The 115,343-nt window shown below is 46.3% G+C and carries 109 protein-coding genes, 2 rRNA genes, 1 pseudogene and 4 other annotated features (1 of these 116 running past the window's edge); of the genes and pseudogenes, 20 read left to right on the top strand and 92 right to left on the bottom strand.

What is annotated here, in order from left to right:
* The 10 genes from BLU03_RS04010 to zapA all read right to left on the bottom strand — a co-directional run.
* Positions 1-864, bottom strand: the 5' portion of a protein-coding gene (locus BLU03_RS04010) for an electron transfer flavoprotein subunit alpha/FixB family protein (RefSeq protein ID WP_008588620.1). Its footprint begins 117 nt before the window's first position; the window shows 864 of its 981 coding nt (coding positions 1-864); the start codon lies at positions 862-864; its stop codon lies off the left edge, out of view.
* 29 nt (positions 865-893) lie between these two features.
* Positions 894-1,667 (bottom strand): electron transfer flavoprotein subunit beta/FixA family protein, encoded by a 774-nt coding sequence (locus tag BLU03_RS04005; protein WP_008588619.1) that lies wholly within the window; start codon positions 1,665-1,667, stop codon positions 894-896.
* Between the two features lie 18 nt (positions 1,668-1,685).
* Entirely contained in the window at positions 1,686-2,453 is a 768-nt protein-coding gene (locus BLU03_RS04000; protein WP_008588618.1) for an enoyl-CoA hydratase, read from the bottom strand.
* A gap of 17 nt (positions 2,454-2,470) precedes the next feature.
* Positions 2,471-3,058, bottom strand: coding sequence for a TetR/AcrR family transcriptional regulator (locus BLU03_RS03995; protein WP_076569752.1), 588 nt, complete (start codon positions 3,056-3,058; stop codon positions 2,471-2,473).
* Between the two features lie 74 nt (positions 3,059-3,132).
* Positions 3,133-4,827: a long-chain-fatty-acid--CoA ligase gene (locus BLU03_RS03990; protein ID WP_093105748.1), complete on the bottom strand. Its 1,695-nt coding sequence runs from the start codon at positions 4,825-4,827 to the stop codon at positions 3,133-3,135.
* A gap of 247 nt (positions 4,828-5,074) precedes the next feature.
* A complete protein-coding gene (locus tag BLU03_RS03985) occupies positions 5,075-5,482 on the bottom strand; it encodes a DUF350 domain-containing protein (RefSeq protein ID WP_076569748.1) in 408 nt (135 codons plus the stop codon).
* 23 nt (positions 5,483-5,505) lie between these two features.
* Positions 5,506-7,851, bottom strand: coding sequence for an endonuclease MutS2 (locus BLU03_RS03980; RefSeq protein ID WP_008588614.1), 2,346 nt, complete (start codon positions 7,849-7,851; stop codon positions 5,506-5,508).
* A 14-nt stretch (positions 7,852-7,865) separates the two neighbouring features.
* On the bottom strand, positions 7,866-9,581 hold the full coding sequence (gene polX, locus BLU03_RS03975) for a DNA polymerase/3'-5' exonuclease PolX (protein ID WP_093106352.1): 1,716 nt from the start codon (positions 9,579-9,581) through the stop codon (positions 7,866-7,868).
* An 81-nt stretch (positions 9,582-9,662) separates the two neighbouring features.
* Entirely contained in the window at positions 9,663-10,217 is a 555-nt protein-coding gene (locus tag BLU03_RS03970) for a CvpA family protein (protein ID WP_008588612.1), read from the bottom strand.
* Position 10,218: 1 nt separating this feature from the next.
* Entirely contained in the window at positions 10,219-10,497 is a 279-nt protein-coding gene (gene zapA / locus BLU03_RS03965) for a cell division protein ZapA (RefSeq protein ID WP_076569746.1), read from the bottom strand.
* Positions 10,498-10,640: 143 nt separating this feature from the next.
* Between zapA and rnhC the strand changes: the two genes are divergently transcribed.
* Entirely contained in the window at positions 10,641-11,576 is a 936-nt protein-coding gene (gene rnhC / locus BLU03_RS03960; RefSeq protein WP_076569744.1) for a ribonuclease HIII, read from the top strand.
* A gap of 30 nt (positions 11,577-11,606) precedes the next feature.
* Here the strand turns inward: rnhC and pheT are convergent, their stop codons facing one another.
* The 5 genes from pheT to BLU03_RS03935 form a co-directional block, all read right to left on the bottom strand.
* Positions 11,607-14,033: a phenylalanine--tRNA ligase subunit beta gene (gene pheT / locus BLU03_RS03955; RefSeq protein WP_093105746.1), complete on the bottom strand. Its 2,427-nt coding sequence runs from the start codon at positions 14,031-14,033 to the stop codon at positions 11,607-11,609.
* 12 nt (positions 14,034-14,045) lie between these two features.
* Complete coding sequence (gene pheS, locus BLU03_RS03950; protein WP_093105743.1) at positions 14,046-15,080, bottom strand: phenylalanine--tRNA ligase subunit alpha; 1,035 nt, start codon at positions 15,078-15,080, stop codon at positions 14,046-14,048.
* A gap of 41 nt (positions 15,081-15,121) precedes the next feature.
* Positions 15,122-15,332, bottom strand: a binding site (T-box leader).
* A gap of 47 nt (positions 15,333-15,379) precedes the next feature.
* Complete coding sequence (locus tag BLU03_RS03945) at positions 15,380-16,117, bottom strand: TrmH family RNA methyltransferase (RefSeq protein WP_093105741.1); 738 nt, start codon at positions 16,115-16,117, stop codon at positions 15,380-15,382.
* A 122-nt stretch (positions 16,118-16,239) separates the two neighbouring features.
* Entirely contained in the window at positions 16,240-17,325 is a 1,086-nt protein-coding gene (locus BLU03_RS03940; protein WP_093105738.1) for a M42 family metallopeptidase, read from the bottom strand.
* Between the two features lie 67 nt (positions 17,326-17,392).
* Positions 17,393-17,875, bottom strand: a complete 483-nt coding sequence (locus tag BLU03_RS03935) for a dUTP diphosphatase (RefSeq protein ID WP_093105736.1) — start codon at positions 17,873-17,875, stop codon at positions 17,393-17,395.
* 118 nt (positions 17,876-17,993) lie between these two features.
* Between BLU03_RS03935 and BLU03_RS03930 the strand changes: the two genes are divergently transcribed.
* Positions 17,994-18,392, top strand: a complete 399-nt coding sequence (locus BLU03_RS03930) for a sigma-w pathway protein ysdB (RefSeq protein ID WP_093105733.1) — start codon at positions 17,994-17,996, stop codon at positions 18,390-18,392.
* A gap of 148 nt (positions 18,393-18,540) precedes the next feature.
* Here BLU03_RS03930 and rplT read toward each other — a convergent pair whose 3' ends face one another.
* The 28 genes from rplT to BLU03_RS03790 form a co-directional block, all read right to left on the bottom strand.
* Positions 18,541-18,897 (bottom strand): 50S ribosomal protein L20, encoded by a 357-nt coding sequence (gene rplT / locus BLU03_RS03925; protein WP_076569734.1) that lies wholly within the window; start codon positions 18,895-18,897, stop codon positions 18,541-18,543.
* A gap of 29 nt (positions 18,898-18,926) precedes the next feature.
* Positions 18,927-19,124, bottom strand: a complete 198-nt coding sequence (gene rpmI / locus BLU03_RS03920; protein WP_008588599.1) for a 50S ribosomal protein L35 — start codon at positions 19,122-19,124, stop codon at positions 18,927-18,929.
* Between the two features lie 29 nt (positions 19,125-19,153).
* Entirely contained in the window at positions 19,154-19,699 is a 546-nt protein-coding gene (infC, locus tag BLU03_RS03915) for a translation initiation factor IF-3 (RefSeq protein ID WP_176765415.1), read from the bottom strand.
* Between the two features lie 43 nt (positions 19,700-19,742).
* Positions 19,743-19,869, bottom strand: a sequence feature (ribosomal protein L20 leader region).
* A gap of 99 nt (positions 19,870-19,968) precedes the next feature.
* Entirely contained in the window at positions 19,969-21,918 is a 1,950-nt protein-coding gene (gene thrS, locus BLU03_RS03910) for a threonine--tRNA ligase (protein ID WP_093105730.1), read from the bottom strand.
* Positions 21,919-21,984: 66 nt separating this feature from the next.
* Positions 21,985-22,204: a binding site (T-box leader), on the bottom strand.
* Between the two features lie 51 nt (positions 22,205-22,255).
* Positions 22,256-23,194, bottom strand: a complete 939-nt coding sequence (gene dnaI / locus BLU03_RS03905; protein WP_093105727.1) for a primosomal protein DnaI — start codon at positions 23,192-23,194, stop codon at positions 22,256-22,258.
* A 5-nt stretch (positions 23,195-23,199) separates the two neighbouring features.
* Positions 23,200-24,546 (bottom strand): replication initiation and membrane attachment family protein, encoded by a 1,347-nt coding sequence (locus BLU03_RS03900; protein ID WP_076569730.1) that lies wholly within the window; start codon positions 24,544-24,546, stop codon positions 23,200-23,202.
* A gap of 112 nt (positions 24,547-24,658) precedes the next feature.
* On the bottom strand, positions 24,659-25,123 hold the full coding sequence (gene nrdR / locus BLU03_RS03895; RefSeq protein WP_040609205.1) for a transcriptional regulator NrdR: 465 nt from the start codon (positions 25,121-25,123) through the stop codon (positions 24,659-24,661).
* A 35-nt stretch (positions 25,124-25,158) separates the two neighbouring features.
* Positions 25,159-25,533, bottom strand: a complete 375-nt coding sequence (locus BLU03_RS03890) for a cytosolic protein (RefSeq protein ID WP_084193838.1) — start codon at positions 25,531-25,533, stop codon at positions 25,159-25,161.
* An 80-nt stretch (positions 25,534-25,613) separates the two neighbouring features.
* Positions 25,614-25,970, bottom strand: coding sequence for an adenosylmethionine decarboxylase (speD, locus tag BLU03_RS03885; protein ID WP_076569728.1), 357 nt, complete (start codon positions 25,968-25,970; stop codon positions 25,614-25,616).
* A 150-nt stretch (positions 25,971-26,120) separates the two neighbouring features.
* The gene (locus tag BLU03_RS03880) at positions 26,121-27,155 is read right to left on the bottom strand and encodes a glyceraldehyde-3-phosphate dehydrogenase (RefSeq protein ID WP_008588581.1); all 1,035 of its coding nucleotides are present in this window, start codon (positions 27,153-27,155) and stop codon (positions 26,121-26,123) included.
* Positions 27,156-27,240: 85 nt separating this feature from the next.
* A complete protein-coding gene (gene coaE / locus BLU03_RS03875) occupies positions 27,241-27,855 on the bottom strand; it encodes a dephospho-CoA kinase (protein WP_093105724.1) in 615 nt (204 codons plus the stop codon).
* Between the two features lie 102 nt (positions 27,856-27,957).
* On the bottom strand, positions 27,958-28,782 hold the full coding sequence (gene mutM, locus BLU03_RS03870; protein WP_093105722.1) for a DNA-formamidopyrimidine glycosylase: 825 nt from the start codon (positions 28,780-28,782) through the stop codon (positions 27,958-27,960).
* Between the two features lie 23 nt (positions 28,783-28,805).
* Positions 28,806-31,436 (bottom strand): DNA polymerase I, encoded by a 2,631-nt coding sequence (gene polA / locus BLU03_RS03865; RefSeq protein WP_093105719.1) that lies wholly within the window; start codon positions 31,434-31,436, stop codon positions 28,806-28,808.
* Between the two features lie 105 nt (positions 31,437-31,541).
* Entirely contained in the window at positions 31,542-32,999 is a 1,458-nt protein-coding gene (pnpS, locus tag BLU03_RS03860; RefSeq protein ID WP_008588574.1) for a two-component system histidine kinase PnpS, read from the bottom strand.
* Positions 32,992-33,696, bottom strand: coding sequence for a response regulator transcription factor (locus tag BLU03_RS03855; protein ID WP_093105717.1), 705 nt, complete (start codon positions 33,694-33,696; stop codon positions 32,992-32,994). Before BLU03_RS03855 ends, pnpS begins: the two co-directional genes overlap by 8 nt.
* Before the next feature lie 87 nt (positions 33,697-33,783).
* Entirely contained in the window at positions 33,784-34,260 is a 477-nt protein-coding gene (locus BLU03_RS03850; RefSeq protein ID WP_076569719.1) for a MaoC family dehydratase, read from the bottom strand.
* 55 nt (positions 34,261-34,315) lie between these two features.
* Positions 34,316-35,254, bottom strand: coding sequence for a malate dehydrogenase (gene mdh / locus BLU03_RS03845; RefSeq protein ID WP_093105714.1), 939 nt, complete (start codon positions 35,252-35,254; stop codon positions 34,316-34,318).
* Positions 35,255-35,272: 18 nt separating this feature from the next.
* Positions 35,273-36,547 (bottom strand): NADP-dependent isocitrate dehydrogenase, encoded by a 1,275-nt coding sequence (gene icd / locus BLU03_RS03840; RefSeq protein WP_093105712.1) that lies wholly within the window; start codon positions 36,545-36,547, stop codon positions 35,273-35,275.
* Positions 36,548-36,617: 70 nt separating this feature from the next.
* A complete protein-coding gene (gene citZ / locus BLU03_RS03835) occupies positions 36,618-37,736 on the bottom strand; it encodes a citrate synthase (protein WP_093105709.1) in 1,119 nt (372 codons plus the stop codon).
* Positions 37,737-37,920: 184 nt separating this feature from the next.
* Positions 37,921-38,313 carry an FxsA family protein gene (locus tag BLU03_RS03830; protein ID WP_076569712.1) on the bottom strand — a complete coding sequence of 131 codons (393 nt, stop codon included), beginning with the start codon at positions 38,311-38,313 and terminating at the stop codon, positions 37,921-37,923.
* Between the two features lie 110 nt (positions 38,314-38,423).
* Positions 38,424-40,187 carry a pyruvate kinase gene (gene pyk / locus BLU03_RS03825; RefSeq protein ID WP_093105706.1) on the bottom strand — a complete coding sequence of 588 codons (1,764 nt, stop codon included), beginning with the start codon at positions 40,185-40,187 and terminating at the stop codon, positions 38,424-38,426.
* 34 nt (positions 40,188-40,221) lie between these two features.
* Entirely contained in the window at positions 40,222-41,181 is a 960-nt protein-coding gene (gene pfkA / locus BLU03_RS03820; RefSeq protein ID WP_093105704.1) for a 6-phosphofructokinase, read from the bottom strand.
* Positions 41,182-41,376: 195 nt separating this feature from the next.
* Positions 41,377-42,339, bottom strand: a complete 963-nt coding sequence (gene accA / locus BLU03_RS03815) for an acetyl-CoA carboxylase carboxyl transferase subunit alpha (RefSeq protein WP_076569706.1) — start codon at positions 42,337-42,339, stop codon at positions 41,377-41,379.
* A complete protein-coding gene (gene accD, locus BLU03_RS03810; protein WP_076569704.1) occupies positions 42,323-43,195 on the bottom strand; it encodes an acetyl-CoA carboxylase, carboxyltransferase subunit beta in 873 nt (290 codons plus the stop codon). Before accD ends, accA begins: the two co-directional genes overlap by 17 nt.
* 41 nt (positions 43,196-43,236) lie before the next feature.
* Positions 43,237-43,854 carry a FadR/GntR family transcriptional regulator gene (locus BLU03_RS03805; RefSeq protein WP_040609651.1) on the bottom strand — a complete coding sequence of 206 codons (618 nt, stop codon included), beginning with the start codon at positions 43,852-43,854 and terminating at the stop codon, positions 43,237-43,239.
* A 63-nt stretch (positions 43,855-43,917) separates the two neighbouring features.
* Complete coding sequence (locus BLU03_RS03800; RefSeq protein WP_076569700.1) at positions 43,918-45,156, bottom strand: NAD(P)-dependent malic enzyme; 1,239 nt, start codon at positions 45,154-45,156, stop codon at positions 43,918-43,920.
* 150 nt (positions 45,157-45,306) lie between these two features.
* A complete protein-coding gene (dnaE, locus tag BLU03_RS03795) occupies positions 45,307-48,606 on the bottom strand; it encodes a DNA polymerase III subunit alpha (protein ID WP_093105701.1) in 3,300 nt (1,099 codons plus the stop codon).
* A gap of 168 nt (positions 48,607-48,774) precedes the next feature.
* On the bottom strand, positions 48,775-49,722 hold the full coding sequence (locus BLU03_RS03790; RefSeq protein ID WP_076569696.1) for a DHH family phosphoesterase: 948 nt from the start codon (positions 49,720-49,722) through the stop codon (positions 48,775-48,777).
* A 90-nt stretch (positions 49,723-49,812) separates the two neighbouring features.
* Here BLU03_RS03790 and BLU03_RS03785 point away from each other — a divergent pair, with 90 nt between their 5' ends.
* Positions 49,813-50,112 (top strand): YtpI family protein, encoded by a 300-nt coding sequence (locus BLU03_RS03785; RefSeq protein ID WP_084193836.1) that lies wholly within the window; start codon positions 49,813-49,815, stop codon positions 50,110-50,112.
* 29 nt (positions 50,113-50,141) lie between these two features.
* Here BLU03_RS03785 and BLU03_RS03780 read toward each other — a convergent pair whose 3' ends face one another.
* The 7 genes from BLU03_RS03780 to BLU03_RS03750 all read right to left on the bottom strand — a co-directional run bounded on the left by BLU03_RS03780 (position 50,142) and on the right by BLU03_RS03750 (position 56,295).
* Positions 50,142-51,455, bottom strand: coding sequence for a DRTGG domain-containing protein (locus BLU03_RS03780; protein ID WP_076569694.1), 1,314 nt, complete (start codon positions 51,453-51,455; stop codon positions 50,142-50,144).
* A gap of 202 nt (positions 51,456-51,657) precedes the next feature.
* Positions 51,658-52,338, bottom strand: a complete 681-nt coding sequence (locus BLU03_RS03775; protein ID WP_076569692.1) for a metal-dependent hydrolase — start codon at positions 52,336-52,338, stop codon at positions 51,658-51,660.
* A gap of 15 nt (positions 52,339-52,353) precedes the next feature.
* A complete protein-coding gene (locus BLU03_RS03770) occupies positions 52,354-53,904 on the bottom strand; it encodes a polyamine aminopropyltransferase (protein ID WP_093105698.1) in 1,551 nt (516 codons plus the stop codon).
* A gap of 55 nt (positions 53,905-53,959) precedes the next feature.
* The gene (locus BLU03_RS03765) at positions 53,960-54,355 is read right to left on the bottom strand and encodes a DUF350 domain-containing protein (protein WP_076569688.1); all 396 of its coding nucleotides are present in this window, start codon (positions 54,353-54,355) and stop codon (positions 53,960-53,962) included.
* Between the two features lie 13 nt (positions 54,356-54,368).
* The gene (locus BLU03_RS03760) at positions 54,369-55,028 is read right to left on the bottom strand and encodes a DUF4247 domain-containing protein (RefSeq protein ID WP_076569686.1); all 660 of its coding nucleotides are present in this window, start codon (positions 55,026-55,028) and stop codon (positions 54,369-54,371) included.
* 69 nt (positions 55,029-55,097) lie between these two features.
* Positions 55,098-55,769 (bottom strand): PspA/IM30 family protein, encoded by a 672-nt coding sequence (locus BLU03_RS03755; RefSeq protein WP_076569684.1) that lies wholly within the window; start codon positions 55,767-55,769, stop codon positions 55,098-55,100.
* A 13-nt stretch (positions 55,770-55,782) separates the two neighbouring features.
* Positions 55,783-56,295, bottom strand: a complete 513-nt coding sequence (locus BLU03_RS03750) for a DUF4178 domain-containing protein (RefSeq protein ID WP_076569682.1) — start codon at positions 56,293-56,295, stop codon at positions 55,783-55,785.
* A 209-nt stretch (positions 56,296-56,504) separates the two neighbouring features.
* Here BLU03_RS03750 and BLU03_RS03745 point away from each other — a divergent pair, with 209 nt between their 5' ends.
* The gene (locus tag BLU03_RS03745; protein ID WP_008591460.1) at positions 56,505-56,960 is read left to right on the top strand and encodes a universal stress protein; all 456 of its coding nucleotides are present in this window, start codon (positions 56,505-56,507) and stop codon (positions 56,958-56,960) included.
* A 106-nt stretch (positions 56,961-57,066) separates the two neighbouring features.
* Here the strand turns inward: BLU03_RS03745 and BLU03_RS03740 are convergent, their stop codons facing one another.
* Both BLU03_RS03740 and BLU03_RS03735 read right to left on the bottom strand, forming a co-directional pair.
* Positions 57,067-58,260, bottom strand: coding sequence for an acetate kinase (locus BLU03_RS03740; RefSeq protein ID WP_076569680.1), 1,194 nt, complete (start codon positions 58,258-58,260; stop codon positions 57,067-57,069).
* Between the two features lie 121 nt (positions 58,261-58,381).
* Entirely contained in the window at positions 58,382-59,377 is a 996-nt protein-coding gene (locus BLU03_RS03735) for a class I SAM-dependent methyltransferase (protein ID WP_076569678.1), read from the bottom strand.
* A 154-nt stretch (positions 59,378-59,531) separates the two neighbouring features.
* On the opposite strand from BLU03_RS03735, the gene BLU03_RS03730 reads away from it, so the two are divergent.
* On the top strand, positions 59,532-60,335 hold the full coding sequence (locus tag BLU03_RS03730) for an NAD kinase (RefSeq protein ID WP_076569676.1): 804 nt from the start codon (positions 59,532-59,534) through the stop codon (positions 60,333-60,335).
* Positions 60,336-60,421: 86 nt separating this feature from the next.
* On the opposite strand, the gene BLU03_RS03725 is transcribed toward BLU03_RS03730, so the two are convergent.
* The 4 genes from BLU03_RS03725 to BLU03_RS03710 form a co-directional block, all read right to left on the bottom strand.
* A complete protein-coding gene (locus BLU03_RS03725) occupies positions 60,422-62,005 on the bottom strand; it encodes an amidohydrolase (RefSeq protein WP_093105695.1) in 1,584 nt (527 codons plus the stop codon).
* A gap of 102 nt (positions 62,006-62,107) precedes the next feature.
* Positions 62,108-63,316 (bottom strand): tRNA uracil 4-sulfurtransferase ThiI, encoded by a 1,209-nt coding sequence (gene thiI / locus BLU03_RS03720; protein ID WP_008591469.1) that lies wholly within the window; start codon positions 63,314-63,316, stop codon positions 62,108-62,110.
* A 2-nt stretch (positions 63,317-63,318) separates the two neighbouring features.
* Positions 63,319-64,461 (bottom strand): cysteine desulfurase family protein, encoded by a 1,143-nt coding sequence (locus tag BLU03_RS03715; RefSeq protein ID WP_093105693.1) that lies wholly within the window; start codon positions 64,459-64,461, stop codon positions 63,319-63,321.
* Between the two features lie 171 nt (positions 64,462-64,632).
* Positions 64,633-66,321 (bottom strand): septation ring formation regulator EzrA, encoded by a 1,689-nt coding sequence (locus BLU03_RS03710; RefSeq protein ID WP_093105690.1) that lies wholly within the window; start codon positions 66,319-66,321, stop codon positions 64,633-64,635.
* A gap of 160 nt (positions 66,322-66,481) precedes the next feature.
* Here BLU03_RS03710 and hisJ point away from each other — a divergent pair, with 160 nt between their 5' ends.
* On the top strand, positions 66,482-67,279 hold the full coding sequence (gene hisJ / locus BLU03_RS03705) for a histidinol-phosphatase HisJ (RefSeq protein WP_076569670.1): 798 nt from the start codon (positions 66,482-66,484) through the stop codon (positions 67,277-67,279).
* Here hisJ and refZ read toward each other — a convergent pair.
* Positions 67,257-67,841, bottom strand: coding sequence for a forespore capture DNA-binding protein RefZ (gene refZ / locus BLU03_RS03700; RefSeq protein ID WP_008591476.1), 585 nt, complete (start codon positions 67,839-67,841; stop codon positions 67,257-67,259). The genes hisJ and refZ overlap by 23 nt on opposite strands.
* A gap of 93 nt (positions 67,842-67,934) precedes the next feature.
* On the opposite strand from refZ, the gene BLU03_RS03695 reads away from it, so the two are divergent.
* Both BLU03_RS03695 and rpsD read left to right on the top strand, forming a co-directional pair.
* Positions 67,935-68,414 carry a GAF domain-containing protein gene (locus BLU03_RS03695; protein ID WP_008591478.1) on the top strand — a complete coding sequence of 160 codons (480 nt, stop codon included), beginning with the start codon at positions 67,935-67,937 and terminating at the stop codon, positions 68,412-68,414.
* A 272-nt stretch (positions 68,415-68,686) separates the two neighbouring features.
* Positions 68,687-69,289: a 30S ribosomal protein S4 gene (rpsD, locus tag BLU03_RS03690; RefSeq protein ID WP_008591480.1), complete on the top strand. Its 603-nt coding sequence runs from the start codon at positions 68,687-68,689 to the stop codon at positions 69,287-69,289.
* A 398-nt stretch (positions 69,290-69,687) separates the two neighbouring features.
* Here the strand turns inward: rpsD and BLU03_RS03685 are convergent, their stop codons facing one another.
* The 5 genes from BLU03_RS03685 to BLU03_RS03665 form a co-directional block, all read right to left on the bottom strand.
* Entirely contained in the window at positions 69,688-70,713 is a 1,026-nt protein-coding gene (locus BLU03_RS03685; RefSeq protein ID WP_093105687.1) for a glycosyltransferase family 2 protein, read from the bottom strand.
* A 27-nt stretch (positions 70,714-70,740) separates the two neighbouring features.
* Positions 70,741-72,486, bottom strand: a complete 1,746-nt coding sequence (locus BLU03_RS03680) for an asparagine synthase-related protein (protein ID WP_093105685.1) — start codon at positions 72,484-72,486, stop codon at positions 70,741-70,743.
* Entirely contained in the window at positions 72,483-73,247 is a 765-nt protein-coding gene (locus BLU03_RS03675) for a 7-cyano-7-deazaguanine synthase (protein ID WP_176765396.1), read from the bottom strand. Before BLU03_RS03675 ends, BLU03_RS03680 begins: the two co-directional genes overlap by 4 nt.
* 2 nt (positions 73,248-73,249) lie before the next feature.
* Positions 73,250-74,557, bottom strand: coding sequence for a lipopolysaccharide biosynthesis protein (locus BLU03_RS03670; protein ID WP_093105680.1), 1,308 nt, complete (start codon positions 74,555-74,557; stop codon positions 73,250-73,252).
* Between the two features lie 169 nt (positions 74,558-74,726).
* Complete coding sequence (locus tag BLU03_RS03665) at positions 74,727-74,921, bottom strand: hypothetical protein (protein ID WP_093105677.1); 195 nt, start codon at positions 74,919-74,921, stop codon at positions 74,727-74,729.
* A gap of 201 nt (positions 74,922-75,122) precedes the next feature.
* On the opposite strand from BLU03_RS03665, the gene BLU03_RS03660 reads away from it, so the two are divergent.
* Positions 75,123-75,602 (top strand): nucleoside deaminase, encoded by a 480-nt coding sequence (locus BLU03_RS03660; RefSeq protein ID WP_076572559.1) that lies wholly within the window; start codon positions 75,123-75,125, stop codon positions 75,600-75,602.
* Positions 75,603-75,730: 128 nt separating this feature from the next.
* On the opposite strand, the pseudogene BLU03_RS03655 reads toward BLU03_RS03660, so the two are convergent.
* A pseudogene (locus tag BLU03_RS03655) lies at positions 75,731-76,863 on the bottom strand (NRAMP family divalent metal transporter).
* A 138-nt stretch (positions 76,864-77,001) separates the two neighbouring features.
* Positions 77,002-77,790: a carbon-nitrogen family hydrolase gene (locus tag BLU03_RS03650; protein ID WP_093105674.1), complete on the bottom strand. Its 789-nt coding sequence runs from the start codon at positions 77,788-77,790 to the stop codon at positions 77,002-77,004.
* A 354-nt stretch (positions 77,791-78,144) separates the two neighbouring features.
* Between BLU03_RS03650 and BLU03_RS03645 the strand changes: the two genes are divergently transcribed.
* A complete protein-coding gene (locus BLU03_RS03645) occupies positions 78,145-79,662 on the top strand; it encodes an AbgT family transporter (protein WP_093105671.1) in 1,518 nt (505 codons plus the stop codon).
* Positions 79,663-79,803: 141 nt separating this feature from the next.
* Complete coding sequence (locus tag BLU03_RS03640) at positions 79,804-80,964, top strand: DUF4317 family protein (RefSeq protein ID WP_093105669.1); 1,161 nt, start codon at positions 79,804-79,806, stop codon at positions 80,962-80,964.
* Positions 80,965-81,046: 82 nt separating this feature from the next.
* Here BLU03_RS03640 and tyrS read toward each other — a convergent pair whose 3' ends face one another.
* Positions 81,047-82,315 (bottom strand): tyrosine--tRNA ligase, encoded by a 1,269-nt coding sequence (gene tyrS / locus BLU03_RS03635; RefSeq protein WP_093105666.1) that lies wholly within the window; start codon positions 82,313-82,315, stop codon positions 81,047-81,049.
* 60 nt (positions 82,316-82,375) lie between these two features.
* Positions 82,376-82,593, bottom strand: a binding site (T-box leader).
* A 125-nt stretch (positions 82,594-82,718) separates the two neighbouring features.
* Between tyrS and BLU03_RS03630 the strand changes: the two genes are divergently transcribed.
* From BLU03_RS03630 to BLU03_RS03615, 4 genes are all read left to right on the top strand, one after another.
* On the top strand, positions 82,719-85,469 hold the full coding sequence (locus BLU03_RS03630) for a transglycosylase domain-containing protein (protein WP_093105664.1): 2,751 nt from the start codon (positions 82,719-82,721) through the stop codon (positions 85,467-85,469).
* 115 nt (positions 85,470-85,584) lie between these two features.
* Positions 85,585-86,232 carry a GNAT family N-acetyltransferase gene (locus BLU03_RS03625; RefSeq protein WP_093105662.1) on the top strand — a complete coding sequence of 216 codons (648 nt, stop codon included), beginning with the start codon at positions 85,585-85,587 and terminating at the stop codon, positions 86,230-86,232.
* 3 nt (positions 86,233-86,235) lie between these two features.
* The gene (locus BLU03_RS03620) at positions 86,236-86,883 is read left to right on the top strand and encodes an acetoin utilization AcuB family protein (RefSeq protein ID WP_076572569.1); all 648 of its coding nucleotides are present in this window, start codon (positions 86,236-86,238) and stop codon (positions 86,881-86,883) included.
* Positions 86,880-88,046: an acetoin utilization protein AcuC gene (locus BLU03_RS03615; RefSeq protein ID WP_093105659.1), complete on the top strand. Its 1,167-nt coding sequence runs from the start codon at positions 86,880-86,882 to the stop codon at positions 88,044-88,046. The genes BLU03_RS03620 and BLU03_RS03615 overlap by 4 nt, the downstream gene beginning before the upstream one ends.
* Before the next feature lie 36 nt (positions 88,047-88,082).
* Here the strand turns inward: BLU03_RS03615 and motS are convergent, their stop codons facing one another.
* The 14 genes from motS to BLU03_RS03545 all read right to left on the bottom strand — a co-directional run bounded on the left by motS (position 88,083) and on the right by BLU03_RS03545 (position 101,545).
* Complete coding sequence (motS, locus tag BLU03_RS03610) at positions 88,083-88,907, bottom strand: flagellar motor protein MotS (RefSeq protein ID WP_076572572.1); 825 nt, start codon at positions 88,905-88,907, stop codon at positions 88,083-88,085.
* Positions 88,897-89,727: a flagellar motor protein MotP gene (gene motP, locus BLU03_RS03605; RefSeq protein ID WP_008590858.1), complete on the bottom strand. Its 831-nt coding sequence runs from the start codon at positions 89,725-89,727 to the stop codon at positions 88,897-88,899. The genes motS and motP overlap by 11 nt, the downstream gene beginning before the upstream one ends.
* 46 nt (positions 89,728-89,773) lie before the next feature.
* A complete protein-coding gene (gene ccpA / locus BLU03_RS03600; RefSeq protein WP_093105656.1) occupies positions 89,774-90,775 on the bottom strand; it encodes a catabolite control protein A in 1,002 nt (333 codons plus the stop codon).
* Positions 90,776-90,941: 166 nt separating this feature from the next.
* Entirely contained in the window at positions 90,942-92,018 is a 1,077-nt protein-coding gene (locus BLU03_RS03595) for a bifunctional 3-deoxy-7-phosphoheptulonate synthase/chorismate mutase (RefSeq protein WP_008590854.1), read from the bottom strand.
* A gap of 123 nt (positions 92,019-92,141) precedes the next feature.
* Complete coding sequence (ytxJ, locus tag BLU03_RS03590) at positions 92,142-92,462, bottom strand: bacillithiol system redox-active protein YtxJ (protein WP_093105653.1); 321 nt, start codon at positions 92,460-92,462, stop codon at positions 92,142-92,144.
* Positions 92,463-92,557: 95 nt separating this feature from the next.
* Positions 92,558-92,887: a YtxH domain-containing protein gene (locus BLU03_RS03585; protein ID WP_008590851.1), complete on the bottom strand. Its 330-nt coding sequence runs from the start codon at positions 92,885-92,887 to the stop codon at positions 92,558-92,560.
* A gap of 16 nt (positions 92,888-92,903) precedes the next feature.
* Positions 92,904-93,308 carry a DUF948 domain-containing protein gene (locus tag BLU03_RS03580; protein ID WP_076572577.1) on the bottom strand — a complete coding sequence of 135 codons (405 nt, stop codon included), beginning with the start codon at positions 93,306-93,308 and terminating at the stop codon, positions 92,904-92,906.
* Between the two features lie 144 nt (positions 93,309-93,452).
* Positions 93,453-94,760 (bottom strand): UDP-N-acetylmuramate--L-alanine ligase, encoded by a 1,308-nt coding sequence (murC, locus tag BLU03_RS03575; protein ID WP_093105651.1) that lies wholly within the window; start codon positions 94,758-94,760, stop codon positions 93,453-93,455.
* Positions 94,761-94,938: 178 nt separating this feature from the next.
* Complete coding sequence (locus tag BLU03_RS03570; protein WP_008590845.1) at positions 94,939-96,051, bottom strand: nicotinate phosphoribosyltransferase; 1,113 nt, start codon at positions 96,049-96,051, stop codon at positions 94,939-94,941.
* Positions 96,052-96,128: 77 nt separating this feature from the next.
* A complete protein-coding gene (locus tag BLU03_RS03565) occupies positions 96,129-98,576 on the bottom strand; it encodes a DNA translocase FtsK (RefSeq protein WP_093105648.1) in 2,448 nt (815 codons plus the stop codon).
* A 146-nt stretch (positions 98,577-98,722) separates the two neighbouring features.
* On the bottom strand, positions 98,723-99,328 hold the full coding sequence (ytpR, locus tag BLU03_RS03560; RefSeq protein WP_040609524.1) for a YtpR family tRNA-binding protein: 606 nt from the start codon (positions 99,326-99,328) through the stop codon (positions 98,723-98,725).
* Positions 99,325-100,149 carry a DUF1444 domain-containing protein gene (locus BLU03_RS03555; RefSeq protein ID WP_093105646.1) on the bottom strand — a complete coding sequence of 275 codons (825 nt, stop codon included), beginning with the start codon at positions 100,147-100,149 and terminating at the stop codon, positions 99,325-99,327. The genes ytpR and BLU03_RS03555 overlap by 4 nt, the downstream gene beginning before the upstream one ends.
* Positions 100,150-100,168: 19 nt before the next feature.
* Positions 100,169-100,483: a thioredoxin family protein gene (locus BLU03_RS03550; RefSeq protein ID WP_093105643.1), complete on the bottom strand. Its 315-nt coding sequence runs from the start codon at positions 100,481-100,483 to the stop codon at positions 100,169-100,171.
* A 33-nt stretch (positions 100,484-100,516) separates the two neighbouring features.
* The gene (locus tag BLU03_RS03545; RefSeq protein WP_076572585.1) at positions 100,517-101,545 is read right to left on the bottom strand and encodes a PTS transporter subunit IIC; all 1,029 of its coding nucleotides are present in this window, start codon (positions 101,543-101,545) and stop codon (positions 100,517-100,519) included.
* A gap of 130 nt (positions 101,546-101,675) precedes the next feature.
* Between BLU03_RS03545 and BLU03_RS03540 the strand changes: the two genes are divergently transcribed.
* Positions 101,676-102,116 carry a YtoQ family protein gene (locus BLU03_RS03540; RefSeq protein ID WP_076572586.1) on the top strand — a complete coding sequence of 147 codons (441 nt, stop codon included), beginning with the start codon at positions 101,676-101,678 and terminating at the stop codon, positions 102,114-102,116.
* A 129-nt stretch (positions 102,117-102,245) separates the two neighbouring features.
* On the opposite strand, the gene BLU03_RS03535 is transcribed toward BLU03_RS03540, so the two are convergent.
* Together BLU03_RS03535 and BLU03_RS03530 are read right to left on the bottom strand one after the other, a co-directional pair.
* Positions 102,246-102,749: a DUF84 family protein gene (locus BLU03_RS03535; RefSeq protein ID WP_093105641.1), complete on the bottom strand. Its 504-nt coding sequence runs from the start codon at positions 102,747-102,749 to the stop codon at positions 102,246-102,248.
* 98 nt (positions 102,750-102,847) lie between these two features.
* Positions 102,848-103,915 (bottom strand): M42 family metallopeptidase, encoded by a 1,068-nt coding sequence (locus BLU03_RS03530; RefSeq protein WP_076572590.1) that lies wholly within the window; start codon positions 103,913-103,915, stop codon positions 102,848-102,850.
* Between the two features lie 147 nt (positions 103,916-104,062).
* Between BLU03_RS03530 and BLU03_RS03525 the strand changes: the two genes are divergently transcribed.
* Positions 104,063-104,380, top strand: a complete 318-nt coding sequence (locus BLU03_RS03525) for a PepSY domain-containing protein (RefSeq protein WP_008590829.1) — start codon at positions 104,063-104,065, stop codon at positions 104,378-104,380.
* Positions 104,381-104,493: 113 nt separating this feature from the next.
* Here the strand turns inward: BLU03_RS03525 and BLU03_RS03520 are convergent, their stop codons facing one another.
* Entirely contained in the window at positions 104,494-105,339 is an 846-nt protein-coding gene (locus tag BLU03_RS03520) for a YtnP family quorum-quenching lactonase (protein ID WP_076572591.1), read from the bottom strand.
* A gap of 57 nt (positions 105,340-105,396) precedes the next feature.
* The gene (trmB, locus tag BLU03_RS03515; RefSeq protein ID WP_076572593.1) at positions 105,397-106,038 is read right to left on the bottom strand and encodes a tRNA (guanosine(46)-N7)-methyltransferase TrmB; all 642 of its coding nucleotides are present in this window, start codon (positions 106,036-106,038) and stop codon (positions 105,397-105,399) included.
* 265 nt (positions 106,039-106,303) lie between these two features.
* Here trmB and BLU03_RS13585 point away from each other — a divergent pair, with 265 nt between their 5' ends.
* Entirely contained in the window at positions 106,304-106,462 is a 159-nt protein-coding gene (locus tag BLU03_RS13585; protein WP_008590823.1) for a hypothetical protein, read from the top strand.
* 73 nt (positions 106,463-106,535) lie between these two features.
* On the opposite strand, the gene BLU03_RS03510 is transcribed toward BLU03_RS13585, so the two are convergent.
* From BLU03_RS03510 to pepV, 4 genes are all read right to left on the bottom strand, one after another.
* On the bottom strand, positions 106,536-107,327 hold the full coding sequence (locus BLU03_RS03510) for a phosphotransferase family protein (RefSeq protein ID WP_245698710.1): 792 nt from the start codon (positions 107,325-107,327) through the stop codon (positions 106,536-106,538).
* 89 nt (positions 107,328-107,416) lie between these two features.
* Positions 107,417-108,307, bottom strand: coding sequence for an NERD domain-containing protein (locus BLU03_RS03505; protein ID WP_093105636.1), 891 nt, complete (start codon positions 108,305-108,307; stop codon positions 107,417-107,419).
* Complete coding sequence (gene thpR / locus BLU03_RS03500; protein ID WP_076572597.1) at positions 108,295-108,828, bottom strand: RNA 2',3'-cyclic phosphodiesterase; 534 nt, start codon at positions 108,826-108,828, stop codon at positions 108,295-108,297. Before thpR ends, BLU03_RS03505 begins: the two co-directional genes overlap by 13 nt.
* A gap of 36 nt (positions 108,829-108,864) precedes the next feature.
* Positions 108,865-110,208, bottom strand: coding sequence for a dipeptidase PepV (gene pepV / locus BLU03_RS03495; RefSeq protein WP_176765395.1), 1,344 nt, complete (start codon positions 110,206-110,208; stop codon positions 108,865-108,867).
* 263 nt (positions 110,209-110,471) lie between these two features.
* On the opposite strand from pepV, the gene BLU03_RS03490 reads away from it, so the two are divergent.
* Positions 110,472-110,669: a DeoR family transcriptional regulator gene (locus BLU03_RS03490; protein WP_065757339.1), complete on the top strand. Its 198-nt coding sequence runs from the start codon at positions 110,472-110,474 to the stop codon at positions 110,667-110,669.
* A 61-nt stretch (positions 110,670-110,730) separates the two neighbouring features.
* On the opposite strand, the gene BLU03_RS03485 is transcribed toward BLU03_RS03490, so the two are convergent.
* Positions 110,731-111,456 carry a pseudouridine synthase gene (locus tag BLU03_RS03485; protein WP_093105630.1) on the bottom strand — a complete coding sequence of 242 codons (726 nt, stop codon included), beginning with the start codon at positions 111,454-111,456 and terminating at the stop codon, positions 110,731-110,733.
* An 11-nt stretch (positions 111,457-111,467) separates the two neighbouring features.
* Entirely contained in the window at positions 111,468-113,087 is a 1,620-nt protein-coding gene (locus tag BLU03_RS03480; RefSeq protein ID WP_093105628.1) for a putative polysaccharide biosynthesis protein, read from the bottom strand.
* 95 nt (positions 113,088-113,182) lie between these two features.
* Between BLU03_RS03480 and BLU03_RS03475 the strand changes: the two genes are divergently transcribed.
* Entirely contained in the window at positions 113,183-114,448 is a 1,266-nt protein-coding gene (locus BLU03_RS03475) for a BaiN/RdsA family NAD(P)/FAD-dependent oxidoreductase (RefSeq protein WP_093105625.1), read from the top strand.
* 55 nt (positions 114,449-114,503) lie between these two features.
* Here the strand turns inward: BLU03_RS03475 and BLU03_RS03470 are convergent, their stop codons facing one another.
* From BLU03_RS03470 to BLU03_RS03460, 3 genes are all read right to left on the bottom strand, one after another.
* On the bottom strand, positions 114,504-114,755 hold the full coding sequence (locus tag BLU03_RS03470; RefSeq protein ID WP_176765394.1) for a hypothetical protein: 252 nt from the start codon (positions 114,753-114,755) through the stop codon (positions 114,504-114,506).
* A gap of 234 nt (positions 114,756-114,989) precedes the next feature.
* Positions 114,990-115,104 (bottom strand): 5S ribosomal RNA (gene rrf / locus BLU03_RS03465).
* A 52-nt stretch (positions 115,105-115,156) separates the two neighbouring features.
* A 23S ribosomal RNA gene (locus BLU03_RS03460) occupies positions 115,157-115,343 on the bottom strand; the annotation flags it as partial.

The raw sequence follows: 115,343 nt of genomic DNA, 5'->3' as shown, positions 1-115,343 counted from the left end.
GATAGCTACAATCACCTTGGAGTTTGACATACCGGCAAGGTGCTGAATAGCGCCCGAGATACCGCAGGCGATATACAGGTCAGGCGTCACAACTTTACCGGTCTGGCCGATTTGAAGTGAATAGTCGCAATAACCTGCGTCACAGGCTGCACGGGAAGCCCCTACAGCCCCGCCGAGTTCATCGGCAAGCTCCTGAAGCGGTTCAAACCCTTCCGGACCTTTTACAGCGCGGCCTCCGGCTACGATTACTTTCGCCTCGGATAGATCCACCCCTTCGGAAGTTTTACGGATCACTTCTTTGATAATGGTGCGGATATTTTGTACGTCCACGTCCAACGAAGAAACATCTCCGCTTCTGCTGTCATCTTTTTCAAGAGCAGCGATGTTGTTTGGGCGTATCGTCACAAATGTAATACCTTCTGTAACCACTTTCTTTTCGAACGCTTTACCGGAATAGATCGGGCGTGTGAAGACAAAGCCGTCATCACCTTCTTCTACCTCGGTCACATCGGAAATCAGACCGGTTTCAAGCTGGCTGGCCAGTTTAGGAGTTACGTCTTTACCGATGGACGTATGCCCCATAACGATCCCGTCCGGACTCTCCTGGTCGATAACCGCTTTGTACGCCTGAGTGAAGCCTTCAGGTGTATACGTTTTCAATTCAGCGTTTGCAACGGTAACTGCACGATCCGCTCCATATTTGATAAGTTCTTCCGCCATCGAATTGAGATCGCCTTCTCCACAGATTGTGGCTACGACTTCTCCACCTTCGCTGAGAGTTTTGCCAAGTGCTATAGCTTCAAAAGAGACATTTCTCAGTTCGCCTTCTTTCGCTTCTGCGATTACTAATATATTTTTACTCATTTCTTAACCTTCTCCTTTCCTGTGTCCGATTACAGTACCTTGGATTCGTTCTTCAAAAGACTTACAAGTTCTTTTACCTGCTCATCCGGTTCGCCTTCGATGATTTTTCCAGCCTGCTTTTCAGGAGGAAGGAAGATTTCGAGTGTTTTCGTTTTTGCTTCCACATCGTCCTCTTCGAGATCAAGATCGTCAATTTCAATTTCTTCGAGAGGTTTCTTCTTCGCTTTCATAATCCCGGGAAGGGAAGGATATCTCGGCTCGTTCAAGCCCTGTTGACATGTAACGAGAAGCGGGAGTGTTGTTTCCACTTTTTCCACGTCACCTTCAACGTCCCTTTCGATATTGACTGTTTCTCCGTCGATGGATATGTCTGTAATCGTAGTGACGAATGGTATATCCAGCCGTTCAGCCAGTCTCGGACCGACCTGACCGCTCGCTTCGTCGATTGCTACGTTACCGGCCAAAATGATATCCGGTTCGTTTTCCTTGAAATAAGCCTCAAGAATTCTAACCGTCGTATACTGATCCCCCTCTTCGAGATCATCTTCGGTATTAATGAGAACACTCTTGTCAGCGCCCATCGCGAGAGCAGTACGAAGCTGTTTCTCTGCCTCTTCATCACCGACTGTAACTACGGTCACTTCCCCGCCGTGTGCATCTTTCAGGTTGATAGCTTCTTCCACAGCGTACTCGTCATAAGGGTTGATGATATATTCGGCACCCTCGTCTTCGATTTTTCCATTGCTGATAGAAATTTTTTCTTCTGTATCAAAAGTTCTTTTAAGCAAAACATAAATATTCATTACATTTCCCTCCAGTTTCTATTTATCACGGAACTCGGGTTTTCTTTTCTCGATAAAAGCCTGCACACCCTCTGCAGCGTCATCTGTGCGGAAAACCTCTTCAAAGCGTTCAGCTTCGTCTTTCAATCCTGCATTCAGTGTGGATTCATAGACGTTCGGCACAAGTCTGAGTACGTGCTCCACAGACGGTTTGCTTTTAGCCGCTATGGATGCCGCCACTTTCCTGACGTGATCAAGAAGTTCCTCCTCCTCGACCGCTCCGTTGGCAAGCCCTATTTTGACAGCTTCCTCACCGCTTACCGGCTCAGCCGTCAAAATCATCTCATAAGCTTTGGCATCTCCTACGTAACGAGGAAGACGCTGAGTCCCTCCGAAGCCCGGTATGATTCCGAGTCCCAGTTCGGGAAGGCCGAGTTTCGCTTTCTTCGTAACGAATCTCATGTGACAGGAAAGGGCAAGTTCCAGTCCTCCGCCCAATGCAGCTCCATGAATGGCCGCTATGAAAGGGGCGTGAAACTGTTCAATTCTGTCGAAAACAGCCTGACCTTTGAAAGACATATTTTCTTTGCCGCCCTGAAACTCAGTAAATTCCTTTATGTCAGCACCGGCTGAAAAGAATTTTCCTTCGCCTTTTAAAATGACAGCTTTAAGAGACTTCTCTGCATCCAGTTCATTCAGAATTTCGTTGAGATCTGCCAGAATTGTACTGGACAAAGCGTTGGCAGGCGGACTTTCTATAGTGATCTCAGCCACCTGACCTTTGATTTCATAAGTTAACGTATCCATCCTATCCACTCCCCCTGCTATGAACGTCTAAGCAGCCCTTCCACAATCATCTCGTGTACTTCTTTCGCCTGCTTAGTGATATCATAGCGTTCTTCTTTCATAACCCAGTTTGTCACTACCTCATCGATAGTACCGAAAATCAATTGCCGCACCAGTTTTCTATTAATATTATCGCGAAAAACTTCTTCCCTGATACCTTCCTCGACTATTTCATCAATCACGTCTAAGTATTTTTTCAGTACGGAGTTGATTTTCAATCTGAGCATCTTATTGGATTGGCGCAATTCAAGTTGCGTCACCACAGCCAGATGGTGATCCTCAGATAATTGTTCAAAATGAGTCTCCACCAGTACACGCAGTTTCTCGGATGGCGTCTGTCTTGAAGTAGTTGCGCTTTCAATTCTTTCTATAAAGACTCCCATTTTCTCCTGGAAGAGCGAAACGAGGATATCTTCTTTATTCTTGAAATAGAGATAAATCGTTCCGTCCGCAACTCCTGCCCGTTTAGCTATTTTAGAAACTTGAGATGAATGATATCCATTCTCGGCAATAACTTCGACCGCTGCATCAATGATTTGTCTGTATTTTGGCTTCGTCTGTTTCATCTCTGCTCTCCTGCCTTCGAAATAATGAATGAACCATCATTCATCTCTCATTCTACCCACTAAAATTTATTCTGTCAACTGAGCTTCTTCTGCTTTTCTTTTTCTTCTTCCACCAGGCTTCTCCTCAGTATTTTACCGACGGCCGTTTTCGGAAGTTCTTCTCTGAACTCATAAAGTTTAGGAACTTTGTATACTGCGAGATGCTGTTTACAGAATTCATTCAGTTCTTCTTCCGTAAGACTGCTGCCTTCTTTTCGGACGACGTAAGCTTTGACCGTTTCCCCTCTGTAAGGATCCGGCACTCCGGCTACAACGGCTTCCTGAACCTGACTGTGTTCATAAAGGATTTCTTCCACTTCACGCGGGTAAATATTATATCCGCCGGCGATGATCATATCTTTTTTCCTGTCGACAATGTAGAAATAGCCCTCTTCATCCATATAGCCGATATCCCCGGTCCTGAACCATCCGTCCGGACTCAGCACTTCCCGCGTCTCTTCTTCTTTGTTCCAGTAACCTTTCATCACTTGAGGACCTTTAACGGCTATTTCACCTATGCTTCCGACTTCAGCTTCTCCTTCTCCGGCCAGATCCATAATCTTGGAGTCGGTGTTCGGCCATGGCACGCCTATACTTCCGGGTACTCTTCTTCCCCACAGGAAATTGGAGTGGGTAACCGGAGACGTTTCAGTCAGACCATACCCTTCGACGAGCCGTCCTCCCGTCACGTTTTCGAAACGCTCCATCACTTCTACAGGGAGGGGCGCAGACCCACTGATACAGGCATCGATGGATGACAGATCGTATTTATTTATATTCGGATGATTTAAAAGACCGATATATATAGTCGGTGCTCCCGGAAAAAGCGTAGGTCTTTCTTTATCTATCGTTTTAAGCACTTCTTCCACTTCGAATTTAGGAATAAGAAGAATTTTGAATCCCATCATAATGGATAGGTTCATCACCGAGGTCATGCCGTATACATGAAAGAACGGCAGCATCCCGAGGGTGACTTCTTCCCCTTTTTTGCTCTTATACATCCAGTCCACGGACATCTGGGTATTGGCTACAAGGTTGTAATGGGTAAGCATTACTCCTTTCGGATAACCCGTGGTCCCTCCCGTGTACTGCAGCAGTGCCAGATCTTCTTTCGGATCTATATCGATCTCCGTAACGGCCGGTACTTCCGATTTGAATATGTTTTTCCATAAATGTGTTTCACCGTTATGTTCCGGACTGACAATCATTTTGTATTCTTTCTTCTGGACAAAAGGATAGAGCGTGTTTTTAGGAAAAGGTAAATAGTCCCGAACCCCCGTCACTACTATATGTTCAAGATCTGTCTGTTTTTTGACGGAAGCAGCTTTCGGATAGAGGATGTCCAGACATATAATCATTTTTGCGCCGGAATCCTTCAACTGATACTGAAGTTCTCTTTCCGTATAGAGCGGGTTCGTCTGTACGACGATTCCTCCGGCCATTAATACGGCGTAATAACTGATGACAGACTGAGGAGTGTTCGGCAGCATAATGGAAACGCGGTCTCCTTTCACAACTCCAAGCTGCTGCAGATAACCCGCAAGATGACAAGCTTCCTCATAAACCTTTTCGTACGTCATTTCTTTCCCCATAAAATAAAGCGCTTTCTTTTTTGCGTACGATTGGGCACTCTGCTTCAAAAACTCATGCAATGGCTTTTCTTCATACTCTTTCTCAACCTCGATTTCGTTCGGGTAATGCTTATGCCATATCTTTTCGGACTGGGTCATTCCTTCCCCTCCTTAAAATGAGTTACTACCATTATAACGGCTGGAAGGGAAAAAATGAATGATTTTTCAAATATTTCAATAATATGTACCTAGTAATAAATTCCCGTTTTTCCCGCCCCGCCATGTTCGAGACGGGCGAAGACGGAAATAACCGGGAACTCAGATTAAGTAAATGACACCCGCAGCAATAAACAATACCGCTACTACGATCATTACAATGGATAATGTACGCAATGACTGTCTCCCCTTATATAATTGTAGCGCCGATTACGTAAGATAAACCGACTGAGATAATGAGGGAAAGAAGCCCGACGGCCCGGTTCCCCTCTTCAATCTCTTTATCTATGCGAAAAGATGGAGTTAAAAACTCAAAGATGAAATAACCGATGAGGAGAAGCAGAAATCCGAAAACTCCCCAGCCGATGGAGAGAAACAGAGCATCATTATGTTCAATGGAAAAACGGAAAATGTTGGATATACCGAATATTTTTCCACCGGTGGCCATAGCTACTGCCAGATTCCCTTCTTTAATTTCTTTCCAGTTATCATACTTAGTAACCAGCTCGAATAAAGTAAGGAAAACGACTATACATAGCACGACCACACTGAATCTCGCTGCAGTGTCCACGATCGAAATTTCCCAGAACCCTTCCATGTTTCACCTCTCCCCCTGCATAATCATTTAAGTTCAAGTACAGTAACGCCGCTTCCTCCTTCTTTCATACCACCGGAACGCGCCGTACTGATTCTGGAGTGTCGTTTTGCCAGCGACTGGACTCCCTGTCTGAGGGCGCCTGTCCCTTTTCCATGGATAATGGAAACTTGAGGGTAACCAGCGAGAAGGGCATCATCAAGATATTTTTCAAGACGGTTCAAAGCATCTTCATACCGTTCCCCTCTAAGATCAAGCTCAGGTTTCACGTGGGAAGTTTTCCCTCTTACCGGTGCAATCTGTTTCTCCCGTTCCGGCTTTTTCGTTTTGACGAATTCGAGGTCCTTCCTTTTCGCTTTTACTTTCATGGATCCTACCTGTACCTGATACTCGTCGTTTCTTCCTTTCTCGACAATTACACCCTGCTGATTCAGCGTAAGAAGTTTCACTTCATCGCCTGCCTGAAGTTCCTTTGTTTCATTCGACTGCTTGTTCTTCGGCTGTTTCTCTTTCTTCGTAAGCTCCGGCTCAGCTTCATCGAACATCTTCCTGGCTTCAATCCACTCATGTTCTTTCAGTTCGGAGGAGTTCTTCATCTGCTTCAGTTCGTCTACGATGCCCTGTGCTTCCTCCCGTGCTTTATCAACAGACTGTTTCGCTTTTTCTTCGGCTTTCTTATACAGTTTTTCCTTCTGATCCTCGAACCGTTTCCATTCGCTGTTAAGCTCCGAGTAAATTTCTTCCGCTTCCCGCCTTATCTCTTCAGCCCGCTCATAGTCCGCTTCCGCCTCTCTCCTTGCTTCATCGAGAGAAGCTATCATGGATTCGACACTTTCCGAGTCGACTCCCACTCTTTCTTTGGCGGCACTGATTACATCTTCCCGTAAGCCGAGACGTCTCGATATTTCGAAGGCATTACTTCTCCCCGGAACTCCGATTAATAGCCGGTAGGTCGGCTCAAGCGTTTCGATGTTGAATTCTACGGAAGCGTTGACGACGTTTTCCCTGTTGTAGCCGTATGCCTTCAGCTCAGGATAGTGGGTCGTAGCTATGACCCTTGCGTCTTTATCAACCACTTCATCCAGGATAGCCATAGCAAGAGCTGCACCTTCCTGCGGGTCCGTACCGGCTCCAAGCTCATCAAAAAGCACGAGGGTGGAGTCATCCACTTTATCCAGAATATCCACGATATTAGTCATGTGGGAAGAGAAAGTGGAGAGACTCTGCTCAATGGACTGCTCATCTCCGATGTCCGCATAAACGTTGTCGAATACTGCAAGTTCACAGCCGTCCATCGCAGGGATCTGCAGTCCGGCCTGTGCCATTAATGTACATAGACCCACCAGTTTCAGTGTTACCGTTTTACCTCCGGTGTTCGGGCCGGTAATGATGATGGAAGTGAAGTCTGTACCAAGTTCGATGTCGTTCGGCACTACCTCTTCCTCTGAGATAAGCGGATGTCTTGCCTGCTTCATCAATATTCTGCCTTCATTGTTCATCGCGGGCATAGCTGCTCCCATACTTCTGCCCAGTTTTGCTCTCGCAAAAATGAAATCAAGTCCAGCAAGTACCCGGACATTCTCGGCAAGGATAGGACGATCTTCTTCAATGGCCTCGGACAGCTCTCCGAGAATCCTGTCCACTTCCCTTTTCTCCTGCACCCTAGCCTCCTGCAGGTCGTTGTTGATATCGACTACAGGCTGGGGTTCTATAAAGAGTGTCGCTCCCGATGACGACTGATCATGAACAATCCCTTTGATACTTCCCCGATACTCCTGCTTTACAGGCAATACGTACCGTTCATTTCTTATCGTTACGATAGCGTCCGACAGTTTTTCGGACTGCTGCTTCGTGTAAGATTCCATTTTATCCCGGAGCCTGCTTTCTAACGTATTGATTCTGCTGCGGATCGAACGGAGGGTATCAGATGCCCCGTCCATGACCACCCCGTTATCGTCGATACTGTTCCTGATCGTTCTCTCAAGGATCGGTAATGGATGAATGATGTCGACAAGTTCTCTCAGAATAGGCATGTCAGGCTCTTCCATTTCTTCTACAAAGCGTTTCAATTCTTTACCGCCATAGATAGTGGTCGCCACGTCCACACACTCGGTCGCCGAGAGTACACCTCCGATCGAGGTGCGTTTAAGATGCGGTTTAATGTTTCTGATGCCTCCGAACGGAATATGCCCTTTCAGCCGGAGTACCTGCTGGGCTTCATCTGTTTCGTTTTGGAGTTTCACCACTTCCGGCAATTCTGTGGAAGGTTTCAGACGCTGAGCCGCATCCTTTCCAAGAGAAGTCTCCGCATAACCGGTCAGTTTTTCGATTATTTTTCCAAACTCAAGCACGCCCAAAATTCGTTCGTTCATGCAGTAGTGCCCCTTTATTTTGAAGTATCGTTAAGCCATTTCTTAAATTCTTTCAAAGATTTTGTATTTAATACGTTTTCCTTCTTCATGTACCCCCGGCGTGCAGTACCGACGCCCGTCTTCATATCCTCAAGCATAGGGAAATTGTGAGCATCCGTATTGATGGCTATCATTACTCCGTTTTCCTGAGCCTTCTCTATGTTATCAGCCATTAAATCAAGACGGTTCGGATTGGCGTTCAATTCAAGAACGGTACCTGTTTCTCCAGCTTTTTTAATGAGTTTTTCGATATTAACCGCGTACCCTTGCCTTTTTCCGATCAGACGGCCGGTCGGATGAGCAATAATATCGACGTGCGGGTTATCAAGTGCTGCATTCATACGTTTCATTATTTCTTCTTCTGACTGGGAAAAGCTGGAATGAACGGACGCTATCACTACATCCATTTCCTTCAGAAAGTCGTCATCGAAATCCAGAGTTCCATCCGGCAGGATATCCATTTCCACTCCGCAGAAAATGTGAAAATCAGTCATCTTATCATTCACTCTTTCGATTTCCTCTCTCTGCTTCCGGAGTCTTGATTCGTTAAGTCCGTTCGCAACCCTGAGATATTTTGAGTGATCGGTTATCACTATATATTCATATCCTTTTTCTTTGCATCGTTCGGCCATCTCTTCGACAGAGTGGGCTCCGTCACTCCAGGTGGTATGCATATGAAGATCAGATTTAATATCTTCAGGCTGAAGAAGCGGCACAGGCTGTCTGAACAGTTTTGTTTCCTCTTTTCCCTCTCTTACTTCCGGAGGAATGTAGGTAAGACCGAAATGCTCGTAAAAAGCTTTCTCGGTTTTGAAAGTCTTTATTTTTCCGGAATCACTGTTTTCGACCCCATACTCGCTTATCTTCTCTCCCTGGGATTTGGCAATTTGACGCATTAAGACATTATGATCTTTTGAACCTGTAAAATGATGCAGGGTGGAAGCGAATTCCTTATCTTTCACTATGCGGAAATCCACATTCACATCCCAGTCTCCGCGTAACACTACAGAGACTTTCGTTTCTCCGGAAGCGATCACTTCCCGTATATCAGGATTCTTCAGCAGTTCATCCCTCGTCTTCCCGGGGCTTTTCGAGGAAATGATAAAATCGAGGTCACCAATCGTTTCTTTCACACGCCGCATACTACCGGCAAGTGAAAACCGTTCAATAGTCTCCAGCTTATGCAGGTATTCTTCCACCTTTTTTGCAAAAGGCTGCATGTAAGCGATAGGCAGCCTGTCGGGCCGGGTACCGAAATCACGGAGAGACTGAAGCATTTTTTCAGCTGATTTCTGACCGAAGCCCTCGAGTTTTTCCACCTCCCCCTCTTCCAATGCCTTCTGCAGTGTAGCTTTATCCACGATTCCGAGCTGATCATAGAGCTTTGCCAGTTTCTTACCACCAAGTCCCGGCAAATCCAGAAGCGGAATCAGCCCTTCAGGGACTTCTTCCTGTAATTCCTCGAGTTCAGGAGACTTTCCGGTTTCAATATATTCTTCGATTACTGTGGAAGTTCCCTTTCCTATTCCCTTGATTTTAGTGAAGTCATCAATCTCGGTAAGGGAGCGGTTATCACGTTCCAGAGCCTGAGCGGCTTTTGTATAAGCGGATATCCTGAACGGGTTCTCTCCCTTCAGTTCCAGGTACACCGCTATGTCCTCCAGTAATTTTATAACATTTTTTTTGTTTATCTGACTCACTCAAACTCTCCTCCTTTATACATAAAAAGCCGCTATGACAGTTAATAATCACGGCGGCTCTTCTGAGATTCCTTATTTGAAAAACCCTGCAAACTCCTTCATCCAGAGTGACTTTATCTCCCCGGAAATAATAGGTGTGTATTCAACGATCAGCGGGGCCAGCACTGAATTATCCAGGCTGTTCTGCAGGAACATGATAGGAGTTAAAGCGGCTATATACAGGAATATGAAAAGAATTAAATAGTTTTCCACAAATCCGAGCGCACCACCCAGCAGATGGTTGAGAGATTTCAGTATCGGAAGCTCCGCTACAAAATCAAGCATTGAAGCGATAATCTGTATGACTACGTTCACCGCCACAAATATCAGTATAAAAGCTACTGCATTGTAAAACGCCACTTCCATAGGGACGTCCCCTGTAAATATAGCCCAGGCCCCGTTCTCCTGAAATTCCGGGTAAGGAACCCACAGTGTAAGTTTTGAAGCAAGGTCATCGTAGTACAGTACAGCGGTCAGAAAAGCTGCAATGAACCCGACGATATGAAAAAGCTGTAACACGAAACCCCGCTTCATCCCTTTGACGAGACCAAGGAATAAAATTAAAAGTATCAATAAATCAATAATCATATCAGTCTCCGGCCTCTTTCTCCAACTTTTGAATATAGCTCATAAGTTCATCGTAATCTTTTTTCAGTTTAATATAATCACTCATCGTGTTGACAGCTGTAAGCACAGCCAGTTTAGCGGTATCAAGCCGAGGGTTATTCTTTATGATCCCTCTCATTGTTCCATCCACTCTGCCTGCTACTTCACGAACGTGACGGTCGTCCTCATTTCCTACTATAGTATAGGAACGGTTGTAAATTTCAACGGTAGTTTTCACTTTTCCTTTATCCGATTGGGACACGTCCATTCCCTCCTGCTTGTCAATCCTAACTAGTATCTTAACACGAAGATAAACAAATAGGAAAGCAATATAAAGCAACCCACCCGAGATGCGAACAGTCTGATATAATAAGTCCATAACGAGCAGGAAAGGATCAATGATTTATGCCGACTTATGTATTGAAGACTACACCTGAGAGAATAGAAGAAATGAAAAACTACTATAGCCGATATTTAAAGAAAACGCCCCCCTATGCCGTGTTCCAGGCTCACACATCCCTGGCCTCCATCACCGCTTACCAATCGGGGAAAGTGGTCTTTCAGGGAAAGACACCGGAGCAGGAAGCGGGGCAATGGGAAAAGGGGGTACACATGCCTGAGGAAAGGAATCCAAAGAAAGAAACTCACGCATATCACCCTCCGTCCGGTCTGTTCCACAGTCCGCATATCGGCTCCGATGAAGCCGGTACGGGAGATTACTTCGGGCCGATCACCGTCTGCGCTCTCTACGCTGATGAGGAGCAGATACGCACGCTCAAAGAAATCGGCGTCAAGGATTCCAAACATCTGACAGATGACAAAATAACCGTAATAGCCAAACGTATCGTTGAGATGAATATATCTTATCGGCTCATGCGTCTTTCCAACGACAGATACAATGAATGGAGGGAAAAGGGATGGTCCCAGGGCAAAATGAAAGCCCTGCTTCACCATCAGGCCGTAACGAAACTCGGGGAGGACCTTTCTCCCATACATCCTGAAGGAATTCTGATAGACGAGTTTGCCAGGCCGGAAATTTATAAAAAGCATCTGCGATCCGCAGGTAAAACAATTGAGAACAACACGTATTTTATGACAAAAGCGGAAAGTTATTCGATTCCGGTAGCTGCCGCTTCCATACTCGCCCGCTCCTTATTCGTGAAGGAAATGAATAAGCTGAGCCATCATTTCGGCAGAACTATCCCGAAAGGAGCCTCTTCGAAGGTTGACCGGGCAGCAGCAGCGATTTTGAAAACTCACGGAGAAGATACTTTGAAACACGTGGTGAAGTGGCACTTCGCCAATACGGCAAAAGCGAAAAAAATAGCTCAGGAAGGATGAACCTTCTCTGAGCTATTTTTATCCTGTTTTTTACTGTCTCAGACGTGCATTGTGTTTTGCGGCAACGGCTTCCAATATTGCACCGTGTGCTTCTTCCACTTCTTTATCTTTTAATGTTCGTTCCGGATTTTGATAGAGCAGTCGGAAAGCAATCGATTTTTCTCCGGGAGCGAGGTGTTCACCCTGATATACATCAAATACCCGTACCTGTTTAATGAGAGGAGCACCGGTTGTGACGATAGTCTCTTCGATCTCTCCAGCCGAGGTCTTTTCGCCTACTACAAGTGCAATATCCCTGGATACGGAAGGGTATTTAGGTATTTTTACAAACGTTTCCTCTTTTTCATACAGATTCAGCAGCAGATCCATATTCAGATCGAAAACGTACGTTTCTTTCAGGTCATGTTTTTTCTGGTAGCGGGGGTGCACCTGTCCCATGAAACCTATCGTCTTTCCGTTACAGACCACGAGAGCAGTCCGACCCGGATGCATGCCCTGTACGTCTCCTTTCACATAAGTGAAAGAAAGACCAAGACGGCCGGCCAGCTCTTCCACGATACCTTTGACTACGAAAAAGTCTGCCTCTTTCTTCTCCTGCTGCCACGGATTCGTAACCCACTCGCCGGAAACAGCCCCCGCTGCACGAAGAACTTCTTTTGGCTGCTGCACGTGCTCGTCTTCTCTGCTTATAAACACTTTCCCGAGTTCATAGTACGCAAGATTCTGCTGCTGTCTTGCAGTATTATAACTGTGAGTTCTTAAAAGCTCCGGCAGAATACTCAGACGTAAGTGACTGTGGTCCTCACTCATCGGCATGGCCAGACGTACCGCCCCGTGCTGTTCATCTTTCAGCTCAGGACTGATCATTTCTTCAGCCGATTCTTTATCTGTCAGTGAATAAGTGATCGTTTCACTTAACCCGGCCCCTTCAAGAAACGTTTTAACGTTTCTTTTCAGTCGCTGCTCTTCTGTAAGACCACCTGCCTGGCCGGAACCCTCCGGAAGAGTGTAAGGTATATGATCATACCCATAAATGCGCGCCGTCTCTTCCAGCATATCTTCAAATATCGAAATATCAAAACGGCGGGACGGAACCTGCACATCAAAAACGCCTTTCTTTTCTTCATACTCGAACTGCAGGCGTCGCAGAACGTTCTTCACATCCTGTACTTCCATTTTCGTACCGAGCCGATCATTGAGCCTGGACGTCTCCATGCGGATGACCGTTTCTTTGCGATTCAAGTGGTCTTCTTCAGCTGTGCCTTTCAATATTGTCGCCCCGGCGTATTTCTGCAGCAGTTCACACGCTCTTTCCCCGGCCTGAGCAACGCGGTTAACGTCCAGTCCTTTTTCAAAACGTACGCTGGATTCACTGCGTAACTCGTGGTCATTTGCACTTCGTCTCACTACCTGAGGGTCGAAGTACGCAGCTTCGAGAAGTAAATCAGTAGTACCTTCGTGCACTTCGGATTCTTTACCTCCCATAACCCCGGCGAGGGCATGGGCTTTCTCTCCATTGGTGATGACCAGGTGATGAGGGGAAAGCGTCCGCAACTTGCCGTCCAGGGTCTCCAAAATTTCCCCCTCCTCGGCGTAGCGAGTAACAATCACATTACTGTTGAAACGGTCACGGTCGAAAGCGTGAAGGGGCTGCCCATACTCAAGGAGAACGTAGTTCGTGATATCCACTACGTTATTGACGGGTCTTGTGCCGGCAGCCATGAGACGATTCTTCAACCACAGCGGCGACTCTTTCACTTCAACATCCTGCACAACGAAAGCCCCATAATACGGGTTCGCTTCTTTATCTACAATCTTTACCGCTACGTCTGAGTCCGCTTTATCTTTCGCTTCCTCATAGGAAGGACGCTCGAGCGTGTAATTCCGAGCAAGAGCAGCTGCCGTTTCGTAAGCCATCCCCACCATGCTCAGGACATCGGCACGGTTCGGTGTCACGTCAAGTTCAAGAACAGAATCATCCAGGTTCAGAAGTTTCACTGCGTCTTCTCCCGTTTCTGTATCCTCAGGAAAAACGAAGATGCCGTCTTTGAAAGCTTCCGGCACATCCTCCTCGTTCACCCCGAGTTCCTGAAGGGAACAGATCATTCCATTTGATTCTTCCCCGCGCAATTTCGTTTTTTTGATTTTGAAGTTACCCGGAAGCACGGCTCCAGGCTTAGCTACAGCCACTTTCTGTCCTGCTTTTACGTTAGGGGCACCGCAGGCGATCTGCAGGGTCTCTTCTCCCGTGTCCACCTGACACAAAGAGAGTTTGTCCGCATCGGGGTGCTGCTCACAGCTGATGATATTCCCGACGACCACTCCCTGCGGCAGCTCTTCCGGTTCCGAGATACCGTCCACTTCAATCCCGGTTTTTGTTATAATTTCCGATAATTCTTCTGTCGTATAGCCGCTGATATCTACGAGCTCTTTCAGCCAGTTCAATGAAATAAGCATATTAATTCCTCCTTACGCGTTATGATATTGTTTCAGAAAACGTACGTCGTTCGTATAAAAATGACGGATGTCGTCAATTCCATGCTTCAGCATTGCAATCCGTTCAGGACCCATTCCGAAAGCGAATCCGGAATATTTTTCGGAATCGTATCCGGCCATTTCAAGAACGTTCGGATGCACCATACCTGCTCCGAGAATTTCTATCCAGCCGGTACCTTTACAGACGGAACACCCTTCTCCCCCGCAAACTTTACAGGAAATATCCATCTCTACAGAAGGTTCCGTAAAAGGGAAGAAACTCGGGCGCAGACGGATCATCCGTTCTTTCCCGAACATTTTAGCCGCAAATTCCTGCAATACCCCTTTCAGATCGCTCATCCGGACGTTTTCGTCGACAAGCAGCCCCTCAATCTGGGTGAACTGGTGGGAATGCGTGGCATCGTCGTTATCTCTCCGGTACACTTTCCCCGGACATATCATTTTCACGGGTTCTTTTCCGTTTTTTGCATTCATCGTTCTTGCCTGTACCGGAGACGTATGCGTACGCATCAGCAGCTCTTCGGTGATGTAGAACGTATCCTGCATATCACGGGCAGGATGGCCCTTAGGGAGATTTAATGCTTCGAAATTGTAGTAGTCCGTTTCCACTTCCGGACCTTCTTTGATTTCAAAACCCATCCCGATAAAAAGATCTTCAATCTCCTCAATAATCGAAGTGAGAAGATGCGGCCCGCCTACCTGGATCGGACGGCCGGGGAGGGTAACGTCAATGTCTTCATTTTTCAGCTGTTCTTCCAGGGCTTCGTCTTCAAGTCTGGACTGTTTTTCCTCAATGGCATCGGCAATTCTTTCTCTTACTTCATTTGCTAACTGACCTATTACCGGACGCTCTTCTTTCGGCAATTTTCCCATACCCCTGAGCACTTCCGTTATCGGCCCCTTTTTACCTAAATATTCCACACGGACACTTTTCAATTCTTCAATGGTTTCCGCCTGCTCTACTTTCAGCAGTGCCTCCTGTTCGAGTTCCTGCAAACGTTCCTTCATTGTCCATACCTCCTTATAAATACAAAAACCCCGCCCCCTGAAGAAGGGACGAGGTTCATGGTCGCGGTACCACCCTTGTTGACACAGTTGTGTCCACTTTGCGTAAGTTAACGGACCTTCATCCGGACACGACTGTGTCAGCTCAAGAGTGAAATTTCGGCAGTCGCTACGGCAGCAGCGTTTCCAGTCTGAGATGCTGCCTCCCTGTAACCGATATTGCGACTGTCTACTTTGCTCCGTCAAAGCTTTTACCTGTATAACTAATAAATAATTATAGGAAAATTGTAAAGTAAATGCAACTACTGATTCACAGCAAACATTAATATTCCTCCAGCCACAGCGACATTAAGCGATTCTGCTTCGCCGTATATCGGTATTTTCACTCTGTCGTCAGAAAGCCCGAGGAGTTCTTCCCTGACTCCATTCCCTTCATTGCCGAGGAGAATCGCTACTTTCTGCGGCCGCTTCAGTTCCGAGTAATCACCGGCCCCGTGCAGGGCAGTCCCCCAAACGGCGACGCCTCTGCTTTTAAGTAAGGGAATCTCATCTTCCAGAGAGACTTCCATTACTTTCATGTCATGAAACATCGAACCCTGGGTCGCACGTACCACTTTATCGTTAAAACGATCTGCGCTTCCCCTGCCGATGAGTACTGCATCAAACCCCGCAGCATCTGCCGTCCGTATAAGAGTGCCGAGATTTCCGGGGTCCTGAATAGTATCAAGGAGAAGAAAACGCGATCCCGTCTCCACTCTCTCTTCTTTTTTATACACGACCGCCATAATCCCCTGCGGGGTCTCTGTCTCCGTAATCTCATTCATTACCGCTTCACTTACAAGTTCCTTTTTCCCTTCATAAGAGACCGGCATGCGGGTCTCTTCCTGAACTATAAGTTCCTTCACTTCCCAGTCACTATTAACAACTTCTTCCACAAGGTGATAGCCTTCCACGAGGAAAAGTCCATACTGATCTCTGTATTTCTTCTTATGGAGTTTCTTCCACTCTTTCACTTTTTGATTTTTGACGGATGTTATCATTAGTTATTCCTCACTCTTTCCTTACTCTTACCGGTCGTCGTTTACCAGCCGGCATTCTCAATTCTCACCGCAAAAGTAACAGGACCTCTCCCTTGGAAATGGAGCGGTCCTGTTCAGTATAATCAGTTGAACGTAATATTCTCGACAGTCTTAGTATCGAGGTTTTTAATCACTTCGACAATAATACTTACTGCGTTTTCGAAATCATCCCGGTGCAACATTGCAGCATGGGAATGGATATAACGGGTCGGTACTGTAATGGAGAGCGCCGGCACCCCATTATGGCTCAGATGAATGGATCCTGAGTCCGTACCGCCTGCAGCCATGGAATCGAACTGATAAGGGATATTATTCTTATCTGCCGTATCAGTCACAAAATCCCGCAGCCCTTTATGCGAAATCATGGAAGCGTCGTAAAGAATGATTTGAGGTCCTTCTCCCATTGAAGCCTGGGCATCTTTGTCCGTAACGCCAGGAGTATCACCGGCGATGCCGACGTCCACACCGAAAGCAATGTCAGGCTGGATCATGTTGGCAGCTGTCTTCGCACCTCTCAAGCCTACCTCTTCCTGAACTGTCCCTACACCGTAAACGATATTCGGGTGTTTTTCTTTTTTCAGGCGCTTCAATACTTCAATGGCAATTGCACAGCCGATCCGGTTGTCCCATGCTTTGGCAAGCAGCATTTTTTCGTTGTTCATCTGAGTGAACTCAAAATACGGGACAACGGAATCTCCAGGTTTCACTCCGAATTCAGCCGCTTCTTCCCTGGAGCCCGCACCGATATCGATAAACATATCCTTGATATCCACAGGTTTTTTACGCTGTTCTGCTGAAAGGATATGCGGGGGTTTCGAACCGATGACACCCGTTACGTCACTTTTTCCGGTCATGATTGTAACACGCTGGGCCAGCATCACCTGACTCCACCAGCCTCCTACTGTCTGGAAGTAGACGAACCCGTTCTCGTCCACACGCGTTACCATAAACCCTACTTCATCAAGATGGCCGGCCACCATCACTTTAGGGCCTTTCTTATCTCCGCGTTTCTCGGCAATCAGACTTCCTAGGTTGTCTGTGTATACGCTGTCCGCGTAGGGTTTTATGTACTGCTCCATCACGTCGCGGGCTTCTCTCTCATTACCCGGGACTCCTCTTGCATCCGTAAGATCTTTAAGCATCGTAAGCGTTTCGTCTTTCTTCGCCATCTTATTACCTCCTTTGAATTACTCCCTGTACATTATAAACCGAAGTCGAAAAAATCACAAAAATAACTCAATACCCACGGTCCTGACGATCGTAATTTTCATCATTTTTTTCGAGATAGGCCTGCTTCATATCTTCTTCAGAAATGTTCAGCGCAGCAGCAAGAGTTACGTACGCATCAAAAAGATTTTGATAAGCCTGCTTCGTTTTTTTACGTTTCCATTCTCCCAAACGTTGGTATACCGTTAGAAAGGCCTCCGTCCGGGAGGTGATATCGGAAATTTCCGCTGACTCGACATAACTGTTCAACTCTATTCCAAGGGAGAGCAGAAAATGAAGCCCGTCCACGTACTCTTCCTTGATGGTTTCATGATCACTTTCAGGTTTATTACTCCAGAATTTGAAACATCTCGTCTCGTTTGCCAGTTCCCCAAGTTCCACGTAAAAAGCCAGAGTCTTATGATCGACGACCGACTCTTTTTCTACATTTTTATGCTGCTCGATGTACTTATCCAGCTGCCGCTGGTATTCATAAAGTTCTGCCCAGTGCATTTTTCTCCTCCTTATCGTTACGTCGGGTGAAAACAGCGCTATCATTTTAAGAAATAGTTGAAACTTCTGCCCCTGTTCTCCCGTATCTCTACTATAAGCCTACAAGGGGACGATTACTATGATGGTCATTTTATTCAGAATACTTTTATTGGCTGCACTCCTGTTTCTCGTCTATACAATGGTGCAGCTGGCCAAAGATCCGAAACGGCAATTTAATACGGCTGTGGAAAACCGCAGTTTTTACTTCGAAGATAACGAAGACAATCCGAAGCGCAATTTCTTTATCACTTACAAAGGAGCTATCTTTGAGGGTGAGAAATATGTCGGGGCTACGGAAGAGTCTTTCGAAGTGGTTTCCATTACAGTTTCCGCAAAAGAACCGGACAGGCTGACGGGGATGGAACGGGAAGATCTTTATTTTCTGGAAAAAGAAATTCTGATCCGTTATCCTCACGCCTCCATCGAATGGAAATATCCGATGAAAACATTGTTGCAACGACCGTTTGAAAAACAATAGAAAAACCTGCAGGAAAGTATGTTCTTACTTTGCCTTTTTTCATACCCGTCCACCCGTCCTGAAGAAATAACACTTGTAAAACTTTATCTAAACAGAAAGCCATCTCCCAAACTAGGGAGATGGCTTTCTTTCGTTCGAAAAATGCGTTTTATTTAAGAGCTGTTTTAGCCTGGTCTACAAGAGAAGTGAAGGCTGCTTCATCATTAACTGCAAGATCCGCAAGCATTTTGCGGTTCACTTCTACTTCTGCGAGTTTCAGACCGTGCATAAGACGACTGTAAGAAATGTCGTTCATGCGTGCTGCAGCGTTGATACGTGCGATCCACAGTTTACGGAAGTCACGTTTACGTTGACGACGGTCACGATACGCATACTGACCTGACTTCATTACCTGCTGTTTTGCTGTTTTAAATAGGGCGTGTTTCGAACCATAATAACCTTTAGCTAGCTTTAAGACACGTTTACGACGTTGACGTGTCACTGTTCCACCTTTAACGCGTGGCATAATAATCCCTCCTGATTGTGATACTTAAATTATTTTTTCGGAAGCATGTTCTTGATACGACGATAGTCTCCGTTAGATACGAGTGCATCTTTACGCAATTTACGCTTCTGTTTTTGAGACTTATTGGCAAACAGGTGGCTTGTGTACGCGTGGGAGCGTTTAACCTTCCCGTTACCTGTTTTCTTAAAGCGTTTCTGGGAGCCTTTATGAGTTCTCATTTTTGGCATATCCATTTCCTCCTTTAACTAGATGTCGGTTACTTGTTCTCGTTAAGTGGAGCAAGCATCATAAACATATTTCTGCCTTCCATCTTCGGCTTCGTTTCTACCTGCGCTACATCTTTACACTCATCAGCCATACGGTCAAGTACTTTTTGACCAAGCTCTTTGTGTGTGATGGCACGACCGCGGAAACGGATGGAAGCTTTCACTTTGTCCCCTTTGGAAAGGAACTTACGTGCGTTACGTAATTTCGTGTTGAAATCGTGTTCTTCGATACCCGGGCTCAGACGTACTTCTTTGAGTTTGATAGTCGTCTGTTTCTTACGGGCTTCTTTTTCTTTCTTCTGCTGTTCAAAGTGGTATTTCCCGTAATCCATGATCCGGCATACCGGCGGTTTCGCGTTAGGTGCAACCATAACGAGATCAAGTTCTGCATTCGCAGCAATGTCCAACGCTTCATTACGAGATTTGACACCAAGCTGGTCGCCATTTACGTCTATGAGACGAACTTCCTTGGCACGAATCTTCTCATTAATTAACGTCTTATCGTTTTTGCTAATATCTAGCCACCTCCAAATTATATTCGGAAAATCATAACAAGATCTGTCATCGACAAGTTGTTGATTCCATAAAAAAGTGCGGGTACATAACTGCACCCACACGTAGCCCTGATGAAAAGCAGGGAAATTGAACCTGCCAACTGCTCATTGAGCGTCGATCAGGTGAGAAGCGGGTGCTTCTTCTTGTCTCAGATCCGTTCATTCATTTACCTAATATATATTATCACCGAGTGCTTCCATTGTCAAACCTTTATTTTAAAGGGGCAGGAATGATCTGCCCCTCCCCCTCATTACTTCCGCAATAATTTATGATCTATCTCGTTTCTTACTTCTTCAATAAATGTGGAGACCTCTTTCGTTTCCGAATCCTGTTCTCCGTACCTGCGTACGTTCACAGAATCGGCTTCTATTTCTTTATCGCCGACGACAAGCTGGAACGGTATCTTTCCTGTCTGGGCCTCACGGATTTTATATCCGATTTTTTCGTTACGTTCATCAACGCTCACCCGGACTCCCGACTGACGCAGACGGTCTTCGAGCTGCTTGGCGTAATCCAGGTGGACGTCCGCCGAAACCGGGATAATCCGCGCCTGTTCAGGGGCAAGCCACGTCGGGAACGCTCCCTTATACTCCTCGATGAGGAAAGCTACGAATCTCTCCATTGTGGAGACAACACCGCGATGAATAACGACAGGGCGGTGGTCTTTGCCGTCTTCTCCGACATACGTGAGGTCGAACCTTTCCGGCAGGTGGAAGTCGAGCTGGACTGTGGAGAGCGTCTCATCTTTTCCGAGAGCCGTTTTCACCTGAACATCCAGTTTTGGACCGTAAAAAGCTGCTTCCCCGTCCGCTTCCACGTAATCAAGCTCCATTTCATCCATCGTTTCTTTCAGCATGGCCTGGGATTTATTCCACATCTCATCGTTATCCACATATTTCTCCTTGTCCTCAGGATCACGATAAGAGAGACGGAAGTAATAGTCGTTCAGGCCGAAATCGTGATACACCTCGCTGACTAGTCTGACCACGCGTTTAAACTCATCTTTCAGCTGATCAGGGCGGGCGAAGATGTGAGCGTCATTAAGCGTCATAGCCCGGACGCGCTGCAGCCCTGCAAGGGCGCCGGACATTTCGTGCCGGTGCATCGTACCCAGTTCCGCGATACGGACAGGCAGGTTCCGGTAGCTGTAGTATTCATTCTTATAGACCATCATATGATGCGGGCAGTTCATCGGCCGCAGTACGAGGTCCTCATTGTCCATCTCCATCGTAGGGAACATGTCCTCTTTGTAGTGATCCCAGTGTCCGCTCTTTTTGTACAGATCCACGCTTCCAAGAACCGGAGTATAGACGTGATTGTACCCCAATCTCTCCTCCAGATCCACGATGTAACGCTCAATTGTACGACGGATCGTAGCACCGTTTGGAAGCCATAAAGGCAGCCCCTGTCCGACTTCCTGACTGACCGTGAAAATGCCGAGTTCCTTACCAAGCTTGCGGTGGTCCCTCTCTTTTGCCTCTTCTCTTAAACGAAGATATTCGTCAAGCTCTTCCTGTTTCTCAAAAGCTGTACCGTAAATACGCTGCAGCATTTTATTATCACTGTCTCCCCGCCAGTATGCACCTGAGATGTTGAGCAGTTTAAAGATCTTTATTTTGCTTGTCTGCGGAACATGAACACCGCGACAGAGATCGACGAACTCACCCTGCTGATAGAAACTGATCGTTTCTCCTTCAGGAATATCTTCTATAAGTTCCACTTTAAGGTCATCCCCAAGTTCTTTATACTTCTGTATCGCTTCTTCCCGGCTGAGTTCAAATCGCTTCACTTCCAAATTCTCATCAACGATCTTCTGCATTTCTTTCTCAATTACCGGCAGGTCCTCGGGAGTGACGGATGTATTCAGATCCATATCATAGTAGAAACCGTCTTCGATTACGGGACCTACTCCGAGATTAATATCCTCGTCAAACACCCTCTTCACGGCCTGAGCCATAAGGTGGGCGGTCGAGTGTCTTAACACTTCCACCCCTTCCGGATTTTTATACGTTACGATTTCGATGGAGGCGTCCCTGTCAATCGGGCGCCGTAAATCGTACATTTCGCCGTCAAGTTTTACAGCAAGCGCCTGTTTTTTCAACCCGGGAGAAATAGAGTGAGCTATTTCCTCACCTGTTATCCCCCGGTCGAAAGTTTTCTCGTTGCCATCCGGAAACTGGATACTGATCGATTCTGCCATTACTGCCACTCCTTCTGTATAATAATTTTCCCCTAAATAAAATAACCCGCCCACAATTGCTTTCGCAAAAGGGGCGAGTTATCAACTCGCGGTTCCACCCATCATTCACGCCTTCTTGAGGCGTCTTCATTATCCTTAACGCAGATATACGCTGACTGCTACTCACAGTTCACAGTCAGAGCTCCGAGGTGGTAATTGATAATCCTTCCGGGAGAAGCTTCCAGCCACGACTTCTCTCTCTGAACCACAGGTACTTTACCAATCATGTCCTCTTCAAAGCTTTCATTTATCATTATGTCGTTATTATAGCCCTCTCCCGCGGTTAAATCAAGCTTTCCTAACCATTTCTCCGGTTAGGACCGCTCACTTCCACCGGGTCGCTCAATTGACGGATTCTTTCAATGATCCTCGTCGCTTTCAAAGCACCCACTTCTCCTCTGTTCGTATGACCCATCACCTGTTCCAGTTCTTTAAGGGAGTAATTGGAAGTGAAGAAGACGGGAAGTCCTTCCATCATCCTGTGCTGCAGAATAGAGCCGAGTATTTCATCGCGGAACCAGGCGGATTGTGATTCTGCCCCAATGTCATCCAGCATTAGAACGGGTACTTTTTTGAAAGCATCCACTTTACTTGCAATAGAATCATCTTTAATCGAAGCTTTCATTTCCCTCACGAATTCCGGCATGTAAATCACCATAGTCTCGATGTTGTGATTACTGAGTTCATTGGCCAGAACTCCGAGAAAATACGTTTTCCCTACACCAAACAACCCGTGGAAGTACAGTCCTTTTTGAGGAAGTTTCTCCCCGAGCTGGTCCACGTAGGCCACAGTTTTCATTACTGCTTCATTTCTCTCCTCGCTGCCGGTGAAATCCAGTTTTTCCAACGTCGCTTCATGCAGCTCTTTAGGCATGTACAAACTTTTGACGAGGGAACGCTGTCTCTCTTCTCTTTCTTTTTTCACCTGTCTCGGACATTTGTCGTAAGCGATCTTCACTTCCTCTCCGTGAACTTCCACACGGGGCACGTAGCCGGGTAAGATGTTAATGCATTCGGCGCGGGAAGGACACTTCTCACAGGCCAGCGACTGGTTCTGATATTCATGAAGTTTAATCAGGTTTTTCTCAGCCACTGTTCTCGTCAGTCCCTCTGTTTCTTCAATCAGTTTTTTGACCTCCGGGGCTTCGAGCACCTGCTGTCTTGCCTGATTCATGCGGTTTTTGAACGATTTGTTATCTCTCATCCATTTCTTCAAAGATTCCTGAATCGGTTCCACGTGGTTCACCTGCCTTTCCGTTTCTCGGTGATGCGTTGAATACGCTGGGCAATTTCTTCGCCGGAAGCACCCTGCTCTTCCTTATCCTCATGTCTCGGATAGGGCTCTTCCTTGTGTTTTTCCTGCTTGTACCAGGCAGGGAGAACTTCGGAACTGCGCTTTTTCTTCATCCCTTTGTCCTTACTCCACTCCTGGTATTTCTTGTGTTCAGCTCTGGCCATATTCATAGCCTGATCTACCGTTTTCACGTTTTTTCGTGCCCAATGACTCGCAATTTTTTCAAGATAAGGTTTTGAGAGTTTCATATCCGTCTTGAGCAGTACGTAGTGGATCAGTACGTTCATTACGCCTTTTGGAAGACCCTGTTCCGTCATAACGTTCCTGATCAGTTTCACGTCCTGGTCCGTTGCTTTGTTTCCATTCGACATATCCTCGAGCAGTTCTTTTGGAGTAATGTTTTCGAGCATACTGATGAATTTCTCGTTTTTCGAAACGGGGCTATCCTTCTCTTTCCCCTGTTCTTCCTTTTTCTCTTCAAACTTTTCAGGAGCAGGTCCTGTTGGAACGTCACGCTGGCCGAGATCATGACAGGAGGCTTTCAACTCTTCTGTATCCAGCTCATTCTGCTCCGTAACCGACCACAGAACCGCCTTCTCCATATCCGTCGTACTTATATTATAGAGCACCGCCAGCTGATGTACGAGCCGGCTGTTTTCTTTCCCTAAAATTTTCCCGGCAGGAAGCATACGTTCCTGAAGGGCTTTCTGGATCCACTCAAGGTCTACGGCACTCTCCTTGAGAGCCACTCCCTGCTGCTGTACAGTCTCTTCCCCTGTGTCCATACCCTCCGGAAGAGAGGCTGCCGGAGAAAAGACGTCACTGAACGAAGCGGTGACTTCCATATACTCGTCCAGTTGCACAGAAGAAAACGAAAAAGCCTGCTTCAACTTATTGAATTTCTCCTCGCCTATTCTGTGGAGAAGCAGGAGGGAGAGCATATGGTCATTAAAAAACTGGAAAGCTGAGAAAGGAGGGACAAGATGGTACGCATAACTGATGCGATTTTCCTCTTCCTTCCTGAACGATTTCAGAAGACCGATCGCTTCAAGCTGAATTCTGGCTTCGTAGATCCTGTCGAGCGTCAGACCCGTATAGGTCATCAGCGCATGATGGGTCCGTTCCCCTTCATACAGCCTGGCTTCTCCTTCCAAAAATTGAAACAACGTTACAGCTTCGCGCCCTATAACGGGCTGATACAGATGAGTCAGCACCGTCGTTCTGTCTTCGAGACCAGGCGCACTTAAGGAAATATAACAATCTTTCGGATTCAGTTTTCCGATTCCTTTATTCATTGATCTCACTTCTTTCTGCCTGAGGAAACTGAAATTTCACCTGTGGTCTGATAGTCCGGAAGTTACACATATGAAGCTGCCTCCTGCTGAAAAAGAATGAGCCTGATGCGGCTCATTCTTTCTCTTCATGTTTGATCAGGTCTTTCAATTCATCAATGAAAACGTTGATATCCTTGAATTGACGATAAACAGAGGCAAAGCGGACATATGCTACTTCATCAATTTCAGAAAGATTCTTCATAACCATCTCTCCGATTTCTTTACTGTTCACTTCAGACACTCCGCGATTACGGAGTTCCTTTTCAATGTCATGAGTCACTGCTTCCAGGTCTTCAACAGCTACCGGACGCTTCTCGCAAGCCCGTATCAACCCTCTCATCAGTTTCTCACGGCTGAATTCCTCTCTCGTCCCCTCTTTTTTGACTACTATCAGTGGCACTTCTTCCACTCGTTCAAATGTAGTAAAGCGGAAATCGCAATTATCACATTCCCGGCGTCTTCTGATCGCATGCCCGTCTTCTATGGGACGGGAATCCAGCACTCTCGTATTTTTGTCACCACAGTTCGGGCATATCACCATTCATCATCTCCACTATTCAGAAGTATATGTATCTAAGTTTTTTCCACCACTGGTAATTTATCTTCCAGCTTTTCGTAAAACCGACTCACCAGTTTATGACTGTATCCGAAATCAAAAGGAAGAGCTGATTCTGTAGTCACTGAAAAATCGACAGCGCTCCTGTAGGGGCGGACCATGATAATTGTTACAACCACAAAAGCTTTCCTTCCATCCCTGTATTCCACCGTCAGTTCGCCGCGCTCTCTGGAAGAACCTTTTATTTTTGAAGGCGGCTGGAACATCTCTTCAACAATACTGAAAATTTCATCTTTGTTCGCTTTATAGTATTTCGTCTGCAACGATGAATCCGGATGATGATCTCTCGTCTCGGCGTGATCGGAAAAATATCTTGACATAAAATTTTTCACTTAGTCTTCTCCTCATCACTGGGTTTTTATACATATATCATTTTAACATGATTCCTTCCGTACCGAAACTGACTATACGCTCAGCCATTAAAAACGGCACCCCGACGGATTTCATTTATATCATACTTACGGCACTTCAATCCTTCCACAATAGTATGGAAAGCTTCCTCCGGCTGCAGATGGTCGCCACACGTATAAATATCTATACTTGCATACCCGTGTTCCGGGAAGCTGTGAATAGTCAGATGTGACTCAGAAATCAGCACAACTCCGCTCACTCCCTGTGGAGCAAATTTGTGAAACGCAACTTCTCTTACTTCAGCACCGGCTTTCAAAGCTGCCCGTACAAATAATTTCTCAACATAGTCGATATCTTCGAGACAGGAAATATCACAGTTCCATAAGTCCCCAAGTATGTGTCTTCCCAATGTATTCATGACAGACCTCTTCTCCCTTTCATGCGTCAATCGAACTGAACATTCCCGTTACAGTCTCCCCCGCTGAGTGAACTCAGCAGGTCCACTGCCTTTTTGAAATCGTAACATCCCCCCGTAAAAAAAGGAAACCTCAAAGCGTTAGCTTTGAGGTCACGATACTTTTTGTTTTTTTTCGCTCATCAGTTGTTCTGCTACCATTTTCGTCAAATCGACAGTGCGTGCGGAGTATCCCCATTCGTTGTCGTACCAGGCAAGCACCTTCACTTTTCTGTCTCCTACCACCTGTGTAGTCAGACCATCGATGATGGAAGAGTAAGGTGAAGAGGTATAGTCGATTGAAACGAGGGGTTCGTCGGAATAGGAAAGAATATTTTTCATTCCGTCTTCACTCGCTCTTTTGAATGTTTCGTTTACATCTTCCTTAGTGACGTCTTCTTTCAAATCGACTACGAGATCGATAAGAGAAACGTTAGGCGTCGGCACGCGTAAGGCCATACCGTTAAGTTTCCCTTCAAGTTCGGGCACAACTTCCGAGATAGCTCTGGCTGCCCCGGTGGAAGTAGGGATGATCGACTGGGTGCATCCCCGGGCACGCCGCAAATCTTTATGCGGGTTGTCCAGATTCTGCTGGTCGTTGGTGAACGAGTGCACGGTGGTCATGAGACCGTCAACAATGCCGAACTCATCTTCGAGAATTTTCACTACCGGAGCAAGACAGTTCGTCGTGCAGGAAGCATTGGAAATTACGTGATGATTGTGGTGGTCGTATGCTTCATTGTTGACACCCATTACAATAGTAGCGTCAGCCTGTTTTCCGGGAGCCGTAATAATGACTTTTTCGGCACCGGCACTTAAATGTTTCGCAGCAGCATCTCTTTCCCGGAACTTACCGGTAGCTTCTATAACGACATCAATGCCCATTTGTCCCCACGGTAATTGAGCAGGGTCCCGTTCCTGGCAAAGAGCTATCTTATGATTATTGATGTACAGTGCCTCCTCCGTGTGATCGATGTCAGCATTCAGTTTCCCGTGTACGCTGTCATATTTAATCATATGAGCCAGCGTTTCCGGTGGATAGCTCGCATTTACAGCTGCCAATTCCACTGTATCATCGTCAATCAACTGTCTCAGGACCATCCGCCCGATTCTTCCAAGTCCGTTGATTGCTACTTTTGCTTTACCCATAAGTACCCCTCCATTGTGTCATCATAATTTAAAAATAGTATATCATATTGTAATCGTTTTTGTTAGTAGGTAATTAAAAATCCTGTTATTTTTCAGGATTTTTCAGGACCCCCCATTCTTCCAACTGTTTTCTTACCTGGATCTTCGTCTCTTCCACACTTCCATTGTTATTAATCACTGCATCTGCCATACGCGCTTTTTCTTCGATATTTATTTGGGAAGCTATCCTTTCATTCGCATCTTCCCTGGCGGAACCATCCCTTTCCATAAGTCTCTGCAGCTGTACGCCCTCATCGACGAACACCACCATCGTCCTGTTGACGTAGTCCGTCAGCCCGCTTTCATACAGAAGAGGTATGTCCAGCACAACCGCGTTTTCCCCTTGTTCCTTGTAATACTCCCTTTTTTCTATCATCCTTTTGCGCACTTCGGGATGTACAATAGCATTCAGCTGCTTTCTTTTTTCTTCATCACCGAAAATAATCTTCCCAAGAGCCGGTCTGTCTATCTCACCAGTATGTAACAATACTTTATCACCAAAAAAATCAACAATTTTTTCATAGGCCGCTTCGCCTGGTTCCACCACTTCTCTGGAAAGCTTGTCCGCATCAATTACAGGTATATCCCACTCCGCAAACATACGCGAAACCGTGCTTTTTCCGGTGGCGATACTTCCTGTAAGTCCTATCACAACAGTCATTTAAGATCCTCCTGCGTACCGGCTTCCGGCCCGGGGAGTGCCGGACCGGAAAACAGGTCTTCTTTTATTCTTCAGCTGTTTCATGGCGTACTTATAATTTCTTCATTCCTGACAATAATAGCATACGTGTGTTCCGCGTCCGCCTACTTTTGTTTTGGTAATCGGTCTCCGGCAGACGGGACAGGGTTCCCCTTCTTTTCCGTACACGAACAACTTGTTCTGATACTCTCCCCGGCTCCCGTCACTTCTGCTGTAGGAGCGGATAGTGGAGCCGCCGGCTTCCATCGCTTCCCTGATAACTTTCTCTCCTTCCTCCACTATTCTTTTCACTGTTTCCCTGTCAAGAGAACTCCCAAGTCGTTCCGGATGAACGCCTGATCTGAAAAGTGTTTCGTCCACATAGATATTCCCGAATCCCGCCACTACACTCTGATCAAGAAGTATTGTTTTGATTCTTCTGGTGGTTCTTTGAAGCTGTTCATACATATATTCCGGAGTGAACCGTCCTTCGATAGGATCCGGCCCCAGCGTATTAAGCGGTTTGTTATTATATTCTTCCCCTTTATCAAACAGATGCATCGTTCCAAATTTCCTTACATCATTATAGTGAAGACTCGACCCGTCCTCGAATGTGAAAATGATGTGAGTATGCTTGTCTTTCGGTTCTTCCCCGTTTCTTACAAAATACTTGCCCTCCATCCGCAAGTGAGAAACAAGCGAAAAGTCGTCCAGGTGGAGAATGAGGAATTTCCCCTTTCTGTCCACTCCTTGCAGTTCCTGTCCCTGGAGCATCTCTTCAAACTGTTTTCTGTCTTCAGGTACTTTTACTATAGAGGGCCAGAAAACTTCTACCCGACTGATCCGTTTTCCCGTAACCTGTTTCAGCAAAGACTGTTTCACTGCATCAACCTCAGGCAGTTCCGGCATTTTTTCCCCTCCTTCATCACTTCCTATTTTGCGTCGAACCAGGTCTTGCCGTAAGAATGGTCCACTTCGAGAGGAACAGTAAGTTCCACCGTTTCTTCCATCACTTCTCTGACAGCTTCCGTTACCTTCTCCACTTCCAGCTCAGGCACCTCAAGAATCAGTTCGTCATGCACCTGCATAAGCATAGTAGCTTCAAGTTTCTCCTCCTTGAGACGGGCTGCCATATCGATCATCGCTTTTTTGATTATATCGGCAGCGGTCCCCTGGATCGGCGTGTTCATAGCCGTCCTTTCAGCGGCATTCCTGCGATTGAAGTTGCGACTGTTCATATCGGGAAGGTATCTGCGTCTGTTCATAAGGGTCTCCACGTACCCTTCTTCCCTGGCCTGCTGAACTGTGTCCTGCATATACTCTTTTACTTTCGGGTAACTTTTAAAATATGCATCGATATAAATCTGAGCGTCTTTCCGGCTTACTCCGAGACTCTGGGAAAGGCCGTAGTCACTAATCCCGTAAACGATACCAAAGTTCACGGCTTTCGCTTTTCTCCGCATATCCGAATCAACTTCTTCCGGTGCTACGCCGAACACTTCACTCGCCGTTTTGGTGTGTACGTCTTCTCCCTCTTGAAACGATTGAATCAGTTTTTCGTCTCCGGACATGTGTGCCAGAACACGCAGCTCGATTTGTGAATAATCACTGGCAAATATGACCCACCCCTGTCTGGAAGGGATGAACGCCTGCCGGATTTTTCTTCCTTCTTCCAGCCGGATAGGGATATTCTGCAGGTTCGGATCCGCGGAACTCAATCTCCCTGTCTGGGTAAGTGCCTGGTTGAACCTTGTATGAACTTTGCCGGTCTCCTTGTGAACCACCTTCAACAAACCTTCGATGTAAGTGGATTGAAGTTTGCCCAGCTGCCGGTACAGAAGAATCTCATCGATGATTTCATGCTGGGAAGATAATTGCTCCAGTACATCTGCAGCTGTCGAATACCCCGTCTTCGTTTTCTTAAGCGGCGGCAGTCCTAATTTCTCGAAAAGAACAGGGCCAAGCTGTTTAGGAGAGTTGATATTAAACTCCTCTCCGGCATGTTCATAAATCCTTTTTTTGATTTCTTCAAGTCTTCTTTCAAGCTCTTCTCCCATTTCCTTCAACCGGTCCACATCGACGCGCACCCCTGTGTATTCCATTTCACCAAGTATCAAAGCCAGAGGCATTTCTAAATTGTGGAACAGTTCTTCCTGCTTATTCTGCTTAAGCTGCTCTTCCAGGTTGGACTTCAACCGGTACAGCATGAGAGCCTTACGACCGGCGTGTTCATAAAGCACATCATCTTCCGGCCTTTTCCGCTTAGCCCCTTTGCCGTATACCTCCTCGTCCGTCGGGATGCCTGTTTCGCCGAGACGATGACTGATGGCTGGTATATCATGGTTGTTTACGGCAGGATTCACAAGATAGGAGGCCAGCAATACATCGAACGTAATCCCTTCTACCGGAATACCGTAACGTTTAAAAGCAACCAGCGTACGTTTGGCGTCAAACACCCATTTATGCCTGGAGCTGTCGGCTGCCCACGTTTTGAATGTGTCAGACTCCATGAGCTGTTCCGGTGAAAAAGCGAAGACACCCTTCTCATTGGAAAGAACGATCGCTTCTACAGGTGAAGTGTGGTAATTATCTTCAAGAATCTCGACAATAAGCGCAGTTTCATCCAGGAGAATATCTTCAGTCAGCGGTTTTTCTTTTTCTACCTCTACGGAAATCATCTCCGCTTTGCTTTCTTCCTCATCACTTCCGATGCGATTAATAAGAGATTCAAATCCGAGGTCCTGGAACTGCTTCCGGACAGCAGACGGTTCATAGCCCGTGTAAGCCGTATCCGTTAAGGCTATTTCCAACGGAGCTTCCAGTTCGATAGTTACAAGCTTTTTACTCATATAAGCTTCATTTTTGTTCGTTTCAAGTTTTTCTTTCAGTTTCTTTCCGCTTACTTCCCCGAGATTATCATACAGATTCTCAAGCGTACCGAATTGTTTCAGCAACTTGACGGCTGTCTTTTCACCGACGCCCGGGACGCCCGGAATGTTGTCGGAACTGTCTCCCATCAGAGCTTTCAGATGAATGACCTGCTCAGGATCTATCTCCATTTTCTCTTTAAGGAATCCGGGTGTATATGTCTCCACGTTTGTAATCCCTTTTTTCGTAAGACGGACAGTTACATTTCCGGAGACGAGCTGGAGCAGATCTTTATCTCCCGAAATGACTGTCACTTCGTCCCCCCGGTTCTCCGCTTCTCTTGCAAGCGTACCGATAATATCATCCGCTTCGTACTGGGGAAGCTGGTAATGTCTTATACCGAAAGAATCAAGCAGCTCCTGCAGTAAAGGGAACTGTTCCGAGAGTTCCGGAGGCGTCTTTTGCCTGCCCCCTTTGTATTCTTCGTAAGTTTTGTGGCGAAAAGTCGTTTTCCCGGCGTCAAATGCTACTAACATGTGATCGGGGGATTCCTCCTCAAGAATTTTGAGCAGCATAGTCGTAAAACCGTAAACCGCATTCGTATACACGCCTTTGTCATTGTTCAACAGGGGTAAAGCGAAAAACGCCCGATAAGCGATACTGTTACCATCGATCAGAACCAGTTTATTTCCCATAACGTCACTCCTACCTTTTTTGCTATACTCATTTTACCACGTCCCGACTTCAAGATAAAAAAGACAGAAGCAATTCGCTTCTGTCCGCAGTACTATTTTTCAGGACTACTCTTCGGCCGGAAAGATTTTTTCTCCTGTTACCTTGTGAAAAACGAGGGTAAACTCAGAACCCTCTCCCGGCACACTCTGTACGTAAACTTCTCCCCGGTGCGCCTCCATAATGTGCTTAACGATAGCAAGGCCAAGGCCGGTTCCGCCCGAGTTCCTGCTTCTGGCCCGGTCCACCCGATAAAAACGTTCGAATAGTCGCGGTATTTCTTCCGGAGGAATTCCTATCCCTGAGTCGGAAACGGAAACAGTGATCCGATCTTTTTCATCGTGCAGTCTCACGTTAATTTCGCCGCGGTCCGGTGTGTAAGTAATCGCATTCGATAATATGTTGATCAGCACCTGCCTAATCCTGGTAGAGTCCCCTTCACAGACAGCATCTGTATCCAAATGTTCCGAAATACGGATACCCTTCCTGTCTGCCTGAGTCTGGACGAGTTTCTTCGTCTCCATCACCAGGTCGGTTATGTTCACCTGCTGGAGGGACAGTTGAAAATCTTCACGTTCTATTTTCGTTAATTCAAGCAGGTCATGAATGAGCGTTTCCAGTCTCGTGCTTTCTTTCAGCATAATTCCCAAAAACTGTTCATTCTTTTCTTTGTCTTCCGCAGCTCCCTCCAGAAGGGTCTCAGCAAAACCTCTTATCGATGTTATCGGGGTTTTGAGCTCATGGGAGACATTGGCTACAAAATCTTTTCGCATCTGTTCCAGCTTCTTCAGTTCCGTAATGTCATGAAATACGAGTACGACCCCCTGCCACCGTTTATTCTCTTTGAAAATAGGCGCGCCGTTCACCTGTATAAATTTTCTTTCGAGTCCCCGCTGTATTGTAAGCATCTGACTGTCCGGCTCTTCGAACATATAAACGTTTTCCACTACACTCTGAACTTCCTCGTGGGGAACCACTTCATGATAGAGGTAATCAAGATAATAAGCTTTGTCTTCTTTAAAAGTGCGGATGAAAGATTCATTGACCAGCTGAATATAACCTTTTTCATCGATAAGGACGAGACCGCTGCTCATATGATTAATGACAGCACTTAAGCGCGTTTCCTGCATTCCCTGGACGCTCGTCAGTTCTTTCAGATGTCTACCCAGTTCGTTTATGACTGCTCCGAGTCTTCCGGCGTCTCCGAATACCCCCGAGTCCGCCCGGGCCCTGTAATTTCCATGGGAGAGCTCTTCCGCAGTATCTGTGGCTTTACGCATAGGATCGACGTATTTGATGAATATCTGATAGCATATAGTTATCAATGCCATAGCAATCACAGAAATCATTATGAACGTCATAAACCATATATTTCTGGACGCTTCCTCCGCGCGTTCCATTCCGTTCTCGCCGACTACCTCTATGATAGACTGCTGAGCGTATTGGGCAAGGACGAGACCGAAAGAAAGCATAAGTATTAGAATGATAAGAGCATAAACAAGTAGTATTCGTCCATTATTATTCATATTTGGAAGGATCCTCCATTTTGTAACCCAATCCGCGCACCGTTTTGATGTAGGCGGGCTTTTTTGTTACCGGTTCGATTTTCTCCCGCAAGTGACTTACATGTACATCGACGATTCTCGTATCTCCGGCAAAGTCATAATTCCACACGTACTGAAGCAACTGATTTCTTGACAGGACCCGACCGAGATTTCTGGCCAGATACAATAGCAGTTCGAACTCTTTCGGAGTGAGGGTCAGCCATTCCCCTTTTATAGCAGCCTCATACTGAGCAGGATAAATTTCAAGATCTTTGACTGTAAGCAGCTCCTCTTTTCCACTGCTCTCTTTTTTATCGATACGTCTTAAAATAGCTTTAATTCTTGCTGTCACTTCTCTCGGACTGAAAGGTTTCGTCATATAATCGTCTGCTCCGATTTCCAGACCAAAAACTTTATCGAACTCTTCATCTTTTGCCGTCAGCATCAGAATCGGCGTTTCGATACGTCTCTGCCTCAATCGCTTGCATACTTCAACCCCTTCCACTTCGGGTAACATCAGATCAAGTACAATCAGATCGAACGTCTGGGCTGCAGCTTTTTCGAACGCTTCAGCTCCGTTGTACGCCACTTCCGTTTCATATCCGGCCTGTTCTATATTGTATTTGAGAAGGGTGACGATCGATTCTTCATCATCCACTATCAAAATCTTTTTCTTCATTCCCCCTGCCCCCTATTTCTGACTTTTCTCTATCATACCTTGTATCCCCTGTACATTTCTTCATTAGTGAACAAATTTTACAAAATATTAATAAAAGTTCTCAAGGGATATAGAGTTCAAAGAACCAGGCTCATAGGGCGGTACCACGTGAAGCGTTCCATGAACTACCACATCACCCGAACTGTCCTCACCCTGTACACTTATATAGATCAAGTGCTCCTCGTCCAAGATTTTTTCGATTTTATAGGTGAAGGTGACTGTTTCATAATGATGGACATGTTTAGGGTAGGTGATTTCCTGATAGGTAAGGTGGCTGCCGGGGCCGGGCAGGTGCATGGATACAGCTTGGGAAATCATTCCCTGGAGCATAACAGGCGGCACGACAGGACGTTGAAAAGGAGTCTGTGAGGCATAATCATGTTGAAGATAAAGGGGATTGGCGTCGTCGGTTAAGCCCATGTAAATCAGCAGGTCTTTATCATTCACTTCACAGACCTTTTCATACACCTCGCCAACTTTTAATTCATCGATTTTTTTACCGAGTTTACGTTTTTTATCAAGCATTGTTTTCCTCCTTTTTAAAAAAAGACCCGAGGAAATTCCTCGAGCCTTCTCTTAACTATTTCAGTATATCGAGTACTTTTCTGACAGAGTCAGCCGATTTATCCAGCTGGTCTTTTTCTTCACCGGTCAGATCAAGCTCAATAATCTCTTCTACACCGTCGCCCCCTATAATGACAGGGACGCCGAGATAAATGCCATCATAGCCGTATTCCCCTTCCAGGTAGGCAATTGCAGGCAAGAGACGCCGCTGATCTTTAATAATCGCTTCCACCATCTGTACAATGGAGGCGGCCGGGGCATAATAAGCACTTCCGTTCCCCAGCAGACCAACGATCTCTCCTCCGCCTTTACGGGTCCGTTCAATTATTTCTTCGATTCTCTCGGAAGAAATCAGTTTATGAAGCGGAACACCACCGACACTGGAATAACGGATCATCGGAACCATGTCGTCTCCGTGACCGCCGAGAACGAATCCCGTTACGTCCTTGACGGAAACGTTCAATTCCTCGGCGATGAAGCTCCGGAACCTGGCGGTATCAAGGACACCCGACTGTCCGAGTATCCGGTGTTTCGGAAATCCGGACTCCCGGAAAACACTGTAAGTCATTGCATCAACAGGGTTCGTCAATACAATAATATAGCACTCAGGTGAATACTTCACGACCTCTTTCGTCACTTTTTGCATAATACCGGCGTTCGTATTAACGAGATCATCACGGCTCATTCCCGGTTTTCGGGCTATACCGGCCGTAATGACGACTACATCCGAACCCTTCGTGTCTGCATAATCAGAAGTGCCTTTGATTTTTGCATCAAACCCCTGTACAGGGCTTGCTTCAAACATATCAAGAGCTTTCCCTTTCGCAGGGTCCTCCTGATCAGGAACATCCACAAGCACAACGTCAGCCAGCTCTTTCTGGGCTGTCATCAGAGCGGTGGTGGCACCGGTAAAACCGGCACCGATCACCGAGACCTTCGGTCGCTTCATTCCCATCCTTCGCGCCTCCTTCAATCAGTCCATGTTCTTGATCAGTTCATCACCGAACTGAGATGTTTTAACTTCTGTCGCACCTTCCATCATACGGGCAAAATCATACGTCACTACTTTACTTCCAATCGTTTTATCCATCGATTTGGAAATGAGCTCTGCAGCTTCTCTCCATCCAAGGTGTTCAAGCATAAGTACCCCGGAAAGGATAAGGGAAGACGGGTTAACTTTGTCCATACCGGCATACTTCGGAGCAGTACCATGAGTAGCTTCGAAAATAGCGTGTCCGGTGTTGTAGTTGATGTTCGCACCCGGCGCAATACCGATACCGCCTACCTGGGCTGCAAGTGCGTCAGAGATATAGTCGCCATTCAGGTTCATAGTTGCGACGACGTCGAATTCACTCGGGCGAGTCAAAATCTGCTGAAGGAAGATGTCTGCAATTGCATCTTTCACAATCATCTTACCTGCTTTTTCTGCTTCATCCTGTGCTTTGTTCGCCGCTTCTTTTCCTTCTTTTTCAACGATACGGTCGTATTCGGCCCATGTGAACACTTTGTCCCCGTATTCTTCTTCGGCTACTTCGTATCCCCATGCTTTGAAGGAACCTTCGGTGAACTTCATAATGTTTCCTTTGTGTACGAGGGTCACGTTACGACGGCCTTCATTGAATGCGTAGTCGATAGCCGCACGTACAAGACGTTTCGTCCCTTCTTCGGAGACAGGTTTTACACCGATTCCGGAAGTTTCCGGGAAGCGGATGTTATGTACACCCATTTCGTTCTGGAAGAAATCGATGACTTTCTTGACTTCATCAGAACCTTTCTGCCATTCGATTCCGGCATAAATATCTTCCGTGTTCTCGCGGAAAATAACCATGTCCGTGTCTTCCGGACGTTTCACCGGGGACGGTACACCTTCAACGTAACGGACAGGACGAAGGCAGGTGAACAAATCGAGTTCCTGACGCAGAGCCACGTTAAGAGAACGGATACCTCCACCGATAGGAGTCGTCAACGGGCCTTTAATAGCGATTTTGTAATCACGGATCGTGTTAAGAGTTTCCTCCGGCAGCCATTCTTCGGTTCTGTCGTATGATTTCTGACCGGCATACACTTCTTTCCATTCGATTGCTTTCTCACCGTTATATGCTTTATCTACAGCTGCTTCTATGACACGGCTCGCGGATGCCCAGATATCGGGTCCGGTTCCGTCGCCTTCGATATAAGGAATAACTGCGTAGTTAGGTACGTTTAATTCTCCATTTTCTTCTACAGTGATTTTCTTTGCTTCTGACATGATGTTCCCTCCTGTTAAATGATTCATTACCTATCATACGTGATGTTTAGTAAAAGGAAAAGCCTGATGGTCAGGAACGCTCCTCCACCGGCTTATACGTCTGGTTTTTCGGTCCTACATACTCGGCACGAGGACGGATCAGACGGTTGTCGTTGTACTGTTCAAGAATATGGGCAAGCCAGCCGGACGTACGACTCACGGCAAAAATAGGCGTGAACAGGTCATGGTCGATGCCAAGACTGTGATAGACGGAAGCGGAATAGAAATCCACGTTTGCCGGCAGTCCTTTATTTTCTTTAATATACTCTTCGATTTTTTCGGACATATCATAGAATTTCGAATGTCCTGTCAGGCCTGTCAGTTCGCGGGACATTTCTTTCAGGTGCTTCGCGCGCGGATCTCCGTTTTTATAAACGCGGTGGCCCATCCCCATAATTTTCTCTTTATTTTCAAGTTTCTTCTCAATATGCGGAATGGCGTTATCCACTTCCCCTATTTCAGTGAGCATAGCCATGACACGTTCGTTCGCTCCACCGTGAAGCGGTCCTTTCAAAGCACTGATGGCAGCTGTAACACCGGAGTAAATGTCACTCATGGTAGCTACACATACACGTGCAGTGAACGTAGAGGCATTCAGTTCATGATCAGCGTGCAACACAAGCGCTTTATTGAACGCTTCCACTTCCAGATCCTCAGGCTCTTTGCCATTCAACATATATAGGAAGTTAGCTGCAAAGCTGAGGTCTTTTTTCGGTTTCACCGGTTCTTCTCCCTTACGGATGCGGCCAAAAGCAGTAACTATCGTCGGTATTTTAGCCTGGATACGAACTGCTTTACGCTTGTTCATCTCTTCATCCATTTCTTCGGCTTCACTGTCCAGAACGCCGAGCATGGAGATGGAAGTTCTGAGAGCAGCCATAGGATTAACCGTTTTCAAATCATAAGATTTCAGATGATCGATGATACCTTCAGGCACTTCCATTTCATTGGCTAGCGCACTTTTCAGTTCCTCCAGCTGTGCTTTGTTCGGAAGCTTCTGGTTCCAAAGCAGATAGATTACCTCTTCGAAACTTGAGTTTGTAGCAAGATCATCGATGTCGTAACCTGCATATGTCAGTTTATCATCAATGATTGAACTGATTGATGACTCCGTAGCTGTAATTCCTTCCAATCCTTTAGTAGATGCCATAGAACTTTCCCCCTTTTAAAAATTAAAATCACTTTCCGTTTCTAAAAAACGTGTTTCAGATTACTTATTATAACTTATCGGGAAATTCCCCAACCACAATTATAAATTATTTCGAAAAGAATGTGAATTGAAACCGTTTGATTTCTTTTAAAACACCATTAATTCACAGAAAAAGAGACGCGGCTCATCTTCTGTGAATAGTGATCGTTCCATTACTCATACCCTTCTCAATGGCTTTCATAACTACTTTTTTGATCGGATGTCTCGTCACAGGGAAAAGAAGCAGAAAACCTATTGTATCCGTAATGAAGCCGGGCGTCAGTAAAACAGCTCCACCGACGAGAATACAGGCACCGTCAAGCAGAGTATGCCTCGGCGGGTTGCCCCTCTGTAAGGAGTCCTGGAAATCCCTGATCGTTTCCATCCCTTCTCTTTTTGCCAGCCAGGCACCGATTGCCCCGGTGGTAATTATAAGAAGTATTACCCAGAGAGGTCCTATGATGTTTCCACTCCATATCAAAATACCGATCTCCAGAGCCGGTATAATGAGGATGATTAAAAACAGCCATTTAAACATGTCATCACTCCTTTCCGTACCGAAGTGCAGATAAAGTCTTTCTGTGACTTCAGTTTATCACGTGTCTCTTACGCTGACCTAATAAAAAGACGGGGTTTCCCCCGTCTTTGTTAAAGTATTCCGGTATGCCCTTTATAGATTTTCCCCTGAGCTCCGTCAATGGTGATGTCTGTGTAATCTTCAATTTTCTCGAGCGCTTCATCAGTACCGACGATCACCGGGATACCGAGACTCAACCCTACTACAGCCGCGTGAGATGTAAGTCCCCCTTCGACTGTTACGAGACCTTTGGCTTTCTCGATAGCCGGCATCATCTCTTTGTCCGTACCGAACGTGACGAGGATATCCCCCTCTTCAACACGGGCATTGGCATCCTCTGCGTTTTCAGCTACCACTGCCCGGCCCGAGGCACTTACCTGACCGATGCCCTGTCCGTTCGTGAGTACATTACCGATTACGTGCACTTTCATCAGATTGGTCGTACCACTTTCACCTACCGGTACTCCGGCTGTAATGATGACTCTGTCTCCGTGCTCTACGAGACCTGAATCGATTCCTTTCTCAATGGCCGTTTCAAGCATTTCGTCCGTGGAAGCAGCTCTTTCTCCCATAAGCGCGTGAACGCCCCAGACGAGAGAAAGTTTGCGGTTCACTTTTTCACTTGAAGTTACCGCAAGAATCGGCGACTGGGAGCGGTATTTGGATACCATGCGAGCAGTATGGCCACTTTCCGTCGGGGTGATGATAGCATTTACGTCCAGATTGATAGCCGTATGAGTGACAGATTGACTGATTGCATCCGTTATCGTCATCGCCGTGTGTTTCGATCGCTCACTTAGAATAGAGGCGTAATCGAGTCCGGTCTCCGTCTTTTTGGCTATATTGGCCATCGTCTGAACAGAAGCTACAGGGTAATCTCCCGCAGCCGTCTCTCCGGAAAGCATAATGGCATCGGTTCCATCGAATATCGCGTTCGCCACGTCTGATGCTTCCGCACGCGTCGGGCGTGGGTTATGCTGCATGGAATCGAGCATCTGAGTAGCAGTAATTACAGGTTTTCCGGCCTGGTTACATTTTCGGATAAGTTGTTTCTGGACAAGCGGCACGTCTTCTGCAGGTATTTCCACCCCGAGATCTCCACGCGCTACCATCAGACCATCACTCACTTTAAGGATGGCCTCTATGTTGTCCACGCCTTCCTGGTTTTCGATTTTAGGAATGATCTGTACATCACTCGCGTTCTTTCTTTCCAGCAGTTCCTTGATTTCCAGTACGTCGGAAGCCCGGCGTACGAAAGAGGCAGCTATAAAGTCGACTCCCTGATCCACACCGAACTCAATATCTTTCGCATCTTTATCGGTCATGCCGGGAAGGTTGACACTTACGTTCGGAACGTTGACCCCTTTTTTACTTTTGATAGGACCGTTGTTCAGGACCGTCGTTTTAATTTCATTGTTCTCTTTATCAATTTCCTCAACAAGCAGTTCGATAAGACCGTCATCCAGCAGGATTTTGGAACCTTTATGAACGTCGTCTATGAGTCCGGGATACGTCACGGAAATCCTTTCTTCATTTCCTGCAACCGGAGTCATGGAAACGTAAAGTATAGAGTCTCTTTTCAGATAAACCTCTTTCTCCGCCATATCACCCGTGCGGATTTCCGGACCCTTTGTATCCAGAAGGATAGCTACCGTTTTCCCAGCTTCCTTCGAGGCTTTTCTTATATTTTCAATCCGGCTTCCGTGTTCTTCGAAGTCTCCATGCGAAAAGTTGAGCCGGGCCACGTCCATCCCCGCATCAATAAGTTCTTTTAAGATTTCGGGTTTTTCGGATGCAGGTCCGATAGTACTTACAATTTTAGTTTTTCTGAGCATTGCTAATTCCTCCTCTTAATGAAACCATGTAACGTTAAATCGATAGTTCTTTGGACAATCGATACATATCCAGATCGATGTGGTGCTTTTGACTCAGGACTTCGACTATATCATGATCTACAATTTTATTGTTCTGAATACCTACCATTCTGCCTGCGGATCCTTTTCTGAGGATATCGACTGCTGCAGCTCCAAGACGACTTCCAAGTACACGGTCCGATGCTGAGGGAGAGCCTCCGCGCTGCGTGTGCCCAAGTACCGTAACCCTCGTTTCCAGTTTCGCTTTTTCCTCGATTTCTCTGGCGAAATCAACACCGCTTCCATACCCTTCCGCTATAATGATGATGCTGTGACGTTTTCCACGTTCGTTCCCGCGTTTCAGACGATCGATTACATCTTCTATAGTGTCTTCCGCTTCCGGAATCAGAACGCTTTCGGCACCATCGGCAAGGCCTGCCCATAAAGCCAGGTCTCCGGCGTCTCTGCCCATTACTTCTATAATATATGTTCTTTCATGGGAAGTAGCCGTATCCCTTATTTTATCGATAGCCTCCGAGATGGTATTCAATGCCGTATCAAAACCGATGGTAAAGTCCGTCCCCGGAATATCATTGTCTATCGTGCCCGGGACCCCGATGCAGGGATAGCCCCTCTCGGTCAATTTCTCTGCTCCTCTGAAAGAGCCGTCCCCGCCGATGACGACAAGACCTTCTATTCCATAATGCTCAAGTGTTTCGATACCTTTAAGCTGACCTTCTTCCGTTTTGAAGTCTTCACAGCGTGCAGAGTAAAGCATCGTTCCTCCGCGCTGTATGATATCCCCAACAGAACCGAGCTCCATTTTCCGGATATCTCCGTCTATCAGTCCCTGGAACCCATAGTTGATTCCGTATACTTCAATACCATGATAAATCGCCTTCCGGACGACCGACCGGATGGCAGCGTTCATGCCCGGAGCATCTCCTCCACTTGTAAGGACGCCTATTCTTTTCATAACCTTTCACCTCGTTTAATTATCTCTCTGTCTTTTCCCTTTCATCAGGAGGATCTAAACAATTTAAATATCAGAGGAAAGTAATCGGCCAGCCCCGATTCTTAAAATGATAACGTTATCACACCCTAAAGACGGGAAAAGTCGCACAAAAATAGTGCGACTACGGTCTTTCCTCTCCTGATTCAACTGTCTTCATTATATCTCAATTGCTGCATACGCGCCAATATTTTTGTACTTCTCATATCTTTTCTCCAGACGTTGTTCATTATCCATAGCAGACAGTTCTTCAAGCGAAGAACGGAGGTATGGTTTCAGAATTTCCGCCTGATTTTCAATTTCTTTATGGGCGCCTCCCATAATTTCCGGTATCAGTTCATCGATGATGTTCAACTGTTCCAGATCATACGAAGTGATTTTCATTGATTCTGCTGCCTGTTTGGCATAAGCAGCATCTTTCCATAGAATAGAAGCCGCTCCTTCCGGTGATATAACAGAGTATGTAGCGTTCTCAAGCATAAGAATTTTATCCCCTATTCCGATACCGAGCGCTCCTCCGCTTCCTCCTTCACCGATAACGACGCATATGACAGGGACATCAAGCCCGGCCATTTCCATTAAATTCCTTGCTATCGCTTCACTTTGTCCTCTTTCTTCAGCTGCTTTCCCGGGATAGGCCCCCTTCGTATCTATGAACGTTATTACAGGACGCCCGAATTTCTCGGCCTGCTTCATCAGTCTCAAGGCCTTTCTGTACCCTTCCGGATGAGGCATGCCGAAATTTCTGTATATGTTCTCTTTCGTATGTTTACCACGCTGATGGCCGATCACTGTAACCGGTGCACCTTCGAATTTGGCTATTCCACCGATGATGGCAGGGTCATCACCGAAATGACGATCTCCATACATTTCCAAAAAACCGTCAAAAAGATGATTAACGTAGTCGAGAGTCGTCGGTCGTTCCGGGTGCCGGGCCATCTGAACCCTGTCCCACGGCTTCAGATTGGTATATACATCATGCTCCAGTTTCTCAAGTCTTTCTTCAAGAGTGCTGATTTCCTCCGCCAGATCTATATCTTTCTCTTCCGTCAGCTTTTTCAGTTCTGAAATTTTCTCACGAAGGTCGATAACCGGTCTTTCAAAATCAAGCACGTGTTTCATTGGATTCCCCTCCTGTCCGGTGCATGTCCAGTACATTTCCAAGAATACTTTTTAATTCATGACGATGTATAATCCGATCCAACTGTCCGTGTTCGAGTAAAAATTCGGAAGTCTGAAAATCTTTGGGCAGCTTCTCCCTGATCGTCTGTTCTATAATTCTTCTTCCCGCAAACCCGATCAGCGCACGGGGTTCTGCGAAGTTATAGTCCCCGAGGGAGGCGAAACTTGCCGTCACCCCGCCGGTAGTAGGATGAGTCATAACCGAAATGAACAGCAGGCCTGCCCGGCTGTGACGTTCGAGAGCTATCGCCGTTTTACCCATCTGCATTAAACTTACGACTCCCTCCTGCATTCTTGCTCCTCCGGAAGCAGTGAAAATGATGAACGGGAGAGATTCTTTCCGGGCTCTTTCCACGGCTCTTGCAATTTTCTCCCCGACGACAGCCCCCATACTTCCCATCCTGAAACGTGAATCCATCACGGCTACAGCTGCAGGGGCGTCACCAATCGTCAGTTTTCCGGTCACAATCGCCTCTTTAAGGTCCGTTTTGTCCTTGTCTTTCTCCAGCTTCTCTTCGTATTCGGGGAATCCCAGTATATTTGTGGTTTCCAGATTTTCATCCCACTCTTCGAACGACCCGGCGTCCGAGAGTTGTTCAATGCGTTCATACGCAGTAAGATTTACATGATAATCACAGTGAGGACATACAAATAAATTCCTGTTCAGTTCCTTCCTGTAAAAAATCTTCTTACAGCCCGGACATTTCTGCATCAAACCTTCCGGTACGTTCTTCCGGCTTTTTTTACTCGGTACGGAGTTATATCTTTTCTTTTTTCCAAACATATCTCGGAACATTCCGTCACCCTCCTTTTTCTTTTCGTATTCGAATTGCTGGATTAAATACTGTTTTCATATAATCCGAAAATATCTTCCTTGTTTGCGCGTCGCAGTGCATCACAAAGGTCCTCGTGCCATTCTTTCGTATAATGGATCTTCTCAACCGACTCCAGATACGTAGTGAGAAGCTGCCATATAGAAAGAAGCAGTTCCTGATTCTGCGCCATAAACAGTGCTTTGAATAAATCGTTATGACTTTCCCCGTTGAATGGAACGAGGTGTGCTTCGAGCTGTTCGATTTCCGGAACGGACAATCTGCCTATCGACAAAAAAATGATTTCTTTCTCCACCATGTTTTTGGCAATATGCAGTTCTTCCCGTGTCCTGTTTCTGTTCAGTATAAAGGTCGAAAGCAGATTAATCATATGATAATCCTTGTATTCTTTTAGAAACGTGCCTTCCCCTCTTTTCGTTTCAATAAGTCCGAGCAGCTCCAGCGCACGCAGGGCCTCCCTGATCGAGGAACGCCCCACACTAAGCTGATCACTCAGTTCCCTTTCGGAAGGAAGCTTATCTCCGGGACGGACATCTTCTTCCTCTATGAATTCCTTCAACCGGTGGAGCACCCCTTCATATACTTTCGTCTTTTCGGGCTCATTCGGGGACAATGTGCACATCTCCCCTTTCTATGTAAATTCACTGGCTCGTTCGAAAACGAAGGAGAAGGCAGTCCCTTCTCCTCAATCTTCATCAATTAACGTCAGCTGGCGGGTTCTTTCGCTTACCTGTTCAGGGTCCACATGCTTCCTCGCAACGCCGGATTCCATAGCAGCTTTAGCGACACTGGCCGCAACAGCCGGAGCGACTCTCGGGTCGAACGGAGCAGGTATTACATAATCTTCCCCAAGTTCCCCGTCACTTACGAGTTCGGCAATAGCTTCGGCTGCAGCTATTTTCATCCTTTCATTGATCCTCGTCGCCCTCACGTCAAGAGCTCCTCTGAAAATCCCAGGAAAAGCAAGGACGTTATTCACCTGATTCGGAAAATCGGATCTGCCTGTACCGATTACACGGGCACCGGCCTCTTTTGCAGCATCCGGCATAATTTCCGGTTCCGGGTTTGCCATGGCGAAAATAATCGACTCCTCTTTCATTTTCGACACCATCTCGCTGGATAAACTGCCTCCTACGGAGACTCCGACGAAAACGTCCGCACCTTCTATTACGTCTTCAAGTTTCCCTGAAACTTTCTCTTTATTCGTGATTTTGGCTATTTCATCTTTCACTTCGTTCATTCCTTCTGTGCGCCCTTCGTAAATCGCACCCCGGGAATCACACATGATGATATCTCTTACTCCGAAATGGTAAAGCAGTTTAATGATGGCGATCCCAGCAGCCCCTGCTCCGTTCGCTACCACTTTAATATCGGAAAAAGAGCGGCCGGTAAGTTTCAAGGCGTTCATCAGCCCTGCCACGGTAACGATAGCCGTTCCGTGCTGATCATCATGGAAAATCGGAATATCCGTTTCTTTTTTCAGGCGGTCTTCGATGATAAAACAGTTGGGGGCAGCTATGTCCTCGAGGTTCACACCTCCGAACGTAGGCTCCATCAGCTTAACGGTCTGAACTATTTCATCGATGTTGTTTGTGTTCAGGCAGATGGGGAAAGCGTCGACGCCGGCAAAACTTTTGAAAAGAGCGGCTTTCCCTTCCATAACAGGGAGGGAGGCTTCCGCACCGATGTTGCCAAGTCCGAGCACTGCCGAACCGTCACTGACGACTGCCACCATATTCCCTTTCATTGTGTAATCGAAAACTGTTTCCTTGTGATCGTAAATTTCTTTACAAGGTTCCGCTACCCCGGGAGAATAAGCTAAGCTTAAATCCCTGGAATTACGGACAGGGACTTTCGAGGTAGTTTCCAGTTTTCCCTGGTTCACTCTATGAATATGCAATGCTTCATCCCGTAAATTTGACAAAAGACCACGCTCCTTCGATTCAATGGATTGGTACGGATTTTTCTACTTTCCTACAGGTAAAGCAGGTGTATTTGAAGTGGTCTGACCACCGGATTTCGACTTCTTAATTATAACAAATCGTCAAATCGTGTAAAGGCATCCATCTCCATTTCAGAGCCATCTGTGCCTTATAGCATATTTTTCATTTCCGATATTCTTTTCCAAACGCTTCCGTACTTCTTCACTCACATCAATCCCGTAGCCGGAAGGCATTTTATAGACTTTCTTCACTTCTTCGATATAGAAAAATATTTCCTGTTCTCCCGGATGATCACGGGCCAGGGTTTTCATAAATTCGAGAACTTCCGTATACCGCTTTTTTTCTGTCTTAATGAAGATTTCACTCGTCTCCTGCACAGGACGTATACTTTGTGCCTGAAGCTGTTTCTCTCCCCGCCGTTCCTGTATTTTCCCGCCGATTACTACAATCATGTCCTCGTCCAGCCAGGAGCTGCAGGTACGGTACGTTTCGGGAAACACCACTGCGTCCATCTCTTCTTTATCGTCACTCAATGAAAGAAAAGCCATTTTCTCTCCCCGTTTCGTCCGTATCTCTCTGACGTTATCTACGACGGCGGCTACGGTAATGAACCCTTTTTCTTTCATCAGGGCCGCGCTGAGTAATTCTATATTGTTTCTTTTCAGACTTTTGCCCGCCCCTTCCAGAGGATGGGAAGAAAGGACAGCTCCGAGCACCTCTTTTTCCAAATTCAGCCGTGTGAGGGCTGGAAGCGGGTCTTTGTGGACGAGACCTCCGCTCCATTCCGTAATGAACCCTATATCTTCCTGAAATTCCCTGAACAGTTCACTTTGTTCCAGCGCCTGATCGATACTCGCAAGTAAACTTGCGCGGTTGGAGTGAAGACGGTCAAAACAGCCGGCCTTAATGAGGTTTTCCATCGAGTTCCGATCCAGGTAGGAAGATCCCCTCATCGTGAACTCGAAAAAATTCGTAAAGCGTCCCCGCTGCCTCTCTTCCGTAATGGAACGGCCCATCTTGAAACCGATACCTTTTATCATCATGAAGCCGAGGATGATATTTCCTTTTCGGACAGATGTATGAGGAAAAGCCTCATTTACGAACGGGGGATGTACGGGTATACCTTCCTGCTTTGCTTCACGTACGTAATTCGCTATTTTCTCTTTATCTCCTACGGCGCTGTTGATCAGTTCGGAAAGGAAGTATTCCGGAAAATGCGTTTTAATATAAGCAAGTTTATACGAAATGATGCTGTAGGCTACTGCGTGGCTTTTGTTGAATCCATAATTGGAGAATTTCACAATCCATCTGAACAGCTCCCGCGCCACTTCTTCCTTATAACCAGCTTGTTCAGCGCCTTTCAGAAATCGGCTCTCCTCATTTTTGAGAATACTTTCCTGTTTTTTGCTCACTGCCCTTCTGAAAAGATCCGCTTCCCCGAGAGAATACCCGGCAACAATCTGAGCGACCTTCATTATTTGTTCCTGGTACAAAAGCACCCCGTATGTCTCCTCGAGAATCGGTTCAATGTCCGCGTGTAAATAAGTGACAGGGGTCCTGCCGTGTTTTCGCTCCACATAATCCGGAATGAAATCCATCGGTCCGGGACGATACAGGGCATTGACGGCGACAATATCTTCAAAACGTTCAGGCTTCAACTGTTGCAGTACTTTCCTCATTCCTTTCGACTCCAACTGGAAAATCCCGTTCGTCTTTCCTTCCGCCAACTGTCTGTAGGTAGCTGCATCATCATCCGGAATGCTCTGGACCGAAAATTCGGAATCGGCGTATTTTCTGATGTTCTTTTCCATATTTTCAAGAAAAGAAAGATTCCTGAGTCCGAGAAAATCCATTTTGAGAAGACCGGAAGCTTCCACGTCCTCCATAGCCATCTGAGTAAGCAGTGCCGGACCGTCATGATCCATCATTCCGGTATATCTCCCGAGAGGATAGTTGCTGATAACTACTCCGGCAGCGTGAGTGGAGACGTGCCTTGGCAGCCCTTCGATTCTGGTGCCGATTCTGAACAGAGTCTGAAGTTGACCGGAACTTCTTATAAAGTCCTTAAGAGGTTCCGACTGTTTTACAATCTGTTCCAGGTTGAGCGAACGGTTTCCGGGAAACTGCTTCAGTATATACGCAGTATCCTCTTCTTCCACTTTCAGCGCTTTTCCTACCTCCCGTATCGTACTCCTTGCTGCGAATGTACCGAAAGTACAAATTTGGGCCACTCTTTCTTTTCCGTATTTTTCCCGTACATATGTAATCACTTCATCACGCCGGTGATCGGAAAAGTCAATGTCGATGTCGGGCATGGTCTGACGTTCCGGATTGAGGAACCTTTCAAAAAGAAGACCGTATTTCAAAGGGTCCACAGTCGTTATATTCAACAGATATGCTACGATCGACCCGGCAGCGGAACCACGGCCGGGACCGACTTTAATCCCCTTGTCCTTCGCATATTTTACGAAGTCCCACACAATAAGGAAGTAGTCGCTGAATTTACGGGAGGTTATCACTTCAAGCTCATGTTCCAGGCGTTTCTTTGCTTCCCCGGTATCAGCGCCGTACTTCTCCGGCAACGCCTGCTCACACAATTCCCTTAAATATTCATTACTGTCCCCACCCTCCAGGGGATAGGAAGGGAGAAGAGAACGGGAGCGGGTTAGAGAAACAGAACTTTTGTCTACTATTGTTTCGTTATTCCTGATGACCTCGGGCCATTCACTGAAATATGACTCTGTCCGGGAAGGATCTTCGAGACAAGTTATTCCAGGGGAAGAAGTCCCTGCTTTAAAAGCTTCGCCTGCCTCCATCGCCCGCATAACTTCATAGGCTGTTCTATCCTCTTCTTTCAGAAAATGTACGTCACTGATGGCTGTACAGCTGATCAGTCCTGCCTGCGCCCACGTCTTCAGAGGGTCATGAAGCATCTGTTCCTGTCGCAGTTCTGCAGCACGGACGCCTGCGAACATTAAAGAAAAGACGGATTCGAACTCCCGATATACGGGGATGACTTCTTCTTTTCTGTTTTCCGTAACCTGTTGCGCTACAGGGGTGTCTCCCGTTTTCCATATCGCGATTACATCGTTCCCAAGTTCTTCGATACCGTTCAGTTCCACTCGACCGTCCAGGTGGTACCTGCTTGTAATTTCTATTACGTTTCCTGCTCCCTGTTCCGAGGTGGCAAGCAAAAAAGTCGGATACTCCTCTTCTTTATGTATCACTGGGAGTTCGACGCCGAGGATAGGAGTTATGTTTTTTTCTATACAGGCATTATAAAACGACAGCCAGGCACTGATATTTTTTTCATCGACCAGACCGAGCGCTTTTATTCCCCGGCCGTAAGCTTCGTCTATGAGTTCATGTATATCAATGGTACTGTTCATAAGACTGTAACCGCTTTTTATACCTATGTGAGTAAACCCCATTACTCCCACCTCCTTCTAACTGAATTATACTAACGATTTCGATCACTGTCGTCATATACACTCCGTATCCGGATTGATCGGGTATTACCGGAAGAAGACACAGAACCCGGGACTATTTAAAAGAGACAGCTGTAAGGTTTTATGTATCGAAAAAGAAAATGGGTATATTCACCCATTTTCTTTCCGGTATTCCCGGCAGATTGATTGCAGCCGCTCTTCTATCCTTTTCGTCTCTTCCCAGCTCTCCGCTCTGGCACCGGCAGCCATCGGATGTCCGCCTCCCCGGTACTCCCCGGCGAGTTTATTGATGACAGGTCCCTTGGATCGGAACCTGACTCTTATTTCCGATTCTTCCTCCACAAAGAACACCCAGGAAAGGATCCCCTCGATATCTCCGAGCATCCCCACGAACTGGCTGGTTTCTGAAGGGTCCACTTCAAAACGCTCCAGCACTTCTTTTGAAAGCGGAATGGCTGCGTGCCCTTCTTCCGACACAGTAACATTCTGCAGAATATAACCTTTCAGCCTTGCAAGCTTCAAAGAAGTCTTATAAAGTTCGTCGTACATAGCAGAACGGTCGAAGTCGTATTTAATCAGTACGGAAGCCGCTTCAAACGTCCGTTCTGTCGTACTCGGGAAAAGAAATCTTCCGGTATCTCCGATTATGCCCGCATACAGCAGCCGGGCGGCTTCCCTGGAGAATTTCCATCCAGCGTTTTGAGCAGCAAGCACGTAAATCATTTCGCTCGTGGAACTGGAATGGGTCTCCACCCACTGAACATCTCCATACTCGTCCACGACCGGGTGGTGGTCGATCTTAATGAGAGCCTCGCCTTTTTCATACCTTTCATCGTCGACTCTTTCAAGGTTTGCCGTGTCGTTAATGATTACCAGGGCGCCCCTGTAATCATCGTCGTCCACGTTATCCATAGTCCCCAGAAAACGGAATGCTTCGTCATCATCACCGGCAGCCAGCACCGTTTTCTCCGGATATGTATCCTGGAGTATTTTTTTGAGGCCGAGCTGTGAACCGAGAGCATCGGGATCGGGACGGACGTGGCGGTGTATGATAATCTTCGAGTATGATTCTATTTTATCTTTAATCTGTTTATGCATAAAAAGGCTCCTTCTGATAAAGATGTTGGCATTTTAATAAGAAACAAGCTAAAATAGGCGATAGAAAAAAATTACCTAAGGATGATGTTCATGTTCATGTTTCTGCTTATCGCTTTCGTCATTACCTCCATTGTACTATACATTTATAACAAAGTAATGATTACACGTACGGAACACCCGGTCACTCAGCAGTATTATAACAGTATCGCAAAATTCTTTCTCGGCATCTTCATCGTAAGTTTCGGTGCGGCTCAGTACCTGTATTATGAAACGAGACTGTCGCTGTTCATCGGTATACTATTTATCGTCCTCGGCGTTTTACAGCTGATGCACGGCTGGAGGGCAGCACGTCACTACAAAAATGAATATAAACGGGTCGAAAAAGTTTAAAGCCGCTTTGAAAGCGGCTTTTTTTGTGCTTATTTATCAATCAGCTGGGCCATCAGCAGCGCTTTTCCGACAAGACTGCCTTCATGATAGACTTCTACATCCAGCTTGGCGAGTTTCCTCCCGGCTTCGAGCACCCGGGGATGAATCTCCACTTCACTCTCGAGCTGCACCGGCTTTATGAAGTAGACAGAAATGTTTTCGACAACCAGCTCACCTTTCTTCTGCCGTGTCAGAAGATGGCTGGAAGCCTCCGTTATCAAAGCGGTGAATACACCATACGACATCGTACCAAGCTGGTTTGTCATCTGCGGGGTGACTTTCGTTTTCAGCGTGTACGTTCCCTCTTCGTCCGTAATGTGCGTCAGCTGACTGGTGATCAGGTCATCGATCGTTTCCCCCACCTGCGGCTGTCTCTGGATATTCTGAAGCGCTTTAAGTACGTCCTGTCTGGAGATGATACCCTGAATTTCCCTCAGCGAATCGACGACTGGCATCAATTCAATTCCTTCCCACACCATCATATGGGCGGCATTCGCGAGAGAAGTGTTGACTGTGACCGTCATCGGGTTCCTCGTCATCACCTTTTCCACGAGAGTATTTTCATCTTCTCCCACAATATCTTTAGATGTTACGATACCGACTACTCTGTTCTGCATATCGACTATCGGATACCGGCTGTGGCCCGTCTCCCTGTTCAGGGAATGCCACTTGGAAATGCGGTCGTTCGAAGATAAAAATTTCGACTCCTCCAGCGGAGTATATATATCCTCTACCAGAACAATTTCTTTTTTGATCATCTGGTCGTAAATCGCTCTGTTGATCATGGCGGCTACCGTAAACGTGTCATAACTGGTGGAAATGACCGGTAGTTCTTTTTCATCCGCCAGCTGCTTCACTTCATCCGAAGTGTCAAATCCTCCCGTCACAAGAACGGCCGCACCTTCCTGAACCGCTAATTCATGAGCGTTCGTACGATTCCCTACGATAAGCAGAGAACCCGCTTCCGTGTACCTCATCATAGCATCGAGTTTCATAGCACCTATGACGAACTTATTGAGCGTTTTATACAGGCCTTTTCTCCCGCCCATCACCTGGCCGTCTACGATATTCACAATCTCCGCAAAAGTCAGGCGTTCAATGTTCTCTTTTTTCTTCTGTTCTATTCTGATCGTACCGACCCGTTCAATCGTACTGACGAGTTTCTGATTCTCTGCTTCCTTGATTGCACGATAAGCCGTCCCTTCACTCACCTGCATTTCCTTGGCAATACGGCGGACGGAAATTTTACTCCCTATACTCAAAGAATCTATGTGATTTAAAATCTGCTCGTGTTTTGTAGTCAAACGCTCACCTTCTCTCTAACTGTACTAGTGTTTACAAGTATAATTGTTATTATACTAGTGATACAGTTATAGTTCAATTTCGAACAGGTCCCGCCCGCTTCCCTTATTAAATGAATTATTATGTATTTCCATTAAATCACCGCTGTTCCGATTTAAAAAAATCCCGGTCGCTTTCTTCAAAAGCGACCGGGATGTGGTGATATTACAGTTCGATATATTCTCCCGGTTTGAGAGCTTTGCCTTTTCCGGGTTTAACTTTAGAAGCAAAAGCTTCTCCGTCCTGATTAATCAGATCAAAAGTATTGTAGTGAACCGGTACTACCTGTTTAGCTCCGATCCATTCAGCTGCCGTAAGCGCATCCTCAGGTCCCATGGTGAAGTTATCACCGATCGGAACGAATGCCAGGTCAATATCGTTTCTTTCCCCGATCATCTTCATGTCGGAGAAAAGACCCGTATCTCCCATGTGGTATACAGTTTTTCCGTCAATCGTCAACAGAATGCCGGTAGGCATACCGGTATATACGATAGTGCCGTCATCTTCTGTGTAGGAAGAACCGTGAAAAGCCTGAGTAAGTTTCACTGTACCGAAATCAAACTCGTGAGCCCCACCAATGTACATAGGATGGGCGTCCAGACCTTTATTGCCGAGATACGTGGCCAGTTCGAAAGGAGCAACTATCCGGGCATCATTTCTTTTAGCAATCTCAAACGTGTCACCGACGTGGTCATTGTGGCCGTGAGTCAGGAGAATAACGTCCGCTTTTGCTTCGTCCGCTTTCAGATCGGTATTGCCATTTTCGGAAATGTAAGGATCAATCAAAATGGTGTGTTTCTCCGTTTCCACTTTCACTACTGCGTGTCCATGATAAAATACTTTCATGTTCAGCATCCTCCTTTAGTAATCTTTCCACGCTTGCTCATATTTCTGAATAAGATTCGGGTGGATTAATGTATTAGGTTCCAGGTTCTTAACCTGACCGTCACTATCTAGGATTTCCCGGTCTTCGTCTTTTCCAAACACGGTAAGCGCCGGAACAATTTCCTCATTGAGAAATTCCGTCGGTACATCTATTGAAACATTTTCGATATCCACTTCTTTCCTTGAAGCCATTACGAAACCCCAGTTCCCGAAACTCGGTATGTCGACGTGAAAATTGTACGTATTCATATCCGTCGCTTCCACCGTTTCGTTGATGGTCCAGTACACCTCCGGGGCGAAGACGGGGCTTGTGGCCTGAGCCATCATCACGCCATCGGCTCTCAGATGATTCCGCACGAGTGAATAGAATTCTTTCGTATACAGCTTATTCAGACTTTCGTTGTTGGGGTCCGGCAGGTCGATAAGCACCGTATCAAAACGTTTGTCTGTCGCTTTCAGATACTTGAAGGCGTCTTTATGCTGAATATCGACCAGAGGATCGTCAAGCGCACCATCATTCAGCTCACGCAGGTGCGGGTTTTCTTTGGCGAAATCGACGACAGCGGGGTCGAGATCCACAAGAGTGATCGATTCCAACCCTTCGTACTTCAGCAGTTCGTTCACGGCAATGCCGTCTCCCCCTCCCAGCACGAGTACATCCCGGACGTTCTCTTTATAAGCCATAGGAAGATGTACGAGCGTCTCATGATACCGGTATTCATCAGTGGAACTGAACTGCAGGGCCCCGTCCAGAAAAAGTCGGGTATCTTCGTCGTCTTTTGTAAGAACCATCTTCTGATAAGAGGTGTTTTCCATGTGAAGAATCGGATCTTTGTAAAGTTTCTGTTCAAAGGAGAAAGCCAGCTCTTCCCCGAAGAACAGACCGCTAATGAGAAGAATCCCGATAAAGATTGCACTGCCCAGATGAAAAGAGAACTTTTTAATTTCTTCTCTGAAATAAAATAATACGAGGACGGCGACCGACAGATTAATGACCCCGACGAAAAACGCAGTCTTCACCATGCCCATTTCCGGGCGCAGATAGAAAGCGAACAGTAATCCCCCCACCAGCCCTCCGGCATAGTCGGAAAAGAGTACGCGGGCGGTACTTTTATTAAGTTCGACCCCGATATCATTCGCTTTACGTATAAGAACCGGCAGCTCCACACCCGTAAGAGCCCCGATCGTAAATGTTACAGTGTATAGAAAAAGCGCGTCGGACCCCGCCGGAGCAAAAGCGGTCATACCGAACATAAGAAAGCTGGAAAAACCTCCGACGACCGCCACGAGAAACTCCGTCCATATAAAAGCGACGACGAGATCTTTCGTCACTCGTTCACTGATGCTTGCTCCCACTCCCATTCCTGTCAGGAACAGGCTGATCGTAAGCGTGTACTGTTTCACCCCGTCCCCGAGAATATAGGAACCGAGCGCCCCGAATAACACTTCGAAAATAAGGCCGCAAATAGAAACGATGCCGGACGCCCAGTAAATAAGTTTGCTTTGTTTTAATCCTTTTTCATTCATTCATACTACTCCCTGTCAGAAAAAAGCACCCTCCCCACGGAGAGTGCTTTCCACCTTATGTAATCGAAGCTCCGATGACGAAAGCGAGACCTATCGATACACCCATCGAAATAATACCGACGGCTGTGTTATTCTCCTTCAGTTTGTCCTCCACAGAAAACTTGCGGGTGAGCAGTTCAAACAGAAGATAGGCTACCATCTGCAGAAGTACGCCCACTCCTCCCCAAATTAATGTGTCCACCACTGTGAAGCTGTGGTAAATGGCAAACGAAAGCACAATACAGATCCCGATAATCTTACCTGAGATGGACATTGCCACCGCCTGGTTTCCGGCACTTACTTCATCCCAGTCTTTATACTTCTTCGTCAATACTTCGAATATTGCAAGACCTGCAAGAACAACTGCAACCGCAATAAGGAAATATCCTAATGTTGCAAGTAATGGTTCCATACTTTCCCTCCTTTTATTTTCCTACACTCGGTCCTCCACCTCTTGTAGAAGATCCTCTGAACGACCCGCTATTGCCGCCGTACATTGAATACCCACCGTAGCAGCCTCCATTGTCACATCTGTCTCTCTGTGTACTCCTCCAGTCGTTCGTACCAAAGGCCTGGTTCAGCAAAGCGTACGCAAGCATCCCCTCGAAAAAGGAAGGGGAATAATTATTCTGTACAAATTCTTTCTCGGCAAGTTCAATGAGAATCAGACCTGCCTCTTCTTCACTCTCTTTCAATATGACAAAATTATCAGGATAAATCAATGCCTGTTTGTCACCCTGTCTATCACCGGTATCCTCAGGCTTCACTTCCTCCACAATCAGCTCTTCCACTTCCCGGAGATTATACTCACTCGTCATGTAAATTTCCGAACGGCCCCGGTCCGTCTGGACGGTATCAAGCTGAGGAAAAGTCTCCTCGATCATCGTTTCAACGGAAGTATAGGACTGCCCATCCAGGCTGTCTTCGATTTCTCCACGCGTCGGCTCTTCGGGTAATGACTCATAGGACTGTTCATTATATGTACCGGACATGCCGTTATCGGCACCATCCCCACTGTCAAAAATAAAAAAGGCGATAAAAGCTGCAAAAATCGAAAATAACACGACGCTCCCTATGTCTCTCACGGATGTTCCTCCTTCCCCTGGAAAGTAAAACTACAAGCCCGGCAACGCCAGGCTTGTAAGAAACCTTTATTATTCTTTATTCATTTTTTTCTTCATGGCAGCCAGCTCGTCGTCAACTTTATCGTCTTTTCCGAGCTCCTCGAATTCATCATCAAGAGAACGGCTTTCGGAACGGAGGTCTTCGCTCGTTTCCGCTTCCGCTTCATGCTGCATAACTTTCTCTTCCATCCGTTCGAATCCCTGTTTGGATTCATCATTACCGATATCAGACATAGTACGGTTCATCTTCGTACGGGTTTTTGCCGACTCCGCTCTTGCTTGCAGGGAGTCTTTTTTAAGTTTCATTTCCTGGTATTCTTTCTTCATTTCATCCAGTTTTGTACGAAGCTGTTCAGAATCTTTCTTCGCACGGTCATATGATTCTTTCAGCTGATCCGCCTGTTCCTGATGACTGTTTTTGTCTTCGATGGCACGACGGGCCAAGTCTTCATCCTCAGACTCCAGCGCCTTTTCGGCCTGCTTCATCCGCTTGTCTACCATAGCCTGAGCATCATCGTACTTGCGCTTAAGCATCTTTTCGTTGGCAATCTGCTTAGCTACTGCACTTTCAGCCTCCCGGATATCATTATCCATATCCCGCATAAACTGATCGAGCATTTTCACCGGATCTTCCGCTTTATCAAGCATGGAATTCAGTTCGGAACCTACTACCGTCTTTACGCGATTAAAAAATTTAAACATATAAATCTCCTCCTTATTTTGTTCCTGCTATAATCTTCAGTTCATACTCCTGCAGGGGTGTTCCGGCACTTACTTCAACTTCCGTGCCCCAGGCTTCCAGACTGAGCATATGCTCTTCGTCATCGGCAAGGTAATCCCCGTAACGGACCGATTCTCCCTGAAGGTTGCTGCTTCTTCCCTCTCCGATGACTTTCGCCACCCCTTCTTCCTTCTTATGATAGGTAAGACCATCATATTCCAGTTTAGCAGGGTAGGGAGTATCCACGGGCAAATGAACTTTCTCAAACATTCCCAGTTCGAGTTCTTCGTCCATCTCGGAAGATAACCACTTTGTATTTCTGCCTTCGAGAAGTTGATAACTGTACCATTCATAACTGCCGTCACGGTATGTCAGTTTACCGACCACTTCGTAATCCGCAAGGTCATACGTAACGATGTCCCCTACCTCGAGGTTCAAAGCATTCCGCTCCTCTACCGCTTCAGGTGTTTTTTTCGTTTTCGAAAATAATCGTTTTAAAAAACCCACACAGCTCTCTCCTTTTCATGACCTTGTACCCTTTATTTACGAATTGCTTCGGCAAAGGTTTCAAAAAATAATTTTTTTCTTCTTCAAGTATACCCTTTTTGCGCGCAACACAAAAGTTCACCGCTTTTTCACATAATTGAAACGGTTTCACGTCTAATATACAGCTCCGCGTGGTATATGTATAATAGAAGGAGAAAGGAGTGGATAGTATGACTTTTGAATACAAAAACATTGTAGTAGCGGTAGACGGTTCGGAGACAGCGGAAAAAGCGTTTCATAAAGCGGTGGACATCGCCAACAGGAATAATGCCACTATCATTCTGTCTCACATTGTGGATACCAGAGCTTTTGCCACGGTGGAAGCGTACGACCGTTCGCTGGCTATGAGAGCGGAGAAACATGCTTATGAGATTCTGGAAGACTACAAAAAGCAGGCCCAGGATGCAGGACTCGACAGCATCGAAATCGAGATTGAATACGGCTCTCCAAAAGTGAAACTCACCAAAGAAATCGCTCCTAAATATAATGCCGACCTGATCATCTGCGGTGCTACCGGCTTAAACGCCATGGAACGTTTCTTTATCGGAAGCGTGTCCGAGCACATTACGAGAACTGCGAAATGCGATGTTCTTGTAGTACGCGACAGTGCCCAGGCCGATTCATGAAGTTAATTCTCCGTTGAAAAAAAGAGTGATGTCCTTTTATAAATTGAAGGACATCACTCTTTTTTGAATTATATTTTTTTGGAAAGGAGACGGAAAGAAGGGTGATTCAGTCTTTCAACCCTTTTTCGACCGTATCTCTCGCTATCATGACTTCTTCGTTCGTAGGAACGACCATAACTTTTACGGGAGAATGAGGATAGTTTACGAAAGCATCTTTCCCGCGGACGTTATTAAGGGAAGGATCCCAGTATACCCCCATAAATTCAAGGCCTTTCAATATACGTTCCCGTATTGAAATACTGTTTTCCCCGACACCGGCAGTAAAAATAATGCCGTCCACACCGTGCATCCGGGATGCGTAGGAACCTATATATTTGTGAATACGGTCAGCGAAAACCTGAAGAGCCAGCTGGGCCCGTTCGTCTCCTTCTCCCGCTTTCTGTTCAATATCCCTGAGGTCACTGGAAAAACCTGAAAGGGCCAGCATCCCGCTTTCCTTGTTGAGGACGCTCATTACTTCATCAGCTGTTTTTCCTGTTTTTTCCATAATGAAAGGTATGAGAGCCGGGTCGATGTTTCCGGACCTCGTCCCCATAGTGACACCGGCAAGCGGAGTGAAACCCATGGAAGTATCAATCGATTTCCCGCCTTCGATTGCCGCAATACTCGCTCCGTTCCCGAGGTGGCAGGAGATGAGTCGAAGCTGCTCAACAGGACGGCCGAGCATCTGCGCCGCATGCTGGGATACATATTTATGGGAAGTCCCGTGGAAACCGTATTTCCTTATCCCGTAATTCTCATAATACTCATAAGGCAGGCTGTACAGGTAGGACTCTTCCGGCATCGACTGGTGGAAAGCTGTGTCGAACACTGCCACGTGAGGCACGTTCGGCATCACTTTACGGAAAGCCCGTATTCCGGTCAGGTTGGCCGGGTTATGAAGAGGTGCAAGTTCAGACACTTCTTCGATGGCCTCTATTACTTCCTCCGTTACGAGAGCCGAATCGCTGAATTTCTCCCCTCCGTGCACTACCCGGTGACCGACTCCATCGATATCATCCAGAGAATCTATGATGCCTTTTGAGGTCAATGTACTTAAAAGCAGATCCACTGCCTGCTGGTGATCGGCGATTTCCTCCACCTTTTTATCTTCTCCGTCCACAGTCTCGATATTAAAGATGGAGTCATTTAATCCGATCCGTTCCATGACACCTTTTGCATTGACTTTCTCCTCCGGCATTTCAATAAGCTGGAACTTCAATGAAGAACTTCCGGCGTTTATAGCTAAAACTTTATTCAACGTTGTTCATCCCCTTAAATATAGGTTCTATACTTATAACAAATACATTTAACCACCCGTCATTCCTGTTTTCAAGTATAACAATCAATGGGAACGTTTTCGTGTTATATTCTATATTTTCTTACAATTTCCCGCTGTGATAATCACTGAACCAGTCGTTTACCTGGGAGATGACATTCGATGTTTTCTCCGGGCTCGAAAAAGATGGGAGTTTAACGAGAAGAGCCTGCTTCGGCGGTTTTGTGCCTTCTTGTTTCTTCTGGACGATAAACACACTCCTGGCGAATTTTTCTTTCTTAAACAGATCTTCCGGCAGCTGCAGCATTCCGATGATATGTGCGTGATCGCGCAGATACCTCTGCAGCTGCTGTGCCTGATCACTTTCAAACAGGAAGTTGGGTACGACGAAGATGCCGTATCCTCCCTCTTTCAAATACGTGAGACTCTGTTCAATCAGCAGGTGATGAGCGTAGGAGTGTCCTTCCCCGGCTTTCAGTTCGTATTTTTCCGCCTGGGCGTCGTCCGGGTAATATCCTACCGGAAGGTCTGCCGTTACGATATCGACGGGTTCAAGCAGAAAGGGCTGAAGACTGTCCTGATGAAAAAATTCGATATTATGCTTTTGAAGGTTCGCCTGGACGACAGCGAGTTGAATGAGAGAATCATCCACTTCACTGCCGTATGGGACGATATCTTTATCCGTACCGTTCAAAATGGCGGTCAGCAAGTTGCCACTGCCACAGACCGGATCAAAAAGTCTGACACTTCCCTGATGAAACTCTGTAAGTTTCCCTGTCAAAAAACCGATAAAAGTGGCTACTGCATCCGGGGTAAGAAGGTGCTGCTGCTGCGTAACGCCTTTCATCCCTTTGAGCGTAGCCAGCTGTATGGCTTTTCTGATCTCTTCGTTTTCATAATTGTTCTTATTGAAACCGAGCCACTTGTTCCGAATGTCCACCTGGAGCTTCTCAGGATAATCTTCGAAGACCTGACCCTGATATAAAATATCGAGCGCCTCGGTAACGCCTTCCAGGTACGTAATGTTCAGACCCTCCGAAATAGCAGTGGCCATTTCATCTATCTGAGTAAACAGTTTCTCTACGTTTTGCTGATCCATATGTCGTTCCTCCTAAACAATTGAGGCTTCATTAGCTACCTTCATATACAATATCGAAAGTGCACTATCTTTTCAAATGCGGACCTTTCTAAGAAGTATAAACTGAAATAACTGTGGTAAAATGGGGGTGGATAAATTCAAAAGAGGTGGTTTTATGTCAAATCAAAGAAGAAATCTATATTTCTATTATACACCCAGCAAAGAAAAGGATGAGAAAGTACAACCTTTGAAACAGCTGGCTGTTGATAATAATTTCACTATTGTGGAAGATTACAACGATGCGAACATCATTATTTCTGTAGGAGGAGACGGGGCTTTCCTTCAATCCGTCCGGAAAACCGGTTTCCGCCAGGACTGTCTTTACCTAGGAGTTAAAGAGGGGGACGAAGCCGGACTCTATTGTGACTTCAGCCTGGATAATTACGAACAGATGGTCACCTATATGATGAATGATGAAATTGAAGTAAGGAGATTCCCTCTGATCGAAGCTAAAGTGAATAATGAATCGACCTTTCTCTGTCTGAACGAATGCAGCGTACGTTCCTCGTTAATAAAAACGATCGACATCGACGTACACATTGATGACCTTCACTTTGAACACTTCCGCGGGGACGGACTGATCGTCTCTACACCGACTGGAAGTACAGGCTACAATAAATCAACCAAAGGGGCTGTCGTGGATCCTCTCCTCCCTTCTATGCAGGTGAGTGAACTGGCATCGCTTAACAACAACCGCTTTCGTACTCTGGACTCTTCCTTCATTCTCGGTAAAGAGCGTAAGTTGCGTCTTGACGTACGTCAGGACGGGAATGACTTCCCTATTATCGGAATGGACAACGAAGCCTACTCTATCAGAAACATCCGGTATATCGATATTTCTTTGAGTGATAAACTGGTGAAAACCGTCAAATTGAAAAGCAACTCCTTCTGGCACCGGGTACAGCGTACTTTTCTGTAACATTACTGAAAGCGCCCGGAACGAAGATATAATACAAAGATCCGGTCAGTGTTGACCGGCTCTTTGTTTTGCTCGATCTCTTTTCATTATTTTTCGTACATAATCTCTCCGTCGACTACCGTCATCATAACGACCGCATCGGCGACCTCGTGGCCGGCTGATGAGAAGAGATCACGGTCCAGCACGGTAAAATCAGCCACATACCCCGCACGGATCATTCCCTGCTCCTCTTCTCTGCTGACTGCATGGGCACTTCCCTTCGTATACAGAGATATCGCTTCGTACATCGACAGTTTTTCTTCTTCCCCGTATACCTGAAAATCGAGGGTCGCCCTCCTGTCTACAGCCGCCCGGATACCAAGCAGCGGATTCACTTCTTCGATGGGAGCATCGGACCCTCCTGCAAGGAGGACGCCTTTATCGTAAAGGGTTTTCCAGGCATAGGCATACTCCATCCTTTTTTCGCCAATTCTCTCTATCACCCACGGAAAATCGGAAGCAACAAAAGAAGGCTGTATGTCGAGCACTACAGGTAATTTCTGCAGACGGGCAATCAGCTCCCCGTCCAGAATCTGCGCATGAATAATCCGGTCTCTTTGCCCATTTTTCAGTGGAAACCGTTCCATTCTTTCAAGTACGGCTTTTACCGCCCCGTCTCCGATAGCATGAACAGCTACGGGCATCGCCTTTGCTCTTGCTTTTTTGAAAAGATCATCGAGATCTTCATCGCTGTGGATAGCCACGCCCCGGTTCGACGGGTCATCTTCATATGGAGCATTCAGAAGAGCGGTACGGCCCCCTAAAGCCCCGTCAGAAAATATTTTCATAGCTCCAAGTTCTGTAAAGGGCGCCCCGTCCCCGAAAGCGAGCCCCGCTTCTTCCATTTCGTCTGCTGCTTTATGGTGGACGAGAAGATTAGTGCGGAACTTCTTTCCTCTTTCATGTATGACCTTGCGGAAAACGCGGTATGTTTTAAGAAAACCTCCATAATAATACAGATCCTCTGTATGTCCGCCTGTAAGACCGCGGGCATACATATCTTCTATCGCTGCCGTAAGCGCCTTTTCGAGATAGTCCGATGATACGCCCGGCATCTGTTGCTTAATGAGTTCCTGAGCCTCGTCATGAAAAACACCAGTTACTCCGCGCTCGTCCTTCCCGATTCTCCCTCCCTGCGGGTCAGGAGACTCTTTCGTTACTCCTGCGAGTCTGACAGCTTCGGAATTCGCAACCAGCGCATGGCGGCAGACTCTCGTAATGATGGCCGGATGTTCTCCGGTCACTTCATCCAGTTCAGACTTATGGATGAGTCCGTTTTCCTCCCACTGATTTTCATTGAATCCTTCTCCTACGATCCACTCTCCCGGAGACGTATTATCCGCATACTGTTTCAGAGCACGGAGAACCTCTTCCTTTGATTTCATAAATGACAGGTCCAGCCTGAGAAGCCGTTCCCCGTGCATCATCATATGTAAATGGCTGTCCGTAAAACCGGGATACATAATGCCGCCATTCAGATTATGCTGTTCATTCAACATTCCCCCGTACTTATCATACAGTTCACTGGTGCTCCCGGTGTCCATCACCCGCCCTTCACTCACAACTACAGCTTCCACCCAGTCTCCTTCGTTTATCATTGTATAAATTTTTCCCCCGAACCAAAGTTCCACCACTTTCCCCTCCTGCAACCGTTTTCTTTTTCCCCAAAAAACACCTGCCGGCTTTTTCACCCGCTGTACCTCACAACAGAAAAACCGACAGGCAGACACTCGTTAAAATAAGTCGGCAAAACTTTCCTGTTTCCGACCCTCTGATTTTCCATTAATATGAATGGTCTCTATATTCCCTACTGCTTCTTCTATATAACCGGAAAAATCTACCGACTGTTCGATAGCTACTGTCTTTTCCCTATTCGGTTTCGTTTTCGGCTCTTTCGGAACGAAAATAGTACAGCAGTCTTCATAAGGACGGATCGAGATATCATACGTATCGATCTTCTCCGCAATATTTATGATTTCAAGCTTGTCCATCGTCACGAGAGGTCTGATCACCGGATAATCAGTCACTTCGTTTATCGTGTTCATGCTTTCCATCGTCTGGCTTGCTACCTGGCCGAGGCTTTCGCCTGTGGTAATCGCCAGCGCCCCCTGCTGTCTGGCTACCTTTTCCGTAATCTTCAGCATCATTCTGCGCGTAATAGTCATCCCGTAGCTGTCGGGGATATCTTTATGAATTTTCTGCTGGATGGCTGTAAACGGCACGATGTGCACTTTAATACGTTTTCCGTACCGGGAAAGCTCCTGAGCGATATCCAGAACCTTCTGCTTGGCACGCTCGTTCGTGTAAGGAGGGGAATAAAAGTGGACGGCCTCTATTTCCACTCCCCGTTTCATCGTAAGATAGCCGGCTACCGGAGAATCAATGCCTCCCGAAAGCATGATCATCGCTTTTCCTGTAGTACCGACCGGAAAACCGCCTGCACCCGGGTAATCCTTCGAAGTTACATAAGCCCCTTCGTGTCGGATCTCCACTTTCAATTCGACGTCCGGATGGTGGACATCCACACTCAATCCTTCCGTATTTTTAAGGATATGCCCCCCAAGTGCCGGGTTGAGATCTTCCGAAGTAAGAGGGAAGGATTTATCCGCCCGCTTGGCAGAAATTTTGAACGTCCGGGCCCCGTTTTCCGCCTGTACTGCGGAAAGTACAGCTTCTTTCAATTTTTCCAGCTCGTTTTCCGTATGAATGGCGAAACTGAGACTGTAAATACCGAATACCTGCTGGCAGGCTTTCATGACTTCTTCTGCATCTTCTCCGTTCAGCAGTACGTACATACGCCCTCTCGTTTTCTTTACCTTCGCCCGCCGGAATTCCCCCAGACGGAACTGAACGTTTTCGAGCAGCTGGCGCTCAAAATGTTTCCGATTTTTCCCTTTCAGAGCCATTTCACCGAAACGGATCAATATATGATCAAATTCCATTTTTATACCTCCATCGTTTTTATTAATGAGGCTTTCACTTCGCTCAACGCAGTAATGAATTGCCTGACTTCTGTTTCCGTCGTACTGTAGGACAAACTGATCCGCAGGGCGGAAGATGCTGCTTCCCCGCTCACCCCGCAAGCGTCAAGAACTGAACTCTTATCCGGTTCCTTCGAAGAACAGGCCGACTTCGTCGAAATATATATGCCCCGCTCGCCGAGAGAGTGGATAACCGTTTCAGGTTTATAACCGGGAAGTGAGAAATTGAGGATGTGCGGAGCCCCACGTTTCGGTGAGTTGACTACAGCCCCGGCCATTTTCTCCAACTCCTCATACGCATAGTTACGAAGTCTCTGCAGCTCCTGTGCTTTTTCCTGCTGTTCTTCTTTTATGAGACGCATCGCTTTCGTAAAAGCGACGATTCCGGGCAGGTTTTCCGTACCGGCACGTTCCCCGTCTTCCTGACCTCCGCCATGCTGAAGAGGAAACAGACGCACATGATCTTTTTTATAAAGTGCTCCGGTTCCTTTCATGCCATGGATTTTGTGACCGGAGAGCGAACACATATCTACTGCCGCTTCATGGAAAGGAAGATCGACTTTTCCGAAGCCCTGCACATGGTCCACATGAAAATACACTTTAGGCCAGTTGCTCAAGAATGCCGCTATTTCTTCTATAGGCTGCACGGTTCCCATTTCATTATTTACGGACATCACACTAACAAGAATCGTGTCTTGCCTGACTGCTTTCTGAACATCTTCCGGATCCACCCGTCCATAGGCATCCACTTCAAGATAAGTGACGTCAAAACCGAAAGATTCAAGAGATTGGAACGTTTCAAGGATGGAAGGATGTTCCACCCTTGTCGTCACCAGGTGCTTCCCGCGGGACATATGCATGAGGGCGGTGCCTTTGACGGCGAGGTTATTACTCTCCGTGCCCCCGGATGTAAAAATGACCGACCCTTCCTTTACTCCCAACCAGGAAAGGACCCGTTCTCTCGAGGACTCAAGCAGTCTTTCAGCCTCTCCCCCTAAAGCATGAATGGAAGAAGAATTTGCATAAAATCGCTCAGCCGTTCTGGTGAAAGTATCAAGAACCCCTTCGTAAGGACGCGTAGTGGCACTATTATCTAAATAAATCACGGTAGTTTCCCTTCTTTCGCTCTATAAATGCAATGAGTTATATTAACACAACTCGTTCAGTAATTCCACTTCAAACGACACGTGCTTTCCTTTTCTATTACTCATTGAAAGAGCCTGCCGGCAAATTACCGACAGGCTCTTTTTCAAATCGATCGTTCTATATGCTTTCTGTTATACCGTTACCTCTTCCTGTTCACGGAAGCGATCCACTACTCCGGGTTCTATCTTTTCAAGGACTTTGGAAGTCCGTTCAAAAGCCCGGGAGTACTCTGTCATGCGGAACTCTTTTTCTGCTTCCGTTAGCTCCGCAGCTACAAGTGGACGGGAAGTACGATATTTGTTGCCGTATTGAATCAGGCGTTCTGTCAGTCGCGAGAGCTCCATAATTTCGCGGGATCTCTCATGAGCTACCTGCAGCGCGTCTTCGGCTTCATCTATCTTTTCGTGAACCCTGTCCATCTCAAGCGGCACCTCTTCAAGAGTACCGAAAGCCTCATCTACGGCAAGACGGGCCTTCTCGATAATGTCGACAACTTCCCGGGGAAGTCCGGGCAGATTGCTCCGTCTGAGCTTTCTGTTGATTTCTTTCAGATCCTGTTCAATCAGAACAATTCTTTCATTAGCTTTCCATTCTTCCTCTCTCAGATCTTCCAGTCTCGTTTCTACGTGAGCCTTTTCCTTATCAAGAAGATTCAGTCTATCCTCTTCCTGGTTCAATTGTGAAAGCAGTCTCGTAAAAGGTGTCTCCCCATCATCCATCTGAGTTCTCATCTCATCATCCGCCTGCACGATAGCGTAAAAAGTACTCTTGGCCTGTTGGAGAGCTTCCATATCTTCTTCACTGAATTGGTAAGCCTGCTTCACTATTTCCGCTTCTTCCTCAACCTCACGCATGCCGAACGTCATCTGTCTTAACCTCTCGGAGAAGGCTTCATATCTTTCCGCGAACGTCTGGACAGCCAGCGCCTCTTCCTCCAGCTGGTTATACATTTCAGTGATACGTGCTTCCATCGTACAAACGTCACTGTAGTCAATGCTCTCTCCGGCTTCCATTTTCTCTTCATAGTATCGGAGGTCTTCCTGGAATCTATGTAATTCTTCCTCAAATCCCAAGTGGTCTATTCTGTACCCCTGATCCTTCATTTCAAGTATTCCCTGCTGTAGTTCTTCACATTGCTTCGGAAGTTCTTTCTTGCACTTTCTCAGCGCATCAGGGAAGGTGGCTGTCTCCTCTTTCAGCTGGTCTACATCTGTCCGGACAGATCTTATCAGTTCTTCGGCTTCCAGATAATTGCCTTCCTCGGAAAGTTTCTCAAACTGATGTATCTTTTCCTGAGTATTATCGATGCGGCCTTCGAAAACGTGCACTGCCTCTCCGTAACCGTAACGGTCCTTGATCAGTCTCTTTTTCAAAGCATCGAGTTCCGGCTGCAGTTCCTCCGCTTCCTGCCTGGCGCTCTCTTCGGAAGTAAGAAGGCTGTTCAGTTCTTCCATCATTTCTTTTATTTCGTTTTCTACTTTATCCAGTTTATCTTCCGTCGCGGTTTTCTGTTTTTTCAGTTTCTGAAAGTGGAATTTGTCCACGGCTTCTTCCATCTTAAAGAGGTCATCCTCGATTTCGGGAAGCGTCCGGGTCAGTATACTTTCCCATCTCTCCCGCCATGATTCAAAACGCTCTTCTGTCTCTCCCGACAAGTTGAGCCGTTTCACTTTGTTCAGCTCTTCAGAAACATTGCGGTCCCTGATATCCAGCTTCCAACCTTCCAGCTGATCGATCTGATCATACACACGTTTTCTCCATATAAATCCGACAATAATAAGGGCGATGATCACTACGATCACACCTACTATATACTTCATACAAAATCCCTCCTGGCTACATGACGGAACCTGCGTTCAGTACCGACAACTTACAGATTCATTACCTTTTATGATACCATTAATCTAATGCTTTTGGCTAAAATAATTAAAAAATTCCCGGTGTAAAATCAAAAGTTTTTATCGGAAAGGATGTATCCGAATGAGAGACGGTCACATACACAGCCCCTTCTGTCCACACGGAAGCAGGGACTCGTTTGAAAAATATGTAGAAAAAGCTTTACGTTCCGGGTACAGGACGATTTCCTTCACGGAACACGCTCCCCTCCCGGCGAATTTCGAGGACCCGGTTCCCGGTAAAGACAGCGCCATGTCCATGAAAGACTTCGAAAACTATCTGGAAACGGTGAATAAAGTGAGAGATCTGTACAAGACAGACATAACTATCCACCCCGGCCTGGAAGTCGATTACATACAGGGATATGAGCGGGAAATACGTGACTTCCTTGATGAATATGGGCCTCATCTCTCGGATAGTATCCTGTCCGTCCACTTTCTGAAGGGAGAATCGTTCTGGCATTGTATCGATTACAGTCCTGAAGCTTTCCGGCAGGCAGTTGACGACTTCGGCGGAATCCATTCGCTGTATTCGGCTTATTTCCGGCAGATCCGTCACTCTGCTTCAGCAGACCTCGGTTCCTGTAAACCGGGTCGGGTCGGCCATATGACTCTTATCAGGAAGTTTCATCACCTGTACCCCTCGCCGGAAGGATGGGAATCTATGGCGGAAGAGAGCCTTCCGCTTATAAAAAGCAGCACCATGGAGCTTGACTATAATGGTGCGGGGATGATGAAGGAGTACTGCACGGAACCTTATCCCCCTTCCTTTATAGCTCTTAAGGCTCATGAGACCGGCATCCCTCTTGTATACGGCTCAGATGCCCATACAGCAAAAGGGATGAATGCCGGCAAAGAACTTATTCGACAGGATCTCCTTTGAACCACTGCCGGATGTTTTCAACATACTTATCAATAAAATAGCGTTTAGCTTCCGTACTGCTTCTTTCCCCTCTCTGATACCAGGGGACGGTGAAAGGAGCCTGAAGCATCCCTTTCATTTGCAGAAGCTGTAATTCCTGGCCATAACGGAGATCGGAAATATCATCCGCCTGAAACAATATACTCGCCCACAGAGAGTCTTCCTTCGCTATATAAGTAACAAGCAGTTCCCGGAGCAGCGTCGAATCAAGCATCATTTCTCTGTGGACAAAACAGGACAGTTGATAGTTATCCATTTTATAGTGTAAAATTCTCTTAACTATTGTAAGAAAATGTTCACCCAGCGACTCTTCGAGCAATTTCAGATTCGCTTCGAGATGATCGATGACAATCGTTTCGAAAAGCCCCTGTTTACCATTGAAGTAGTAACTGATCAGAGAAATATTCACTTGGGCTTCTTTGGCAATATCGCGCACAGAAGTCGCATGATAACCTTTCTGATAAAAAAGTGTTCCTGCTGCCTGAATCACTTTTTCTTTCGTAGGGTGCGTGTTTTTCATCATTAGCGTCCCCTCTCCTGCAATATATTATTCTATTGAAATACTGAAAATCCCTGCACAATTATTTTTTTCAAAATTGAAAGGAGCTTATTCCCTATGTTTCAATCTATCACGTATAACGGTACGAAGGAACAGAATTACAGTCTCGTTTTAAAACAGCTGAAGGCACTGATTGATGGTGAGCCGAACGTAATCGCCAATCTGTCCAACGCTTCGGCGCTTCTGAATGAATTTCTGGACGACGTTAACTGGGTAGGCTTCTATATGATGGAGGACGGAGAACTTGTCCTCGGTCCATTCCAGGGGCTTCCTGCCTGTCTGCGCATCACGCCCGGTAAAGGTGTGTGCGGTACCGCCGTGTCCGAACAGAAAACTCAGCGGGTGGAAGACGTCAATGCTTTCCCCGGACACATCGCCTGTGATGCGGCCAGCCAGTCGGAAATCGTTGTTCCTATCATGAAGGATGACGAAGTTTTCGGCGTGCTGGATATCGACAGCCCGAGCACCGACCGTTTTGATGAGACGGACGAAAAGTATCTGAACGAGTTCGTCAGTATCCTCGAACAATATATTTAAGACAGATCTCCGCTGTTCCGGCAGCGGAGATTTTTGTCCCGCTACCCCTCTTGACTTAACAGCCAGTTCAAGGTACAATATCCTTTGTGTAAAATAAACAGCAGCCTACGTGAACCGTCATTGTTCGTATTTTGTTCCTCTTTGTAAAGAGGTGTATCGAGTAACCCTTTGCTGCTGGGGCGATGGTACATGAAAACATCATACGCAGTGAAGCAGGGACACACACTGTTTTTATTTTATGCAAAATAAAATAGACAAAGGAGGAAATCCCAATGGCACGCTATACAGGTCCAACTTGGAAAAAGTCACGTCGCTATGGAATTTCTTTGAGCGGAACAGGCAGAGAGCTTGAAAAACGCCCTTACGCTCCGGGCCAGCACGGTCCAACACAACGCAGAAAGCAATCTGAATATGGTCTTCAGCTTCAGGAGAAGCAGAAGCTCCGTTTCGCGTACGGATTGACTGAACGTCAATTTAAACGCATTTTCGAACAGGCAGGAAGAATGAAAGGTGTTCATGGTGAAAACTTCATGATCCTTCTTGAATCCCGTCTTGATAACCTCGTTTACCGTCTCGGTCTTGCCCGTACCCGTCCACAGGCTCGTCAGCTTGTAACTCACGGTCACGTAACAGTCGACGGCGGTCGCGTTGACATCCCGTCTTACCGCGTAGTACCTGGTCAGGCGATCGGTCTTCGTGAAAAATCCCAGAACTTGACGATCGTTGAAGATGCTATCGAATCTCACAACTTCGTTCCGGAATATCTTACTTTCGACGAAGAGAAGCGTGAAGGTTCCTACGCCCGCTTCCCAGAGCGCGCTGAACTCACATCCGAGATCAACGAAGCTCTTATCGTTGAGTACTACTCCCGTTAATAGATACGGGTGTACAACGAAAAATCCCCTGACGTTGTTTATTCAATGTTTCAGGGGATTTTCTATTTGACTCTGCTATTTTGTATGAAAATAAGAATAAATATATGCTCAAGCTGAGCAGCAGGTAAACTTTTTTTATGCATATACAAATTTCTGATATGCTCACACCATCTTCAGTCATTAAATCTCTGGTCATCTTTTATTTGATAATTACACAGACTTCTTCAATTGTTACTTAAGTATTCTTCACAAACCGTAAGCACAATAAAAAATCCCTTCATCATTTAATAATATCAACAAACGGTTCATTATTAATTCAAATACATACTATCGTAAAGATAAAAAAACAAAAAAAGCCGTATAATTTATACGGCTTTTGAGTCAGCGACACTTTTACATCACAGAACCGCTTTCACTTTCTTATGATAATGTCGTGAAAGCAGATGGAACATTTCCCCGAAGGTGATTTCCTGAAATAAATCAAGAAAAAGACCCGTCTTTTGCTTAAGATTGACACTGCTGTTACTCAGCCCCCTCAAAACGTTGACTCTGAGAACTCGTTTTAAAAGCTCCTTATCAAAAGCTTCGTTAGTGTCCAGAAGTTTTTGCAGCACTTCTTTGATTCTCATCACGTACCCTTTATCGAAGACAGTAACTACATTCAAAAAGAAGAAATTATTGAATACCTGTACTTCCTCATCGGAAAAATGAAAACCGTAGTGCTCCAGTAAATCTTTATGAATCCCGTCTATCAGTATTTTCCGTTCGAACATCTTATTTGACAGGGAAGCATTTGTAGCATTGGAATGACCCGTGCGGTAATCCACCAGCACTTTTGGAAGAATTTCAATCCTGCCGACTTTGGACAACTGGGACCAGAATTCATAGTCCTGGGAGACATAGTAACTCTCATTGTACGTTAACCCGTTGTCCCTTACAGTAGCCATCCTGATCATAGCGGTAGAATTTCCAAGCTGGTTGTTGAACATCAGCTGAATTCTTATCTCTTCCCATGACGTATGATAAGCCTTCATAATCCTCGAATTATTACTCCCCTTAGCCCGGTAGTAGGAGCCTACTGCATCTATATCGGGGTTTTCTTCCATGTAGCTGACCTGCTCCCTGATTCTTTCAGGGATTGATTCGTCATCCGCATCCATAATCGCCATGTATTTTCCACTGGAAAGCGAAAGACCTACGTTCCTTGTATAAGGGATGCCTTTATTTTCTTCATTTACGACAACCCTTATTCGATTATCGGTATAGCTTTTAACTATTTCTACTGAACGGTCCGAGGAACCGTCATCGACTACGAGCACTTCCAGGTTTTTGTAACTCTGGTTCAATATACTCTCCAGTGTATCCTGAATATATTTTTCCGCATTGAACATTGGTATGAATACCGTTACTAATGGCTGTTGCATACTTACCCTCCTGACTTATACGTTCCTTTATCCATCCGTTTTATGATGATGGAGAACCTGCAGTAAATTTATTTTCTGCTGGGGCCCCAGCTGATTGCTCTCGAAAATGCTGCTGAACAGGTGGTTTGATTTCAACGTCTGTGGCAAAACGCCTCCGTAATTCAGATATTCTTCTTTCATCAGCCGGAAAGCTTCGCTTGAAAAAATCGTATCCCAGTGAGCAAAAGGCCCCTGGTGCCCTTTAATTTTTCCTGTTTTAACCGCAAGATTCATATACATCCATACGAACAGTTGCGGCACTATGTTCGCATATCTTGAGAAATAAGGGAATCGTCCATCGGAATGCCATAACCACCATGCCGGTTTCAAGTATGGTTTAAATGCCCTGTGGAAAAGTTTTCTGTTCATCTTCCAGTTTTGAGGCACGGAAGCGCTTATTTTCACGACGCCGTTAGCCATAAATGGTTCATACGAACAAAATAGTCTGCGGTTCACATGTAAGTTGGGGATATTCATGTTCATGGACGCCGGCCACATCTGAAACCATTCTTTCGCAGACTCAGGTCTCATTTTCTTAATGGTATGATAATGATCTTCTCTCCTCTGTCTTAGAGTTTTCATAACCTCATCTTTGAATATATCCACACCAGCTTCCTTATTGACTGTATAGTAGCTGTCTTTTATATCAGGGAGAAACGGGAATTTTTTGCTTCCTCGTATTTTCCGGATGCGCGCCCCCTTTAACAGAGCGTCCGAAAATAGACCGCCGAGTACGACCGGATATTTGTTCAGACCGGCTTTTTCGTGGAACCCGTACGTGTGCGCATGTTTGTATTCCGAACCGGATCCGACAAGTTCGCTGCTGCCTGGCAGGATATGCAAATAGTGTAAGGGGTCCCTCGCATAGAAGTGGAAATTCGATTCGTAAATAGCTGCTGATTTTTTAGCTATTTTTCCTTCAAGGTTTAAATCATCCAGAAACACGAACGAATCTTTATGAAGGTGATCGGGAATCAGCCCGGCTATCGTTCTCGAGTCCTCTCCCCCGCTTATAAAATGGGCGACAGAAGACTCTTTTTCAGTTACGCGGTTAACATACGTTTCGACTGTGTTTCTTAAATCGTCAGCCGCTTCCTCGATGGAAGTGTAACGAAGAATCTCTTCAGGCAGCCACCAGATTCTCCCGCTGATGTCTGCCGTATTTTTATCGATCGTGTGAATCGTACCGGGAGAAACCTGTCGTATATTTTCGTACGCTGTGTACGGATACGTAACCGCTCCGTGCAGGATGAAATCCAATTCGGATACAGCATCCCGCTTCTCCCTTTCTCCCGCTGCGTCCGCCAGCAGATCCACGTGCGAAGACAACAGCAGGTGTCCCTCCTGTTCTGCCCTGTACACGGGGATGAAGGAAAGCAGGTCCGTTACACAGTCCATCCGCTTGTCTTCCTTATCCACTTTAAGCAATGCGAAAGGACCGTCGAAATGCTGCGAAAAATCAATGGCCTCCCAGTCGCTCATAAGGCGGGGCACGGCGGAAAGGAAATCCTCAGTCCCCGGTCCGGTATACAAAGGGCCGCCCAGCACGATAAAAAGGTGCTTCCCGTCTTCATAAGGCTGGAATTGAGTATAACAGTCCTCCGTAACAAGAAGCGTCCCCCACTCCCCTTCAAACTGCCGAACCGTTTCCCCTGCGAATATTTCTGAATCCGCGCTTTTTTCTTTAAGAGCTGCCGCAGCGAATTCTTCTGTGGAAAACAAAAAGTCCTTCATTTCTTACTTCCGCTCCCGTTCACCAGGTTTCTCTTCGCTTTTCTTAAATACTTTAACGAATAGAACATTATAAAATCATCGACTCTCGGTCTCGGTACTCTTCGTTCCATGCCTTCTTCTTTCGCATACTTACACAGATTGCATAAACCGCAGGGTTTTCCGTCTTTTTGCGGACGATAACAGAACCACGTCATCTCCATAAGATGGTTGAAACCACTTTCCTTCGCAATCCTTTCCATATCCAGTTTCGAATAATCGAGCAGCGGAAATTGAAAGCGGGCGAATATGGACAGATCGGTGTCTGCGTATTCATTTTTTAGCATGTAGTAGTAATCGTCATTATCCTCTATTTTTTTAACGTAATCAGCAATGAACGTTTCGATATTGTCATCCTTATGAGCTCCCGATTCGATTTCCGCAATGCCGTTTTGTTTCAGATAAGCAGGTAACCATACGTACTGCGTACCTAAGAAGGAAGTTGATATCAGTCTTTCAAACTTATCCTTATCTTCCTGGTCGGACGTAATATCTTTTTTGTTGACGATAATCAGAGGCTTTATACGTTCGGCAGCCTTCATATCCATAATTCCTATGTGGGCGATAATCGTATGGATGGTTTCCAGTTCCTTATTAGTGGAAGGGCGTTCCTCATCGATAATGTAGTGAGGCTGAACCTCTCTTTTTTTATTCAAAACGAGATCCAGTACACGGAAAGTGGAATCGAAACCGCCCGTCCAAAGTATGTGATGTGTTTTTTGCATATTCATTCTCCTTCGGTTTTATTTAATGATGTTTCATCGAACTTCTTACTTATATTTATCGTTATCATGATCAATAGCGAATTAAGGACAGCTCCGCTGAGACCGAAGAGAGCTATAGCTACGAGGTCGCTTTCAAAAACGAACGAACCCACTGCTAACATAGCTATTCTCACTGTCAGCATAACTATTGTAAACAACAGCTGGAAGCCCTGAGCAGACAATACAGGCAGCGCTTTGACGCTCGGACTGTTGATAAATCCGAAGAAAGAAGCCAGAGCCATCCAGCGTGCATACTCCCCTGCCTGCACCCATTCATCACCGAAGACGAAGCCGAACAGCCAGGGACCGAGAAGTACTACAGTACCATAAGGAATGAGACCGGCAAGAGAAAGCCCTAATGTGGCTTTCTTTATAAGTTTCTGCAGGCTTTCTTTATTGTAGTAAGCTTCGGTAATACGCGGATAGAAAACGTCCCCTACCGCTTTTCCAATCAAAGTAGCCGGAGCTGCCAGAACTCTTCTGCTCAAAGTGAAGAAACCGGCCGCTGCAGGCCCGAAAAGGCTGCTTAACAGCATAATCGGGATGTTCTGCGACACAGCATTCAGAAACATCTCAGGAGCCCGGTATCTGGGGAAATCTTTGTATTTGCGGGCTGTTTCTTTCAGCGGAGGATGAGTAACATCGATAGAACCCTTCGATTTCCTTTTCCTCAGACTGCCCGTCCCCATAAAAACAGCTTTCAAAAGCTGGCCGATCACATTCATGAGAATAAGGACGAACGCAAATGGATAGATAAGCCCTATCCCCACCATACTCCCCTGCACAATAAGAGCATGGTACATGTTCGTCCTTGCGATCACCCCGAATTCCTGAAGTCTTACAGCCCACTGCTCCGAAATCTGAAGAAGGCTGCCGAACAGAATAACTAGAGGGATAAAGTATAAGTAGTTATTAATATCTGTGAAATTCAATAATTCAAGCAGTTCTTCTCCGAACAGAAAGGCAATCACCAGTGAGAGCAGCGCCATGCCCACACTTAACCACAAAGAGATTTTGGTTAAACCTACCGCTTCCTCTTCATGCTTCGGTAACACTATGGCGATCGGATAACCGAGCCCCGAAGCGGGTATCAAAATCATGGATACAGCCATAAAAACCCCGAGCACACCAAAAGCTTCAGGCCCATAAATCCTTGTGATCACAGGAGAAGCTAATAGTATAATCGCCTGGGCCCCGGCTGTCCCCGAGACCATCACTAATACTTTACGAATGAAGCCGCCTTTTAAAAATCTGGAAATTAAAGCATTCATCTGACATCTCTTTTCGTGAATATGTATGTTGGTAAATTGAAAATGAAAATCACCCGAATAACAAGTAATTATCGATTAAAATTATAACTCACATTTTGCGTATATGCTATTGTTATAGTAATTAAATCCCTTTCTCCGAATCTTCTTTTAAAGCCCGGATGCGGGAGAATCAATTATTGAAACGTCTTCTATGAAAAGATACGACTAATAAAAATGCAATGCCGATAAACCCTGCTGCCGCAAGCGTTTTTGCAACACCCGGTTCCTTGTCGACAAAGGCATACACACTACAAATCAGCATAATGCTCAATATTACTCTGGAAATCATTATCCCCACATATTCTTTCTTCCTAACAGAAATCAAGCAGAACCCTCCCTGTCCCTTTATTTCATTTTAACATATAACCCTTCTTCCAAAGCAGCCCGCTCATTCATCGAATCTCCCTCCCGGATTCTGAAAATATTTCTTTTCCTAATAACTGAGCAAATCTCACCAGGCCGGTTTCAATAAACCTCCTGAGGGAATGAGTCTTTAAATGGTTTGCAAATAGAGGAGGAATAAAGCATGAATTTTATTGAACGTACGATTCAGCTGGCAGAAGATAATGTCGCTGAGGGAGGCAGGCCTTTCTCCTGCATCATCACAAAGGGTGGGGAAATTATCGCGGAACGCGGCAACGAAGCGGCCCAGACGAATGACCCGACAGCACACGCGGAAACTCTGGCTATCAGAGACGCCTGTATAAAGTTAGGGACCGAACATTTAACCGACTGTCACATCTACATTCTTGCCAGCCCCTGCCCCATGTGTCTCGGCGCCATTTATTACTGCAGCCCCGAGAAGGTAACGTACATTGTTGAAAGAGATGAGTATAAAACATACTACCGCGATGACCGGGAATATTTTGAGCTGGAAAACTTCTACGATGAAATTTCCAAACCTATGAATCAGCGAAGATTGCCGATGGAAAGGGAAAGTCACTCTCAAGGCATATCTCCTTACAAGGCCTGGAACGAGAAACACGGAACGAAACACTCCGGGTAATACATCGTATCGGATCAGAAAACGGTATATCGATTCCGAAATAACGGACGCACCAGCAGCGGAACAATAATGTTCGGCTACTGGTGCGTCCGTGCATTTGTATGCTTATTTGCTATCCGACCGCAACTTCATCCCTGCCATAAACCGGCGATCCCCTGCAGGGAAAGAACTCCCGCTACGACGGTCACTACCACTGCAACGATGCCGAATATAAGCATCCAGGCAGGGTGTTTATATTCCCCGACGACAGATTTCTTCCTTGAGGCCAGCAGAACCGAACCAAGAGTTAATGGTAAGATCAGACCATTGACCGAGCCCGCAATAATCAGTAGCGTGACCGGCTCTCCGACGATCGCAAAAATGATAGTGGAAAAAGCGATGAAACCGACGATGAGCCATTTGTAATATTTTTCGAGCTGAGGATGAAAAGATCTTACAAATGAAACGCTGGTGTACGCGGAACCGATGACGGAACTGATAGCGGCAGACCACAATACCACTCCGAAGATTTTATACCCTACATCTCCAAGCGCGACCTGGAATACGGAAGCTGCCGGGTTTCCTTCATCCAGTGTATAACCAGCGGCAAGGCTTCTTCTCCCTTAAAACCGCGGTCTATCAGCCGGTGGGCCCCCGCGAATGTAATATAACCGCCCACTGTGCCTCCGACAAGCGTTATGACCGGCAGTACGAGAGCTCCAAAGTCCTCCGGAAGAACACTTCGAATCATTGCCTCTCCGACAGGAGGATTCGTCGTGACCATGACGTATCCGACCATGGCTATCATCACTACACCTAAAATAGGGATAAGAATGTCTATAACTTTCTCGGCATTTTTAACAGTGAATATGACAATGGCTATTATACCGGTAATGACCGCCCCTATTTTAGGAGAGATACCGAAAAGTACGTTGATACCAAGGCCTGCGCCCGCCACATTCCCGATATTGAAGGCGATGCCTCCAAGTACGATAAGTGCCGCGACTAAATAACCGAGCCCGGGGAAGACCATATTAGCTACGTCCTGTCCCCGTTTACCTGAGACTACAAGAATCCTCCAGATATTCAATTGGGCACCTATATCGATGATGATAGAGGCCAGTATAGCGAAAGCGAAACTGGCCATAAACCGGGAAGTGAATTCCGTCGTCTGTGTCAGAAAGGCGGGGCCTATCGAAGAAGTCGCCATCAGAAATATCGCTCCCCACAGCACCCGCCTTTGTACTTTTTTCTTCTTCAGCTCTTCCTGGTTCTGTCCCATGGTCACCACCTTCCTCTTTCTCTTATATTCGATCGATTTCTGCAGTTGTTCGACTTTGTATTCATGTCGGATAATGTTTATTCAAGACAGAACCATACCATTCCGGAACGTCAAATCATAAAAAATCCAGCTGCTTTATTAATCGTACAGAGAAGGTACTCTGCTGTCGAAGACGGGTACGTTTTCGCGTACTTCTGCAACGTTTGAAAGCTCTAATTCCTGTCGCAGTGTTTCTTCATGCTCCACACTGCCTTTCTGCAGAACGTTGCCCCACGGATCGATAAAAGCCGAAGAACCTGCAAAGGTAATACCGTCATATTCGCCCGGGCGGTTGCACGTCACCACATACATCTGATTCTCCACAGCGCGGGCAGCACTAAGTACATCCCAATGCGCCCGTCGACTGTCCGGCCATTCCGCCGGGATGAACAGAAGTTTACATCCCTGGAGGGCAAGACTGCGGATAATTTCCGGAAAGCGCAGGTCATAACAGATGACTACCCCCATTTTGACACCGTCGAGTTCAAATACTCTTACCGACTCTTCCCCTCCGCTTAAGTACGCAGGTTCATTCAGCATAGGCACCAGATGCATTTTGTCGTAATGATAGACAAGCTCTCCTGCGTTATTTATAACCAGTGCCCGGTTAAATACTTTTCCATCTCGTTTAACAGCGATGGACCCTCCCATTATGTGCACGTGATAACGCTCAGCCGACTCTTTAAGAAACCGGACTGTTTCACTGTCTGCAGGATCTTCGGCTATATCATCCAGTTCCGGCAGTGTATATGCCGTCGTCCACATCTCCGGCAGCATGATCAGGTCTACATCATGAAGTTCCTGTTCTTCCAGCCATTTACCCACTTTCTCCCTGTTTGCCTGCGGGTCTCCCGGAATAACATCCATCTGATAGACTAAAATATTCATTCGTATCCCCCTTTTACTCTAACCTTCTTCAATCGTACAGAGATAGACCGATAAGTTACAGTCTTCTCAAAAACCTTATCGACATTGAAACAATTCCCAAAATTCCCGATATTCAATCTCTTTCGCCAAAACCTTTTCCGGACCGTTGTTTCTCCGCACCTTTCTTTCTTTTGAAAGAAAGGAATAGTAGAGTTTTGAGATATATGACCTGATGCTTAATCGTCAGAGTACTCAAAACGGGAACAACTGTCAAATTATTTCGAAATCGTTCATTGTTCACTTTCTTGACTTTCTTCCGGACCCCTGTTAAATTTAATCCCTAGTAAAAAGGTAAGCTTAAAGGAGGTAACTATATTGAAAGACAATTCGGAGAAGCTTTCTCCCTTACGTAAATTGCTGTTCCGCGCCCTGGACGGGATAGAATGGATAGGAAACAAACTTCCATCCCCTTTGTTGCTGTTTGCAATATTAGCATTAATCGTCATAGTCATATCGGGGATTTTTTCAGGTGTATCCGTCACGAACCCTACGACGTCCGAGGTAGTAGAAGTTAAAAATCTCTTCAGTCTGAGCGGACTGGATTACATATTCAACAGTGCGGTCGAGAACTTCATCGGCTTCCCGCCTCTCGGTGCTGTCCTCGTCACAATGCTCGGAATCGGACTGGCCGAGCAGACCGGACTGATTCATTCATCACTGAAAAGCATCGTATTCGGGGTACCGAACCGGCTTTTGACAGCAGCTCTCGTATTCGCCGGGGTTATGTCCAGCCTTGCCGTGAACGCCGGTTATGTAGTGCTCCCTCCTCTCGGCGCTGTTTTGTTTCTCGGACTTGGGAGACACCCGCTCGCCGGTCTCGCTGCGGCGTTTGCGGGAGTCTCCGGAGGGTTCGGTGCCAATCTGGCACTGACTTCGACCGATGCCATCCTGCAGGAACTTACAGCGGATGCTGCCCGAACAATCGATCCTGCTTATGCAGATACGATTACGGTAACGATGAACTATTTCTTTGCGGCAGCTTCCGTTCTCCTGATAACTGTCATCGGTACGCTCGTCACTGACAAAATCGTCGAGCCCCGTCTCGGTAAATATGAAGGAGAGGAAGAAGAAAACCTGGAAAAACTGACTGCCAGGGAAAAGCGCGGCATGCGCCTGGCAGGGCTCGGATTCCTCGTAACTTTTGCTATTATGGTCTACCTGTCTCTCGGACCGCTCCGGGGCGACGGTGCTTATATCGATTCCCCATTTTTTAACGCTCTTGTTTTTGTCATTTTCGTCCTTTTCTTTGTTCCGGGTCTTATCTACGGTATTGTATCCAAGGAAATACAAAATGATAAAGACCTGACAACACTACTCGGAAAGACGATGGCGAGCATGAGCGGCTACATCGCTCTGGCATTCACGGCGGGACAGTTCATCGCCTATTTCCGTGAAACGAACCTTGGCACGGTCATCGCCTTCAACGGAGCGGAGTTTTTGAAAAACACCGGCTTTACAGGAACAGGACTGATCCTTACTTTTATGGGGATTACCATGCTCGTCAACTTTTTCATCGGCAGTTCCTCAGCCAAATGGACGATTCTCGCCCCTGTATTCGTACCGATTATGATGAATCTGGATTATTCACCGGAGTTTACGACGTTACTGTACAGAATCTCTGACTCTGTCACTAACATGGTAACTCCCTTACTCCTTTATTTTCCTGTCATCATCGCTTTTGCTCAACGTTACGATAAGAAGATAGGTATAGGAACGCTTATCTCCATGATGATTCCGTACTCCGTCGCTTTTCTTCTGGGATGGCTCGTACTCCTTCTGGTATGGGTGCTGCTCGGAATTCCGGTGGGACCGGGAGCTCCTATCTCCTATTAGTTACTGCTATTTCGACCATGGGTCTCGTTCCCATGGTCTTATTTTTCCTTTTGCTCCTCTAAAAAATCTCTTACCGAATTTCCGTACGAAAGGTATAATGGACATTATGCAAAATTCACTGCTTTACAGGAGGGACCATCCATGAATAAAAAAGATATAGCTGCCCTGCGCAGACAGTTGAAAACCGATACCGACCTTTTGAATATCACCGATCTTTTTACGGTGTACATTATGAAAGAAACTTCCGAACCTTTCCATGCTCAGCACCAGGCGTTTGAGATGCTTGAAGAGGACCAGCAGGAGCTGTTCATGCAGAATTTCAAAAAACTTCTCTCCGGGCAGCTGGATGAGAAGCTGTTCGAACTTAAATTCAGACGGGATACCGAGGAACCTACCCAGCTTCTTCTGCACAAGAGTCTGTTGAGTAACGACACGGAGGAATGGTCGGAGCAGATGCTCGAAATGACCGAAAAAATAATGAAAGAACAGGCTTACGATAAAGACATAGTCATCACCTTCGTAAAAGGAGAGTATTTGAAAACGACGACACCTTCAGCTGAATCCGAAGAAGCCGACCGGGACACGATGCTCTCGAGCCAGTTCATGCTGTGCAGTATTAACCAGACGGAACCACCGGAAAAAGAAATACAGTTCGACTACATAGAGAAAACGTTCAAATATAAAGTGGACGTCGATCCCGTCATCGATCTGAAGAAACCTCTCGGCGGCTTTCTGTTCCCTGTCATCACGGATGGAACCGGAGATGTGAACAGAGTGCTCTACTCTGCCGGAAAACCGAATGAGCCCGATCCTTTTTTCATGGAAGAAGTTCTTGAGGGAGAAAAAGCAATGACTGCAAAAGAGGATAAAGCAGTCTTTGAAGAAGTCGTCAAAGATGTAGTCGGGGACCGGATGAGTCCTTCGACACTTGCAAGTGTCTACGAAGATATCAATTATACGCTTGAAGGCAGTGAAGAGGATGAATCCCCTAAACTGGATTATCGGGATATAGGGAGCTTCCTGAGCAAGAACGGTCACGAAGTGGAAGAGGAAAAAGTCAAAGAAGCTTTCCACAAAGTGACGGATGAAGAGTCCTATGAACTGAAAGCGAGCAGTGTACTTCCGAAGTACAACTCAAAATCTATCAAAATAAGTACGAAAGTGGCGAACATCTCCGTCAGTCCTCAGGATCTTCCGCACGTAAGGCAGGTTAACCGGAACGGCAAACGCTACATTATGATCGAAGTGGAGGAGGATGCAGAGATCTCCGGGTTCAAGATGCTTCCGGAGGATATCGAATAAAAAACACATCAAAAAGCGGGTGATATGGAGAGAATGTCCATATCACCCGCTTTTCTTTTATTTCCATAAGGTACGCATCTTTTTATTTATACTCGATGAAAAAGTATTTTTTCTTACCGCGGCGGATGATCGTATATTTGCCTTCGATTTTGTCCGCTTCTCCGAGTTCATGACCTACTTCCTGATTTCTTTCTCCGTTGATATAAATCGCCCCGTTGGAAATATCTTCACGGGCCTGGCGTTTCGAGGAAGAAATACCCGCTTCGACGAGCAGTTCCACCAGTCGTTTCCCTTCTTCTTCCACTGTGTACCCTGGAACCCCTTTGAAACCCTGTTCAATTTCTCCGGCGTTCAGTGATTTGATATCTCCGCTGAACAAAGCTTCTGTAATCCTCTGAGCCTGTTCGAGCGCAGTTTCGTCGTGAACGATTCTGGTCATCTCCTCGGCCAGCCGTTTATGAGCTGTCCGTTGTTCCGGTCGTTCCTGTACTTCCCGTTCAAGTTCTTCTATTTCATCGAAATCAAGGAAGGTGAAGAAATGAAGGAATTTGATAACGTCTCTGTCGTCCACGTTAACCCAGAACTGGTAAAACTCGTAAGGACTCGTTTTTTCGGGATCGAGCCAGATAGCGCCGCCGGCCGTTTTACCGAATTTTGAACCGTCCGCTTTCGTAATGAGCGGCATCGTCATGCCATAGGCTTCCACTTCCTGTTCACCCGCTGCCGAGCGGCGTAACAGTTCAAGACCTGCAGTGATATTCCCCCACTGGTCACTTCCTCCGAGCTGAAGGGTGCAATTTTCCTTTTCATAAAGCTTTTGGAAATCCAGAGACTGTAAAATCATGTAGGAGAACTCTGTATAGCTGATACCGGCTTCAATCCGGGACTCCACCGCATCTTTCGCCAGCATGTAGTTGAGCCCGAAGTGTTTCCCCGTGTCACGAAGGAAATCTATGATTGTCATTTCCGATAACCACTCGTGATTGTTTCTCGCTACGGCAGCATTTTCCCCTTCATCAAAATTAAGGATTCCCGCCATCTGATTCTCGATTTTTTTACTGAAACCTTTGACTGTTTCCTCGGAGTTCAGCTGTCTCTCTGTAGAACGTCCGCTCGGATCCCCTATCATTCCGGTGCCGCCGCCGACAAGAGCAATCGGCCGGTGTCCCGCTTTCTGAAAACGTTTCAGCATGAGAATCGGGAGCAGATGCCCGATATGGAGACTGTCGGCCGTAGGATCGAATCCACAGTAGAGCGTTACCTGGTTCTCACTTAAGTGCTTCCGCAATCCCTCTTCATCTGTAACCTGATTGACCAGGCCTCTTTTGGACAAATTGTCTAAAATATGCATACGTTTCACCCCTGTAAATAAATTTTTTCCTGCATTAAAAAAGACCTCTGTCTCCTTACGGAAAGGGACGAGGTCTTAACGGTCGCGGTACCACCCTGGTTGCACTTATGTGCCACTTCATTTATATAACGGCTGCAAATACATGCAACCGTCCTCTGATTCACACCAGAAGATGCTCCCGGACGTAATTCAGTTCTGAACCTCTGTCGATTCTCACCAGCCATCGACTCTCTGTGTAGAAGTGCGCAGAACCTACTGCAACCGTTCATAGCTTTAACAGATTTAATTATGTATCATTTTTATCATATATTGTTCTTGAAAGCAATTATTTCTTTCGGCTCTCATGCATCTGATATTACGGATATGATATAATTGGCAGTGTCATTTTAGGAGGTCACCAATCATGAAGTGGAACAGGGATACTATTCGAAAACGCTGGGAAGACGGCACTATTTTTAAGTATACACGAATTACATATGATGTTTTATGGAACGTTTTACTATTTTTTATTATCGTCGGAATTATAGGTGTATTTTTTGTTGGAGGGGTAGGTGCCGGTTATTTCGCTTCTCTCGTTGAGGATGAACCTGTACGGAGCGAAGAGGAACTGGCCTCCAATCTGTATAATTATGAAGAAACCTCACAGCTTTATTTTACGAACGATCAACTGCTCGGGGACGTTCAATCTGATTTATACCGGGAGGAAGTGCAGCTCGATAACGTCAGTGATCACCTTACGTCAGCCGTGCTTGCAACGGAGGATGAGAATTTCAGAGAACATAACGGGATTGTGCCAAAAGCTCTGTTACGGGCTGTCGTGCAGCAGGTAACCAATTCCAGTACCAAAACCGGAGGAAGCACCCTGACGCAGCAGCTGGTCAAAAACCAGATTCTTACAAATGAAGTCTCTTTTGAAAGAAAAGCAAAAGAAGTTATGAACGCACTGCGTGTGGAACAATTCTTCGATAAAGATCAGATTCTTGAAGCTTATATGAATATCGTCCCTTTCGGCCGGAACGCAAACGGCCAGAATATTGCAGGCGTCCAAAGTGCTGCCCGTGGAATTTTCGGAGTAGACGCCGGGGAGCTCTCCATTCCGCAGGCCGCTTTCATAGCCGGGCTCCCTCAGAACCCTTTCGGTTATACTCCTTTTAAAAACTCCGGCGGTGTAAAGGAAGAGGAAGGGCTCCAGCCTGGCCTGAACAGAATGGAAGAAGTACTTGAACGTATGCACGAAAAAGGACATATCACAGAAAGTGAATATGAAAAAGCACTTGCCTATGATCTGAAATCCAATCTCGCCTCTCCGAAACCTTTACCAAGTTCCGACTACCCTTTCCTGACACGTGAAATCAAAGTAAGGGCCGGAGAAATTCTGAAAGAGCAGCTGGCCAAGAAAGATGGTCTTACGATGGAAGATCTGGAAAATGATAATCAGTTGATGGAAGAGTACACTACTCTGGCCGACCGTCGCCTGTCCTCGGGCGGTCTGAAAGTACACACTACGATCGACAAAGAAGTCTATGATGTCATGCAGCGGGTGAAGAATAATTACAATAACTACGACACGTGGCGGACTATCCCTGTGGAGGATCCGGAAACTGGGGAGATCAGTGAGAAAGAAATCCCGGTGGAAGTCGGAAGTATCCTCCAGGAAAACTCTTCCGGTGCTATCCGCGGATTCATTGCAGGTCGCGACTTTGACGTTCAGCAGCTGAACCATGCTACGCAGGCAAGACGTTCGAACGGGAGTACGATGAAACCGCTGCTCGTCTACGGGCCGGGTTTTGATCTGGGAGCCCTGCAGCCGGGATCAGTACTGGCAGATGTGCCGTACAAGTACCCGAATAAAAATACAAGTGTAGACAACTATGCCGGAGGGTATCACGGACTTGTTTCCGCCCGGCAGGCGCTGGCCAATTCCTGGAACGTCCCGACGGTCAAAGCTTACAGTGAATTCGTCGATCAGAACCCTGCAGATAATTACTTGCGAAAAATGGGCTTTGAAGCGATTACCGCTGAAGATGCCGAAAACTTATCGACCTCTTTAGGGTCCACCATCAATGGAGTTACGGTGGAAGAAAATACGAACGGTTTCGCTACATTCGGAAATATGGGCTCGTATACTGATGCTTATATGATTGACGAAATAGTTACTAAAGAAGGTGATACACTTTATAAGCATAAAAAAGAGTCGACAGGAGTGTTCAGTGAACAGGCCTCCTATCTCACGATAGATGTTCTGCGTGACGTTTTCGATTACGGTACGGCCGATGATGTGAAGAGTCAGCTTACAAACCCGGGTGTAGACTGGGCCGGGAAGACAGGAACTTCACAAAATTACAAAGATGCATGGTTTGTAGCCACCAACCCTAACGTAACCATAAGTATGTGGATGGGATATGACCGGAAAGAAAGCCTGAACAGCAATGGCTACAGTGACCGAAACAACAGCTTGTGGGCCGATGTCGTGAATGCGGTAACGGAAATCCGGCCGGATCTCATGGCCCCCGAACAGCGTTTTGAACAGCCTTCCGGCATCGTGGAGAAATCCTACTGTGCCACTTCGGGCCTTTTAACTTCCGAACTGTGTTCCTCCGTCGGTCTTTCCAAGAGCGATCTTTATATTAAGGAACACGCCCCGACAGAAGAAGATGACAGTTTAACAGAAGGAGACTTCACAGAGATAAAAGGAGACCTCGTAGCTGCCGGGGATGATACACCGGATGAGTTCATCACCAGCGAGGGAGACGGGGTCAGTCTGAAAACTCAGTTCCTTAAGAATAATGGCTACGACAACGAAAAGACGCTTGAGCATCTGATTCCGGACAGGGAAGAATGGTCGAATGTATCCCTCCCTTCCGAAAGTGCAGCAGGAGTAGGAGAACAAATAACTAATGACGGGCAGCCCCCTTCTTCTCCCGGAAATCTCCGGCTTCAGGGAACTACCATCAGCTGGAACAGTTCTTCGAGCGATGATGTAGTCGGTTACAGAATATACCGCGCAGGGTCACCGGGTGGAAACTTTTCCAAAGTCGGAAGCACCGGTTCCACTTCCATGGACCTGTCCGGTACCTCCGGAGTTTACGCCGTAAGAGCAGTGGATTACTACGGTCAGGAATCGGGATTATCCGAAACCGTAACTGCCGAATAGTCCTGTAGTGCCCGGCATAGGCGAATAGCCGTTTGAAAAGGAGTTACTCTTTTCAAACGGCTATTTTATAGGTAATATGGTAGTAGCATGAAATATTTTTACAGGCGGTGGATATGTGGAACATACTAAGTCATTTTTTCAGAGGAAATTGAAAACGGATACAAACGACCTGATAATTGAAGGTCCTCTTACATCCGATGAGCTCTCCCAATATTCATTCCATGAACAGTTAACTGCTTTTTGTCCCCCCAAAAAACAGTTCGAAGCGATAAAAGGAATAGCTGACCTTCCGGAGGGAAGAATTATTGTGGCCCGTTTTGAAGGTACAATCGTCGGCTATGTCACCTATCTTCATCCGGATCCTCTGGAACGCTGGGCCGAAGGGAAAATGGAAAACCTCATTGAGCTCGGCGCTATTGAGGTGGTCCCGGGTTTTCGCGGATACAGAGTCGGTTCCCAGCTTATAGAAGTATCCATGCTTGATGAATATATGGAAAACTACATTATCATTTCCACGGAATACTACTGGCACTGGGACCTGAAAAGCACAGGACTCAGTATATGGCAGTACCGGAAAGTGATGGAAAAGATGATGGGTGCCGGGGGCCTTACGCCCGCTCCGACAGACGATCCCGAAATCATATCCCATCCTGCCAATTGTCTAATGGTCCGCATAGGAAAAAACGTCAGCGGATCCGATGTGGATAAGTTCGACCATTTGCGTTTCCTTACGAAACATCAGTATTCAAACAGGAGGTCCTGACCAATGCTCGTTGAAGAAATGATGACTACTGAAGTTCATACGCTTACTACGGAAGATACTATAGAAGATGCACTTAAAACCCTCAACACCTATCAGATCCGTCACATTCCAATCGTCGATGAAGACATGTACGTCGTCGGTATCGTTTCCGACCGGGACGTAAGAGATGCCAGTCCTTCAGTATTTGAGCGTGATTCCGACCTCAGCGAACTTTCCAACAGTCTGGGAAGCATTATGACTACCGAAGTCATTACCGTACATCCGCTCGGCTTTATCGAAGAGGTTGCAAATATCTTCTATGATAATGAAATCGCCTGCGTTCCCGTCACCAGAAATAATAAACTGGTCGGAATAATCACAGAAAAAGATCTTCTTTATACGCTCATCCAGCTTACGGGGACGAATGTGCAGAGTTCCCAAATCGAAGTCAAGGTACCCAACCGACCCGGCATGCTGCCCGGTGTAGTGAATATCGTAGGAAAGAGAAAACTGAACCTCACTTCCATTCTCGTTTATCCATACAAACCCGACAGCAACTACAAAGTCGTGGTCTTCAGAGTCCAGACGATGAATCCGTATCCGATGATCGAAGACTTAAGAAATTCGGAATATGAGGTACTCTGGCCGAAGGAACCGGGGATGTCCCAATGAGCTGTTCATCCAAATTCGTATATTCCAAAGATTACGCCACTTACCGCTTTAGTGATGATCATCCTTTCAACCAGATGAGAGTAGAGCTCACCTACGATCTGCTGAAGGAATCCGGGGCGCTTAAGGATGAGGATATCGTTTCCCCGCGCTATGCCACGGAAGAAGAGCTTGCCCTTTTTCACAGCCGGGAGTATATTGAAGCTGTGAAAAAAGCGAGCGTCGGCGACCTCTCCGAAGAAGAGGGATTCGAATTCGGTATAGGTACGGAAGACACTCCCATGTTTAAAGGGATGCACGAGGCTTCTTCACTGATAGTGGGAAGTACGCTTTCGGCTATCGATGAAGTTATGCAAGGACGTACCGATCATTCCCTTAACCTGGGGGGCGGCCTTCACCATGGTTTCGAACGAAGAGCCTCCGGTTTCTGCATATATAACGATGGCGCCGTAGGGATTAAATATTTACAGAAGAAATACAATCAGCGGGTAATGTATGTGGATACCGATGCACATCACGGAGATGGAGTGCAGTGGGCATTTTACGGAGATCCGGATATCTGTACCTTTTCTATACATGAAACAGGAAGGTATCTTTTCCCCGGTACCGGATATGTCAATGAACGTGGACTGAAAGAGGGTTACGGCTATGCATTCAACTTACCGATTGACGCGTTTACAGAAGACGAATCTTTTTTAGACGTATATGAATCCGCTTTCAGGAAGATCGCTGCATATTTCAAACCGGATATCATCGTTTCCCAGAATGGTGCGGACGCTCATTTTTACGACCCGCTCACACACCTCTGTTCAACGATGAAGATATACGAACGTATCCCTGCCCTTACCCACGAACTCGCTCATGAACACTGCGGAGGGAAATGGGTAGCTCTCGGGGGCGGAGGGTATGATATATGGAGAGTGGTACCACGCGCCTGGGCGCAGCTGTGGAAAGTGATGAAGGACCAGGCTCCTTTCGAGGGAGAACTTCCGGCAACTTGGCTGGAAAAATGGGAACCGGAAGCTCCTTTCTCTCTCCCGCATACTTGGCACGATCCCGACGGCTCCTACAAAAAAATTCCGAGAAAACCGGAAATCACCGAAAAGAATGCTAAAACACTGAAAGCAGCCATGCAGTTCATCAATAATCAGATTCACTATAATTGAACTGTTGAGTCATGAAAAAACAGGCATCTCCGTTCCTCAGGATGAGGACGGGGATGCCTGTTTATTGTTTTCATACTCGGACTCCAGAATTACGATTTCAACTCTTCTGTTCTTTCTCCAGTTCTCTTTAGAATTGTTCTCGACGACCGGACGGGTGGATCCGTACCCTACCGCTGTAAACCGGCCGGATTCAAGTCTCGGATCGTTATTCTGCAAATAGCGTATTACACTTCCGGCTCTCGCTCCGGAAAGCTCCCAATTCGAGGGGAACTTCGCCGTCGCGATAGGACGGTCATCCGTGTGTCCTTCTACTCTTACATGGTTAGGCACCTGTATTAGCAGGTCCCGCAGCTTGCCGAGGAAGGGGCGGCCGGACTCCAATATGGAAGCTTCCCCACTTTCAAACAGCACTTGTTCCTGCAGAACAAGAACCACCCCTTTTTCTGACCGTTCTGCCGATATTATGTCCTGAAGCTTGTTTTTTTCGAGAAATTCTTCCACTTCCTGCATAAGCTGATCCAGCTGCTGTGCCTCTTCAGTCTCCGTTTCCTTTTCCTCGTCAGGCTCCGATGTTATCTCCGGCACATCGACCGGCTCATCGAAATCACTGCGATCATCACCAATTTCGCGGACTTCGGTGCGGTCGGTAGGGTTTTTGCTTTCCACCGGCGAAGGCATAAAGTCGAATATCATACGATTTTTGAACGATTCTGCGACGGAATCGAATTTCACTTCACTAATCTGTGACATGGAAAACAATAATACGAAGAATACAAGGATAAGCGTAATCATATCTGCGTATGTAGTCATCCACTTGGGTGCCCCTTTTTCCACTTTGGCCTTTCGTTTTCTATGCTTCATTGGCCGCATCCTTCGGCATTTCCTGCTCCTGTGCTTCTTTGGAAGCCATTTTTTCTTTTTCTTCCTCCGATAGAAAAGCACTCAGTTTTTCTTCCAGAATTTTCGGGTTCTGTCCGGACTGGACACCGATAATACCTTCGGTGATTATTTGCTTTTTGAAGATTTCCTGATCGGTTTTGTTTTCGAGTTTCCCGGCCATAGGTAAAAAAACAAGGTTTGCAAGAACTGTACCGTACAGCGTCGTCAAAAGGGCGACAGCCATTTGAGGGCCGAGCGTAGCGGGATCATTTAAACTCTCCAGCATGAGGATAAGGCCGATCAACGTACCTATCATCCCCCAGGCAGGAGCGTATTCTCCCGCTTTTTCCACGATAGCACGCCCTCTCTGGTGACGTTCCTCGACCGCACTCACTTCGGCACTCATGATTTCGTTGACCAGTTCAGGTTCTATTCCGTCCACAGACATCAATATTCCTTTTCTTATGAAAGGGTCTTCGATGTTCTCCGCTTCCGCTTCCAAAGCCAGAAGTCCCTCGCGCCGAGCTCTGTCGGATAATTTAACAAACAGCTTTATCAGTTCGGGCAAATCCATGGAATCCTTGTTGAAGGACATGCGAATGGCTTTATAAGCCAGCTTCATTTCTCCCAGGTTAAAGTTCACGAACAGGGCGGCAAGAGTTCCGCCAAGAACAATAAACACAGAGGTAGCCTGAATGAACGACTTCAGCCCTCCTATCCCGCCGTTGACCGTGATTCCGACCATAATCATAATGAAACCTAAAGTAATACCTATCGGAGTCAATATATCTTTTTTGTTCATACTGCTCTCTCCTCAACGAACGATGTGACTTATACTTTATATATCGTCACTTTTTTTGATTCGTTGAGTTTCTTTCAATGATTCTGTGAGGAAGGATCACATTCGTATCCTCCGCCTGTTCTTTGTTCATCAATTTAGTCAGAAGCCTCATCGACACGGCTCCAATATCATACATCGGCTGTACAACAGTAGATAACGTAGGACGGATCATCGTTGCAAGTCTGGTATTATCAAAGCCGATCACTTCGATATCTTCCGGTACGCTGAGACCTTTGTCCTGAAAACCATGGATGACACCGAGAGCCATTTCATCGGAAGCTACGAATACTCCGCCCGGACGTTCTTCGAGAGCGATAATCTGTTCAGCCGCTTCCAGACCCGAATCATACGAATAATCACCCAGTACGAGGAGTTCATCATCGACGCCCTGGTTATAATCTTTCAATGCGCGTTTATAACCTTCCAGTTTTTTCGTGTTTATGGACGTATTATCCGGTCCTGAAACGTAAGCTACTCTTTTACTGGTGGAAAGCAGATGTTCAGTAGCTTCATAAGCTGCGTCGCCGTAGTCGATGTTTACAGAAGGAGTCTCTTCACTTTCGTCGAGCGTCGCCGCCAGCGTAACCGGTACAGAAGCTCTCCGGAACTCCTCTGTATGTTCCTCTGTTATATCTCCTCCCATGAAGATGAGACCATCCACCTGCTTGCCGAGCATTGTATTGATCAGATGAAGTTCTTTATCTTTGTTCTGGTCGGAGTTGCTCAAAATAATATTATAATTATACATCGTCGCAATATCTTCAATCCCTCTGGCCAGTTCAGCGAAAAAGATGCTGGAAATATCCGGTATGATCACTCCTACCGTAGTCGTCTTCTTACTGGCCAGCCCTCTGGCTACGGCATTCGGTCGATAACCGAGACGTTCAATCGCTTCATGGACCTTCTTTCTTGTAGCCGGTTTCACGTTAGGGTTACCATTTACGACCCTGGACACAGTAGCCATGGATACATTGGCTTCCCGTGCCACATCATATATTGTTACATTCATGTTCATTTCCTCCTCTAAAACTGCTTTTAAAACTACTATACCCTATTAATTAATCTTAATAATCATACGATATTTAAGAAAAACCTGCAATTCATGTCTTCCCATTCATTATAACGAAACCGGTACAATTTAAAAAGCCAGGCTGTTAACCTGACTTTTTGTAAATTTATGATTTCACCGGTTGCTGCTTATTTATTTCATTAATGAAAGATTCGAATGTAGGGATATCCATCTGCTGGGCAGAATCTGAAAGCGCCACTGCCGGGTCAGGGTGAACTTCAGCCATTATACCATCTGCTCCGATTGCGATTGCAGCTCTTGCAGTCGGCAGCAACAAATCTCTCCGGCCTGTTGAGTGCGTTACGTCCACAAGAACAGGCAGGTGAGTTTCCTGTTTCAAAATAGGAACCGCTGAAATGTCCAGCGTATTACGGGTAGCTTTCTCGTATGTGCGTATTCCGCGTTCACACAGGATGATCTGGTCATTACCCCGGGAGATGATGTACTCAGCCGCATTGATGAACTCAGAGATAGTAGCTGACATACCGCGTTTCAGAAGAACCGGCTTCTTAACGGCACCTGCCGCTTTCAGAAGTTCGAAGTTCTGCATATTGCGGGCACCGATTTGAATGACATCAATGTAGTCTACGGCTTTCTCTATATCGGCGGGATTGACTATTTCCGAAATTACGGCGAGTCCTTCTTCATCTGCCACACGTTTAAGAATTTGCAGTCCTTCTTCACCGAGGCCCTGGAAATCGTAAGGAGAAGTACGCGGTTTGTATGCACCGCCCCTGAGCAGCTTACCGCCCTGTTTCTTCACGGCCTGTGCTACTTCCTTAACCTGTTCGTAACTCTCCACCGAGCACGGGCCGAATACGTGGGTCAGCTCTCCGGCTCCGACTTTTTCCCCTTTGATATTCACAACAGTGTCCTCGGCTTTGTTCTTACGCGACACTAGCAGAGCCTTCCGGTGATCGTCTTCCTGAAGCTCAAGGCTCGCTTTGAAAATCTCTTTGAAAAGCTGCGTTACGGTAGAGTTCTCGAAAGGACCTTCGTTGTTCTCCACTATCTTGTCAAGCATTGCTCTCTCACGCACGGGGTCAAAACGATTCATGCCCTGCTGCTCTTTCACTTCTCCTATACTCTTTACCAGATCACCGCGTTTACTTATTAAATTCAATAGCTCTACGTTTACATCGTCCAGTTCGTTACGTAATTGATCGAGTTGTTGGTTACTCATCGTTAGTCCCCCTTATTCCTTCATAAAAAATTACCTCTTATTGATAATTAGGGCAATTATAGCTGAATTATTTTGAATTGTCACCCTTATTAAAGAAATTCATCATAGTTAACAGATCTAAGTTCAGGAAATGACCGCCTTATCCAGGTTCGTCTTCGTAATATCAAAGTGTGTCGCGTTCCATTCTACCGATCCTTTCTTTATATAAAAAGCCTGGGGGGATTCATGGGAGATTTTCAACTCTTCAGCTGCAAACTGGGATACATCCCTTGCTTCCTGAATAGGTATGAAGTACACCGGAGTATCGGAAGAACGTTCAAAGTTCTCTGCCTCCCCTTTTGCAGATGCGCTGATAGGACATGTAAGACTATGTTTCAGCAGTATAAATTCTTCTTCGTTCTTCAATAATTCTTTTAGTTTCTGAATAGATGTTACTGTTTCCATCTGAAATCTCCTCCCATTTTTTCATTCATAATTTTCTCTTTACCCTTATCATAGAAGAAAAAAAGGCGAGGGAGCAAGCCCACGCCTTCCTGAAATTAATTGGATTGTCCTTTTTCCTGTTCCTGCTCAAGTTCGCGTGCTGCTTCTTCAATTGCTTCCGCAACCTCCTGGGCAGCCTGTTCAGCTTCTTTTTCGTCGGAGTTCCCCTGTACTTTCTCTTTAACTTTAGAACTGAGATCCTGAGTAGTCGAAGCTGCTTTTTCTTTCCATACTCCTGAATTTTCATTAAGATCTTCACGAAGTTCCTTGCCTGATTTAGGAGCTACGAACAATGCAGTAGCCGCACCTATAAGCACTCCTATAATCGTTCCCAGTATAAAATCTTTGCTGTTCCCCTGGTTCTGGTTCTGTTTCTCTTTTGCCATTTGTCAACATCCTCCTTTAAATATTATACTTCTTCGTAATTCCCCATACGTCAAGCACTGCATGAACCCAGCCAAAAACTTCATTGACTTCCTGTGAGTCTGCACGGACGTTGGACGTCGGGACGTCACTGAGCGCTTTGTCGAGATCGTCCTTTTTACTGGCAGGAGTCTTGATCTGCGCTATCGTTTCATCCAGAAGTTCTTTATGGTTGTTCAGCTTCTCAGTCAGGGATTCACCTTTTTCCTGAAGAGTAGTGACACCGGTAGTGATTCCTTCCGTACGTTCCTGAACTCCTTCTACCGTCTCGTTCGCCTGATTCATCGTTTTCTTAACGGTGGAGATAGTCTTCACAGCGTAAACTGCGAGTACAATCAAAGCCAATACTGCGACTCCGATCGCAACATAAGTGAGAATATCCATAATTTCCACCCCTCTTTTCTTATGTAGATAGTACTTATACCTACTACCCTTCCATAAGCGCAATTAAACCGATGCCACTCCCTAACTATAACATTATCAGGGGATTATAAAAATCCCCCGGGAGTCTTTATTTATGTGCTTTTGTTACTCGGCTACGCTTTTCACTTTTGCTTCGTATTCTTCTTGGAATTTCTGAATATCTCCCGCTCCCATGAACAGAAGAACACCGTTTTTGTGCTCTTTCAATTTTTCTGTGTCTTCAATAGCAAGTATTTCAGCACCCGGAATGAGTTCCTGGAGATCGTTGATAGTCAGGTTGCCTTTGCTTTCCCGTGCAGAACCGAAAATGTCACACAGATAAACGTAGTCCGCTTCCTGCAGGCTTTCGGCAAACTCTTTAAGAAAAGCTTTCGTTCTTGAAAAAGTGTGGGGCTGAAAGATAGCTACCGCCGGACGACCCTTATATTTTTTTCGTGCAGAGTCGATGGTGGCGGCAATTTCTATCGGATGATGAGCGTAATCATCTACAAGAATCTGCCCGCCCCATTCTTTTTCCGTGAATCTTCTCTTCACTCCGGCGAATGTTTTCAGTGCATTGATCTCTTCGGCCGGTATGCCGTCATAGTCGCAGAGAGCAATGACGCTCAGTGCATTCAATACAGTATGCGATCCAAACTGCGGAATCGTAAAGGTGGCGTAATAGGTACCTCTTACAAAGACATCAAAGGTAGTGCCTTCTTCTGTTTCGTACACATTTTTAGCCTGGAAATCATTCGACTCCTGAAAACCGTAATAAACGATAGGGACATTGGCTTTGATATGCTGCAGATGTTCATCATCCCCGCACGCAATTATCCCTTTCCTTACCTGCATCGCCATCTGCTGAAACGCGTCATATACGTCATCGATACTTGTGAAGTAATCGGGGTGATCGAAATCGACGTTTGTCATGATGGCATAATCCGGATAATAAGAAAGGAAATGGCGCCTGTATTCACAGGATTCAAATACAAAGTATTCGCTGTTCTCCCCTCCCTTTCCGGTACCATCCCCGATAAGGAATGAGGTCGGGTAGTTCTCATCGAGTACGTGGGAAAGAAGGCCGGTTGTGGAAGTTTTCCCATGTGCCCCGGTTACGGCGATACTCGTAAAGCGTTTAAGCCACTCGCCCAAAAAGTCGTGGTAGCGGTAATAGGTAAGTCCAAGCTCTTTGGCCCGCTTTATTTCCTCGTGCTCATCTCCGAAAGCGTTGCCGGCTATTACTACATATTCTTCTTCAATATTATCAGCAGAAAAAGGCAGTATTTTAATCCCCTTTTCTTCGAGAGCCTTCTGGGTAAAAAAGTATTTATCCACATCCGACCCCTGGACCGTTTCGCCCGAATCATGAAGTATTTGTGCCAGAGCACTCATACCCGTACCTTTAATACCAACAAAGTGGTAAGTAGTCATAAAAAAACCTCCGTAATAAATTCCATATAGGTAAACTTATATGTATTATTCAGTAATGTAAATTTCCCAGCTTAGTGCTATATCATTTTATCACGTTCTTTTAGTAATCAAAAGCAGGAAGTATGTCCTTCTGTCACAATGAAAAAAGCACGAATTCCTTCGTGCTTTTTATCCATTACTAATGTCCGGGAACAAAATCAACTTTCTCCAGGCGCGGGTTCGGGGTATACTTACGACCCTGTTTCGCTTCCTGTTCCCCGTTCAACAGAACATTATCCCCGGTAAAACCGATAGTGATATCCAGCAGACTCCCGCCGACTCCGTACATATCCACCGGAACTTTATTCTCTTCAAAATGACGGATACGATCTTCCGAGAATCCACCGCTCACTATTATTTTCACGTGATTGTACCCTTCCCTGTTGAGGGCTTTCCTGAGTGCAAATACGAGTTCAGGATTGACTCCACGCGGGTCAAAAGTACCCATAAGATGCTCATTTCTCAGGAAATATTTATCGACAAGGGTTCGGGATGTATCAAGACGCACACCCTTCAGATCATCGCCGAACTCCCGGGCGACTTTCAGGGAGTCCCCGATAACGTCGTTGTTGTAATCTACAAGGGTCGTCAATTCGTCTTCGGGGAACTCTTCCTGATAAGCTTTCGTTGCGGCTACTACATCCCCTTTGAACATCTGGAGTAATGCGTGGGGCATAGTACCCATACCTGCTTTCCCCCACCACTCATTCATGGCGTGGGTGGCCTGGGCGGTGGAGCCGCCTATGAAAGCCGAGTAGCCGTCTCCTGCCTGTTGTGTATAATGATCATCCCGGTCACCCATAAAAATTATCGGTTTTTGTTTCCCGGAAGATCTCGCCGCTTTCACTACATTATACACATTAGTAGCTACCGAGGTTCTTCTCGCGAGAATACCGTCGATAATTCCTTCGAGATAACCGAACTCCTGATAAGGACCGCTGATTGTCAACACAGGTTCAAAAGGGCTGACACGATCCCCGTCCTTAAGTGAGTAAACCTCCAGGGATCCGGGATTTTCTGCAAACGTGTGGATAAGAGCTATAGCTTCATCCGTACCGCAGAGAACCGCATGACTCTTTTGGAAAAACTGCATGGTTACAGTGTTATCGGCTACATGTTTCTTTACGATATCATTGGTTTTAAGAAAATAAACCGCTGAAAACCATCCCTCACCGATACGTTCATCGAATTTAAATGTTTTGTTCGTCAAACGGGATATTTCCCCATTCAGTTTTTGTAATATTTCCTTCATAGCTTTACTCCTTATCCGTTTAAATCGTCACTGCTTCACTTCTATCATAATGAAACGCCGAGCTTTTCACAAGGGATTCAGGATAGTTCCCCCTGCTTCCATTCTTCCGACTGCTGTTCGGTAAGCAGTACATCTCTCGGCTTACTGCCTTTCTGTGAAGATATGATCCCGTGCTCCTCCATCTGGTCGACCAGACGGGCGGCACGGTTATATCCTACCCGGAACCTTCGCTGAATAAGAGAAGCACTGGCCCCGTTCTGAGATAGGACGAAGCGGACCGCCTCATCAAACAGAGAGTCCGTCTCTTCTTCATTATTTATATGATTCAGTAATTCTTCCTGTTCAAACAAATAATTGGCAGGTGCGATATTTTTCATAAATCCGGTGACTCTCGTTATCTCCTCATCAGAAACGAAAGCTCCCTGAACTCTTTGCGGAGTCCGGTCCCCGTTACCCATAAACAGCATATCCCCTTTACCGAGAAGTTTCTCGGCGCCGCCGGCATCCAGCACGGTTCTGGAATCAGCCTGGGAGGAAACACTGAAAGCTATCCTCGTCGGGATATTCGCTTTAATGAGCCCCGTAATGACGTCCACGGAGGGTCTCTGAGTAGCTACAAGCAGGTGAATACCACAAGCTCTCGCTTTCTGTGCTATTTTACAGATGGCATCCTCCACTTCCTGCGGAGAAGTCATCATCAAGTCAGCAAGTTCATCGATTACGATTACGAGATACGGGAGCTTTTTCTCGCTTTTCCCTTCCCGGATCACTTTGTCGTTGTACTTCTCAACATCACGTACGCCATATTCCACAAATTTCTCGTAGCGTTCCTCCATCTCTTTCACTGCCCACTTCAGGGCAGAAGTTGCTGCTTTCACATCCGTAATGACCGGGGAGACGAGCTGAGGTAGACCGTTGTACGGAGCAAGTTCCACCATTTTCGGATCGATGAGCATGAATTTGACGTCTTCATAGTGCGATTTATAAAGCAGGCTAAGCAGGATTGTATTAATGCATACACTCTTACCGGAACCGGTAGCTCCGGCTATCAGCCCGTGCGGCATATCTTTCAGGTCCGTTACGGAAGGTACGCCTGCGATATCGAGGCCGAGACCGACCGTAAGAGGAGAATCGGAGTTCGTGAATTCTTCCGTTTCAAAAATTTCCTGAAGACCCACCATCTGTGATTTATGGTTCGGCACTTCAATGCCAACGGCCTGTTTCCCCGGTATCGGCGCTTCCATTCTGATGTCTCTGGCAGCCATCTTCAATTTAATATCGTCGGAGAGATTGGTGATTTTACTAACTTTCACTCCCGGCTCGGGTTGCACTTCAAACCTGGTTACCGTAGGTCCCTTCATCGCATCTGTAACTTTGGCTTTTACCTGGAACTGCTGAAGGGTGTTTTCAAGCTGCTCCATCTGTTCGATGATAATCGTATCTTCATTCTCTTCCCTGACGACTTTATCGTTGAATAAATAGAGAGGTAACTCGTATTCTCTTCTATTATCTGTCTCTCTCTTAGCTTCTCCGGTCAGACCGTTCTGTTCCGGCAGTTCTGCAGTCTTCTCAGGTTCTGCAGTCTTCGGAGACGTATTCTGTTCCCCCGGTTTCTTGTCTCTCGATCTTTTGTCCTTCGGAGTCATAATTACATTGAAGGGGACGGAAGATCGGCTGCTCTTCGTTTCTTTGTTCCCAGGCTTTTCTCTGGTAATGATCGTCGCAGGTTCCGAAGTATCTTCTTCCGCTGCGTTTTCCTTCTCCTCAGCTGCACTCTCTGCTGCCCTGAACGTCTCCTGCCCTGTTTCTTCTACAGGCTTTTCTTCTTCCGGAACAGCAGTCTCCGGCTCCCCGTTTCTTACTTCGTCTTCTTCCTGTACCGGCAGCTCTTCTTCGGTAGACCCGGTATCCTCTTCTATAGAAAGGAAGACTTCCGTGCCCGCATCTCCGGAAACGTCAGATTCTTCTTCCACTTCGTCTTCCATATCCAAAAATTCAGATTCCGCAACCGTCTCCGGCGCCTCCTCTGTTTCATAATCCGGGATACCCTCTTCCTCAGAGGGAATCAACTCGTTTTCTTCTGTGATTTCTTCATCTTTTCCATAATTTCTTTGCCGTTGAAACCCATGGACCGGGGACGGAACCGCCGTAGGGGTGAAGGGTTTGGCAGAAGGAGAAGGTCTCTTTTCTTTTTCTTCGGCATTTTCCTTCTTTCTTCGGTAGTTGAACTGCTCAAAACCTTTGTTATCCGTACTTTCCTCCGACTGCGTCCTTCTGGTACGCTGTCTTGTTCGCTGCAGGCTTTTGTCTGCTTCCGCTTCTTTTGTTTCCTTCTTCACGCGGGAGTTGTCAGCAGAGTTATCCGGAATCATCGGAAAGCGGAACGAGCCGGTTTTCGGGTAATGGTACGTCATTTTTGATTTTGCTTCCGAACTTCGATATGTAGGAGCCGTTCTGTCTTCTTCAGGTAATTCTTCTTCCGGTTCAAAAAGCTGTTTACATTTATCGATGAATTGTTTCCACATATTTATTCACTCTTTCTTTGCATACTTTTCTTTCTATTGTATCAGCTTTTTCCTCCGTTGTGTTTTTCAAAAAAGTTAAAAATGCAAAGAGGCCCGCACCTCTTTGCATTTTTGATTCATTGTATCCCGGTATCTTTTATTCAACTTTATACAGGAAAAGGGGCTCCGACTTCATAAGAGTCATCCAGCACAAGAATACCTTTTCCTTCCGAACCGTCCGAGAGGTGAAGCTCTTTACTGGAGCAAATCATTCCGCTTGAAGCTGTGCCTCTCAACTTAGCATCCTTGATTTTCATACCCCCGGGCATGACGGCACCGACTTTAGCAACTACCACTTTCTGTCCGGCGTCCACATTAGGAGCTCCACAGACGATCTGCACTTGCTGATCTCCAAGATCAACCTGACAGACGCTCAGTTTATCGGCATTTTCATGCGGTTGAATCTCCGCCACATAACCGACGACGAATTTCTCTTCCAGGTCCAGATCGAGGTTATCATTAAGATTCTGGTCGGAAAATAACTTTTTAAGTTCTTCGAGTTTCTCTTCGTCCATCCGCATCTGCCCATTGCCCAGATCGCTGAAGTGACGGGAAGCATTGAAAATATTGTAACCGAGGACAGAACCGTCCGTTTTATCCGTAATCTTCACTATATCTCCGAATGCTTCATGTGTTCTGTTATCTCTATCAGTTTCATTAAACGGAATGAGCAGTACATCACCGACGCCCTTCTCGTTATAATAAATCATCACGTTTCATCGTCCCCTTTTTTTTCCTTCGGTTTTTTCTGTGCAAGTATGAATATAGGTTCCAACTTCCCATTTTCGTATAGGAAAGAAAGAGAAGTTACCGGTACAAGACCTTCCGCAAAAAACTTCATCGCCATCTGGGCCAGTATATCGTATCCGCCTTCATTCTGTATGTCGGCAAAGATGATTACGTCCTGATGGGGAATACTTATAGCCAGTTCCCCTTTGCATTCTGCTTTCATCTCTTCGAGTAAGGACTCATTCAATATTCTGCTGGCATCGTAACCATCATTCAATGACTGAAAATAGAAGTCGTTTCCGTATACGGTGTCTTTTCGCAGACTCACTTCGAGGGACCGGGCGTTGAAAGAGGCGACTTCTTTCATTCGATCGATACTCCAGCCCTCCTCTTCCAGTTTCTGGTAGTCGATGAGCTGATACGATTTTCCAAGATCAAGAGCGTAATAAATTCTTGTTTCGGCCGTGTGTTCGGTGTAAACCAGTTTCTTTCCGTTTTCAGTTTCTGTTGGAAAAGAAGCGGCCCGGATCACGGGATATACGTTCTTTTCCTGGCCGGAAAGTTCCGTATTCTCATTCATGACCCTAAGCGCTTCGCGAATATGTTCTTCGAGTTCATCCAGGGATTTTTCTCCTTTTTCCTGCCATTTGGAGATGACATTCGGCACTGTTACTGTAATGCCTTCTCCGGAGTGTTCCCACTCCACGCGAAAAGTATCTTTATCCCTGTTGAAAGAAGTTCGCCAGCCGTTCTCATCAAGGCGCTCTTCCAGTTTTTTCTTCATTTGTATGCTCGTCATTTTCATCGGTAAAACTCCTCTTTAATCATTTCGCTTCGTCGATGAAACTCTGTATTTCCTCCAGGGTCTTGCGATCTTTACTGACAAACCTGGCTTTTTCTTCCCCGCCTTTAAAAGCAAGGAAACTCGGGATGCCGAAAATGGAATAATCCGCGCACAAGTCAATGAAATCATCGCGATCGACGTACACAAACGTCCATTCCGGATTTTCACGTTCCAGCTCCGGTAACTCGGGTTCAATAACCCTGCAGTCCGGGCACCAGGCTGCCGAAAACATAAAAATAGTCTGCTCGTTTTCTGCTAACTGTTCAAATTCTTCCACTGATTGCAAACGTTCCATACGTATCCCTCCATGAGTCATTGTAGCATACCACTAGCTGGTTTCAATCGCCAGGTCTCCCGGTTTAATCCATCCTTTTTTTCTGAACCATATACCGAGAATGATAGTGACGATTATGGGAACTGACAAATGAGTTACGAGAATTGCAATACCGACTTCCCTGCTCCAGCCCATCGTTTCCACCGTCATAATCTGTCCGACGAATCCGCTGGTGCCCATACCCGCACCGGCAGCATTGTTTTCGAGAGTAAATACTACAGTGGCCATCGGCCCGGCTGCTGCTCCTGCTATAACGGGAGGAATCATAGTCACCGGTTTCTTAATCACATTACCGATTTGAAGCATGGACGTTCCGATCGCCTGAGCGATTATCCCACCCGGCGTATTATCTTTATAGCTGAGTACGGCAAAGGAGATCATCTGCGCTGCACAGCCGGCTGCTGCTGCCCCCGCCGCTATTCCCTCAAGAGAAAGCATTAAGGATATAGCGAGGCTTGAAATCGGCGCAGTCAGTGCGATACCCATCAGAACGCTTACCAGTATCCCCATCAGGAGAGGTTCCTGGACTGTTGCCCAATTGATGATATTACCGAAACCCTCAAGAAAAGCACTTATCGGGATCCCGATAAGAGAACCGGCCGTATATCCTGTCACTATCGTTACTAACGGCGTCAGTATGATATCGAGACTCGTCTCTTTACTGATCAGCTTTCCAAGTTCAGTACTGATCAGGGCTGCAATGAAAGAGGCTGCAGGTCCTCCGGCCTCCGCACCGAGCGCACCGCTGAAAAGGGCAGCAAACATTACGAGCGGCGGAGCATTCAGACCGTACGCTACCGCTACTCCGATCGCCCCTCCCCATATGAGGACATTCATAAGCAGATCTCCCATTTCTATTAAATGGGTGGAGAGAAAGGCGAGCGGCAGCCGTTCGCCGACAGTCTGGATAATAAGTCCGATAATAAGAGATGAAAATAAGCCGAGGGCCATATAACTCAATGAGTCGATGAAATAAATTTTCGGTGAAAGGGAAATCCCTTTTTTTTCTAAATAAGCTCTCATTTCTTACCCTCCTTCCCACTTCTATCAGCATACGTTAATGTATATACACATGTAAACGTTATTGTGCAGGATTAACTTCCTGTTTCTGAGGGTATACTTGATTCTGAACTATTAATTCAGGAGGGATTGCATGGAACTACGTGTATATCTGGCAGGCCAGATACATGATGCATGGAGAGATGAACTGAAACAGAAAGCCGAGAAAAAGGATCTTAAAGTGAAATTCGTCCACCCTCAGGAGAATCACAGTCGTTCCGACAACGTCGGAGAAGATATCCTCGGGGAGCAGCCGAATAAAGAAACCAAGGATGACAAAGCTTCAGCCATCAACAATTTCCGCACCAAGCTGCTTATGGAAAGATCTGATGCCGTCATAGCCTATTTCGGTGAGAACTATAAACAGTGGAATACCGCTATGGATGCCGGTATTGCCATTCAGGCCGGTAAGCCGACGATTCTTATTCGCGATGAAAGTCTGATTCATCCGTTAAAAGAACTTTCAAATCAGGCTACTGTAACGGTAGAGAATATCGATCAGGCGATTGAAGTATTGAATTACGTATACGAATGAGTAAAAGCAATCACGCATGAATGGCGTGATTGCTTTTTTAGAAATAACTGTTTATAAAGTGCACTGAACACAGAAAGAAGAAATTCCTGATGAAAAGTGCGTAACAAAACTTCACGGAATGAATGAGGCTTACAGATTATCGTATTCCCACTGGCCTTTCAGTAGCGTCACGATATGCCGGAACATTTTATCACGATTCATTTGTCCATTCGTAAAAATGCCGACTGCCCCTTCTTTTTTACTTACGTCACTCTTCTGGGCATACTTCTCCATAACTTCCCCCAGTTCCAGTCCCTTACTCATCTGCTCATGAATTTCATCAGGGAGGGGAATCCGGGCTCCTGCCGCCGTATAAATGTTCTCCTGTTGATCAACAAGAGCCCCCCAGTTGCACAGATAAAGATCGTCTCCAATCTCCATCACGCCGCCCTCAAGACCTATACCGAGATCCGCTTTAGCGGTCATTGCGCATTCACGGGCCCGATGAATAGCTCCTTCGAGCGTTTCTTCATCCGAGAAGGGCTGCGAGGAAACTTTTGAATCCACGTCCATTTCCACTACCGTATCGTTCTCAAAAACATCAGTTACTGCAGTCAACTTGGAAGGATTCAAAGAACCTACATAAATTTTCATATCGTCCACCTGCACTATTCTTAAAGTATGATTTACTCATTATAGCAAAAAAAACGCCCAGCCTAAACCACATACAGCTGAGCGTTGTACATTCTCCTTTATACGTTCTTTCTAATCTGTTCAAGTGCGTTGGCGTCTGTCGTTCTTACGAGTTTTTTAAGCAGTTCCTTTGCCGCGGCATAGTCATCGACGTGAATGATCGAAGAAGAGGTATGAATGTATCTCGAACATATTCCGATAACCGAAGAAGGCACGCCTTCATTGGCGATATGAACACGACCGGCATCGGTACCTCCCTGAGATACGAAATACTGGTAAGGGATATCGTTCGACTCGGCTGTATCAAGAATGAATTCTCTCATGCCCCGGTGTGTAATCATCGTTTTATCAAAAATGCGCAAAAGAGCTCCTTTACCTAACTGACCGAACTCTTTGCTCTCTCCGGACATATCATTCGCAGGAGATGCATCCAGAGCGTAGAAAATGTCAGGTTTAATCATGTTGGCAGCAACCTGCGAGCCGCGCAGTCCGACTTCCTCCTGAACTGTGGCACCGGAGTACAGTTCGTTCGGCAGCTGTTCACCCTGGAGTTCTTTCAGAAGTTCCACGGAAAGCCCGCATCCGTACCGGTTATCCCAGGCTTTAGCCATGATCTTCTTCTCGTTGGCCATTGTAGTAAAAGGACACACGGGCACAATCGGCTGACCGGGTCTGATACCTATGTTTTCTGCATCTTTTCTGTCGTCCGCCCCGATATCTATCAGCATATTTTTAATTTCCATCGGTTTATTCCGCTGCTCTTCCGTAAGATTGTGCGGAGGGATGGATCCGATGACTCCGGTTACGCTTCCTTTATCCGTCATAATCTGAACGCGCTGTGCCAGCAGTACCTGGCTCCACCAGCCCCCGAGCGGCTGAAAACGGAGCATTCCATTCTCCGTAATCTGCGTAACCATAAATCCGACCTCATCCATATGACCGGCGACCATGACCCGTGGGCCTTCCCCGTGTTTCTTTCCGAAGACACCACCCAGTTTATCCTGTACAATTTCATCAGAATATTTTTCCAGTTGCTCTTTCATGAACGTGCGTACGTTCCGCTCGTTGCCCGGAGCGCCCGGTAGTTCTGTCAACGTGCGGAACAGCTGCTTTGTCTCCTGATTCATGTATGTACAACCCCTTTTTTATTTCTTCCTTCTATTTTAACGAAAGATCTATCAGGTTGCTACAATTCACATCTTAAAGTTTAGATTTTCTTTTCAACGGATACTTTAGTATAATGGAAGATATCATAATTAGTAGAGGTGAATATCATGGATTGGAAAAAAGTAACGCTTGCCACCGGAGCCGGAATTCTTGCCGGTTACGTAGTAAAAGAACAGATTTCTTCGAAAAAAGGGGTAAACCCGGAAAAAGCTTTGAAAATAGCTAAAGAAGCATTCAAAAAGCAGGGCCCTATCAGCGGTTCCTGGATTTACATGAAACCTGAACAGTTGAACAAGAACGGTATCAACTACAACGTATATCGCGGTGGAATCTCCCGTAATCAGGACGGAGAAACGTCCCAGTACGAATTTTTCATCGACAGTGCTACAGGTACAATAGTTGACGTATCGGAAGAAGCGTCTTAACAGTTACAGCCAGATAATAAGAAATCCGAACTGTTCCGGAGGAGACTTCAAAGTGTCCCGGAATGTTCGGATTTTTTTATATACATATGAAATGCCGGATGTTCAGGAAACGGTCAGTCCCGTTCCCTTTTTACTTCCTTTACGACTTCCCCTTCTTCGTCGAACTTAAGCGCACGATAGTAGGCATCATGGTAGAAAGTGTACCAGGCGCCCTTTCGATACCCTTCATCCATCCATTTATCTTTCTCGTGAACGCTCGTAACCGGGTAATCATCAAAAGCGAGCGCCCACAATTTGTTCTGATGGGCGTGAGTAGGCATAAGATCGGCCATATGAATGAAAATGTCTTCCCCGCGTTCGAACCTGATAACGGCATGACCGTTACTGTGACCGCTCGTATGCATCATTTTCAGACCGGGGAGCACTTCCCTTTCGTTCCTGAAAGTTTCCACCTGGCTCTGGATTGCTTCCCAATTTTCCCTCCAGTATGTATTCTTCGAGCGCATATTCGGGTTTCTCATTTCTTCCCATTCCGTTTCACTCGTTATAATCGTGGCTTTCGGGAATACGGAGACATACTCTTCACCCTTTTTCTCCGTAAGTCCGCATGCGTGGTCAAAGTGAAGGTGGGTCATGAGAACGAAGTGGATATCGTCACGGGTGAGTCCTGCTTCCCGAAGAGATTCATCTATGCGGCTCTCTTCGGTAACTCCGAAGTTCCTCATCTGCTTATCCGTAAGTTTGCCATTTCCCATGCCGGAATCGATGATAAGATTTTTTCCGTCCACCTGAAGAAGGATCGGGTCCGTACGAAGTTCAATCTGGTTTTTGTCATTTACCGGGTATTTACGGCTCCAGAGCGGCTTCGGAACAACTCCGAACATAGCACCGCCGTCGAGATGATTGTTCCCGCCCGCAAGCCATGTAAGAGAAGCATCGCCGATTGTCAATTTTTCCATAATCATTCCCCCTTTTCTTTCAATAGTAGCATAATCCCCGCTGACATGTAAGCGTTATCAGATTCTGTTGATGACCTCACATCTGTAGATCGGCTGACCTTTGGCTGAGAATTTCTGTTCGTACTCGGTCATGACGTTACTTCCGTCCTCGAGTTCATGTAAATCAAGTGTCACATCTTCCAGAGTCATCCCGAATTTCGAAAAACTCGATAGCGAATATTCGAACAGACTGCGGTTATCCGTTTTTAATGTGATTCTCCCGTCCGATTTCAATACATCCCGGTACTGTTCCAGAAATGTTTCATGGGTCAGTCTTCTTTTATGATGTTTTTTCTTAGGCCACGGATCGGAAAAATTCAGGTAGATATGGTCGATCTCATCTGTCCCGAACATATCCCGCAGATCTTTGGCATCTTCATTAATCAAAACGGCATTTTCCACTTCTGCCGTCTTCACTTTTTTGACAGCTCCGACCATGACCGTTTTGACCCGTTCGATCCCCAGAAAATTAACTTCGGGGAACTTTTCTGCCATTCCTGCTATGAACTGTCCTTTCCCCGCGCCTATTTCCAGATGAAGCGGCTGATTTTTCGAAAAAGACTGCTGCCAGTTTCCCTTATTGGAAAACGGCTCCTCGGCAAGAATGTGGTTGTTCTCCTTTAAAAAATCATCCGCCCATGGTTTATTACGATTTCTCACATATATTCCTCCTTTATTCTTTCATTATCGTACCACGTTTCCTTCCGGGAAAAAATTAATTATCAATTTTGGACTATAACAGCGTATGAATGAGTATATGCGTTAATATAATCGCATAAGCATACCTGACAGCCGTTACTTCGGCTTGAGCTTATGAAAGGTGATATATGGACTACTTTCGTTGTTGGGTTGTAAGCGCTTCCTGATCTATGATTATATATGTGCAAAAGAAATCATATTATAAATTTAAAATGGAGTTGAAAAAATGAATTTACTACGTAGTGTTATCGATCTTGCAGTTGTAGCGGCTGTCGGAGTATTGTTTGTAGGTTACAGCCTGTTCGTTTACCCGGTGGAAGTCCTGAACGAAAAAACCAGTTCGAAGGCCCGCGAGAACGAACTTAAGTACGCGCCGGAACTGTAATACTTCGTGCACTTTCAATTAAAATGTAAAAAAACCCCTGCGTTACCGGTTTTTGCCGGATAACCAGGGGTTTTTATATTACTTTCTCAAGCAGATAAAGCCGATGCGCCACTTCATCTTCCTCTTCACGCATATCATGCCACTGTATGAAAGCCAGTAACTGAGAAATAGCATACCATTTCATTTTCCCGTACAACTCATCGGTAGCTTTTATTCCGTAATAAGTCAGCCACTCGGCCCAATGCTCCTCCGGTACATAAAAATAAAGGAGCATACCAAGGTCGAGAGCGGGATCGGCGACCATAGCATTATCCCAGTCTATGAGATACAAATACTCATCCTCCGACAGGAGCCAGTTGTTATGGTTCGTATCACAGTGACAGACGACACAGTCCGCATCATCTATCGAAAAACAGTTTTCCTGTAAGTAAGCTATCGCCTTCTGGACTCCAGCCTGGTTCCGCAATCTGGGAGTCAGAGTCAGGTCATTTATTATATCCGTCAAAATATCTGCAGGGGATAACGGCGTTTTCCCCAGGCGCATGAGCATATCGAGTAATTCTTTGGAGTAGTGGATTTTGCTGAGCAGTTCTGCAACCCGGGGATGAGACATCTCCTCGGGCTCCAGTTCACGCCCCTCCATCCAGTCCTGGGCTGTAATAACGTCTCCACTTTCCAGACGTTTCGTCCAGACAAGCTTCGGTACAATCCCCTCCGCCGAGAGCACAGCAAGAAAAGGGGAAGAATTCCGCTTTAAAAATAAGCGCTTCCCTTCCTTTTTCTTTGCATAATAAGCTTCACCTGTCGATCCTCCGGCCGGAGTGATCGACCATTCGTCCCCTAATATTTGTTCCAACCAGTTCACCTTCAATTCCTCAATTCCTGTTGAGTATTCTCGGTCCCGCTTCTTATTTAACTTAATAAGATTAACGTAAAAGGACCATTTCTTTCAAGTTATTCCGATCCCTCCCACTCCGGTGCTTTTACAGAAGTGACCCTCGCATGCTTCATGAGCAGCTGAGCAGCCTTCAGCTGGGAGTGTTTCAAAGGCATCTTAAGCATACGCTTTTTATTCATCCAGTCATCATGTTCCGCTTTCCCTATATATTCCGTCGAATATGGGGGCACGGTCTCCTGGAAGATGGCACCGGGTGCAAGAACTATTTTGCGGTACGGAAATGTATGATCATACGTCTGCAGAACACTGCGTACGTATGTTTCCGACCTGCGCAGCCGCAGGATGGGGTTAGGAATCTTTCTTCTTACTCCGCTTTCTTCCAGAATCCAGCTCCTCCCCTCCTCCGGATGGATAATCGTCCCCTCCTCAACATCAAGGTGGACGATAATATCGATCCGGTCCGGGCCGATCAGTATCTGGTCCAGTTCAAGAACCGCCCGTTTCATCTCCACCAGCGGTTCATACATCAGTAAAAATGTGTCGGGAAAGCGTTGCAGATAATATTTCAACAGGTCATCCCGTTCATAGCCCCAGTCTACGAATGACTTTTCCTGCAGCGTAGTGGATGCCCATTTTAATTGAAAATGAAGAAGCTGGTTCAGAAATTGAATTTTCAATTCTTCTTCATCGGCAGGTATTTCCGGCTGAGCCTCCTGCTCCTCCCACACTTCCTCTTCTCTGTTTCGAACTCTGTTCCAAATCCGCTTCAACAGGCCGCTTTCCTCCGAAACAGATTCTTCCTGCTCTTCGTAAAGTCCGCCACTTTTCCAGGCTTTATTAAGCCCTTCCCAGTTTTTCTTTTTCATCTGGATGAATTCACCGGTATAGTGGAAAATATTCGATTCATAGCGCGAAATGTAATCCTGAAGCTTAATTAATTGTGCCATCTCTTCACCTGACCCTTAAGTGTAACTGATGTCACCGGTTCGTATTTCGGAGTTCTGCCCGGATGAACTTTGAATAAGGTGCACGTGTCCACGTCCCAGGACAGGGAGCTGCCGCTTTCTATTTCAGGGAGCTTTCCTTTTCTCCATTTTTTTGCAAGGGTGATATGCGGGTGGAAACGGACCGCCTCCCCTTCCTGAAAATAATTGAACAGTCGCTGCAGTTCCTCCGAGTGTGAGACGGACTGAAAAACGACTCTCGGATGTTGCGGGTTGCCGAAGAAGCCGACTTCCCCGATTTTCAGATTAAATGGTGGAAAGTCAGAGGCTCCGGCCACCTTCTCTTTCCAGTGTTCTATATCCTCCACCTCTCCGAGGAAACGAAGGGTAAGATGAAAATCTTCAGGGGCGGTCCACACTTTGTAGTCCATCTGTTGTTGTAGTTTTTTTCTGTTTTCCAGAAGCCGTTCTTTAATTATTATATTCTTTACCGGGACTCCAAGAAAATAATGAGTGGATTTCAATTATATCACTCTCCTGCCCTTAAGAATAGATACCTGTTATCGCGTCCAAGTAAAAATAGCCTGTTTATATATGTCAATCGCCTTTCTCATATCTTCCTGAAGCACCATCTCATCTGCCTGATGAGCGGTGTCCGGACTTTCGGGAAAGACGGCACCGAACGCTACTCCTGTCTTTAGAACTCTGGCATACGTTGCGCCGCCGATCGCTTCCGGCTTCTCTTTTCTTCCGCTCACACTTCTGTACGCCTGCATCAGCGTCTGTATACCGGCGTGATCTTCCGGGAGATAGATGGAAGACATGTGATCCGTCTCTTTGAATGCAAGCCAGCCCGGTAGGGAATCTTTCATTTTATTTATGAGTTCCGCGTATGATTCCGTAACGGGGTAACGAATATTCAGACCGATTTCCCACTTCTCTTCATTCCCGTGGAGCGTTCCGAAATTCAGGGTAAGAGCTCCGGAAACTTCGTCTTTCGAATCAATACCCAGCTCTTTTCCCGTCGAATCGGATAAATATGTATTCATCCATTCTATCATTTCTTTCTGAGGAGCGGGTAAAGATACTCCGGCAAGGGATTTCAGTGCCTTTTTGATGGCATTAACTCCCCGGTCCGGGGTACTTCCGTGAGCTGAGGAGCCCGCAAATACGACTGTCAGTTTTTCTCCGTTCCTACATATCCTCTCCGCTTCCGGAAACGTCAGTGCTTCTTCACCCCTGTGTATGATAGTAACCTCTGCTGCCTCCGGAACCATGTTCAACCGGCTGCCGCCCGAGATCGTTTCTATATACGTCGTCTCCGAAGCAAAGTCTTCAGAAATGTCCCGTGCCAGATGAATATCCCACAGTCCTTTTTCCGCATGAATCACCGGAAAGACCGCATCAGGGGTGAAACCGAATTCCGGCATCTCTTCTTTTGTGAAATAATAGTCTATTCCCTTCCATTCTCTCTCCTCATCCGTTCCGGCTATTAAGCGCACTCTCTTACGGGGAACGAATCCTTCCTCTTTCAGCTCTTTCATAGCTATATAGGCCGCCATAAGCGGTCCTTTATCATCCTGAACACCTCTCCCGAAAAGTTTCCCGTCTTTTTCCGTCAATTCAAAAGGAGGAACACTCCATCCGCTTCCGTCCGGCACCACGTCCAGGTGGGCAAGTATACCGAACAGTTTCTCCCCTTCGCCGAATTCCACGTGCCCTGCGTAGTCGTCAACATTTTTAATGGTAAATCCATCTTCTTTCCCGATTTCCAGCAACTCATGCAGGGCCCTTCGAACGTCTTTACCAAAAGGGGGCTCGTCTTCTCTATATACACTGGGTATCCGTATGAGTCTGTTCAGCCTTTTTACAAATTCACTCATAGCAGCGTAGTTATTACTCATTTTTTTCATCCTTTCTTCTTTTTTATACCGGGAATTCCGCTATTCTAAACAAGCTGCCGGTAATCTTGTCCCGCTCCGGTTTGCTTTTTGGCGATCGCGTAAATTTTTTGTAAATTCGATGAATTTTCTGTAAAATGGAAGAGAAAAGGTGGATGATACTTTCTCACTGTTGTACAATGAACGTATCCTCAAAGGGTTTTGATACGAGGCGCCATTTACACCAATACTGAAGGAGTGATTTTTTGAATCGCCCATCAACGCGTATGCTTGACCGTATTAAATCGACCTATCTGTTTATAAAAACAGAAGGTACCGTCTCGACGGCTCAGGTAGCTGAAGAATTTGGAATAACTGATCGAACCGTTCAAAGAGATTTACACGTACTGGAATATAATGGACTTGTGTGCAGCCCTTACAGAGGAAAATGGAAAACGACAGAAAAGAAAGTGAAAGCTTCGTAAAGATAAGGCACCCGTCATCGTAACGGGTGCCTTTCTTTAAGGTAATATCAGCGGTACTCTATCACTTATATTTACTCGTAATGTTGGTCAGATATTCGATTTCATCTTCACGGAGTTCCCGGTATTCTCCCGGCTCCAACTCGTCATCCAGCGCAAGGTTTCCCATTTTAACCCGCTTTAATTTAGTTACCTTCTTCCCGCGTGCTTCAAACATCCGTTTCACTTGATGGAACTTCCCTTCGGTAATTACGAGTTCCACGTGAGAGGTATCCCCCGATTCTATAATATGAAGGTTTGCAGGTTTGGTGACGTATCCGTCATCAAGAGTCACTCCTCGTTCAAATGCTTCTGCATCGTCGACGGTCACCTCTCCTGCGACTTCTGCCACATATGTTTTCCCTACGCCTTTTTTCGGAGAAGTGAGTCGGTGGGACAGTTGACCGTCATTGGTCAGAAGAAGCAGACCTTCGGTGTCTTTATCGAGCCGTCCGACCGGAAATGGGGAAAACACTTTGTCCTCCGGCTGCAGAATATCTATCACCGTCCACTCATTCTGATCTTCCGTCGCAGATATAAGATCACCCGGTTTATTCATCATTAAATAGATGAATTGACGATACTCCACTTTCTCTCCCGCTACCGTCACCAGATCTTCTTCAGGGTCTACATGAGTTTTTCCATTTTTTACAGGAGATTCATTTACGTGGACACTTCCGCCTTTAAGTAACGATTTCACTTCTTTTCTCGTTCCATAGCCCATATTTGCCAGTAGTTTATCTATTCTCATTCGTATCCTCCTCAGGATCTGTTAAATATTCGTTCTATCCGCTTCACCCGGTCACCGAGCACGTGTTGAAGCAGGGTGGATTTATAGGCCAGCGTCAGGTAGGTAAGAGCTCCGGCCACGATTCCGATAAACAGTACTGCGAGTGCTCCCATCCGATTTTCCATCGGATTCCACCATATACCGCCGACGATTTTCACAAGCAGCACAACAATCGCCATAATGACGGTCAATATAGCAATGAATACGCTCCGTTTGAAAAGTTTTCTATACGAAAATTCAGTGCTTTGCCGTATCTTCCACAAGTTAAGAACAACTGCAGCTAATACAGCGAGACCAGTGGAGATGATGGAACCTTTCGCTCCGAACAATTGAATAAGAAACGAGTTGGTCATAAGCTTCAGCAGTATTCCGACGCCGAGGCTGATAACTGCGAAATTCTGCCGATTGATCCCCTGCAGGATAGATGAGGTGACCGTAAACAATGCAAAGAATAACCCGACAGGGGCATACCATCCTAACAGATCCCCGAAATAATCAAGCTGTTCCAGACCGTAAAAAGTTCCGTAAGCCTCCGTCGATAATAGAGAAAGACCGACGACTGCCGGTATGATCAGCAAAGCGATAATCTGCAGGGCCTGGTTGATTTGTCCGTCAAGTTTATTGAATTCCCGTTTCGTGAAAGAACTTGTAATGGCAGGAAGCACGGTCACGGCCATGCCAAGTCCAAGCGTGACCGGTATGATGACCAGCTTATGACTGAGCACATGGATAGCAGGCAGGGCGTCTCCTGCAATGTCTGCAAGTCCGGCATCTGCCATCGCCTGTTTGAACGTAAATTGATCAATCAGCTGGTACAGCGGTGTTGCTATTCCCACCAGCACAAAAGGTCCGGCATAACTGAGCAATTCTTTAAACATGTCCGGCGTTGTTAAACCGCTCTTCGTTTTCTGTTGTTTAAGATGTCGGTCCAGGTATGGCTTCCTTTTCTTCCAATATACAAGAAGTACCACCAGCGAAGCGATACCACCGATGAAAGCGGCGAACGTACTCAAGCCGATAGCCTGAGCGAGCGATGCATCCAGTACGTAATACACTATGTATACGCCGGTAAGCAGGAAGGCAATCCGCACAATCTGTTCTATCACCTGAGATACTGCTGTAGGAGCCATCGATTCATGTCCCTGAAAGAATCCTCGTATTATGCTCATGGAAGGAATGACGAGCAGGGCGAAGCTGACCATGCGTACGACGTGAGTCGTATCCTGAAGCACCGCTGCCGAGTCTTCATCGGACAGACTGAAAGAAGCGATTTTCTCAGCACCGAAAAACAGCAGCAGAAAAGCGATAATTCCTGTAGCCGCCATCAGATACATCCCGGAACGGAACATATCCCGGCTCGTCTGATAGTCTTCAAGGGCGTTATATTTAGAGACGAACTTCGAAACAGCCATAGGCACTCCGAGTGTCGAAAGGCTCAGAAGTATGTTGTACGGCGTGTAAGCGTAGAAATACAGTTCAATACCTTCCGGACCGACCATCTGTTCGAAAGGAATAGTATAAATCATTCCCAAAAACTTCGATAGAAAAGTCGCTCCGGTTAAAATCATCGTACCTTTTAAAATTTTAGACATAGCTTTATCTTCCTCTGCAAGTATTGTAGAATTAATCCTACTCATTCTATCATACATTTCATGAGAACACGTACCATCAGAAAGGTGAGAAATCCATGACTTATCACGTAACCGTCATCGGAGGCGGTCCTTCCGGGCTGATGGCAGCCATTGCTGCAGCCGAACAGGGCGCTTCCGTCCTTTTAATAGAAAAGGGTAAAAAACTGGGTACCAAACTGGCAATTTCCGGGGGAGGAAGATGCAACGTTACGAACCGCCTCCCTGAAGAAGAAGTGATCAAACATATCCCGGGGAACGGGAAATTTTTATACAGCCCATTTTCCGTTTTCAACAATTACGACATCATCTCTTTTTTTGAGAACCTCGGAGTCGGACTGAAGGAAGAAGACCACGGCCGTATGTTTCCGGCCAGCAACAAAGCACAGGATGTAGTGAAGGCGCTGCTCGCTTATCTCGACAGACTCCACGTGGAAGTCAGAAAAGAAACGAAGGTGGACGCTATACAATACGGGGAATCCGGGCACACCGTCCACCTGGATGATTCGGAAAAGATTCGTACGAAATCCCTTATCATTGCCACTGGCGGTAAAGCCGTTCCTCATACAGGTTCAACGGGAGACGGATACAAGTGGGCAAAAACGGCCGGCCATACCATTACGACCCTGTACCCGACAGAAGTCCCTCTTCTTTCGAAAGATGCCTTCATTAAAGATAAGAAACTTCAGGGAGTTTCTTTGCGGGATGTAAATGTCAGCGTACTCAACCGTAAAAGTAAACCGATCATCACCCACAAAATGGACATGTTATTCACCCATTTCGGCATTTCGGGACCTGCCGTTCTGCGATGTTCCCAGTTCGCGGTAAAAGAATTCATGAAGGGACACAGACCGGTAACAATCGAGATTGATGCTCTACCCGAGCAGTCCCTGGAACAACTTACTGAAACATACCTTCAGAAGTCAAAAGATCATCCGAAAAAGACGTGGAAAAACACTGTTAAAGGAGTACTTCCGGAAAGAATGATCGACTTCCTGATGGAGGAGAACGGGATTACTCCGGAAGAGACGAATGCTCACCTGTCGAAAGAGCAGTTCCACTCTTTTCTGAAAAACCTGAAGTACTTTCACGTTTCCGTCCATGATTCCCAGCCGATTGAAAAAGCCTTCGTTACCGGAGGAGGAGTCTCTATCAAGGAAGTCGTTCCGAATACACTCCAATCCAAAAAAATGTCCCGCCTCTATTTCTGCGGAGAGATTCTGGATATTCACGGATATACCGGAGGGTACAACATTACTTCCGCTCTCGTTACCGGAAATGTAGCCGGTATGAATGCAGCGTGGGAAGGTATGAGTGAAGGGTAGAAAATTTCCTGTCCCTCATACTCCCTTATATTTCAAAATGCTCAATAATTATGTATCAATAGCGGGTGAAAAAGTCACCCGCTATTAATTTTGCTTCAGTACCCTGAAGTCTTTTTTCCGAGGGATTTTCTATTTCTATACGCTTCTTTTCTCCCGAGGGATTCATTGACGAGAAGCTGCATTTCTTCCTGGTCTCCCTCTTCAAGCAGGGGATCCTCTTCACTCCAGTCTGAACTGTAAAGATAAAAATAAGAACGTATCCTCCTGAAATAAAAAGTGCTCCCTGGAAATTTATCAAAGTAAGCACGTACCACTTTTCTTCTCGAATAACTCCACCGTATCATTTTCATTGCAACCACTCACTTTTAAAGCTGGATTTTCTGCCAATTTCCGGGCAACCAGTGCCACGTCTATGTACCCGTCCATGACTTTCCGAATTTTTAAAATCACTTACGAATAAGATTCTATATAACATTTTTCATATAGAAAAGACCCTGAACGTAATGTTCAGGGTCTGAAGTAATGTTCAGGGTCTGAAGTAATGTGGCAGCGCCCTACTCTTGCGGGGGGTAACCCCGACTACCATCGGCGCGGAAGAACTTAACTTCTGTGTTCGGCATGGGAACAGGTGTGACCTCTTCGCTATTGCCACCACATCTTAGGAAGGAATGAACCTTCAAAACTGGATAAGAAACATACGACCAACGTATAGAGAAGATCTCGATGGATTAGTATCCGTCTGCTGCACGTGTCGCCACGCTTCCACACCGGACCTATCAACCTCTTCGTCTCAGAGGCATCTCTACAAAGGGAAATCTCATCTCAAGGGGGGCTTCATGCTTAGATGCTTTCAGCACTTATCCCGTCCACACGTAGCTACCCAGCAATGCTCCTG

This window comes from Salimicrobium album (assembly GCF_900107115.1).
Taxonomy (GTDB): domain Bacteria; phylum Bacillota; class Bacilli; order Bacillales; family Halobacillaceae; genus Salimicrobium; species Salimicrobium album.
Note: the sequence above shows the minus strand (reverse complement) of the source record. Positions and strands in the feature narration are given on the sequence as shown.

Coding starts and splice junctions, on each gene's coding strand:
- accA (WP_076569706.1), bottom strand. CDS start 42,339: ATGAAACACGTGCTTGATTTTGAAAGACCGGTTATCGACCTTCGTGAG.
- BLU03_RS03945 (WP_093105741.1), bottom strand. CDS start 16,117: ATGATAACATCCGTCAAAAATCAAAAAGTGAAAGAGTGGAAGAAACTC.
- BLU03_RS03485 (WP_093105630.1), bottom strand. CDS start 111,456: ATGAGAATAGATAAACTACTGGCAAATATGGGCTATGGAACGAGAAAA.
- pepV (WP_176765395.1), bottom strand. CDS start 110,208: ATGAGTAATAACTACGCTGCTATGAGTGAATTTGTAAAAAGGCTGAAC.
- polA (WP_093105719.1), bottom strand. CDS start 31,436: ATGGGAAATAAACTGGTTCTGATCGATGGTAACAGTATCGCTTATCGG.
- accD (WP_076569704.1), bottom strand. CDS start 43,195: ATGTTCCGAGATATGTTTGGAAAAAAGAAAAGATATAACTCCGTACCG.
- BLU03_RS03940 (WP_093105738.1), bottom strand. CDS start 17,325: ATGGCGAAGAAAGACGAAACGCTTACGATGCTTAAAGATCTTACGGAT.
- BLU03_RS03520 (WP_076572591.1), bottom strand. CDS start 105,339: ATGGAAAAATTGACAATCGGCGATGCTTCTCTTACATGGCTTGCGGGC.
- BLU03_RS03695 (WP_008591478.1), top strand. CDS start 67,935: ATGTTTCAATCTATCACGTATAACGGTACGAAGGAACAGAATTACAGT.
- BLU03_RS03850 (WP_076569719.1), bottom strand. CDS start 34,260: ATGCTTGATAAAAAACGTAAACTCGGTAAAAAAATCGATGAATTAAAA.
- BLU03_RS03580 (WP_076572577.1), bottom strand. CDS start 93,308: ATGGATATTCTCACTTATGTTGCGATCGGAGTCGCAGTATTGGCTTTG.
- BLU03_RS03935 (WP_093105736.1), bottom strand. CDS start 17,875: ATGCACTGGGCAGAACTTTATGAATACCAGCGGCAGCTGGATAAGTAC.
- BLU03_RS03670 (WP_093105680.1), bottom strand. CDS start 74,557: ATGAATGCTTTAATTTCCAGATTTTTAAAAGGCGGCTTCATTCGTAAA.
- BLU03_RS03555 (WP_093105646.1), bottom strand. CDS start 100,149: ATGAAAATGACGAGCATACAAATGAAGAAAAAACTGGAAGAGCGCCTT.
- BLU03_RS03880 (WP_008588581.1), bottom strand. CDS start 27,155: ATGGGTAAAGCAAAAGTAGCAATCAACGGACTTGGAAGAATCGGGCGG.
- icd (WP_093105712.1), bottom strand. CDS start 36,547: ATGTCAGAAGCAAAGAAAATCACTGTAGAAGAAAATGGAGAATTAAAC.
- refZ (WP_008591476.1), bottom strand. CDS start 67,841: ATGATGAAAAACACGCACCCTACGAAAGAAAAAGTGATTCAGGCAGCA.
- coaE (WP_093105724.1), bottom strand. CDS start 27,855: ATGACTGTTGTGATAGGACTTACAGGAAGTATCGCCACCGGAAAAAGC.
- ccpA (WP_093105656.1), bottom strand. CDS start 90,775: ATGAATGTAACAATATATGATGTGGCACGGGAAGCCAATGTATCCATG.
- thrS (WP_093105730.1), bottom strand. CDS start 21,918: ATGGCAGAATCGATCAGTATCCAGTTTCCGGATGGCAACGAGAAAACT.
- BLU03_RS13585 (WP_008590823.1), top strand. CDS start 106,304: ATGAATTTACTACGTAGTGTTATCGATCTTGCAGTTGTAGCGGCTGTC.
- BLU03_RS03660 (WP_076572559.1), top strand. CDS start 75,123: ATGAATTTTATTGAACGTACGATTCAGCTGGCAGAAGATAATGTCGCT.
- BLU03_RS03710 (WP_093105690.1), bottom strand. CDS start 66,321: ATGAAGTATATAGTAGGTGTGATCGTAGTGATCATCGCCCTTATTATT.
- BLU03_RS03650 (WP_093105674.1), bottom strand. CDS start 77,790: ATGAATATTTTAGTCTATCAGATGGATGTTATTCCGGGAGACCCGCAG.
- motP (WP_008590858.1), bottom strand. CDS start 89,727: ATGAACAAAAAAGATATATTGACTCCGATAGGTATTACTTTAGGTTTC.
- BLU03_RS03640 (WP_093105669.1), top strand. CDS start 79,804: ATGAATAAAAAAGATATAGCTGCCCTGCGCAGACAGTTGAAAACCGAT.
- BLU03_RS03730 (WP_076569676.1), top strand. CDS start 59,532: ATGTCAAATCAAAGAAGAAATCTATATTTCTATTATACACCCAGCAAA.
- BLU03_RS03630 (WP_093105664.1), top strand. CDS start 82,719: ATGAAGTGGAACAGGGATACTATTCGAAAACGCTGGGAAGACGGCACT.
- BLU03_RS03620 (WP_076572569.1), top strand. CDS start 86,236: ATGCTCGTTGAAGAAATGATGACTACTGAAGTTCATACGCTTACTACG.
- BLU03_RS03680 (WP_093105685.1), bottom strand. CDS start 72,486: ATGAAGGACTTTTTGTTTTCCACAGAAGAATTCGCTGCGGCAGCTCTT.
- BLU03_RS03930 (WP_093105733.1), top strand. CDS start 17,994: ATGATGGTCATTTTATTCAGAATACTTTTATTGGCTGCACTCCTGTTT.
- ytxJ (WP_093105653.1), bottom strand. CDS start 92,462: ATGGAAACAGTAACATCTATTCAGAAACTAAAAGAATTATTGAAGAAC.
- BLU03_RS03855 (WP_093105717.1), bottom strand. CDS start 33,696: ATGAAGAAAAAGATTTTGATAGTGGATGATGAAGAATCGATCGTCACC.
- BLU03_RS04000 (WP_008588618.1), bottom strand. CDS start 2,453: ATGGATACGTTAACTTATGAAATCAAAGGTCAGGTGGCTGAGATCACT.
- mutM (WP_093105722.1), bottom strand. CDS start 28,782: ATGCCGGAACTGCCTGAGGTTGATGCAGTGAAACAGTCTTTGCTGAAA.
- BLU03_RS03830 (WP_076569712.1), bottom strand. CDS start 38,313: ATGTTTAAATGGCTGTTTTTAATCATCCTCATTATACCGGCTCTGGAG.
- BLU03_RS03735 (WP_076569678.1), bottom strand. CDS start 59,377: ATGGATCAGCAAAACGTAGAGAAACTGTTTACTCAGATAGATGAAATG.
- speD (WP_076569728.1), bottom strand. CDS start 25,970: ATGAATACATTGGGAAGACACATACTTGGGGACTTATGGAACTGTGAT.
- BLU03_RS03745 (WP_008591460.1), top strand. CDS start 56,505: ATGACTTTTGAATACAAAAACATTGTAGTAGCGGTAGACGGTTCGGAG.
- rpsD (WP_008591480.1), top strand. CDS start 68,687: ATGGCACGCTATACAGGTCCAACTTGGAAAAAGTCACGTCGCTATGGA.
- citZ (WP_093105709.1), bottom strand. CDS start 37,736: ATGGCATCTACTAAAGGATTGGAAGGAATTACAGCTACGGAGTCATCA.
- murC (WP_093105651.1), bottom strand. CDS start 94,760: ATGACTACTTACCACTTTGTTGGTATTAAAGGTACGGGTATGAGTGCT.
- BLU03_RS03570 (WP_008590845.1), bottom strand. CDS start 96,051: ATGAAGGAAATATTACAAAAACTGAATGGGGAAATATCCCGTTTGACG.
- rpmI (WP_008588599.1), bottom strand. CDS start 19,124: ATGCCAAAAATGAGAACTCATAAAGGCTCCCAGAAACGCTTTAAGAAA.
- tyrS (WP_093105666.1), bottom strand. CDS start 82,315: ATGCATATTTTAGACAATTTGTCCAAAAGAGGCCTGGTCAATCAGGTT.
- rnhC (WP_076569744.1), top strand. CDS start 10,641: ATGCCGACTTATGTATTGAAGACTACACCTGAGAGAATAGAAGAAATG.
- BLU03_RS03540 (WP_076572586.1), top strand. CDS start 101,676: ATGGAACTACGTGTATATCTGGCAGGCCAGATACATGATGCATGGAGA.
- mdh (WP_093105714.1), bottom strand. CDS start 35,254: ATGGGAATGAAGCGACCGAAGGTCTCGGTGATCGGTGCCGGTTTTACC.
- BLU03_RS03980 (WP_008588614.1), bottom strand. CDS start 7,851: ATGAACGAACGAATTTTGGGCGTGCTTGAGTTTGGAAAAATAATCGAA.
- BLU03_RS03805 (WP_040609651.1), bottom strand. CDS start 43,854: ATGTGCACATTGTCCCCGAATGAGCCCGAAAAGACGAAAGTATATGAA.
- BLU03_RS03770 (WP_093105698.1), bottom strand. CDS start 53,904: ATGAATGAAAAAGGATTAAAACAAAGCAAACTTATTTACTGGGCGTCC.
- BLU03_RS03565 (WP_093105648.1), bottom strand. CDS start 98,576: ATGTGGAAACAATTCATCGATAAATGTAAACAGCTTTTTGAACCGGAA.
- BLU03_RS03775 (WP_076569692.1), bottom strand. CDS start 52,338: ATGAAAGTATTTTATCATGGACACGCAGTAGTGAAAGTGGAAACGGAG.
- BLU03_RS03615 (WP_093105659.1), top strand. CDS start 86,880: ATGAGCTGTTCATCCAAATTCGTATATTCCAAAGATTACGCCACTTAC.
- pfkA (WP_093105704.1), bottom strand. CDS start 41,181: ATGAAAAGAATAGGCGTCCTTACAAGTGGAGGAGATGCTCCGGGCATG.
- pheT (WP_093105746.1), bottom strand. CDS start 14,033: ATGCTTATTTCATTGAACTGGCTGAAAGAGCTCGTAGATATCAGCGGC.
- BLU03_RS03480 (WP_093105628.1), bottom strand. CDS start 113,087: ATGTCTAAAATTTTAAAAGGTACGATGATTTTAACCGGAGCGACTTTT.
- BLU03_RS03685 (WP_093105687.1), bottom strand. CDS start 70,713: ATGCAACAGCCATTAGTAACGGTATTCATACCAATGTTCAATGCGGAA.
- rplT (WP_076569734.1), bottom strand. CDS start 18,897: ATGCCACGCGTTAAAGGTGGAACAGTGACACGTCAACGTCGTAAACGT.
- BLU03_RS03535 (WP_093105641.1), bottom strand. CDS start 102,749: ATGAAAATTTATGTAGGTTCTTTGAATCCTTCCAAGTTGACTGCAGTA.
- BLU03_RS03765 (WP_076569688.1), bottom strand. CDS start 54,355: ATGGAACCATTACTTGCAACATTAGGATATTTCCTTATTGCGGTTGCA.
- pheS (WP_093105743.1), bottom strand. CDS start 15,080: ATGAAGGAACGTTTGCAGGAACTCGAACAGGAGGCACTGCTGAAAGTA.
- BLU03_RS03790 (WP_076569696.1), bottom strand. CDS start 49,722: ATGCATAAACAGATTAAAGATAAAATAGAATCATACTCGAAGATTATC.
- BLU03_RS03675 (WP_176765396.1), bottom strand. CDS start 73,247: ATGCAAAAAACACATCACATACTTTGGACGGGCGGTTTCGATTCCACT.
- BLU03_RS04005 (WP_008588619.1), bottom strand. CDS start 1,667: ATGAATATTTATGTTTTGCTTAAAAGAACTTTTGATACAGAAGAAAAA.
- BLU03_RS03490 (WP_065757339.1), top strand. CDS start 110,472: ATGCTTGACCGTATTAAATCGACCTATCTGTTTATAAAAACAGAAGGT.
- BLU03_RS03530 (WP_076572590.1), bottom strand. CDS start 103,915: ATGAATCAGGAGACAAAGCAGCTGTTCCGCACGTTGACAGAACTACCG.
- BLU03_RS03525 (WP_008590829.1), top strand. CDS start 104,063: ATGGATTGGAAAAAAGTAACGCTTGCCACCGGAGCCGGAATTCTTGCC.
- BLU03_RS03985 (WP_076569748.1), bottom strand. CDS start 5,482: ATGGAAGGGTTCTGGGAAATTTCGATCGTGGACACTGCAGCGAGATTC.
- dnaE (WP_093105701.1), bottom strand. CDS start 48,606: ATGGGGTTTACTCACATAGGTATAAAAAGCGGTTACAGTCTTATGAAC.
- thiI (WP_008591469.1), bottom strand. CDS start 63,316: ATGGAATTTGATCATATATTGATCCGTTTCGGTGAAATGGCTCTGAAA.
- hisJ (WP_076569670.1), top strand. CDS start 66,482: ATGAGAGACGGTCACATACACAGCCCCTTCTGTCCACACGGAAGCAGG.
- BLU03_RS03995 (WP_076569752.1), bottom strand. CDS start 3,058: ATGAAACAGACGAAGCCAAAATACAGACAAATCATTGATGCAGCGGTC.
- BLU03_RS03990 (WP_093105748.1), bottom strand. CDS start 4,827: ATGACCCAGTCCGAAAAGATATGGCATAAGCATTACCCGAACGAAATC.
- BLU03_RS03550 (WP_093105643.1), bottom strand. CDS start 100,483: ATGGAACGTTTGCAATCAGTGGAAGAATTTGAACAGTTAGCAGAAAAC.
- BLU03_RS03545 (WP_076572585.1), bottom strand. CDS start 101,545: ATGAGAGCTTATTTAGAAAAAAAAGGGATTTCCCTTTCACCGAAAATT.
- BLU03_RS03900 (WP_076569730.1), bottom strand. CDS start 24,546: ATGAATAAAGGAATCGGAAAACTGAATCCGAAAGATTGTTATATTTCC.
- BLU03_RS03785 (WP_084193836.1), top strand. CDS start 49,813: ATGTTCATGTTTCTGCTTATCGCTTTCGTCATTACCTCCATTGTACTA.
- BLU03_RS03595 (WP_008590854.1), bottom strand. CDS start 92,018: ATGAGTAACCAACAACTCGATCAATTACGTAACGAACTGGACGATGTA.
- motS (WP_076572572.1), bottom strand. CDS start 88,907: ATGAAGCATAGAAAACGAAAGGCCAAAGTGGAAAAAGGGGCACCCAAG.
- BLU03_RS03585 (WP_008590851.1), bottom strand. CDS start 92,887: ATGGCAAAAGAGAAACAGAACCAGAACCAGGGGAACAGCAAAGATTTT.
- pnpS (WP_008588574.1), bottom strand. CDS start 32,999: ATGAATAATAATGGACGAATACTACTTGTTTATGCTCTTATCATTCTA.
- BLU03_RS03755 (WP_076569684.1), bottom strand. CDS start 55,769: ATGTTTAAATTTTTTAATCGCGTAAAGACGGTAGTAGGTTCCGAACTG.
- pyk (WP_093105706.1), bottom strand. CDS start 40,187: ATGCTCAGAAAAACTAAAATTGTAAGTACTATCGGACCTGCATCCGAA.
- BLU03_RS03970 (WP_008588612.1), bottom strand. CDS start 10,217: ATGATTATTGATTTATTGATACTTTTAATTTTATTCCTTGGTCTCGTC.
- BLU03_RS03475 (WP_093105625.1), top strand. CDS start 113,183: ATGACTTATCACGTAACCGTCATCGGAGGCGGTCCTTCCGGGCTGATG.
- BLU03_RS03505 (WP_093105636.1), bottom strand. CDS start 108,307: ATGGCACAATTAATTAAGCTTCAGGATTACATTTCGCGCTATGAATCG.